Source organism: Mesorhizobium sp. P2_F7 (assembly GCF_056403695.1).
Genome location: NZ_JBFUFA010000003.1, coordinates 789,893 through 890,272, shown reverse-complemented (window position 1 = coordinate 890,272; position 100,380 = coordinate 789,893). Strand labels below are relative to the sequence as shown.

The following is a 100,380-nucleotide window of genomic DNA, read 5'->3' as shown; positions in this document are numbered from 1 at the left end:
AATTACATCGACCGTTCCGTGTCGGCCGCGCTGAATGCGGGCATCCCGCTGAGCTCGATCGTACCCGTCTATCAGTCGTTCGGCGGTGGTGGCTGGGCGACCAATACAGGCGGCTCCTATGTGATGCCGACCACTGCGCAGATGCAGACCATGATGGATCACTGGGCAAAGCTGGTTCCGTCGCCCGCTTTTGACATGGCCTACAAATGGTCCTCGCAGAACGGCGAAACGTCGCTCGGCAACACGTCGTCAATGCAGGCTTTTTTCAAGGATCATAACGCCCACACCGGGACAACGACCCCGCCGCCAACCACGCCCCCGCCTACCACGCCTCCCCCTGTCGATCCTACTCCTCCGACCACGGACAAAGTCGTCGGCACCAGCGGCGCCGATGTTCTTCAGGCAGTCGGCGCCCACACCATGACCGGCTATGGCGGCAACGACACATATTATGTCGACAATGCTGGTGATCGGGTTATCGAGGCTGCCGGCGGCGGAACAGACAAGGTTCTCACCTCAGTGAGCTATGCGCTTTCGGCCGGCTCGGAAATCGAGCATCTCGGCACCACCAATGTGGCCGGCACAGCTGCAATCAGCCTGACGGGTAACGAATTCGGCCAGACGCTCGAGGGCAATGCCGGCAACAACATTTTCAATGGCGGCGGTGGGGCCGACACCATGATTGGCCACGCCGGGAACGACGATTACTGGGTAGACAATGCCTTCGACAAGGTGATCGAGACCGCTGGCCAGGGTCAGGACAGGGTATGGACCTCTGTAAGCTATGCGCTCTCGGCCGGCTCGTCGATTGAAGTCCTTGGCACCACGAGGGAGTCTGCCACCACGGCAATCAACCTCATGGGCAACGAATTCGCACAGACCATCCAGGGCAATGCCGGCGCCAACACCATCGGCGGCGGCGGCGGCGCCGATACGCTGACCGGGTTTGGCGGCAACGATGCCTTCTTCTTTAACTCTGCGCTTGGCGCCGGCAACGTCGACAGGATTACTGACTTCAACCCGTCGCAAGACAAGATCTACCTTGATGATGCGATATTCAAAGGGCTGAAGGCTGGAACGCTCGGCAGCGCTGATTTCTATAGCGGGACTGCAGCACACGACAGTACCGACCATATTGTCTACAACAGCACGACCGGAGCGCTCTATTTCGACAGTGACGGAGCTGGTGGCGCCGCTCAAACGCAATTCGCCACGCTTGCCCCACATCTCGCGATCACATCAAATTCATTCGTTGTGATCTGAGAACGTCAACGGCCCTCGCGCCGGCCTTCGTGATGAATGAAGCAAGCGCGAGGGCAATCGTGCTGCCGGCGTATGGCTCACGAGGAACCCACGCGCTGGGGACATTGTCTATGTAGGCAGAGGCCACGGCAGGCAGAGGCTACCGCGCTGACTATGCGGCGCCTACAAAGCCAACCATCGTCGGCGAAATCTCGAGATGGAACAACCTGTTACAGACTATGGCGCGCCGACTACCCAGTTCGGCCTTGCTGTTTGATCATGCCTCCACTTGCGAGATCGACGGATCTCGCCGAGCTGGCGCTCCAGGAGCGCGTACCAGTTTCGCGCTCACCAGAAGCAGCAACTAAGTCGCATTTGCGATCGGCGCACGACCGATATGTCCGCATCAGACTTGCCTCGTCCGGGCAGTCGAATCCACTGATGCAATCGCTCACAATTCCCCTCTGAGACTGAAGTCACATACGCCCGTCATCTTCCTGCGTTAATGGAAGGCATCTGCAGTTTGGGGCGTGACCATGCCTATAGCTAACGATCTGCTCGACGTGGCGCTCCAGTTTGAGTGCCCGGTCTGCAAACATCCAATCATTCGAAACGGCTCATGGTTCAAGTCGATTTCTCGCTTCACCTGTGACAGCTGCGGGGCTGGGCTTCGGCTAGGCTATTTCGACAAGCTGGCTTTGTTCGACAGACACAGGCATTTGGTCCCCTCGCGCTGGCGATCAGCGGGGTCGATGGAATAGTTGATTGTCAGATACGGCGAACGGGGTCAGAGGCGATGTCTGACGCCTTCTGTCCTTGGCACTCGAAACGGCCCAATTTGCGTTGCTCTTTACAGCAATGTTCTCGTCCAAACCTCAGATGTTGGGCCTGCGATTTTTTGCATCTGCCGGTCAAAGAAAGCAAGCTTGTCGCGATAGCCGATCCGAACCTTCGCGCCACATCCTTTGCACTTGAAGCTGGCAATAGCTTTGAACCAAGAGCCTTTATGGAGGATATGAACAGAGCAATAGGGGCATTCGAATTCCAGATTCACGTCATGCATTTTCATCTGGGATAGGCATTTGTGAACCCTACACTTCCCCAACTCAGCCAAAAAGTGATTGTAGCCCGTCTAAGGCCCAATGCGTGTGCGAGTCAGACTTCGGTCCCCTCTGCGAAGTGCGGGACGAAGAATGTCGGGGTGTTCTAAACGCCAAACACCAGCCAAATGGCAACAGCAAAGGCGACCGAGGCCTACTCAAGAGAGCGGCTCGGCAGCCGTGGCAGGAGTTGCCGAGCCTGACCGGCGTGGGGCTTAGGGGTGGCGCCGGCTGGGGGATACATGCGCTACAACTAATGCAAGTGAAATATGCAAACGAAGCATGCTGTTCAGCCCCATATGCGGCCAGTGCGTCTCCTGAAGCCTCGCTGTGGCCTGAGTTTCTGAAACCACTCGCGATGCTTCTCTGATGAGCGTCTCAGGCCGATAGCTGGGTCGGCAACAGAGGCCGACAAACTTCAAACGCGCAAACCGCAATCAAATTAGAGTGCACTTAATTAGTTCTGGAAAATTTTAACCAATCTTTGACCGCGCTGTCCCAAAATAGGACGGCGCGGTCAAATTCCCAACGGGCCGCGCAGGCGGCTCCGGCAACCTACCCCCGCCACAGTGTCGGAGCCGCTCCCTCACACTGTTTGAATACCAGCAATGGTTGAATCAACGGTTACTACAAGTGCACAGTGAGGAGATATTCAAATGGTCGTGCCGGGGTCCGGCAGCCGGTAATGGCCCGCGCAGGATGCGGGGCGTCGGCCTTTGGTTTCCTGCGCCAGTACAGCGAGAAGCACCGAGCAGTCGAGTTCCTCGTTGAACGAAACGGGCAGGTCCGCCTCCGGCAAAATTTGAGCCATGCGAAGCGATTTCAATCTAGCCGTCTTGGCTACGCGTTCAGCGCATTCATCCTCAATGACCGCTTTCGCGGACCGCGCATCTCGGCGATCTCCCAGCCAACACATTCCCGGAACCTCGGACACTCCCAATGCTGTTTCCCCCCATCGATTCCATACATTCGTGAACTATGTCCCCGTTCATTTTGATGAAGCAGTGCCAGCGAAGTCGTTTCGTCAGGCGGGTGAAGGCCGGGCCGAGATGGCGAAGCTAGCAGCGACGCGAACCGCCTGATGCGCCTCCGCGCACCAAGTGCCGATGTGTCTCGAAAATCCTAAGTTTCTCCGGGTAGCCGATGCGCACCCTGGCGTTGCAATTCTCGCATATAAAACTTGCGACAACCTTCAGCCACCTGCCTTTGCGTGTAATCGCATGAGCGCAGGAGGGGCACTCAAATGTCAAAATCCAGCTCTCGATCAGCTGCCCGACAAGTGTTTTATCAAGAAGGGTCTGGCCACGAGCCAATTGAACCGGAGACCGAAGTGACGGTCATCAACCCCGCCGGAACCAAGAAAGCCCGCTAGCCTGAGCCAGCGGGCAAAGTTTCTCATGGAGCGGACGAATGAATGAAGAACCTTTCAGCAGCGAAATTTCGGCGTCGGCGAAATGTTCCAGGCAACCACAGTTTTTTGCAGGCGAGCCGGTGAAGCGCTGCGCGGAGTGTCTTTTTTAATTGAAAGGGAGGTTTCCACGGACTTATAAAAATCGACGTTCCCATTGCTCTTGGAGGAGAATTGCGATGGATAGCGTAACGATATTCCTGAATGGCAAGGTCCGACCTTGCGTTGAAGTGGTGGAAGCCTGCGGTGAATGGTTTGTCCTCGTCGTCGAGGAAGACCAGGAACTTACCCGATCATTCGACCGAGAATGGTATGCCCTGGCCTTTGCGGAAAGTCAGCGTCTACGGCTAGGGCTTGCCGAGTTCACGCGGGTGTAATCGCTACAACGGAGCGTTTTGCCAAAAAACTCACTCTTCGCGCGAAGGATCAAGCGCTCGCACAAGCTAAGGACAGGGAACCTCTGCGAAGCCAGATCGCCGAGGCATATAAGAACCTTGCCGAGATGTCCGAACGGCTCAAGGCTGCTGATCTCGCGGACGGGCGCCTGAAAATGTACAAGCCGCACTATGCAGGCAATTTCTCTTGCCCAATCTGTTGGGTGGAACGCGGCACTATCAGGATGCTCCGTCCCGAACAGGAGCCGAACCATGCGTACCGCTGCAAAGCATGCGGTTTCGGCGAACTGAACGATCAATGATAGAAAAACTCGAGCGAGCAGTACCGCACGCTTTGTCGAGTTAAAAAAGCTCCGCTGCCGGACCTTGGGGGTTAGACGGCAGCGGGACTCCGATCGTCCACCGAGGATCGATTTACAGCGGGCGGCAAAGCCGTTCTACTCCACCGCATGAAGCCAACTACGCTGATCCTTCGGGCGTTCCGTCAGCACAATAAAATGCCCGCCGGCCGAAGCCAGCGGGCAAAGGCTGACGAGGGGTTTGAATTCTCGTCGTGGAGTAAATTAGCTGAAGCTCACATTGGGGGCAACTACACCTTACGGCCTATGCAAACGCGGGGCCTACAGGGTTACCGACTCTGCAGCCAGCGGTGGGATGGCCCGCGCCGACGGTCAAGGCTGCGCGGGCCGACCATGATGGAAGACATCTTGGTCCCCAGCACGCGCTGAGGGAGCACGGGCTGGATGAGCCACAACAATCTCGGTGGAAAGACGTTCCGGATCATAAAGCAAAAAGCCCGCCGGTGTGAGAGTCAGCGGGCAAGAGCAGCCGGGATCTATCCGGCTCCGCATCTCGAAAGCTTGTCTCGCCCTGGCGTCTCGTCGCGCCTTAAGAACGGAAAAACAGTCTATCGTTATCGTGCAAAGGGAATGCCCGAAATCCGCCTCCCCGGTCAGCCCGGCGATCCGGAGTTCGAGGCTGCCTACGAAAGGGCGACGCAAGGCCAAGGCCTTAAGGCAATTATTATCGACCTACCCGGTCGGGCGTTGCCAAAGACATTCGGTCATGCAGCGCGGCGACTTGAAGCGACGATGGAATGGCTGGACTTTGACAAAGCGACGCAGCGGAAGAATGCCAGGTTAATTGAACGCTTCCTTCGGATGCAGGTCGATCCTTCCTATCCTCTGACTTGGCGCGATACACCAGTAGAACATCTCGACGCCGACCATCTGCGTGCGATTGTCGAAGGCGCCTTTGCCGCCAACCGGACGGTTGCCAAGCACCTGCTGGTCGCGATCAAGAAGCTCCTGTGGGTCGGGATCGAAGTTGAGAAATGGATCAAACCGCGGAACGATCCCTCACCGTCGATCCGCGTCCGCATCCCTACATCGACCGCCAATCCTGCGTGGCCGGTCCCCATTCGTGAGAAGTTCGAGGCGCGCCATCCGATCGGCTCCCCGCCGCGCACCTGTTACGCGCTCGCTTTCTGGCTCGGCAACTGACGCGGCGACATCGCCTCGTTGGAATGGGGCGATTTGGTCTTCGAAGAGATCGAACTGTTCGATGGCTCTCTAGAGGTGATCGAGGCCTTCGATTTCCGGCAGAAGAAGAACCGCAACCGTCACGGCGGGCACGCGATGTTTATCCCAATCGTCGACAAGCCGGCGCAAGCGTTGGCGCCGCTCGATCGTTCGAAAGGCGGGACGGTGCTGAAGAATGCCTATGGGCGTCCATTCGCGGAAAAGAGCCTCACCGGCATGATGGCACATTGGAACAAGCAGACCGGCATTCCGGAGGGCTACACTCTGCACGGGCTACGCCGCACCTTCGGCACGTATCTCGCCGAATGCAACATCCAAGCGCGTGCCATCATGGAGGCGATGGGGCATTCTTCCATGACGGTGACGGACGAATATGTCCGAGAGGCCAACAAGAAGCGAATGGCTGTCGACATAGCCCGCGCCATCAACGAGCGTGAGGCCAAACGCGATGCGATGAAGCAGTGAGCGGCCCTGCGCGTGGTCAAATAGGTGCGACGAACCGACCATGCGCAGGGTGGCATATTGGCCGCCCTTTCCTTTAGGCCATAATGAGCCCAAAACGTTTTGGGCCGAGGCATATTTTTATCAATAAAGTCAATGGTTATGGTGGGCCCGGAGGACGTAACAAAAACATTGATTTCATTGGTTTTTTCGTGGGCCAAATTAGAAATCCTCCCGCATCGTTCCGTATCGTTTCGCACAGCCGCCATGAACTCGAACTCGATTGCCACCTTCCAAAAACGGCTACGCATTGAGCCGCTTGGTCCGTAACTCAGTAGGTTGTGGATACCGATGTCCCACTGCCTGCTCTTGGATGCCGAAGACGAGGGAAGCTACCACCCCAGCTTCGACGTCTCGCGGCTGCGCAGGTTCAAATCACGGGCGTGCAACACCGACACCGACATTCGCTGGCCGCCGCGAATTGAGAAAACTGGGCCGCATTCACGGCCCTCTTCCCGGCGCTGCATTTGTCGCTCCTGCTGTGAGACATGGCGCATCCTGCGCCATGTCTCAGCGTCAGATCGAGACTCAGAAAAACCCGAGTGCTTTGGTCGAGTAGCTGACCAGTAGATTTTTTGTCTGCTGATAGTGGTCGAGCATCATCTTGTGGTTTTCCCGCCCGAACCCGGAAGCTTTGTAACCGCCGAAGGCGGCGTGGGCGGGATAGGCATGGTAGCAGTTGGTCCACACGCGCCCGGCCTGGATGCTGCGCCCTACGCGGTAGGCGTCGTTGCCGTTGCGCGACCAGACGCCAGCGCCCAGACCGTAGATAGTATCATTGCCGATGCGGATCGCATCTTCGACGGTCTTGAACGTCGTGACCGACAGCACCGGACCGAAAATCTCCTCTTGAAATATCCGCATGCTGTTGTCGCCGCTGAACACGGTCGGCTTCAGGAAGTAACCCTTGTCCAGGTCGCCACCGAGAAGGGCGCGCTCGCCGCCAGTCAGGCATTTGGCGCCCTCCTGCTTGCCGATCTCGATATAGTCAAGGATCTTGGTCAATTGGTCTTCGGAAGCCTGCGCGCCCATCTGCGTCGAAGCATCGAGCGGATCACCGACCTTGATCTTGGCAACGCGGGCTACCGCGCGCTCCATGAACTTGTCGAAGATCGATTCCTGGACAAGCGCCCGCGAAGGGCAGGTGCAGACCTCGCCTTTGTTGAAAGCAAAAAGCGCGAAGCCTTCAAGCACCTTGTCGAAGAATTCGTCGTCGGCATCCATTACGTCGGCCATGAAGATGTTCGGCGACTTGCCGCCCAATTCCATGGTCTGCGGAATCAGGTGCTCTGCCGCATACCCCATGATCTGCTTCCCCGTCGTCGTCTCGCCGGTGAACGACACCTTGGAAATGCGTGGATTGGCGGCGATCGCCCGCCCGACCGACCCGCCCGGACCGGTGACGACGTTGAGCACGCCGGGCGGCAGGATGTCCGCGGTGAGATTGGCGAGGATCAACAGCGTCAGTGGCGTGTTGGAGGCCGGCTTGATCACCGTGCAATTGCCGGCGGCAAGCGCCGGGGCAATCTTCCAGGCCGCCATCAGCAACGGAAAGTTCCAGGGAATGATCTGGCCGACGACGCCCAGCGGCTCCTTGAAGTGATAGGCGATGGTGTCGTCATCAATTGTGGAAATGGAACCTTCGTCGGCTCGGATGCAACCCGCGAAGTACCGGAAATGATCGATGGCGAGCGGTATATCGGCGCCCCGCGTCTCGCGGATCGGCTTGCCGTTGTCCAGCGTCTCCGCCAACGCCAGCAGCTCGAGATTCTCCTCCATGCGGTCGGCCACCTTGTTGAGCAGCCGCGACCTTTCGGCAGGTGCCATGCGTGCCCAGCCGTCCTTGGCCTTGTAGGCTGCGTCGAGCGCCGCTTCCACGTCCGCAGGCGTCGACTTTGCGACCTCGACGAGGCGTTGGCCGTTGATTGGGCTGTAGTCGGTGAAATACTCCCCGTCCAATGGCGCGACCCATTTCCCACCGATGAAGTTGCCGTAGCGGGCCGGAATATCTCCCTTGGAGCGGACGAGTTCGAGGGCGTGCTGGGACATGGCAACTTCCTTGTCTTGAGGCCCGGGAACATCCCAAGGCTACGGAAACACCAGCTTTACGCCCTGCCCCGACACACACATTGATTTCGGTCAAAGCACCTTCCGCCCCGACGCCTAGTCTGTCTTCATCGACAAAGGAGTTGGATCATGGTCAAGACGATGAAGGCCGCCGTCGTGCGGGCATTCGGCAAGCCGCTTACGATCGAGGATGTGCCGGTGCCTGTACCGGGGCCAGGTGAACTGCTCGTCAAGGTTATCGCCTGCGGCGTTTGCCATACGGACCTGCATGCCGCCTCCGGCGACTGGCCGGTGAAGCCGGTGCCGCCCTTCATCCCCGGCCATGAAGTGGCGGGCGTCGTGGCTGCACTCGGGCCGGGTGTGACCGATTTCAAGGAGGGCGATCCGGTCGGCGTAGCCTGGCTGCACGACGCCTGCCTGAGCTGCGAATATTGCGAGACCGGTTGGGAGACGTTGTGCGAGCATCAGCACGACACCGGCTATAGCTGCGATGGCGGCTTCGCCGAATATGTCATCGCGTCGGCAGCCTTCACCGCACGACTTCCAGCTGGTGTCGATTTCGCACAGATGGCCCCGATCCTTTGCGCTGGCGTCACGACCTACAAGGGGTTGAAGGAGACCGAGGCACGTCCGGGCGAATGGGTGGCGATTTCAGGCATCGGCGGTCTCGGCCATGTGGCGATCCAGTATGCCAAGGCGATGGGCTTCAAGGTCGTGGCGCTCGACGTGACGCCGGACAAGCTTGCTCTGGCGCGTGCGACCGGAGCGGACGTGGCCATCGACGCCCGCTCCCCGAACGCAGTGGCCGATGTCCTCAAGGCGACGGGCGGCGGCGCCCACGGCATTCTGGTGACAGCCGTATCGCCACCAGCTTTCTCCCAGGCCGTGCACATGGTGCGCCGCAAGGGTACGGTCGCCCTTGTCGGTCTTCCGGCGGGAGAATTCCCGACCCCGATCTTCGACGTCGTGCTGAAGCGCATCACCTTGCGCGGATCCATCGTCGGCACGCGACGCGATCTCGATGAGGCCATTGCCTTCGCGGCAGATGGCAAGGTGCGGGCCGAGATCACCAAGGCGCCGTTGAGCGACATCAACGCGATCCTCGCGCGGCTCAAGGCGGGCAAGATCGACGGGCGCATGGTTCTGGACCTCACCGCGCCGATAGAGACTAGCGCGAGGAAGCCCGAAGCCGCATACGCCTGAGTCAGGTGGTTGCGCCTTTCGGTCACCTTTACCTGACGAGACTCACGGCGAGTGGAACTGCGCTACAAAGTGTTTTTCTTCTAGACTAAACGTCCGCGCCATGCCACCGGCGCGGACGATCTCGTCCTGGCCCCCGTTGGCCAAGGGAGGGGTACCATTGAGCAGGGTCCACAGAGCGGACGCCAATCCGGCTCCTTGATCGTGATCAAAGATCGCCTTGGCGAGTGGACTATGCTTCCCACCTGAAAGGGAGAACCACGATGCAGAACATCAAGGTCGATGAAGCACTATGGGCATCCAGTATGTTGCCCGAGGGCATTGTAGAGCGATGGTTCATCGCCAGCGGTGCCACGATCAAGGTTGGCGAGCGGATAGCCGAACTTCGAATTGAAGACGCGCTGCATGAGATCGTCGCGCCGGCTGGCGGGCGAGCAACGATTGTCGCGGCAGCCAACGCCGTCATCGAACCCGGTTCGGTGCTCGCAACATTGGATGACAGTCTGAGGCCTGGCTGACGACGCTCAACGCCCGCAGCGCGGGATGGTGCGCCCCACCCTTAAACAGCAGTGTCGACGCAGAACGCAGGAGATCGCACGATGCAAATCCGCACACTTTCTGCCCTGGAATGCACCAAGGTGCTGACGGCCAGTCGAGTGGCGCGCCTGGCGTGCGCCAAGGACGGGCAGCCGTATGTTGTTCCGGTGCACTATGCGTACGCCGACAGTCACCTCTACGCGTTTTCCATGCCGGGCAAGAAGATCGACTGGATGCGCGCCAACCCACTTGTGTCCGTCCATGTCGACGAACGCGGCGAAGGGCGCGGCTGGAGAAGCGTGGTTGTCGATGGCCGCTATGAGGAACTGCCTGACCGGATAGGCCACAAGCTCGAGCGCGACCATGCCTGGACGTTGCTGAGCAAGCACGCCGACTGGTGGGAGCCGGGCGCCCTCAAACCAGTTGCGCCTCCGGTGTCAGACAGCACGCCGCACGTATTCTTCCGGATCCTCGTCGAACAGGTGTCCGGCCGGGAAGCAAGTGAGTAAGCTGTCTTTCGGTGCCTCGATACATCGATCCTCAAAGAGCGACGGTCCGGGCCAATGCGGAAGTGCGGAAATCGCACAGATCAGGCACGATCGTTGGACGCCTCCCACCCGTCGATCCGGCCCTGCCAGTAGATCGTCTCCTTCCCGTCGATTTCCCAGGCGACCTCTCCCGCAAACGGAAGCCATATGTTGCCGTTACGACGATAGTCGGAGAAACGGCCGCGCCACGGAGTTGGCAGGATTGGTGCCGTGGCCGAACGCGGTCTATCGGGCGCAAAGGCACCGGCAATCCTTCCCTCGTTGTCGAGGCTGAGCATGACTTCGGCCGCTGTCTCTCCCACGCCGGCGCTCACGGATAGCCGGTCGGGACCGTCTTCACGCCATCGCAGCGTGGTGTTGAAGAGAATAGCGTCGGGCGCCCAGGCAAGTTCGGCAAGGTATCGCATCAGTTCGCCGCGCATCAGTGCCGACGAGCGCTCGGCGCGGGCGACCGGGATTACCCCGAGCGCCATGACATCCAACCGCCCCTGGCCGCCACCAGGGCGCCCCCACCGGCTAGATATTCTCGCCTGTTCATCCCTTGACCGATCCGTCCGACAAGTCGAAGTGATTATCCCGAGGCGGTGTTGGCGTTCGTTGCGTAGGATCAAAGCCAACTCCGATTATTGCAACTAGCTGTTGCGCGAGGTTTGAGGCTCAGAAAGTCGCCACATCATGGATTCTCTCATCGCCAGGCTCGGACTCGCCCTGGCAATAGGTCTCCTTGTCGGATTGGAGCGCGGCTGGCGAGAGCGGGACGCTCCCGATCGCAGCCGGACGGCTGGAATTCGAACCTTCGGCATATCTGGCCTGCTCGGCGGCCTTCTCGCGGCGTTAGCCATCGCGCTCGGCGCGGTATCCATCCTGGTCGGAGGGTTCATCGCATTTGCGGCAATATTCGCATGGTACAAGGCGCGTGAGGCGGCGCACGACGAGGATTTCAGCGTCACGAGTGTGATCGCAGGCCTTGCCGTTTTCGCGCTTGGCGCGCTGGCTGTCGCCGGCGATCATCGAGCCGCTTCCGCCGGAGGGGCAGCGCTGGCGGCCGTTCTTGCCAGTCGTGATATCCTGCACGGCCTCCTGAAGCGACTGACGTGGATTGAGCTTCGTTCGGCGTTGATCCTAGCGGTGATGACCGCGATCATCCTGCCCTTGTTGCCAAACCGGACGATTGACCCATGGGGCGGTTTCAATCCGTGGGAGGTCTGGTTCCTGACGGTGCTGATGGCATCGATTTCGTTCGCCGGATATGTGGCTGTCCGTATCCTGGGGAACACGCGTGGTCTGCTCGTCAGTTCACTCGCAGGTTCACTCGTCTCATCCACCGCAGTTACCTTGGCGCTGGCCCGCAATGGCTCATCCGCGAGCAATCCACTGCCGCTCGCAGGCGCGGCTTCGCTGGCAGCGATGGTTTCGGTGCTGCGCGTTTGCGCCGTGGTGCTGATCATCGAGCCAAGCGTGGTCGCTTCGGTCGGTATCCCCGCTATTGCCGCAGCGCTCGTCTTTGCGGCATGCGGCGCATTGTTGTTGGCCCGCAACAGCGGGGATGGCGAAGGCGGCACGATCGCACGTAATCCATTCGAACTGGGCCCTTTACTCCTCTTCGCCTTGTTCTTTGCGTTCGTTGCTACCGCGAGTGCGGGTCTGGCAACTCAATTCGGCGGGCGGGGCCTGCTGGCAAGTTCGATGCTGGCCGGTGCGTTCGATGTCGATGTCTCGGTGCTCAGCGCGTTGCGCCTCGTCAAGCATGCAGTCCCTGTCGATACAGTAGGACAGGCGGTGCTCGCTGCGCTGGCAGCAAACGCCATCGGCCGCGTATCGCTGGCAGTATTTGCCGGACCGATCAAGTTCTGGTTGCCGCTGGTTGCAGCAACCTTGATCGCCTTGATGGCTGGCTATGGGGCCATGCTGCTGCTGCCGAACTTCTGACCGGCCGAGACAACCACCGCGCAAGTAGCATCAGGTTCGGCGCTCAGGGTATGAGCGACGAAGCTTGACGGCGCACTGATAGCAGCTGGCTCCCCACGGCTCTCTCTTCATCGGTGGGGATCACAAGCACGTCGACGTCGGAACCAGCAAGGCTGATGACCTCGTCGCCTCGTCCATTCAGCTTGTGGTCGATATCAACCCCAAGCCAGCCGGCCACAGCCCCGATCCTCTCACGGATAGTTGGCGCGTTTTCGCCAATGCCTGCCGTGAACACCAGCGTGTCCAGTCCGCCTATCGCAGCGGCCAGCGACCCGATCTCGCGCCCGATACGATAGACGAAGAGATCGACCGCTTCGGCCGCACGGGGATCATCAGAGTCGATTAGCGTCCGCATATCTCCGGATATCCCCGACACTCCGAGCAGGCCGGATTGGTCGTACAGAAGCGTGACCAATTCGTCCGTCGGCAGCTTCCGGTCCTGCAGCAAATGGAGGATGACGCCCGGGTCGAGCGCGCCGCAACGCGTGCTCATGACGAGGCCGTCCAATGTCGAAAACCCCATCGTTGTGGCAACACTGGTTCCAGCATTCATGGCGCACAGACTGGCACCGCTGCCGAGATGGGCGACGATCACCTTGCCGCCAGCTGCGGATCCGTAGCGGGTCCGAAGCTGCGAAGCGATATGGCTATAGGAAAGCCCGTGAAACCCATAAGAAACGATGCCGGCATCGGTCATCGCACGCGGAAGGCCATAGATCTTGGCGATCCCAGGCCGATAGGAATGAAACGCAGTGTCGAAGCATCCGACCTGCGTGGCCTGCGGCAAGAGGCCAGCAGCCAGTGCCACAATCTCAAGATTAATCCGCTGATGAATCGGAGCCAGCGGCTCGAGCAGACGCAGTGCCGCGAGCGCACGACCGTCGAGCACCGTCGCTTCGGTGAAGTCGCGGCCACCATGAACGATCCTGTGTCCGACCATGACGATGCGGGGGAGAAGATCGCGATCCTTGAGCTCCGAGGCAATCGTCGCGAATGCCTTGCCGATGTCGATCGGGCAGTCGCCGAGGCTTCTGTCGACCTCGGCCCGACCGGCCGCAGCCCCGACGCGCAGTCGCGGATGTCCACTGAGCGAGGAGACGTTGCCGCGCAGCAGAAGCGGAAGTTCATCACGTCCCTCGAAGACAGCGAACTTCAGGCTGGACGAGCCACCGTTCAGAACGAGGATCAAATCGGTCATGGATCCGTCCGATTCTGTCTTCGCCATCCCCTTACGGACGGTATCGGCTCAACCAGAAAGACGCGTCGTAGCATCGGCATCGCCGCTCCACTTCCAGTCGAGTATCTCCGGCATGTCCTGGCCATGGGCGCGAATATAGGCTCTGTGTTCAAGCAGCTTGGCGTCCATCTTCTGACCCAGCCCGACGCGCACGCTCTTGAGCTGCGGGACCCAGTCAAGAACGCTTTGGACAATATGGAAACGATCTAGGCCGTTCAGCACCGTCATGTCGAAAGGCGTCGTCGTTGTTCCTTCCTCGTTGTAACCGCGCACATGTATGTTGTCGTGGTTGGTGCGCCGATATGTCAGGCGATGGATAGTCCAGGGATAGCCGTGATAGGCAAAGATGACCGGTTTGTCGGCGGTGAACAGCGTGTCGAAATCGCGATTCGACAGACCATGCGGGTGGTACTCCTTGGGCTGCAGCGTCATCAGGTCTACGACGTTGACCACCCTGATTTTGAGCTCCGGAACGTGATGCCTGAGAAACTGCACGGCTGCTAGCGTTTCGAGGGTTGGAACATCGCCGGCGCAAGCCATCACGACGTCCGGCTCGTCGCCGTTCTCGGTCGACGCCCAGTCCCAGATTCCGATGCCCGCCCTGCAGTGGACAATTGCCTTGTCCATCGACAGCCACTGCCACGATGGTGGCTTGCCGGCGACAATGACGTTGATGCGGTTCCAGGTCTGCAGCACATGGTCGGTCACGCACAGCAAGGTGTTGGCATCCGGCGGGAGATAGACGCGAACGATGTCGGCCTTCTTGTTGAGAGCGACGTCAATGAAGCCGGGATCCTGATGGCTGAAGCCGTTGTGTTCCTGATGCCAGACATGGCTCGACAACAGATAGTTCAGCGAGGCGATCGGCCGCCGCCAAGGAATGTCGCTACAGGCATCAAGCCATTTTGCATGCTGGTTGAACATGGAGTCCACGATGTGGATGAACGCCTCGTAGCAAGAGAACAGACCGTGCCGCCCCGTCAGCAGATAGCCTTCGAGCCAGCCTTGGCAGGTGTGCTCGGAGAGGATTTCCAGAACCCGGCCATCTTGGCCGAGGTGAACATCTTCCGGCAGGATCGTCTCCATCCAGGCACGTTCGGTGACTTCGAACACGTCCTGAAGCCGGTTCGAGGCGGTCTCGTCGGGGCCGACGATGCGGAAATTCTTCGCAGCCTCATTCAATGCCATCACGTCGCGCAGGAAATTGCCCATTGCCCGCGTCGCCTCGGCCTTCACCGCGCCAGGTTCAGCGACGGTCACGGCATGGTCGTGCAAGCCAGGCAGATCGAGGGACTTGCGCAGCAGGCCGCCATTGGCATGCGGATTGGCGCTCATGCGCCGCGCGGCTTGTGGAGCGGTGGCGCGGATCGCTGCGACAGGGGCGCCGGCGACGTCGAACAGTTCCTCGGGCCGATAGCTTTTCAACCACTCCTCAAGCAGCTTCAGATGCGCAGGGTTTTCCGCAAGGCCGGACAAGGGTACCTGGTGCGAACGCCAGAAGCCTTCTGTCTTCAGCCCGTCAACCTCTTTCGGTCCGGTCCAGCCCTTTGGGCTGCGTAGCACGATCATCGGCCATTTCGGTCGCGCCATCTGCTCGGAGGAATCAGCGCGCGCCGCATGCTGGATCGCGCGGATGCGATCGAGCGCATCGTCGAGCACATTGGCCATTCGTTGATGCATCAGCACCGGCTCATGGCCCTCGACGAACAGCGGTTCATAACCGTAGCCAACGAAAAGCGCGCGCAGTTCGTCTTCGGGAATGCGGGCCAGGATCGTCGGATTGGCGATCTTGTAGCCATTCAGATGCAAGATCGGCAGCACCGCGCCGTCGCGCGCCGGGTTGAGGAATTTGTTGGAATGCCAGGCCGCGGAAAGAGGCCCGGTTTCGGCCTCGCCGTCACCGACCACGCAGGCCACGACAAGGTCGGGATTGTCGAAGGCGGCACCATAGGCATGGGAGAGCGAATAACCAAGCTCTCCGCCCTCGTGGATGGAGCCGGGCACGTCGGGTGCGGCATGGCTTGGAATGCCGCCCGGAAAAGAGAACTGCCGGAACAGCTTGCGCATGCCCTGCTCATCCATCGATATGTCCGGATTGAGCTCGCTGTATGTGCCTTCGAGATAGGTGTTCGCCACCATTGCCGGGCCACCATGGCCTGGGCCGCAAACGTAGATCATATCTGCGTCCCTGAGCCGGATCGCGCGATTGAGATGAGCGTAGATGAAACTCAGGCCCGGCGATGTTCCCCAGTGGCCGAGCAGCCGCGGCTTGACATGCTCAAGCCGCAGCGGCTCGCGAAGCAGCGGATTGTCGAGCAGGTAAATCTGCCCGATCGTCAGATAATTCGCGGCGCGCCAGTATGCATCGATGTCGCGCAACTGGCGCTCTGAAAGCCGGTCGCCGGGGACTGGTATTGTAATGTGTTCGGTCATGCTTGGCTCCCTTTGCGTGTCCGCGAACGCCGCGACGGCTGCGTATGCCGGTCTTTGTCGACGTGCGGTGAATGGACACCAACGCGTTCGCGCACCGTTCGGTCCGTCATTGCTCGAAGGATTTTCTAGGTGCTCGACCGCTCGCGGAAAGTGATCCCGGTTTTCCCGAAATGAACGGCTGCGCCTTTCGCCATCCTTGCCGCCGGTACACCAACGCGCGTACAGATTTGGGACCCCAATGGTTTCCCAGGAGGCATCCGGATTGCAACTCCCTGATGCCCGAAGAGCGGTTCGGATTGGGTGCATCTGCGGCTGTGCCGCACATGCGGCCATATCGGCTACTGCGGCGGCTCTAGATCTACAGGCTATTCGCACATCAAGCGCAGCGTTTCAGGCCTGCGGATTTCGAGGATACGAAGCCCGTGGAACTTGAGCACACCCTTGTCGCGCAGTCTCGATAGCACGCGCGATACAGTCTCGATGGTGAGACCGAGGTAGTCGCCGATGTCCTGCCGGGACATCGGCAGTTCGATCTGGGCGAGATCTCCCTGTCGTGCGGCCATGTCGACCAGGAAAGCGGCGATACGTTCGATCGCCGTCTGCCGGCCGACAACCAGCAAATGTTCCTGAGCCCGCACCATGCAACGAAGGGCAAGCGGCAAAAGTTCGCGCGATCTGTCCAGGCCAGCCACCGGCCGGAATGTCCGCAGTCCCGTCGTGACGATGGCCTCGGCAAAGAAATGATGGACAAGGTCCGCTTCAAACCCGAACGTCTCTCCCGCCAGATGGAAAGCCGTGATCTGCCTGCGACCATCGGCAAGCAGCCGGTAGATGCGGACCGCGCCGAACTCTATCTGGTAGTGGGAAGCGACCTTTTCGCCCTGTGCGTAGATTTCCCAACCTGCGTTGAAGAACGAGAGCGGCACCGGCCGGCCATCATTCGGCACGTCCAGTTGCGGGGCCAGGGCGGTGAGGATCTCGAAGGGCACCCGAGTGTCGGCGATCGCATTCATGGCTGTTCCCCTTGATTTCGGTAGGATAGCCATCGCGCGGAATGCCAGTCTGCGAAATTGGGTTATGTCCTAAGGGATTCTACTTAGTCAGCAAGGTGGCTGGCTTGGTCAGCCCGGACGGGGCGGGCCGAAAAGGCCTGCACCATGTCTATCAGGTCACTCCCCTCGACTGGTTTGGTGAGGACCGCAAACCCATCGGGGCCAGCGGTTGGATCAACGTCTTCGACAAGCAGAATCACCCGCCCGGCGAAACGGGCGAGCGGCTTGCGCCCGGCAGGGCTGAGCCGGATCGCACTTTCATCGACGATGACGCAGGCCGCGGCATTTGCCGCAGGCGAAGCCTCAACTGTCGAAAGCAACGCATGCGATTCGACCGCGAAGCCTTCCACTTCGAGCGCGAACTCGAGCGAACGCCTGAGCCCAGGGTCGGGCGCCACGACTAGGATGGTTTTGGCGGCGGGCAAGGTTCGCGGCTTCCGGATTTGCCAGCGAGGTCATCCCGCCAGTCATTTCACAGCAAACGGCAATCTGGCGATTCACGCCTTGCGCCAGATCAATCCTGTGAATCGGGCTGAGCGAGATTCAGGCTGGACCGAAACCAGCGGCCAAAGCCATCCGCACAAGCTGCGGCAGGCTTTTTGCCTGCATCTTGGCCATGACGTTGGCGCGGTGCACCTCGACGGTGCGTGGGCTGATGTTCAGATCATAGGCAATCGACTTGTTCGGCAATCCAGCCACCACGCCTGAGAGGACCTGGCGTTCGCGGTCGCTCAACCCCCCAAGCCTTGTTTGGATCGAAACGACATCGTCGAGCTCTGACGGTTTGTCGACAAGTTGTTCGGCTGCGCGCTGGATGGCTTCGATCAGGACGACGTCCTCGAACGGCTTCTCGATGAAATCCGTTGCGCCGGCCTTCATCGCTTCGACCGCCATGGGAACGTCGGCGTGACCGGTGATGACAACGGCCGGAAGCGAGGCGTTTGCGCTCACGAGATTTCGCAAAAGCTCCACTCCGGTCATGTCAGGCATGCGCAGGTCGGTCACCAGAACGCCATTTCTGATGCTTGAAGCCGCAGCCAGAAAGTCGGTTGCGCTCTCGTGCATCTTGACCGCGAATCCCGACATGGTGAGCAGAAAAGCCAACGACTTCCTGACCGGTTCCTCGTCATCGACGATGTGAACGATATAGTCACCCGTCTCCATGTCCGTCCTCTTCCGTAAATGCGGGGAGCGTGAACCTGAACGTCGCCCCACCAGCGGCGTTCTGGCTCACCGTCATCGTTCCGCCATGCGCCTCGACGATCCGCTTGGAGATCGACAGTCCAACCCCCATGCCGCCAGGCTTTGTCGTCACGAAGGGTTTGAAAAGCTGGGCCGAAATCTCCTCGGAAATCCCTGGCCCGGTGTCTTCGACGACAACGGCGATTTCGCCATCCTGCGCGGCATAGGTGCGCACGACAAGCTCGCGGCGCGCGCTGTCGTGCATGGCGTCCATGGCATTGCGCATCAAATTGGTCAGCACCTGTTGAATCTGTATGCGGTCGACCATCACGGTTGCCGGTCCAGGCGCGAAGTCGAACACTGTCCGCACCCCGCGCTCGCGCGATCCCACCAATGCCAGGGCTCCCGCCTCTTCCACCAGGCTGCGAATGTTCTCCGGTGCTTTGTCGGTGGCGCCTTTGGTGACGAATTCGCGAAGATGGCGAATGATCTGCCCCGCACGCAGCGACTGCCTTGCTGTTTCTTCCAGTGCGGCCCTCATCCTTGTTGCCACGGCGTCGTCCATGTCGCGCAGCAGGCGGGCGCAGCCTTGAACGTAATTGGCAATCGCCGAAAGTGGTTGGTTCAGCTCGTGAGCGAGCGTCGAGGCCATTTCGCCAAGTTCGTTGAGGCGTGCCAACCTTGCCAGTTCGCCCTGGATTTCATGCAGACGTGCCGCCGATTCTTCCCGTTCCGTAAGGTCCCGGATGAAGCCGGTAAAAAAGGTCTTGCCGCCCGACTTCATCTCGCCGACTGCCAATTTCATCGGAAATGTCGAGCCGTCCTTGCGTCGACCGGCAACAACGCGATCGATGCCTATGATCCGCTTTTCGCCGGTGGCCAGGTATCGGTGCATATAGCCGTCATGTTCGTGGCGATAAGGCTCCGGCATCAGGAGGCGCACATTCTCTCCGACGACCTCGGCCTCGGCGTAGCCGAACTGCCGCACCGCGGCGGCATTGAACGAAACGATCGTGCCGTCCTTCTCGATGACGACGGTCGCGTCGATCACCGTGTCAAGAATGGAGCGAAGATGGGCCTCCCGCGCGTCGAGCGCGCTTTCGGCCCGATCGATTGCCTTGCTGGCGCGGTGCAGGAGTTCGCCCATCCAGGCAATCGCCAGGCCGACAAGGGCGAAGACGACGAGTTCAACCGGATTTTGCGCACGATCGGACTGAAGATTGTCCAGCCAGAACGCTCCGCCCAGCGAAAGCGCCACGGACAACAGCCCAGGCCAGATGCCACCGGCGATCGAGGCAACGAGGATGGCAGGCGTAAAGAGGGTAAAAGTCGCCCGGTCTTCGAGCACTCCTTGCAGCAGAATTCGGATAAGAACAGCGGCTGCGACCATGACAATCGCCAGCAAATAGCCATCGCGTCCTTCGAAACGGCGAGACAGCACCGCTTGCAGGAAGCGCCCTTTGATACCGGTAATGTCCCGCGCTGGCATGAAATTCGTTACCGCTGAGCTGAAAGGCTGCCGCCAAGCTGAGCCAACCTAGCTGAACGTTCGTCACTTAGCGCACTTTTTCCGTTCGTTCCCGAACAGAATGGGAAGGAGCGCGGGCTGCGCGAGGCAAGCAGGCTGCCAGAGGTCCTCACGGGCGCCGGATCGCCACGTCATATCCAGATATTTCGTGTGCCGGTTTGCGCCAGCGCAAACCGCAGCGCCATCCCGCGGCGTAGAAGGCCGCAACGGTTGATGCCGTGATGAAACTTAGGAAAGGACTATCCCATGAAATTGCCCCTGATCGCCGCGGCCATCGCGTTGTTCGCCCTGGCCGGCGCAGCAAGCGCTGAAGAACACGTCGTGCAGATGCTCAACAAGGGCGAGAAGGGTTCGATGGTCTTCCAGCCCGCCTACGTAAAAGCGGCGCCCGGCGACACGATCAAGTTCGTGCCCACCGACAAGTCCCACAACGCCGAAACCGTCAAGGGAATGCTGCCGGACGGCGCTGAAGCGTTCAAGGGAAAGGCGAACACGGAGATTACCGTGACCCTAACCAAGGAAGGCGTCTACGGCGTGAAATGCGCGCCCCACTACGGTATGGGCATGGTGGCGTTGATCGTCGTTGGCAACCCTGTGAACCTCGACGCGGCGGAAGCCGTCAAGCAGACCGGCAAGGCCAAGACGGTATTTGCTGAGCTGTTCGGCGAGGCCACCAAGGCCGCCTCCAACTGACATCTCGATGACAGATACCCTCGGTTGGCGATAGCCGGGGGAAAGGGCCGGACGGACCACAGGGGGAGGTCCAGTCCGGCCTATTTCATATGGATCGATGAGCGCTTCGGAACACAATCCTCTCCGCACCCGCAAACCCAACAATCGCATTGGAAATGAACTTGGTTTGCGCCAGCGCAAAGACGGTCCCCGCAAGCAGGCTATTCTTGGGGCATCAAGTGGTTGACGCACAAGGAGATTGAAATGCTTACGCGACGTGAAGCTCTGTTGGGATCTGTCCTTACCGCCGCCGCCGCGGCAACGATGGTCGCAATGCCGGCTGCGGCGAGCGCCAAGGAAGTGGCCGGACTGCCGCGCGAAAAGGTCACCCTCGTCGCGCCACCCTTCGTCCACGCGCACGACCAGGTGGCCAAGGACGGCCCGAAAGTCGTCGAGTTCACGATGACGATCGAGGAAAAGTCCGTCGTCATCGACGCCGATGGGACGCAGCTCAACGCGATGACCTACAATGGCTCGATCCCCGGTCCCTTGATGGTCGTCCATGAAGGCGACTATGTCGAACTCACCCTCATCAATCCCGACACCAATACGCTCGCGCACAACATCGACTTCCACGCTGCCACCGGCGCGCTCGGCGGTGGCGGGCTGACACTGGTCAACCCCGGCGAGCAGGTGACGCTGCGCTTCAAGGCAACGCGCACGGGGACGTTCGTCTACCACTGCGCGCCCGGCGGACCGATGATCCCGTGGCACGTCGTGTCGGGCATGAGCGGTGCGGTGATGGTGCTGCCGCGTGACGGCCTAAGGGACGACAAGGGCAAATCCATCCTCTACGACCGCATCTATTATATCGGCGAAAACGACTTCTACGTCCCTCGCGACGAGCAGGGGAAATTCAAGAAATACGAAACGGCCGGCGACAATTTCGATGACACGATGAAGGTCATGCGCGGATTGATTCCGACGCACGTCGTGTTCAATGGCAAGGCGGGATCGCTGACCGGCGAGAATGCCATGAAGGCGAAGGTTGGCGAGACTGTTCTGATCGTCCATTCGCAAGCCAATCGCGATACGCGGCCGCATCTGATCGGCGGCCACGGCGATTACGTCTGGGAGCAAGGCAAGTTCGCCAACCCTCCCGCAAAGGACCTGGAGACCTGGTTCATTCGCGGCGGTTCCGCCGGCTCGGCCCTCTATACATTCCAGCAGCCGGGCATCTATGCCTACGTGAACCACAATCTGATCGAGGCAGTGGAACTCGGCGCAACCGCACATTTTACGGTCGATGGAACCTGGGATGACGACCTGATGACGCAGGTCGAAGCCCCAAGGGCCATTACGGCGTGAGCATCGGCACGACCTTGCGCCAATCTGCGCAAGGTCGCGTGCGCTTTGGATGAAATGCCATGTCGTTCAACCCAATCGTAGCCATCGGAAGTATCGCGGCTGCCGCGCTGATCGTCATGGGCGCGACCAGTGCGCTCGATCGATTGGCCGGTTTACCCGTGGCAGGTCCCGAACTTGTGACCCTCGCGCCGGGATCCTTCGACCACCCTCAGTCAGGCGAATTCCTGGAGGAAGGCCATCCCGTCGCGGCGCCGCGGATGCTGGCAACGGTCAATGTTCCGCTGAAGATCATGAAATACCAGGTGAGCGCAGCCGAATACGGACGGTGCGTGACATCAGGCAGTTGCAAGGCGGCCGACACCCTGGATATCGGCAATGTCCCGGTCACCGGCGTAAGTCATATCGACGCCGAAGCCTATGCGGCCTGGCTCTCGGCCCAGACCGGCGCGACATGGCGGCTGCCGACAGATACAGAATGGGCCTACGCCGCCGGCGAACGGTTCCGCGGTGATATCGAGGGCGGCGCCGGCGACCCTAACAATCCCGCGCAGCGCTGGCTCGCCCAGTATCGCACCGAGGCTTCGCTCGGACGGAAATCCGATCCCGAGCCACGGGCGCAAGGGGCCTTTGGCGTCAACTCAAAGGGGTTGGCGGACGTTGCGGGCAATGTCTGGGAGTGGACATCGACCTGCTACCTCCACGCCACGATAGCCGCCGACGGCGTCAGCATCGTGAGCTCGATCGACAATTGCGGGGTGCACGTAGTGGAAGGCTTCCACCGCACCTATATGTCGAACTTCATCCGGGATGGGAAAAGCGGCGGCTGCGCGGTCGGCACACCGCCAGACAATCTGGGTTTCCGCCTTGTCCGCGAACGCCTCAACGTCATACGAGCCGCCATGCGGCGCCTTGGATATTCTTGACCCGTGAGTGCCGCGTTTCGAGGCCAGGGAATTATGAAGGCACAATCGCCGAAAGGATCACTATGAACTCATCCGCGATCGATCAGGCGCGTCCGGCTGCCGAGCGGCCGTTGGCCGATCCGGGAGTTGACCGGGCGAGCATCGGCGCACTGGTCCGCGCGTTCTATTCCAGACTGCGGGAAAGCCAACGGCTCGGGCCGATCTTTGCGCGTGAGATTACCGGCGACTGGGAGCCGCATCTCGAGAAAATGACCGACTTCTGGTGTTCCGTCATTCTCAAGACGGGCGACTATCAAGGACGCCCGGTTCCTGCCCATCTGAAACTCAAGGATGTGACCCAGGCCGATTTCGACATCTGGCTGGGCTTGTTTGGCGAGATCGCGGCGGCGCAGTTTGCCCCGCGGACGGCCGCGGTCTTTGTCGATCGAGCCGAACGCATTGCGAAAAGCCTGAAGCTGGCGATGTTCTTTCGCCTTCCGCTTGCCGGCTCACCGGCGGGCAACACTGCTGAAGCCAAGGGCAGCTGAGCCGGAGCTCGCCCGTCGCTCCCGTCGGGCCGGCCGCCTGAAAGCGGCACTCTCTTTCCGGGTGCAATCAGCTTCGTTTTTGCGCCAGATCAAATTACCTGCCGCGCAGCCATGCGAAACCCGAGGGACGATTTCGCCCTGACGGGCATCTGAGGTGGCCGCATATGCTCGCTCAACTGACATCCGGCGAACGCCAACTTTCCATCGTGGTGCTGACCCTGATGACCATAGTCGGACTGGCCATGGCGGCAGCTGGGCGAGGCGACCCGATCGGCGTGCATGGGTTTATTGTCGTTGTTGCAAGCCTGGCGATGCTCTTCGTCATGCTTTCGGCGCTCTACGCCCCCGAACCCTCCGCTGAACGTCTGGATCACTATTATGACGACCCGAGCAAGGTGGGCGTCATCCTCACCATGATCTGGGCCATGGTCGGCATGTTCTTCGGCGTCTGGGTGGCGAGCCTGCTGGCCTGGCCCGATCTGACCTTCGACGCGGCCTGGGCAAGTTTTGGCCGCTTGCGGCCAGTTCATACAAGCGGAGTGATCTTCGGCTTCGGTGGCAACGCGCTGATCGCCACGTCTTTCCATGTGCTGCAGCGAACTTCGCGCGCCCGATTGCCCGATCAGTTCAGCCCCTGGTTCGTCCTGCTCGGCTACAATTTGTTCTGCGTCCTGGCGGCGACCGGCTATTTCATGGGTGTCACGCAATCGAAGGAATATGCGGAACCGGAATGGTACGCCGATATCTGGCTGGTCATTGTCTGGGTGGTGTATTTCGCGATCTACATTCGCACGCTGGCTCGCCGCAAGGAGCCGCACATCTATGTCGCCAACTGGTACTACATGGCCTTCATCCTGGTCGTGGCGATCCTCCATATCGTCAACAATCTGGCCGTGCCGGTGTCGTTCGGCCATGCCAAAAGCTATTCGGCCTTCTCTGGTGTTCAGGACGCGATGACGCAGTGGTGGTACGGCCACAACGCCGTCGCGTTCTTCCTCACCTCCGGCTTTCTCGGGATGATGTACTACTACCTGCCCAAGCGAGCCGGTCGGCCGATCTATTCCTACCGGCTGTCGATCATCAGCTTCTGGGGCATCACCTTCATGTATATGTGGGCGGGGTCACACCACCTGCATTACACCGCCTTGCCCGAATGGGTGCAAACGCTGGGCATGACGTTCTCGCTGGTCCTCCTGGTGCCATCGTGGGCCTCGGCAGGAAACGCGCTCGCCACCCTCAATGGAGCCTGGCACAAGGTGCGCGACGACGCCACGCTGCGTTTCATGATGGCGGCGGCGGTCTTCTACGGCCTGACCACGTTTGAAGGGTCGTTCATGGCGATCCGTCCGGTCAACGCGCTCTCCCACTATACCGACTGGACCATCGGTCACGTCCATGCCGGCGCCCTGGGTTGGGTGGCGCTAATCACCTTCGGCTCGATCTACTGTCTGGTCCCGACCTTATGGAAGCGTGAACGGATGTACTCGGCCAAACTGGTCGAAGTGCACTTCTGGTTGGCGATCTCGGGAACGGTTATCTACGTCTTCGCCATGTGGAATTCCGGCATCCTGCAAGGCTTGATGTGGCGGACCTACAACGAGAACGGAACGCTCACCTATTCCTTCATTGAATCCATGGTGGCGATGCATCCCTATTACATCGCGCGCGCCTTCGGTGGGCTGCTGTTCCTGCTCGGTGCCATCACCGGCTCCTACAACATCTGGATGACGATCCGCGGCCACTCGCAAGTCGCGCTGCAACCGGGCGACGACACGCCGCAGCGCCATTTGGCGCCTATCGCCCAGCCGGCGGAGTGAGAGGATCATGCGCGAATTTCATCGCAAAATCGAACGCAGCGCCATCGGCTTCGTCCTTGCCATCGTCGTGGTCTCCAGCATCGGCGGCTTCGTGGAGATCGCTCCGCTGTTCACCATCGACAACACGGTCGAGAACGCGCCGGACATGCGGGTCTACACCCCGCTGGAGCAGGCCGGGCGCAACATCTACATGCGCGAAGGCTGCTACGCCTGCCATTCGCAAATGATCCGGACATTGCGCGACGAAGTCGAACGCTACGGCCCTTATTCGCTCGCCGTTGAATCGAAATACGATCATCCGATGTTGTGGGGATCAAAGCGCACGGGGCCGGATCTGGCGCGCATCGGCGGCAAATATTCCGACGCCTGGCAGGTCGCCCATTTGATCAACCCGCGCGCGGTGGTTCCGGAATCGATCATGCCCAAATTCGGCTGGCTGCGCGACAACCCGCTGCGCATCGACGATCTAGGCGAGCATCTCACCGCCCTCAGGGACGTCGGCGTTCCCTACACCGACGACATGATCGCCAATGCCCCCCACGACGCGCTCGGCCAGACCGCGCCGGAGGGCGATTTCGCCGCAGGCGTTACCAAGCGCTACGGCCAGGCAACACAGGTCAGGGCCTTTGACGGCAATCCGGCAACCGTCACCGAAATGGATGCGCTGGTCGCCTATCTGCAGATCCTTGGCCACCTGACCGGCGCCGCCCAGGCGGAGGTTGCCGCGCAGCCGGAGGCCGCGCAATGAGCTGGGAACACGAAGTCGTCGTCGCCTTTTCCAAAAGCTGGGGCCTTTTCTACCTGATCGCGATGGCCGTAGGCGTCCTCGTCTACACGTTCTGGCCGTCGAACAAGAAGCGGTTCGAAAGGGCGAAAGACAGCATTCTCGACGGAGATGACAAGCCATGGAAATAGGCGAGCGCGATCCCGTCACGGGACAGATCACGACCGGTCATGAGTGGAATGGCATCAAGGAGCTGTACACGCCAATTCCGCGCATTGTGTTCTTCTTCCTGGCCACCACCATCCTTTTTGCCGTGTGCTACTGGGTCCTCATGCCGGCCTGGCCATTGGGCAAGACCTACACCAAGGGCCTGCTTGGAATGGACCAGAAGACCAGTGTCGAACGCCTGGTAAAGGATGCCACGCTGGAGCGTGCCGCCTGGACCCAAAAGATCGATCAAATGGATTTTGCGGCAATTCAGGCCGATCCTTCGATGATGACGATCGTCGAAGAAACCGGCCACACGCTGTTTGGCGACAATTGCGCGGCTTGCCACGGCACCAAAGCCATGGGCGGTCCCGGATTTCCCAACCTCACCGCCGGCATCTGGCTCTGGGGCGGTGATCCCGAAACGATCTTTGAAACGCTGCGAGTCGGCATCAACTCGACGCACCCCGATACGCGGACCTCGCAGATGCTGGCCTTTGGCCGCGATGGCGTGATCGAGAGCAAGCAACTGGCTGACGTCGTCGCCTATGTGCGGTCTCTCGGCGGTACCACAGACGGCCTCGATGCCGATCCGCAAAGCATTGCCGCCGGACAGGACGTGTTCAAACAGAATTGCATCGCCTGTCATGGCGACGATGCCAAGGGCAAGCACGACGTCGGCGCGCCTGACCTGACCGACAGCAACTGGATCTATGGTGGCGACCTCCAGTCCGTCAACGAGACAGTCTATGGCGGCCGGCAAGGCACCATGCCTAGTTGGGAACAGCGCTTCTCTCCGACCCAGCGCAAAATACTCGCCCTCTATGTGCTCTCCCTCCGGAAGGAGCCTGAGTGATGCTGGATCCCGCCATGCCGTCGGGGCCGCGATCGCGCTCGCGGACTGTCGCGCTCGTCCTGGTCACGGCGGGACTGGCGCTGGTCGCCGCTGCCAATTTCCATCTGGTCTACGTGTCCTTCGCCTCGCAATCCGACTGCGTGCCGCATTTGAAGGAACCCGGCGACCCCGCGAAGAACAGCTACGCTGCGGCCAGTTCGTCGTGCTGACGCTGAAGCTGCGCGACCCGGCGAAACGACAGGAAGGATCATGGAAATGAGTGATCTCCATATGGCCAATGACGAGGAATTCGTCCGCGTCGCATCGCGCAACCGCGGTCTCCCGGCCAGTGCCGCGTTTGGCTGGCTGCGCGCCGGCTGGCAGGACCTGACGGCAACGCCGGCCCCCAGTCTCGCCTATGGGCTGGCGGTCTTTGCCGTGTCCGCGATGATCGTCGGCGGGCTTTTCCTATTTCGGCTCGACTACATCCTGTTTCCCGCCACCGCGGCCTTCATGGTTGTCGGCCCGCTCATCGCCGTCGGGCTCTATGAAAAAAGCCGATCGCTGGAACAGGGCAGAGCCATCTCTCTTGCCAGGATGATCTTCGTCAGGCCGGCCTCCGGCGCCCAGATTCTCTTCGTCGGCTTCATCATGCTCGGCCTGGCGCTGCTGTGGATGCGTGCTGCGGTCATCATCTACGCGCTGTTCTTCGGCTGGCGGCCGTTTCCCGGCCTCGATCACCTTGCCCCGATGCTTTTCACCACCACCATCGGCTGGGCAATGTTGGCCGTCGGCACGGTGGTTGGCGGGGTGTTCGCCGCATTCTCCTTCGCCATCAGCGCCTTTTCGGTTCCCATGCTCCTCGACCAGCGAACGGATGCGTTTACCGCGATGGGCACCAGCATTTCGCTGGTCTGGAACAACCGGCCGGTGATGATAGCCTGGGGTGCGATGGTGCTGCTGCTGACCCTTCTTGGCCTTGGCACCGGGCTGGTCGGATTGATCGTCACCTTTCCTCTGCTCGGGCATGCCACATGGCATGCCTACAGGACCATATCGGCTGAGCCGGGGCTGAAGGAGTAGCGCTTATGAGCTGCTGCGCACCCGGGGCCGAAGCTGCCCTGGAGATCGGCCCGGCGGGTCGGGTTTCCAGTCCGCGTGAGGAGCTTGTCCTTGTCAGCCGCGACCTCGGCGGCGGCCTTTTTCAAACCGATCTGTCGGTGCCCGAAATCCATTGCGCATCCTGCATGGCCACGGTCGAGCGCGCTCTGTCGCGCTTGCCCGGCGTCGAATATGCGCGGGCCAACCTTTCGATGAAACGGACCATCGTGAAATGGCGCCCGCGCGTCGACAAGGCACCAGATCTCATTGGCGCGCTGAGAGCGGCGGGCTACGCGTCACATGTCTTCACTGCGGAAACCGACCAGCGCAGTCCCGAATATTCCCGGTTGATCAAGGCGCTCGCCGTCGCCGGCTTCTGCGCCATGAATATCATGCTGCTGTCGGTTTCGGTCTGGTCCGGAGCCGAGGGCGGAACCCGTCAGGCGTTCCACTGGATTTCCGCGGGGCTCGCCTTGCCGGCAATCGTCTATTCGGGACGGATATTCTTTTCCTCGGCATGGGTTGCCTTGCGCAACGGCCGGACCAACATGGACGTGCCGATTTCAATCGGCGTTTTGATGGCGTTCGGGCTCAGTCTCTACGACACCATTCACAGTGGGCCACATGCCTATTTCGACGCGGCGACATCGCTTTTGTTCTTCCTGCTCATCGGCCGCACGCTCGACCATGTGATGCGGGAAAAGGCGCGCTCGGCCGTGGCTGGGCTTGCGAACCTGGCGCCGCGAGGAGCGATCGTGGTGGACGCCGACGGCCGGCACTATGTCCCGGTCGCGGAGATCAGGCTGGGAACCTCCATCCTCATTGCCGCCGGCGACAGGGTCCCTGTCGACGGGATCGTCCTGGAAGGCGCTTCGGAGCTCGATTGTTCGGTCGTCACCGGAGAGACGGCACCCAGGCCCGCCATTCCGGGCACCCTGGTCCAGGCCGGGCTTCTCAATCTGACGGGGCCACTCACGATAAGGGCCGCAGCCGAGGCAAAGGATTCGTTCCTGGCGGAAATGATCAGAATGATGGAAGCAGCCGAGGGCGGTAGGGCGCACTATCGAAGACTGGCGGATCGTGCCTCGGCGCTCTATTCGCCAGTCGTGCATGCCATCGCCTTGCTGTCCTTTCTGGGGTGGCTCTCCATGACAAGGGATTGGCACGCATCGGTTTCGATCGCCATCGCCGTGTTGATCATAACCTGCCCGTGCGCACTCGGTCTTGCCGTTCCGATCGTGCAGGTCGTTGCCGCCCGGCGCCTCTTCGAAAAAGGCGTGATGGTCAGGGACGGCTCCGCTCTCGAGCGCCTCGCCGAAGTCAACACTGTGCTGTTCGACAAGACCGGCACACTGACGCTCGGCCGTCCCCATCTCGTCAACAAGGCTGATGTTGATCCCGGTGCATTGGTGCTTGCCGCCAAAATGGCGTCGGGCTCTCGGCATCCGATGTCCCTCGCAATTCTGGCTGCCGCATCGCAAGGCTCCGTTGCAACCTCTCCTATGAACAATCTCACCGAGTACCCCGGCCGCGGTCTCAAAGCCAGGATGGGAACCACGTTCTACCGCCTGGGCCGACCGGACTGGGCGCTCGGCCGAAAAATGCCGGAAGGTGCGGACGACTGGTTTTCGGTGTCGCTGTTGGTCCAGAACGGGCAGCAACTGGCGCGGCTTGTGTTTGAAGACACCATGCGAGGCGGCGCGCGCGCGACGATCGATCGATTGCGCCACCAGGGCCTCGGTGTCGGCATTCTATCCGGTGACCGTAGATCTGCCGTGGCCGCTCTGGCTTCGAAACTCGGCATCGATGATTTCACGCCGGAAATGCTTCCATCCGACAAGGTTGAGCGGATCGCGGCTCTCACCGCTGCCCACTCCAAGGTGTTGATGGTGGGAGACGGACTTAACGACGCGCCGGCCCTCGCCGCCGCACATGTCTCCATGGCTCCTGCGACGGCGGCCGACGTCGGCCGCAATGCAGCCGACTTCGTGTTCTTGAAAGAAAGCCTTGCGAGCGTCGCCGACGCCTACGAGATTTCGCGCAATGCCGGAAAGCTGATCCGGCAGAATTTCGCCCTGGCAGTCGGCTACAACGCCGTTGCGGTGCCATTTGCAGTATGCGGATACATCACCCCGCTCGTGGCTGCAGCGGCAATGTCGCTGTCGTCCGTCTTGGTGGTGGCCAATGCCTTACGTCTGGGTTCCCGAATGCCTTTCAGGCGCAGGGTGTCAGGCCTGCTTTCCGCCCAGATATTGAACACGACAACATGAGCTATTTGGCTTTCCTTGTGCCTGTCGCAATCCTGCTCGGGCTACTCGGCCTTGTGGCATTCATGTGGACCTTGCGAAATGAGCAGTACGAAGACCTGGACGGGGCCGCGGTACGTATCCTGATGGACGACGATCAGGACGAGCCCAAATAGTCGCCTTCGACAACTGTTGGTCTAGGCGATACACTTGCGAACCTGGGAGTCCGGGATGCGAAGCGCCTCACAGACGTTCAGGTTCAAATGCGTCTTCAGGACAGAGAGTGGCATTTCGCGTCAGCTAGCTGTCGCGGCATTCTCGGCGCCAGAATTTCTGGACTAGGTGTAGTGGGTGCCTTGAATGAGAAGGAGAGTTCTGGCGCAAAGGCCCGAAACATTTTCTTTCGAACGCCACGAGTTTAGCCGAGATAATGAATTCACTCACGAAGGCTTTCAGGTAAACCTTTGATATTTTTTTAATCTGGTGAGCCCGGAGGACGTATCAAGAACGTTGATTTCATGGGCTTTTTCGCGGGCCAGAACCAGAAATCTTCCCGTATCGTTCCATATGGTTCCGCCACAGTCGAATATAGCGCCCCTACGCCTCCTTCGCGCCAAGACCGGTCTTGAGCTCACATTGACGCTTGAGCTGCACAACAAAACGCGTCGTCACCTCGGGCGCAACAACTGCTGCGCGATAAACCAAGCTTGTTCGACATGATGTCGAGCGGCGGCCTCAGCTTTATCAGGGTCGCGCAACTTGATTGCGTCCATGATTTCGGTCATTTCGGCGATCGCCGGCTCGCGGCGGTTGTCCGAGGCAATGGTCATCGAACGCAGCTGGTTGATGCGGACATTCAGCCCGGTGACGATTTCCCAGGCAATACGCTTGTCGGCCGCTTCGAACAGCGCCTCGTAGAATTTGGTCGTCGCCCGCATCACCGCGACCGGCACGCCCGAAGCCCAGGCTTCGAACAGGTTGGTCAAAGCGCCATCGAGCAAGGCAATCTGCTCGCTCGTGGCCGACATGGCGCAAGCTCGCGCCGCGATGCCCTCCAGCAGCGCTCGCAATTCATAGATCTCGTCGGTGCGGCCGAGATCCGGCTTGGCCACGGCCGGTCCATGGCCCGGTATCATCTGCACCAGGCCTTCGGCCTCCAATTGCCGCAAAACCTCGCGCACGACCGAACGGCTGACCCCGAGCTGATCGCAAAGCCGCCGCTCGACCAGTCTCTCGCCGGGTTGGAAGTGGAAATCCATGATCGCCTCGCGCATGCGCTCCAGCGCCAGCGTCCGCAACGTCTTGGCGGAGCGGTCGATCCGCAGCGCATCTTCTGACATTTTTTCTCGCCTCCCTGGTACGGCCACAAAACAGATTCCGTGGCCAATTGACAAGGTTCTTGGCGCTCCATAGCATGGTATACCATAAGACGCGATAGACATGACGGCGCTGAACCGCGCTATCCGACCGAGGATTTTGATGAAGCCGGCCATTCGAAAGATCGTCACCTATATCGAGAACACGCTGATCGAAGGCGGAAAGGCAGCACCCCAGCCGCTGAGACTGGTCGGTGTAGCGGCTGTGCTGACGAACCCTTGGGCTGGCCGTGGTTTCATCGAGGATCTTTCTCCCGAGATCCGCGCCATCGCTCCCATCCTTGGCGAAATGCTGACCCGCGAGATCATCGCCGTCGCCGGTTCGGGCGAGGCGATCGAAGGCTACGGCAAGGCCGCCATCTGCGGCACCTCGGGCGAAATAGAGCACGCTTCGGCGCTGATCCACACGCTACATTTCGGCAATCACTATCGCCGCGCCGTCGGCGCCAAGACCTACCTCGCCTTTACCAATCTGCGCGGCGGGCCGAACACGCCAATCATGATTCCGCTGATGGACAAGAACGACGAAGGCCGTCGCTCCCATTATCTAACTGTGCATTTCCAGATCGGCGATGCGCCGGCGCCCGACGAACTGGTGGTGGCGCTTGGCGCCTCCATTGGCGGGCGCCCGCACCACCGCATCGGCGACCGCTATCAGGATCTCAAGGAGGTCGGGGACCTGCATGGCTGACGTCGCCGCCTCCGCATGGGTCCGGGACACGGCTCCGGACGGAACCGGCTTCATCCGTGCCGGCTCCGGCGCGCCGGTTCTGCTCATCCACGGCGTCGGCATGAATGCCGCGATCTGGCAGGATCAGATCGCTTCGATGAAAGGCCGCCACGACCTGATCGCCATTGATATGCTCGGCCACGGCAACTCGCCGCTGCCGCCCGAAAATGCCGCACTGTCCGACTTTGCCGATCAGGCGCTTCGCCTGATCGATCACCTCGGTCTCGCCTCCGTATCGATCGTCGGCCATTCCATGGGGGCGTTGGTGGCCCTCGAAATCGCCCATCGCGCACCGTCGCGGGTCAGCTCCATCGTCTGTCTCAATGGCGTGTTCCGTCGTCCTGAGGCATTGGCGCAGGCTGTGCGCGAACGGGCGGCAGCACTCGGCAGTCATGGCGACCCCTCCGCCATCGCCGCAACGCTAGCCCGCTGGTTCGGCGATCCACTGCCAACCAATTTGGCCGGCGCGGCCGCGACGGCCCGCATCGCGCTTGAAGGTGTCAGCGCCGAGGGCTACGCGCGCACCTATCGCCTCTTTGCTCACGCCGATACCCAGCATGCCGATCGCTTAGCCGAGCTTGCGGCGCCAGCGCTGTTTATGACCGGATCCGAGGACAGGAATTCGACGCCGGCCATGTCAGCGGCCATGGCGCGGCTTGCACCGCGCGGCCAATGCCTCGTGTTGAGCGGCGAAAGGCACATGATGACAATCGCTTCGCCCGAAAAAGTGACTCAACACATCATGGCTTTTCTCGATGCCGAGAAAGACGCCGCCGCCAAGCCGGAGGCTCCTGCATTTGACCCCGGCGAATTCAGGCGGGCGCTAGGTTCGTTTCTGACCGGCGTCACCATCGTCACCACGGTCAGTGCGGAAGGCGAACCGCGCGGCTTCACCGCCAATTCCTTCACCTCGGTCTCGCTCGATCCGCCGCTGGTGCTTGTGTGCATCGCCAAGAAGGCGTTGGGGCACAGCGCGTTTTCGACCTCAAGAGGTTTCGCGATCAACATCCTCTCGGAGAGTCAGAAGGCCGAATCCGGCATTTTCGCCTCCAAAGCAGCTGACAAATTCGCTTCCGTTGCCTGGCAATCCGGACACACCGGCAATCCGCTGATCGACGGTTCCGTCGCCGTGTTCGATTGCGCCATGGAGCAACTGGTCGATGCCGGCGACCATTCGATCCTCATCGGTCGCGTTCGCGACTTCACCCACAATGGTGCGCAGCCGCTCGGCTATTGCCGCGGCACCTATGTCACACCAGGCCTCAGCCAGGAGGCGCTGGCGGCAGCACCTTCGGGAACCGAAGTTGGCGCCATCCTCGAAAATGAAGGTCGCGTGCTGTTCTTCGAAACCCCGGACGGTTTCCACGAGTTGCCGGCGGGTCGCGGGCTGGGCTCGCCCAGGGATGCCCGCAGCCTCAAGGGATGCCTCGCCGCCAAGGTGGTCGACGCACAGCTCGGCTTCCTGTTTGCAGTGTGGGACGACGCGGCCGATCCGTCGCGCTCGCACGTCTACTACCGGGGGACGGTCACCGCCCCCGCCTCCAGCGATCGCCAGGTCAGGCTTGTCGACATCGACCATATCGCCGATCTCAAGGTCGCCGATCCGGCGGTTCGTTCCATGCTGACCCGCTATGTCCGTGAACGTACGGAAGATGCATTCGGCGTCTATGTCGGCAACGCGGTCGAAGGCGAGGTCCGGCCACTCGCCAAGCCCGCGCCTTCGCAAGCTCTTCATTCCGGTCGCAGGTGAACCCGATGAAATTTTCGCTTTTCGTTCACATGGAACGCTCGGATCTGGCGAAACCGCATTCCGAGCTCGTCGCCGAACTGGAAGAGCTTGTGCTGCTGGCCGAGCATGCCGGCTTCGAGACGGCCTGGATCGGCGAGCATCACGGGATGGAATTCACCATCTCGCCCAACCCGTTCATCAACATCGCCTATCTCGGCGCAAAGACGACGCGCATCCGGCTCGGCACCGGAACCATCGTCGCGCCATTCTGGCACCCGATCAAGCTCGCCGGCGAAGCAGCAATGGCCGACGTCATTACCGGCGGCCGGCTCGATATCGGCATTGCGCGCGGCGCCTACAGCTATGAGTACCAGCGGCTTTTCCCCGGGCTCGAAGCCTGGGGCGCGGGTCAGCGCATGCGCGAGATGGTGCCGGCGATCCGTGGCCTGTGGGATGGCGACTTCGAACTGTCCGGCGAATTCTGGTCGTTTCCGTCGACCACCTCATCGCCCAAGCCGCTGCAAAAGCCCTATCCGCCGATCTGGGTGGCGGCGCGTGACCCTAACTCGCACGACTTTGCCGTGGCCAACAAATGCAACGTACAGGTGACGCCGCTTGCCTCAGGCGACGGCGAAGTGGCGAGCCTGATGGGGCGCTTCAACACGGCCTGTGCCGCCCATCCCGAAATACCGCGGCCGGAGATCATGCTCCTGATGCATACGTTCGTCGCCGAGGACGCGGCCGATGCCGATCGCCTGACGCAGGACCTGTCGCAATTCTACTGCCAGTTCGGCGCCTGGTTCCAGAACAAGAAGCCGGTGCGCCAGGGCGTTCTGGAAGAACTGACCGAGGCTGAGATTGCGGCCATGCCGCAATATGCGCCGGACAAGATCAGACAGAATCTGGTGATCGGCGAAGCCGACGAGGTGATCGCCCGGCTCAAGGCGTACGAAGCGCTCGGCTATGACCAGTATTCGATCTGGATCGACAGCGGCCTTTCGCACGAGCGCAAGAAGAAATCGCTGCAGTTGTTCATCGACAAAGTGATGCCGGCCTTCCAGGGACCGCGCGCGTGACGAGCACCGGCGAATTCAGGAACTACATAGACGGCCAGTTCGTGGAGGCCGCCTCGACCTTCGACAGCATCAACCCGTCGACCGGCGCAACATGGGCAAAAATGCCCGCTGCTTCAGCCGCCGATGTCGACCGCGCCGTCGAGGCCGCACATCGGGCACTGCGCTCCGGCCCATGGGCAGCGATGACCGCAACGGCGCGCGGCAAGCTTCTGGTGCGGCTCGGCGATCTCGTCGTCGCCAATGCCGATCGGCTGGCTGAACTCGAGACGCGCGACACCGGCAAGATCATCCGCGAGACCCGCGCCCAGATCGGCTATGTCGGCGATTACTACCGCTACTATGGTGGTCTCGCCGACAAGCACGAAGGCTCGTTTGTTCCTATCGACAAGGCGGATATGGAGGTGACGATCCGGCCGGAGCCGATCGGCGTCGTTGCCGCCGTCGTGCCGTGGAATTCGCAGCTCTTCCTGTCGGCCGTCAAGCTCGGGCCGGCGCTGGCAGCTGGCTGCACGATCGTCCTCAAGGCGTCCGAGGATGGCCCTGCACCGCTGCTCGCCTTTGCCGAACTCGTCCACGAAGCCGGATTTCCCGAAGGCAGTGTCAGCATCCTGACCGGCTTCGGCCATGATTGCGGACACCGCCTGACCAGCCATCCGCTGGTCGCCCGCGTTGCCTTCACCGGCGGTCCTGGGACGGCGCGGCAGATCGTCAGGAACACGGCGGAAAATCTCGCCTACACCACGCTCGAACTCGGCGGCAAAAGCCCGGTCGTGGTGTTTGCCGATGCAGATCTGGACAGCGCCGCCAACGCTATCGTCGCCGGCATCTTTGCCGCCACCGGCCAGAGCTGCGTCGCCGGCTCGCGGCTGTTGGTCGAGCGCTCGGTGAAGGACGAATTTCTCGCCCGGCTCAAGCGCAAGGCCGAGGCGATCCGGATCGGCGACCCGCAGGATCCGACCACCGAAATGGGGCCGCTCGCCACGGCACGCCAGCGCGAGTGGATCGAAAAGACCGTCGCCGAAAGCCTCACCAGTGGCGGCCGGCTGGTCACCGGCGGCAAGCGCCCCGAGGGCAAGGCGGACGGCTTCTACTATGCACCGACGATCATCGAGGCGCCTGATCAAAACCTCGCCTGCGTGCGCGAAGAGCTTTTCGGCCCGGTGCTCAGCGCGCTCGCCTTCGACACCGAGGCCGAGGCGCTGTCGCTCGCCAACGATACGAAGTTCGGCCTAGCTTCCGGCGTCTTCACCACCAATCTTGCCAAGGCCCACCGCATGGCGCGCGGCATCCACGCCGGCGTGGTCTGGATCAACACCTACCGCGCCGTCTCGCCGCTGGTTCCGTTTGGCGGCTACGGCCAGTCCGGCCTCGGCCGCGAAGGCGGCATGGACGCGATCCGCGACTACACGCGTTCGAAATCGGTCTGGATACGCACCTCGGACGACCCAATTCCCGATCCTTTTGTCATGCGGTAGCGCCGCGGACGGGGATTCGCGATCAAGGCGAAAACGCCGACCGCGAACAGCCAACAACGAAAACAAACAGAGGAGAACGATATGAAACTGATCTTCACCGGCATCCTTGCCGGACTGCTCGCAACGACGGCCGCCGAGGCCGACGAAATGGTCTTCACCAGCTGGGGCGGAACGACCCAGGAAGCGCAGACCAAGTCCTGGGCCGAGCCCTTCACCGCCGCATCCGGCATCAAGGTCCTGCAGGACGGGCCGACCGACTACGGCAAACTGAAGGCCATGGTCGACGCCGGCAGCGTCAACTGGGATGTCGTCGATGTCGAGATGGATTTCGCCATCAAGGCGGCCAAGGACGGGCTGCTGGAGCCGATCGACTTCAAAGCGGTGCCGCAGGCCGATCTCGATCCGCGCTTCACCACCGACCATGCCGTCGGCAGCTTTTACTATTCCTTCGTGCTCGCCTGGAACAAGGGCGCCGTTTCGGGCGAACCTGCCGGCTGGGCCGACATGTTCGACACCAAGAAATTCCCGGGCAAGCGCACCTTCTACAAATGGTCGGCGCCCGGCGTCATCGAGATCGCCTTGCTCGCCGATGGCGTTCCCGCCGACAAGCTCTATCCGCTCGATCTCGACCGCGCTTTCAAGAAGCTCGACACGATCAAGTCGGACATCGTCTGGTGGGGTGGCGGCGCGGAATCGCAGCAGCTGATCGCTTCCGGCGAAGCAGCGTTCGGCCAGCTCTGGAACGGCCGCGTCTTTGCGCTTCAGCATGACGAGGCAGATGTCGGCGTGTCCTGGGCCCAGAACCTGACGGCGGCCGACGTTCTGGTGGTGCCGAAGGGCGCCAAGAACAAGGATGCCGCAATGAAGTTCCTGGCTGCGGCGAGCAGCCCGGCCGGCCAGGCAAAATTTGCCGAGGCAAGCGGTTACGCGCCGATCAACACCAAGGCTAAGGCCGAGATGCCCGCCGACGTCGTGAAGTCGTTGCCGGACGCTCATGTCGAGGGGCAGATCAACCTCGACATGAACTACTGGGCTGAGAACCGCGATGCCATCGCGACGCGCTGGTACGCCTGGCAAGCGAAGTAACACCGCAACAGAACGGGACGAGACGGCGCAGGCTGTCTCGTCCACAATCAGGTTCCCGCCATGTCGGTCGAAACGCGTCAGAGCTTCGGAACATTAAAGATGCCGGCAGGCTTCGGTGGCCTGCTGCCGGCACTGATCCTGATCGCGCTTTTCTTCGTTGTCCCGGTGCTGGCCCTGCTGTTGCGCAGCATCACCGAGCCCGCACCCGGCCTGCAGAACTACGCGACGCTGCTGGGTGACGGCACCTATGCCAGGGTGTTCTTCAACACCTTCCTGGTCGCGGCGGTGGTCACGGCAGTCACTGTCCTCGTCGCCTTTCCGGTCGCCTGGATGCTGGCGATTATGCCGACCGCGCTTGCCTCGATCGTCTTCGGCGTCATCATCCTGTCGATGTGGACCAATTTGCTCACCCGCACCTATGCCTGGATGGTGCTGCTGCAGCGTACCGGTGTCATCAATCGGGCGCTGATCGCCATTGGTGTCATCGACCAGCCGCTGCCGCTCATCAACAATCTTACCGGCGTCACCATCGGCATGGTCTACATTATGCTGCCGTTCATGATCCTGCCGCTGGTCGGCACCTTGCGGGCGATCGATCCGATGACGCTGCGTGCCGCGGCACTGTGCGGCGCCAGTCCCTTCCAGGCCTTCCGTCGCATCCTCTTGCCGCTGTCGTTGCCCGGCATCGCCGCCGGCGGCCTGATGGTGTTCGTCATGTCGCTCGGCTATTTCGTCACGCCGGCACTGCTCGGCGGCACGTCGAACATGATGTTGGCCGAAATGATCGCGCAGATGATCCAGTCGCTGCTCAATTGGGGGCTCGGCAGCGCCGCCGCCTTCATCCTCCTTGTCGTCACCATGGCCCTCTACGCATTGCAGCTGCGCCTTGTCGGCGCCAGGCGCGTGACGGGAGGCGTCTGAGATGCTGCTCGACTACGGCCGCATGGGATGGCTGAAAATTGCGCTGCTCGGCTTCACCGTGCTCGTCGCCGCCTTCCTCCTCTTGCCGGTAGTTTTCATCGTTCTGCTGTCGTTCGGCTCGTCACGCTGGCTGGCCTTTCCGCCACCTGGCTGGACGCTGAAATGGTACCAGGAGCTGTTCGCCGACCCGTCCTGGCTGGAGGCGGCACTGACCAGCGCCCGCATCGCCGCCATGACGACGATACTTGCCGTGGCGATCGGCCTGCTCGCCTCCTTTGCCCTGGTTCGCGGCCAGTTCCGCGGCCGCGAGATCCTGCGCGGCCTGCTGCTAACGCCGATGGTCCTGCCGGTCGTGGTCTTCGCCATCGCCATCTACGCCTTCTTCCTGCGCCTCGGTCTCGGCGGTACGACGATCGGCTTCGTCATCGCCCACACAGTGCTTGCCCTGCCCTTCGCGATCATCCCGATCGCCACGGCGCTCGAAGGCTTCGACAAATCGATCGAGGATGCAGCCATCGTCTGCGGTGCCAGCCCGCTCGAGGCCAAGCTCAGGATCACCTTGCCGTCGATTAGGATCGGCATCTTTTCCGCCGCGATCTTCGCCTTCCTCGCCTCCTGGGATGAAGTCGTCGTCGCGATCTTCATGGCGAGCCCCACCTTGCAGACCTTGCCGGTCAAGATCTGGGGCAGCTTGCGCTCGGATCTGAGCCCGGTCATCGCCGCCGCCTCCAGCCTGCTCGTCGGTCTGACGCTTGCCCTGATGGTAGTGGCGGCACTCCTGCGCCGAAAGTTCCAGACATGACCCAGCCCTTCCTTTCCATCCGCAATCTGCGCAAGGCGTTCGGCGCGATCACCGCAGTGCATGACGTCACGCTGGACATTCCAAAGGGTCAGTTCCTGACCTTTCTCGGGCCGTCGGGTTCGGGAAAATCAACGACGCTCTATGCCATCGCCGGCTTCCAGGATCCGAGCTCCGGCGATGTCCAGCTGGAAGGCAAATCCTTGCTGGCGATACCCTCGCACAAGCGCAACATCGGCATGGTCTTCCAGCGCTACACGCTGTTTCCGCATCTGACGGTCGCCGAAAACATTGCCTTTCCGCTTCGGGTCCGGCGCCGGCCGGAAGCCGAGGTGAAGAAGAAGGTCGGCGACATGCTGGCCCTGGTACGGCTGGAAAGCTTTGCCGCGAGACTGCCTGGCGCGCTGTCAGGCGGCCAGCAGCAGCGCGTCGCGCTGGCCCGGGCGCTGGCCTACGATCCGCCGATCCTTTTGATGGACGAGCCGCTGTCGGCGCTGGACAAGAAACTGCGCGAGGAGATCCAGGCCGAGATCCGCCGCATCCACCGCGAGACCGGCGTTACTATCCTCTATGTCACGCATGACCAGGAGGAAGCGCTGCACCTCTCGGATCGGATCGCGCTCTTCAGGGACGGCCGCATCGAGCAGATCGGCACCGGCGAGGACCTATATCTCCGGCCAGCGACCGATTTCGTCGCAGGCTTCATCGGCAATTCGAATTTTTTGGCTGCGGAACATCTGGAAACCGTTGGCGGTGCCGCCACCATCCGCCTCGCCGACGGCTCGCTGGTCTCGGGTATCAACGCAAATGGCAGCCTCGCACCGGGGCAAAAAACCAGATTGATGATCAGACCGGAGGCCCTTCGTCTGGACCGAGGACCGAAAAGTGTGGAGCTGGTCGTAGATATCATCGACGTTGCCTTCTATGGCGAACGGCGGCGCATCGTTGCGCGTACCAGCACTGGACAGGAGATCGACATCAGGCCGACATTCTCCGCCACAGCTTCGCATGATGTGGCGCCGAGCCAACGTCAGGTCTTTTTCGACCCGAGCGCAGCGTTCCTGTTTCCCGTCTGACTCACCACACCGGATGGAGGTCAGCCAGCAGTTCGACGAGTTGTCGCTGGCTGGGGCAAGACGGAAGACGGCAAGGTTGCGCCGGCCCGCGTGTCGCCCACCATGCAGATCATCGGCCTACCGCCGGGCGTCCAGGACATCGTCGTCATCTTCGTGCTCGCGCTGGCCGGACGCCAAGCCCTAACACCGCGAGCGCCGCCCGAACCGCCAGCCGACGATGCTAATCCCGCCATGCAGCCAGGCGATTGGCAGGCATGACACGGCAATGAAGGCTCTGGTCAAACCTGAAGGTTGTGGTAGAGTGATCATACCAGTCAATAACATGACGATAGGCGCGGCCATCGTTGGAAATCGGGAGCAAGCATAGATGACGACGATTGCGCTGTTCGGAGCCGGCGGGAAAATGGGTTACCGCCTGTCGACCAATTTTCGTGGATCGCCGTATACGATACGCCATGTCGAGGTCAGCGATGCCGGCCGCGAGCGGCTGAAATCCGGGCTGGGCTTTGATGCCGTCAGTGCCGATGAAGCGCTCAACGGCGCCGATGTGGTGATCCTGGCTGTACCCGATACGCATATCGGCAAGGTGGCGGCCAGCATAGAGAGCAAGCTTGCATCGGGCACGATGGTCGTCGTGCTCGACGCAGCCGCGCCGTTCGCCGGCCATTTGCCGAAGCGGCCGGACCTGACCTATTTCGTCACCCATCCTTGCCATCCGCCCATCTTCAACGACGAGACCGACATGGCGGCCAAGAAGGACTACTTCGGCGGCGTCAAGGCCAAGCAGCATATGGTCAGCGCGCTGATGCAAGGATCGGAAGAGGATTTTGCCAAGGGTGAGGCGATCGCCAAGATCATCTGGGCGCCGGTGATGCGCTCGCACCGTGTCACTGTCGATCAGATGGCGTTGCTGGAGCCCGGCCTTTCGGAAACCGTATGCGCCTCGCTGCTCGTCGTCATGAAGGAAGCCGTCGACGAGGTCGTGGCGCGCGGCGTCGACAAGCAAGCTGCGCTCGATTTCCTGCTCGGCCATATGAATGTTCTTGGCGCCGTGATCTTCGGCGAAACCAAGGGTGTGTTCTCCGACGCCTGCAACAAGGCGATCGAGTTCGGCAAGCCGGTGCTGATGCGCGACGACTGGAAGCGGGTGTTCGAGCCGGAAGAGATCGCCGCGAGCATTCAGCGCATCACCTGAGAGAGGCCAAGTCAAGTGCTCGCCGGAGCGTCTCGATGCCTCTGCGCATCGCCGCCGACGCTCAACCTCGGTCGTATCAGGTACATATCATCTGAATTTGTGATTGACTCATCATACCAGTTGGCTTAGCTGTTGTTGACTCGGATCGATAAGGTTTCGCAGGGAGTTCGAAGCCTGGACGAGTGGAGGACGGCCGGGGAGCAACGATCCGTCAGTGGAAGCCGGCAAACGGCTTTTGAGCCTGAACCGATCAGCGGCCCGCGCTGCGTAACGAATTCGAATGCAGACAGTGGCCTTGGTTGATCAAGGCCGTTTTTCAAACGGGAGGACATCATGAAAATCACACGCAGAATGACACTTGCGGCTTTTGCCGGGATGCTGGCGCTTGGCACCGCGGCACCCGCCTATGCGGCGGACCTCATTGCAATCATCACGCCTTCGCATGACAATCCGTTCTTCAAGGCGGAAGCCGTCGGTGCCGAAGCCAAGGCCAAGGAACTCGGCTACGAAGCGCTGGTGCTCGTCCATAACGACGATGCCAACAAGCAGTCCGAACTGATCGACACTGCGATCGGTCGCGGCGCCAAGGCGATCATCCTCGACAATGCCGGCGCCGACGCCACCGTCGCCGCCGTGCAGAAGGCCAAGGATGCGGGCGTTCCTTCGTTCCTGATCGACCGCGAGATCAACGCCACCGGAGTCGCCGTCGCGCAGATCGTCTCCAACAACTACCAGGGCGCCCAGCTAGGCGCGCAGGAGTTCGTCAAGCTGATGGGCGAGAAGGGCAATTTCGTCGAACTGGTCGGCAAGGAATCCGACACCAATGCCGGCATCCGCTCGAAGGGCTATCACGACGTCATCGACGACTATCCGGACCTGAAGATGGTCACCCAGCAGTCGGCCAACTGGAGCCAGACCGAGGCCTACGCCAAGATGGAATCGATCCTGCAGGCCAACCCTGACATCAAGGGCGTCATCTCCGGCAACGACACGATGGCGATGGGCGCCTATGCGGCGCTGGTCGCTGCAAACCGCAAGGACGTCATCGTCGTCGGCTTCGACGGATCGAACGACGTGCGCGACTCGATCACCGCGGGCGGCATCAAGGCAACCGTCCTGCAGCCGGCTTACGCGCAGGCGCAGATGGCGGTCGAACAGGCCAACGACCTCATCAAGAACAAGAAGTCGCCCGAGAAGGAGAAGCAGCTGATGGACTGCCTTCTGGTCAATGGCGACAATGCTCCCAAGCTGGAAACGTTTGCGCTGACCAACTGAGCCGGCGTGACATGAATAGCGAGGGGCGACCCAAGGGGTCGTCCCTCGCCGCCATTTTCTGTGGGTGCCGACCACCATGAACAACAGGCCGCCATGCTGAACAACAAGCCGACCTGGCCGATCCTTGCCGTGACAGTCGGCATCAGCCTGACCGCCTGCAAGATTCTGCCGACGCCTTCGGGGGATAGCGGCAATGCCGCAGCGTTCAATCCGGACAAGACGGTAGAGGAGATCTGGGCGGCGAAGGTCGCGCCCTATCTCCAGCGGAAGGCCGGACCGTTTGCCGAGGTTCACGCGCTGGCGAACACCGATCCCGCTTCTGCTGGCGCCAAATATGGCAATCCAAACAAGCAGGCGAATTCGCCATGGACCTTCGCGGTTCGCGTCGAGGGCAAGATCATCGCCGCCAACACGGCGTCGCGCGCGGCGACGATGGATATCGATGTCGATGGCGACGGCAAGGCCGATGCGCGGGTGCAGATCGGACCCGCGATGCGGGGAACCGCGCTGCGCGACAGCCTCGATTTCATCCAGTTCAACGATTTTACCAATCAGATCGACTTCGCCCAGTTCGGCAAGGCGTTCAACGCCTATGCCGACAAGACCGTGCTTTCCAAACTGCCGCGCGACGCGCTGGAAGGCCGGACCGCCAAGGTTCTCGGCGCCTATACGCTCGAAAGCGGCCAGGACCTGCCGCTGGTGACGCCGGCGGAGGCAGAAATCGGGCCGAAACCATGAGTGCCGCCTCCGCTCACGATGTCATCCTGAAGCTGGAAGACGTCTCCAAGGTCTATTCCGGCACCGTTGCGGTCAAGCGCGCGAATTTCGAGGTGCGCAAGGGCGCGGTTAATGTGCTGGTCGGCGAAAACGGCGCCGGCAAATCGACGCTGATGAAGATCATCGCCGGTGTCGAACAACCGACGCTCGGCCGGATCCTTCTGGAAGGGGAGGAGGTTTCCTTCTCGTCATCGGGAGACGCAGTGAACCGCGGCATCGGCATGGTGTTCCAGGAGCTGAACCTGTTCGGCAATATGACGGTGGCCGAAAACATTTTCGCCACGCGCGAGATCACAAACAGGTTCCGCAAGATCGACCGCAAGGAGCAGGAACGCCGCGCGGCGCAATTTCTCGAACGGCTGCAAGCTGGCATAAGGCCCGACATGCTGGTCGAGGATCTGCGCATCGGCCAGCAGCAACTGGTCGAGATCGCCAAGGCGGTTTCGCTCGATGCGCGCATCCTGATCATGGACGAGCCGACCTCGGCGCTGAGTGCGGCGGAGGTCGAGATCCTCTTCAAGGTGATTGCCGACCTCAAAGCGCGCGGCGTGGCCATCGTCTACATCTCGCACCGGCTGGAAGAGCTGATCCGCATCGGCGACTACATCACCGTGCTGCGCGATGGACACATCACCGGCCAGGAGGAGATGAAAAACGTCGACACGCGATGGATCGTGCGGCAGATGATCGGCTCCGACGCCAAGGATTTCGCCAAGGCCGACGGCCATGTTCCAGGCGATGAGATATTTCGCGCCGAGGACATCTGTCTGCCGCGCGCGACCGGCGGGCTTGCGGTCGACCACGTCTCGCTGTCGTTGCGCGCCGGCGAGATCCTCGGCATCTACGGCCTGATGGGCGCCGGGCGCAGCGAGCTGTTCGACTGCATCATGGGCCGTCATGGCCAGGCCACCGGTGCGATCTTCATCGCCGGCAAAAAGGTCAAGGAGCGCGACACGACGCGGCGCATCCGGCGCGGACTGGCGCTGATCCCCGAAGACCGCCAGCGCGAAGGACTGGTGTCGATCCTCTCGGTGGCCAGCAACCTGACGCTTGCCAGCCTGTCGCGGTTTGTCCGCCTGTTCCACATCCGTGGCGGTCCCGAAAGGCAGGCTGTGACGCAGATGGTGCGGGAACTGGCGATCAAGGTCGCCGACCCGGCGCAGGAGGTCTCATCGCTGTCCGGCGGCAACCAGCAAAAGGTGGTGATCGGCAAGGCGCTGCTCACCGGCCCGAAGGTGCTGCTGATGGATGAGCCGAGCCGCGGCATCGATGTCGGCGCCAAAGCCGACGTCTTCCGCACCATGCGCAAACTGTCGCGCGACGGATTGGGCATTCTCTTCGCCACCTCCGATCTCGACGAGGTGATGGCACTGTCCGACCGCATTGCGGTGATGAGCAATGGAAAACTGACCGGCATGTTCGATCGCGCCGAGGCGACGGAAGCAGCCCTGGTAGCCGCCTCGGCACTTGGCCACGGACCGGCCCCGCACACGGAGAGCCCATGACTGATATCCCGGCCAAGGCGGCCTCCTCCTCCGTCTCGAGCGGCTCGCTGCTGCTGACGTTGATGAAGGCGAGAACCTTCATCGCGCTGATCGCCGTGCTGATCTTCTTTTCGATTGCGGCGCCGAACTTCCTGTCGACCGCCAATCTGATCCTGATGTCGAAGCATGTGGCGCTGAACGCGTTCCTGGCGATGGGCATGACCTTCGTCATCATCACCGGCGGCATCGACCTGTCGGTCGGCTCGATCGTCGGCCTGTGCGGCATGGTCGCCGGCTATCTCGTGCTCAACGGCATCGACCTGCAGATCGGCTACACCATCTACTTCAACGTGGTCGAGATCGCGCTGATCACGCTGGCGGTCGGCATTCTGATCGGCGCCGTCAACGGATTGCTGATCACCAGGCTGAATGTCGCGCCGTTCATCGCCACGCTTGGCGTGCTCTATGTCGCGCGCGGCCTGGCGCTGCTGTCGTCGGATGGCCGCACCTTCCCGAACCTGGTCGGCAAGCCTGAGCTCGGCACCACCGGCTTCGGCTTCCTCGGCGCCGGGCGGTTGCTCGGCCTGCCGGTGGCGATCTGGATCCTGATCGTCGTTGCGCTGGCGGCGGCCTATCTCGCCAAATACACGCCGCTCGGCCGCCACATCTTCGCTGTCGGCGGCAATGAGCGGGCGTCGCGAATTTCCGGCGTCCGTGTCAACATGGTGAAAATGTTCGTCTACATGTTCTCCGGTTTTTGCGCGGCGATCGTCGGCCTGATCATCTCGTCTGAGCTGATGGCATCGCATCCGGCGACTGGCGAGAGCTTCGAATTGAATGCGATCGCGGCAGCGGTGCTCGGCGGCACCTCGATGTCTGGCGGTCGCGGCACTATCGGCGGCACCATTGTCGGCGCCTTCGTCATCGGTATTCTTTCGGACGGGTTGGTGATGATGGGCGTGAGTTCGTTCTGGCAGATGGTGATCAAGGGCCTGGTCATCATCGTCGCGGTCGTCGTCGACCAGGCGCAGCGGCGGCTGCAGAGCCGGGTGACGCTGATGCAGATGGCAAAGGCAGGCTGAGCATGGCGGAGTTGCGCGGAGCGCTGATCGGCTGCGGCTTCTTTGCCGTCAACCAGATGCATGCCTGGCGCGACATTGATGGCGCCGCGATCATCGCCATCTGCGACCGCGATCCCGACCGGCTGCGAATCGTCGGCGACCAGTTCGGCATCGCAAAGCGCTACATCGATGCGGCAGAACTTTTTGCCGGCGAGAGCCTGGATTTTGTCGATATCGCCACCACGGCACCCAGCCATCGGCCGCTGGTCGAGATGGCGGCGCGGCACCGCGTGCCGGTGATCTGCCAAAAGCCGTTCGCACCGACACTTGCCGACGCCAAGGCCATGGTCAAAGCCTGTGCCGACGCTGGCATACCGCTGATGGTACACGAGAATTTTCGCTGGCAGTCGGCCATCCAGGCAGTGCGTGTCGTGCTCGACAGTGGCGAGATCGGCACGCCGTTCTTCGGACGGATCTCCTTCCGCTCAGCCTACGACGTGTTTTCCGGCCAACCCTATCTCGCCAAGGGAAAGCGCTTCATCATCGAGGATCTCGGCATCCATAGTCTCGACATCGCCCGCTTCCTGCTCGGCGACGTGTCGACGATCACGACGCGAACCGCCCGCATCAACCCCGACATCGCGGGCGAGGACGTCGCGACGATGCTGATGGACCACCAGAACGGCGCCACCTCTGTCGTCGACTGCAGCTACGCGACGAAGCTTGCCGTCGAGCCGTTTCCCGAAACGCTGATCGAGATCGACGGCAGCGACGGCACAATCCGGCTGGCGCAGGGCTACCGGCTCACCGTCACCGGCAGGAACGGCGCACGGGTCACCGACGTCTCGCCGCCGCTGTTGCCCTGGGCATCGCGCCCATGGCACAACATCCAGGAGAGCGTCGTTGCCATCCAGCGGCACTGGGTCGACTGCCTGGCTAAGGGGATAGAACCGGCGACCTCGGGCGCCGACAATCTCAAGACATTCGCGTTGGTCGAGGCCGCCTATACGGGTGCGGCGAGCCGGGAGCCGGTGCAGCTCGACGCTTTGCTGAAATGACCGCCGACGCTTTCCTCCTCTATGGCACGCATGTGGTCGAAGCCGCGCCGGTCAGGCTCAGCGCCGGCGCGCTCAGCGCGGACTTCGTCAATGGCAATCTGCGCACCATCCGTCTTGGCGGCATCGAAGTGCTGCGTGCCATCGCCTACATCGTGCGCGATCGCGACTGGGGCACTTACGAGCTTGAACTGACGGACCTTGTCATCAACCAGGGCACCGACACTTTCTCGGTCAGCTACACGGCAAATTGCACCGGGCCGGACGCAAGCCGGCTCGCCTTTCGCGCCACCATCAAAGGCTCTGATGGCCATCTGGCCTTCGACGTGAGTGCCCTGCCCGAGAGCGACTTCGAGACCAATCGCTGCGGCTTCTGCGTCCTGCATCCGATCGCAGGCCTCGCCGGCAGTCCGGTCACGGTCGAGCACACTGACGGCAGCGCGGTGGCCACGAAGCTGCCGCTGTTGATTGATCCTTGGCAGCCTTTCAAGGATCTGCGCGCGATCACCCATGAGGTGCGGCCCGGTGTCACTGCCGAGTGCCGGATGGAAGGCGATACCTTTGAGATGGAGGACCAGCGCAACTGGTCGGACGCCTCCTACAAGACCTATGTGCGACCGCTGGCGCTGCCATGGCCCTATGTGTTGCCTGCTGGCCAACCCGTCAGGCAGACGATCAGCCTGCGCATCATCGGCGAGGGGAAAATACCGGCTGTCGCGACAAGCACCGAACCGGTGCGCATCGAACTCGGCGAGGCCGGGCAGAGGTTGCCGGATATTGGCGTGATCATCTATCCGGATGAGGTGGAGGCAGCGCTCGCTAACCTTCCGACATTGGCCGCGCTCGGCCCACAGCAACTGATCCTCCACTACGATCCGACGCGCGGCCACGGGCTGGACGCGTTGCAGTCCTTTGCAAAACTTGCCGCCGCCTATCCAGTGCAGACGACGCTGGAATGCGTCGTTGCCTGCGCGGGCGATCTCGACGCCGAGCTTTCAGGTGTCGCCGCCATGGTGCGGCAAGCGGGACTGAAACTATCAGCAATTGCCGTCTCGCCTTCAGTCGACCGCCAGTCGACGCCGCCGGGCAGCGCGTGGCCGGACTGTCCGCCGCTCGAAGACGTCTATGCCGCGGCGCGGCGCGCCTTTCCGGACATCAGGCTTGGCGGTGGCATGTTCAGCTATTTCACCGAACTCAACCGCAAGCGCGTGCCGGCCGGCTTGCTCGATTTCGTGACACATTGCACCTGCCCGATCGTGCATGCCGCCGACGATCTCAGCGTCATGCAATCGCTGGAGGCGCTGCCCTTCATCACCGCGTCGGCGCGGGCGATTTTCGGGGAAAACCATTACCGGATCGGTCCTTCGACGATTGCCATGCGCCAAAACCCCTATGGCGGCGCGACCAAACCCAATCCCGGGGGACAGCGCGTTGCTATGGCGGATCGCGACCCCCGTCAGGCCGGCCTGTTCGCAGCCGCATGGACGATCGGCTATGCCGCGCGCGTCGCGCCGGCCGGGCTGGAGCTGCTCACGCTCTCCGGCTTCACCGCACCATTCGGCGTGCTGGCGTCATCCGACGAACCCGTCGCGGAAGGAACGCCCCGGCCGATCTTCGATGCCATTAGGGGGATTTGCGAAATGGCCGGCCTTGCGCATGTGGCGGCAAAGACGAGCGATGAGACCAAGGTGCTGGCGCTCGCCGGGCGCTCCGTGTCGGGCAAGACTGTCGTGTGGCTGGCGAACCTGACAGCAGACGATGTACCGGTAGACATCTCAGCGTTTGGCCGAGGCCATCTCGTGATGGCCCCCTACGCGATTGCCCGGTTCGGCTGAACTACTTTTCGGAGTTCATCACATAAAGCGCGCGCGAGCGCTCGAGATGCTTGATCATCGCCTTCTCGGCGCCGTCGGCATCCTTCTTCTCGATGCGGCCGATGATCTCTTCATGCTCGGTCAGCGTGAACTTTTCCTTGCCGGTCCAGATCAGCATCTCGGTGTGATATTCCTTCAGCCAACCGAGCATCGCTTCGCTGACGGCGACATAGATCGGGTTGCCTGAAATCGCCGCGATCTGGGTGTGAAACTTCATGTCGGCGGAGATGAAGGCTTCGGAGTCGCCGCGAAAGCCGCGCTGTTCGGCAACGGTGGCCCGCAGTTGCTCAACGTTCTCCGCAGTGGCGTTTTCGGCGGCTTCCCTGACCATGCCGCGCTCAAAGAATATGCGCGCGGTTTTCAGGTGCTCCAGCGTGTCCTTCGACGACGACAGGATGATCTTGGCGGCGCCATCGACCTGCTTGATGATCGACTTGGCTGTGAGTTGCAGCACCTTGGCGCGCTCGCCATGAGAGATGGCGACGAGGCCCATATTGCTAAGCGCCTGCATGGCCTCGCGGATGGCGGGACGGCCGACCTCGAAGCGCTCCATCAGCTCGCGCTCCGACGGCATGTCGTCGCCGGGCGTCAATTCTCCGCTGGTGATCAGGCGCTTCAGCCGCAAAAACACTTCGTCGGAAAGTTTGCGCCGGACGATCGGCTCCGAACGGTTCATCGTCGCGAATCACTCCCTGGACCTGTGTCTATCTAGCACTGCCACAGCTATTTCCGGAACGGCTGTCGCCCCGATCGCTCCTGGCCTCAAGACAGGATAGTGCTTGCAAAGCTTATGTACTCATTATACCAGATTTCGACGATCAAGGAACTCTTTTCGAACCTCCTGCGGCCTCAGACAACGAACCATGATCACGCTCACCTACCGCATCGAGACATCATGCAGCATCGACGCGCTGGCAGCCAAGATCGCCAGCGACCAGTCGACCGGAACCTTCGTTGCGCTGCCCGGCGAGACCGAGGAGCTCAAGGCCCGGGTGGCGGCGCGCGTCCTGGCGATACGGCATTTGCCCGACGCCCTTCGGCCCTCCATTCCTGAGGCTGGTAACGGGCCTTTCAAGCGTGCGGATGTCGATATCGCCTTTCCGTTCGATGCCATCGGCACCGACCTATCGGCGCTGATGACCATTGCCATTGGCGGCGCCTATTCGATCAAGGGCCTGTCCGGCATTCGCGTCGTCGACTTGAAGCTGCCAGAGCAATTTCGCGGCGCGCATCCGGGTCCGCAGTTCGGCGTCGCCGGCAGCCGCAGGCTGACCGGCGTCACGGATCGGCCGATCATCGGCACCATCGTCAAGCCGGCGCTGGGGCTGCGACCTCATGAGACGGCCGCAATGGTGGGCGAACTGATCGCCGCCGGCGTCGATTTCATCAAAGACGACGAGAAGCTGATGAGCCCGGCCTATTCGCCCTTGGCGGAGCGGGTGAAGGCGATCATGCCGCTCATCCTCGACCACGAGCAGAAGACCGGCAAGAAGGTGATGTATGCCTTCGGCATCTCGCATGCCGACCCGGACGAGATGATGCGCAACCACGATCTGGTGGCGAAGGCCGGTGGCAATTGCGCGGTGGTAAACATCAACTCCGTCGGCTTCGGCGGCATGGCCTTTCTCAGGAAGCGCTCAAGCCTGGTGCTGCACGCCCACCGCAACGGCTGGGACATCCTCACCCGCCATCCCGGCCTCGGCATGGCCTTCAAGGTCTGGCAGCAATTCTGGCGGCTGCTCGGCGTCGACCAGTTCCAGATCAACGGCATCCAATCGAAATACTGGGAGCCGGACGCGTCTTTCGTCGAATCCTTCAAGGCGGTAACGACGCCGATCTTTGCGCCTGATGATTGCGCTCTGCCGGTTGCCGGCTCCGGCCAGTGGGGCGGGCAGGCGCCCGAGACCTATGCACGAACCGGCCGCACCGTCGATCTTCTCTATCTCTGCGGCGGCGGCATCGTCAGCCATCCGGATGGACCGGGCGCCGGCGTGCGCGCCGTGCAGCAGGCCTGGCAAGCGGCGGTCGACGGCATTCCGCTGGCAGAGTTCGCCCTGAAGCATCCCGAACTGGCGCGGTCGATCGAGAAATTCGGCGACGGCAAGGCAGCCTGAAGCGATGCAAGACCTGCTGCTCAGCTATTATGGCGACGATCTCACCGGTTCGACCGACGTCATGGAGGCGCTCGAACTCGGCGGCGTGCCGACCGTGCTGTTCATGCGTCAGCCGGACACGGCCATGCTTGCGCAGTTCGCACATTGCCGAGCCATTGGCCTGGCCGGCACCAGCCGCAGCGAGACACCGCAATGGATGGACACGCATCTCAAGGACGCCTTCACCTGGCTGAAGACGCTGAACGCCGCGATCTGCCACTACAAGGTCTGCTCGACCTTCGATTCCAGCCCGACGATCGGCAGCATCGGCAGGGCGATCGAGATCGGCCGTTCGGTCTTCGCGCAGGGCGGCGTGCCACTGCTGGTCGGGGCGCCCCAGCTCAAGCGTTACACCGCCTTTGGCCATCTGTTCGCGGCCTACCGTGAAAAGTATTTCCGCATCGACCGCCATCCGGTGATGAGCCGCCACCCGACGACGCCGATGGATGAATCCGACATGCTGATCCATCTGTCGCGGCAAACGGAACTGACGTCGGGGCTGATCGACCTCGCGACACTGCAGTCGGCGTCGCGCTCGGTAACCTTCGATCGCTTGTTCGCCGACGGCACCGATATCGTGCTTGTCGATGTCGATAGCCGGGAGACGCAGGTGCTTGCGGGCAAGGAGATATGGCGCGTCCGCAAGCCGGGCGGTTCTTTCGTCGTCGGCTCGTCCGGGATCGAGTATGCGCTGCTGGCCGAATGGGCATCGAACGGGACAGTCACTGCTGAACCAAAATTTTCGCCGCCGGGTGCTGCCGACCGGATCGCGGTTGTGTCGGGCAGTTGTTCGCCGACGACCGAACGACAGATCCGGCACGCTTTGACCGACGGCTTCGACGGCATCGAGGTTGATCCCGTCGAACTTGTCTCCGAAGCTTCCGGCGATGCGATCGCACGCGCAGCGGCAGCCGGTCGCGCCAGCCTGGAAGCCGGGCGCAGCGTCATCCTCTACACCGCGCTCGGACCCACGGCCGATCGCGGCGTCGAGATCGACCGCCGGGAAGGCGCTCGTCACAAGCTCGGCCGCAGCCTCGGTACGCTGCTGCGGCAACTGACCGAGGAGCAGGAATTGCGGCGCGTGATCATCGCAGGCGGCGACACGTCGAGCCATGCGCTGGGCCAGATGGGCGTCGATGCCCTGACGGTCAGGATGCCGCTGCCGGCATCGCCCGGCTCCCCGCTATGCGTCGCCCATTCGCGCGTCAAGGCGATCGACGGGCTGGAAGTGGCGCTGAAGGGTGGGCAGGTCGGAACCGACCGCTATTTCTCAGCCATCCGCGACGGCGTTGGCGGTTAGCAGCGCCCTGCCCCGAAACATATCAAGGCGAAAGAAGCAGCCAAGGCTTGCGGGCGGGCGGCGCAAAACTTGCCGCATGAAACGTTTCCTGCCGGATGGAAATCACGATAACACTCGGTAGTATTTGCGCGATACCGAGATCGGGAGGATGCGGTGCAGACCAAGAAGATCATCAACGACGGCAACCGCGCTGTCGACGAGATGCTGGAAGGTATTCTCGCCGCGCATCCCCGCTATCTCAAGAGCGTGGACGGCAGCCCGCGCTCCATCATCGCCCGCGACGGACCGCGCCAAGGCAAGGTCGGCCTCGTCATCGGCGGCGGCTCGGGCCACGAGCCGAGCTTTCTCGGCTTTGTCGGCAAGGGCCTGGCCGACGCGGCGGCGATCGGCAACGTCTTTGCCTCCCCTCCTCCCGATCCTATCCTCGAATGCGCCAAGGCGGTGAGCGGCGGCGCCGGGGTGCTGTTCATGTATGGCAACTATGCCGGCGACGTCATGAATTTCGACATGGCGGCCGAAATGGCAGCGATCGACGACATCGAAGTGCGCACGGTTTTGAGCACCGATGACGTCGCGTCCGCGCCGCGCGGCGAACGGCACAAGCGTCGTGGCGTCGCTGGCAATTTCTTCATCTTCAAGGCGGCCGGTGCCGCTTGCGACCGTATGCTGTCCTTCGACGAGTGCGAGCGCATCGCCACGAAGGCAAACGATCACACCTTCACCATGGGCGTCGCGCTTTCGCCATGCTCGCTGCCGCAGACAAGGCGGCCGAATTTCGAGATCGGCGACGACGAGATGGAGATCGGCATGGGCATCCATGGCGAGCCCGGCGTCGCGCGCGGGCCGTTGAAAAGCGCCGACGAGGTCACCGACGAGATGCTCGACCATATTTTGCAGGAAATGGCGCCGTCGCGCGGCGACCGCGTCGCCATTCTCGTCAATTCGCTCGGCTCGACACCGCTGATGGAACTCTACATCATGAACCGGCGGCTGTCGCAAAGGCTGGCCGACATCGGCGTCGGCGTCCACGCAACCTGGGTCGGCAATTACTGCACCTCGCTGGAGATGGCCGGCGCCTCGATCACCTTGCATCAGCTTGACGGCGAGTTGCAGACGATGCTGGACCACCCTTGCGACTGCGCCATGTTTCGCGCCGGGTAAACTTGGCCAAAGGCAAGGAACAAGAGATGACGACAATTGACAGCGCCCGCCTCGCCGGGATGTTCGCGGCCATCGCCGATGCCATGTCAGCCGACAGGGACCGTCTGTGCGCGCTTGACGGCGTGATCGGCGATGCTGACCACGGCATTGCGATGGAGCTTGGCTTCTCCGCGGCACGCGATGCGGTGGCCGCACTGGACGCCGCCACCACCGATCCGACCGCCTTGTTGAACACGGCGGCAAAGTCGTTCCTCAACGCCGTCGGCGCATCCTCGGGTCCGCTCTACGCCACCGCGTTCATGCGCGGCGCTGCAGCCGTGAAGGGCAAGACGACGCTCGACGAAGCCGACACCGTTGCCGTGTTCCAGGCGATGGCCAAAGGCATACAGGATCGCGGCAAGGCTGAAACAGGCGAAAAGACGATGATGGATGCCTGGGCGCCGGCCGCGACAGCGGCGGGCGAGGCGCTGGCCGCCGGCAAGGGTCTGGCTGGCAGTCTTGCGGCTGCGGTCGAGGCCGCAAGGGCCGGCGCGGAAGCGACCAAGGCGATGATCGCCACCAAGGGTCGGGCCTCCCGCCTTGGCGAACGCTCGCTTGGCCATATGGATCCAGGCGCTGCGTCCGCCGTAACGGTGATCGAGGCGATGCGGGCCGCCTTGACCGGCTAGACCATATCCCTTCCGGGAAAGGTCATTTTCAAACAACAGGATAGAGGCTCAACTTGACTCTATCCGGAAAGACCCGTCTTCAGCGCTTGGCATCGAGCTTGTCGATGGCATCCACGTTCCCGGCAGAGGGGCCGTTCGGATCGAACTCCGAGGCCAGCCACGCATCGGCGATCGACTTCGCCAGTTCGGGGCCGATGACGCGGGCGCCCATGGTGATGATCTGGGCGTTGTTCGACTTCGCGGCGCGTTCCGCCGAATAGGTGTCGTGGGTCAACGCGGCGCGAATGCCCGGGACCTTGTTGGCCGAAATGCTGACGCCGATGCCTGTGCCGCAGAACAGAATGGCGCGGTCGTAATTGCCGTCGATAATTTCGTGGCCAACTGCGGCGGCGATATCGGCGTAGTAGCCGGCCTGGCTGAGATCGACGACCTGCAGTTCTGGCTTGGTGGCGAGATGCTTGGCGATGACATCGAGCAGCGGCTTGCCGGCGCTGTCGGCTCCAAGTGCGATCTTCATGGCGATGAACTCCTTTTGCCTCGTGGTCAGCGCGCGATGGCGGCCGACGCCTTTTTCAGAATGTCGATATAGCCTTCCGCTTGCCATGCCGAGCGGCCGATGAACAGGCCGTCTATATGCGGCTGGCCGACAAGTTCGGCCGCGTTGCCGGGATTGACGCTGCCGCCGTAGAGCACAAGCGGGGTGTCCGGCAACCGGCTGGCGGCGACATGTTTGATCAGCGCCTGCTGCTTGTCGGCATAGTCGGCGCTTGCCGGGATGCCCTTCTCGCCGATCGCCCATACCGGCTCGTAGGCAAACAGGATTTCTGCCGACAATTCATTGTCCGCGAGGCCTTGCAGCGCGCCAAGCACCTGCGCGGTCAGGATTTCATCGGCGCGGCCACCTTCGCGCTCGGCCAGCGTCTCGCCGACGCAGATCAATGGCACCAAGCCGTGCCTGACTGCCGCCGCCGTTTTCAATCCCACGGTCTTGTCCGTTTCTCCGAAATGCTCGCGGCGCTCGCTGTGGCCGAGCTCGATCAGGTCCAGCGCGCAATCCCTGAGCATCACCGGTGAAATCTCGCCCGTCCACGCGCCGGCATCGACCCAGTGCATATTCTGCGCGCCAACCTTGACGCGGGTGTTGGCGAGTGCCGCCTTGACCTCGCGCACTGCAGTGAACGGCGGAATGACAAAGGGCTGTATCGCCGGATCGAAGTCGGGCACGAAGGCCGTCAATGCCTCGGCGAACTGCAACGCCTCCGCCAGCGTCTTGTTCATCTTCCAGCTGGTGCCGACCCAATATGGGGTCATTCTTTTCTCCTTCGATCCGAAATTCGGATGATGCGTATTCCGGACCAGCGCGCCGACGTTTTGCGTTAGGCGCGAGGCTTGAGACTGTCGCGGCCGCTGTCGATGTAAGGCGCCCAGAAATCCACCGACTCGCGGATCATTGCAATAACCTGATGATCGACCGGTTCCCTCTCCCGGAAGGACAGTTCAAGGCAGATCTCATTGTCGGTTCCGCCACCAGCCCGCACCGTGTCGAGCAGCTTCTGCGGGATGATGCGACCGTCCTTGTTGTAGGCGGCGGTGAACGGCCAGTGGCCGCCCTTGTTCATCGAGGACTGCTTGATGTGAATGATCGGCGATTGCAGTGGAAAGGCTTTCGCCCACGCATAGGGATCGGTGTCGTCAGGATTGGGCGAGGTCACGTCGCCATGGTCAATGTCGACCATCATCTGCATCGGGATCGGCAGCTTGGCCGCATCGATGGCGCCTTGCAATTCGACGCAGCTTTCAATCGTGTGACCAAACTCCCGGCCCACCGACATTGGTTCCCAGAACAGATAGGTCAGGCCCGCCGCCTTGGCGTGTTCGGCCACTTCGCGCCAGCATTCGAGCGCTATGTCGAGAAGGGCCGCGCGCCGTTGCGGATCGTCAAAATCCTTGTAGGTGAATATGGCGAACTGCGTGCCCATGCCCGACGCGCCAAGCTCGGCGGAAATGTCGGCAAAAGTCTTGAACCAGTCGACATAGTAGCGGCGCACATCGGCATCCGGATGACCGAAATGATTGAGCCGGCCATAAGGCCCGGTCATCCCCGAGGTGATACGCACGCCGGTCCGCGTCAGGGCGCTGTTGAACCGGCGCAGGAATTTGGCAATCGTTGCCGCCGGCCAGCCCGGATTGACGAATTCATGCGTCAGCTGCACGTCGCGGATGCCGATGCCATAGGCGATGGCGTCGATCAGATCGTCCGGATCGGCGAAGCGATTGACCAGCGGGTTGGTATTGAGGGAGAGCGTGAAGGCCATCAGTTTGCCGCCGCCATGCTGTTAGCGCACCAGTCTTCGAACGTTTGGCGCTCGGCCGCATCGATATGCAGCCCGTGTTTGGTCCGGCGTTCGAGGACGTCGGCGGCGGTCATCGCCCATTCGGTGTCGAACAGGAAAACCGCTTCCCGCTCGTAGAAATCCGGACCGAAACGGCGGCCGAGATCGGCTTCATTCTTGACCCCTTTCAGCAAGGCGCGCGTGCGCGTGCCGTAGCTTCGCGCATAGTGCTTCACCAGCGACGGGCTGAGCCACGAAAACTCGGCGTGCAGATCGCCGAGAAACTGTTCGAAATCTGCGTTCGGCAAGTCGCCTCCCGGCAGCGGAATTTTGGCCGTCCAGGCTTTCTTCATCGTCGGAAAGAACGGCTGGATTTTCTCCAGCGCATGCTCGGACAGCTTGCGGAAGGTGGTGATCTTGCCGCCGAACACCGAAAGCAGCGGCGCACCGCCATTCGGCGCGTCGAGTTCGAAGATATAATCGCGCGTCACCGCGCTCGGATTGTCAGCATTGTCGTCATAGAGCGGCCGCACGCCTGAGAAACTGTAGACCACGTCCTGCGCGGTCAGCTGGCGCTTGAAGTAGCGATTGACCACCTTGATCAGGTAACCGATCTCGCTGGCCTCGGCCGCCACTTCCTCGGGCCGGCCTTCATAGGAAATGTCGGTGGTGCCGATCAGCGCCAGATCGTTTTCATACGGATTGACGAAGATCACCCGCTTGTCGTTGTTCTGGATGAGATAGGCCTGCCGTCCCTCCCAGAATTTCGGCACGACGATATGGCTGCCTTTCACCAGGCGAACGTTGCGGGTGGAATTCTGCCCGGCAACGCGGCTGACGATGTCGTTGACCCACGGCCCCGCCGCGTTGACCAGCCCGCGCGCGCGGATCTTAGTGACAGCACCGGTGCGGCCATCCTGCATGTCGATCGACCACAGGCCGCCTTCGCGCCGGGCAGCAATACAGGCGGTGCGGGTGAAGACTTTTGCACCGCGCTGACTGGCGTCGAGCACATTGAGCAGCACCAGCCGCGCATCATCGACCCAGCAGTCGGAATATTCAAAGCCGCGCTTGAATTCGTCCTTGATCGGCGCCCCTTCCGGCGCGGTCCTCAGGTTCAGCGTCCGCGTCCCCGGCAGCCGCTTGCGGCCGCCAAGATGGTCGTAGAGAAACAGCCCGAGCCGGACCAGCCATGCCGGCCGGTCTTCGGGGCTGTGCGGCAGCACGAAGCGCATCGGCCAGATGATGTGCGGCGCTGCCTCCAGCAGCACCTCGCGTTCGATCAGCGCTTCGCGCACCAGCCGGAACTCGTAATATTCGAGATAGCGCAGGCCGCCATGCACCAGCTTGCCGGAGCGCGAGCTGGTGCCTTGCGCCAGATCGTCCTTCTCGCACAGGATGACGGACAGCCCGCGACCGGCAGCATCGCGCGCTATGCCGGCGCCGTTGACGCCGCCGCCAATGACGAAGAGATCGACTACATCAGACGTATCGCTCAAGACTTTGCTCCTGTGCGGTGCGCCATGCCCTTCCACACCGGCCGCAGCGCCTGGCGCGCCGCGACGAAGGATGGAAACAGCGCATCGTAGGTGTGGGAAAGCGCCTCGTCATAGGCATCGCACTCACCCAGAAGCGGCGTCACCCATTCGGCGCAACAATCATCCATGGAGCGATAGACGCCGAGCCCGACCGCGGCCATCATCGCCGCACCCGCAGCACCGGCCTCCTGGCGGCTGCTGGTTCTGACTTTGGCGCGGGTCGCTGCGGCGATGATGCGGCGCAGCGACGGACTGCGCGCCGCTCCGCCCGATAGGCGGATCTCGCCCGGCATGCTGCCCATCGCCTGGTAGCAATCGCGTGCGGCGAAGGCCAGTCCCTCAAGAACGGCACGCGCCAGATCGCCAAAGCCGTGCTTGACGGAAAGGCCGATAAAGCCCGCGCGTGCGTCTGGATCGACGAACGGGCCGCGTTCGCCGGCGAGCGATATATAGGGCTGGTAGACCAGCGATCCGGGCTCCGATCCTTCGACCCAGGCATCGAGCGCTTTCAGCAGTTCGTCGCGCGAAGGTTTTGCGCCGCTGGCGGTCAGCACGTCGCGCGCCAGGCCAAGCAGCCAGTCGATGTTGAGCGTCGCCGCCATATTGGATTGCAGTTGCGCATAGGCGCCCGGCACCGGCATGGCGATCGTGTAGCCGGACGCGTTGTCGTTGAGGACGACATCGTCAGGGGTGCGCGCCAGGCGTGTGTGAATGCCGGTGGAACCGATGACCGTGCAGCCGACAGTGCCGCTCGGATCATAGAGGCCGGCGCCAAGTGCGGTGCTGACCATATCGACGTAGCCGAGAACCACCGGTGTGCCTGCAAGCAGGCCGGTCTCGCTGGCTGCCGACGCAGAGAGCGGATGATGGTCGGTCGTGCCTTCGAGCATGGGCGGCAACAGACGCCGATGCGTCGTCAGATCGAGAATGTCGAGCACCTCGTCGGAATAGCTGCGTGAGCGAAAATCGCCGAAGGTGAAGGTGCCTTCTGACGGATCGGTGGCGCGCTCGCCGGTCATCTTGAAATGGAGCCAGTCCTTGCAGTGAAAGGCCGTGGCCGCGCGCTCCAGAATTTCCGGGCTGTTCTTCTTCAGCCAACCGAGCTGAGCGCCTTGCTGACAGGCGTTGAGCCCGGTGCCGGTAATCTCGAACCGCGTGCGATCCCTGGCATCGGCGCGCATCTCGTCCACCAGATGCCCGGCGCGGGCGTCGAGCCAGAGCCAGGCGCGCCCGACCGGCAAGCCGTCAGCATCGATCAGCCAGGTGCCATCGCCCTGCCCGGTGATCGCCACCGCCGCGGTGCGTCGCGCCAGATCGGGAATTTTCGTCGCCAGCTCGCGAACGGTCTGCACCATGTCGCGCCAGGTCTGATCGAGATCCTGCTCGGCGCCGCCGCCTTCCAGCGTGACGAAGCTGTTGCTCACCGACGCCACGGCAAGCTGCCGCCCCGAAAGATCGAAAGCGACCGATTTGATCACGGACGTTCCCGCGTCGATCCCGATCAGCAGGTCTTTCATGCGGCAAGTTCCGGATGGTTATGAAGGCAATTCAAAGGAGCAGTCTTTGTTGTCTGGAAGCCGTAGAAGAGGCAGGGAGTGTCCTCAAGGACACCCCCTGTGCACGTTTACTCCGAGAGCACGAAGGGTGCGGTGTACTTGTCCACATTGTCCTTGGTGATGAGCAGGCAATCGAACAGCTGCTTCTCGCTGGTAGCGCCGGTAGCGCCCGACTTGATGAACGAGTCGGCCTGCTGCACGGCCTTGGCCGAGAAGATGGCGACCGGCTGAAGCACGGTGTACTGCAGTTCGCCGGACTTGATGGCCGCAACCGCATCCGGCGAGCCGTCGAAGCCGCCGACCTTGATGCCTGCCAGCTTGCCGGCTTCCTTCAGCGCGGCAACCGCACCAAGCGCCATTTCGTCATTGCCGCTGATCACGGCGATGATGTCGGGATTGGCCTGCAGCATGCTCTGCATCTTGTCGTGGCCCTGGGTACGATCCCAGTTGGCGACCTGCGAAGCAGCCTTTTCGAGATCCGGGTACTGGCTCAGCACGGTCGCGTAGCCGTTCGACCGCGTGGCGGCGTTGTTGTCCGACGGGGCGCCGAGCAGTTCGACATACTTGCCCTTTTCACCGACCGCCTGCACCCACTGCTGGGCACCGAGAGCTGCACCCTGCGCGTTGTTGGAGACGAGCTGCCCCTTGGCGAGGCCTTCCTGGTTGATCTCGGCATTGACGAGGAAAACCGGGATGTTGGCGGCGATCGCCTTCTTCACCGCGCCGACCGAACCGTCGGCATTGGCCGGGTCGAGGATGATCGCCACGGACTTGTTGGTGATAGCGGTATCGATCAGATTGCTTTCCGTGTTGGTGTCGCCCTTGTGGGCGGCGACGTTCGCCGTGTAGCCAAGCTTCTCGGCTTCGGCCTTGGCGACGTTGCCCTCGGTCAGCCAGTACGGGTTGGCCGGATCGTTGACGATGATCGAGATCAGGCCGGCGGCCGATGCGGCTGCGCTAAATCCAACCACCATTGCGGCAGCAAGCAAACTTCTAAGCACGATTTTCATGTACATTCCTCCAATGATTTACGCGGTGTTGCTCCAGTCACCTGGCACTCTTCCCTTGGGCAGGATTGGCCGGTTCGGCCTTCCCCCGTTTCTGAGAAGTCGGTTGGCCGCCCGTCGAAGCCGGAAGCTTGCTACGGCGGCGATACTGAACGGCATTGAGGAGCACGGCGAGCACGATGACGGCGCCGGTGAACACTGTCTGCCAGTAGGATGAGATGCCGATGATCACCAGACCGTCGGACAGGAAGCCGATGACGAAGGCTCCGAGCAGTGTGCCGCGGATGTTGCCGCGGCCGCCGGTCAGCGCCGCGCCGCCGATGACGACGGCAGCGATGGCCGTCAATTCGTAAGTGGTGCCCGCGGTCGGTCCGGCCGAGGTCAGCTGCGAGGACAGGATCAGGCCGGCAATCGCGGCGCAGATGCCCGAAAGCACATAGACGGAAATCTGCACGCCCTTGACCGGAACGCCGGAGAGTTCGGCGGCGCGCTCATTGCCGCCCGAGGCGTACAGCCAGCGCCCGAAGGCGGTGCGGTTCAGGACGATGCTGCCGATCAGCGCGATGACCGCCAGCACCACGACGCCGGTCGGCACGCCGAACAGGCGGTTGAAGCCGAGCGCGTCAAAACCGGTGTTGCCCAGTTCCGGCTTGCCGCCGAGATTGTTGTAGGTCAGGCCGCTGGTCATCAGCAGCGCCAGGCCGCGCGCCATGTACATGACGCCGAGCGTGGCGACGAAGGCCGGAACCTTGAAGCGTGCGATCAGCACGCCGTTGATCAGCCCGACAGCAGCACCCAGCATGCAGGCCAGCACCGCGACCACCCAGACCGGCGGATAGAGAACGACGCCCAGCCAGGTCAGCGTCACGCCCTGCATCAGAAATCCGGCGACGACGCCGGCAAGCCCGAGCGTCGATCCGACCGACAGGTCGATGCCGCCATTGAGGATGACGAGCAGCATGCCGACGGCGAGAATCCCGAAGATGGCGACATGCGAGGCCATGGTCAGGAAATTCGCCACCGAAAGGTAGTAGGGCGACAGGATCGAGAAGACGACGATGATGACGATCAGGGCAAAGAAGGCCCGGCCTTCGAGCAGCAGCTTGGCCACGTCGAAGCCCTCGCCGCCGCTACTCGGGCTGGACTGTTTGCTGGCCTGGCTGACATCGGTCATGTTGGGGCTCCGAAATTCTGTGATCAGGCGACCACGGCTTCGCCGGAGGCGGCCATGATCTGCTCTTTGGTGGCGTTCGCGCCGAATTCGGCTGAAATCTTGCCGCGCCGCATGACGACGATGCGGTGGGCGATGCTGAGGCACTCATTGACCTCCGAGGTCGAGAAGACCACCGCCAGGCCTTGCGCGGCGCGCTCGCTGAGCAAGCGGAAGACTTCGGCCTTGGCGCCGACATCGATGCCGCGGCTCGGCTCGTCGAGAAGGATGACCTTGGGATTTGTCGTCAGCATCTTGCCGATGACGACCTTCTGCTGGTTGCCACCCGACAGCGACCCGATCATGGCGTTGCCGCCCGCGGTCTTGATGGTCACCTTGCGGATCGAATCGTCGATCAGTGCGCGTTCCCTGGGCCGGGACAGGAACAGGCCCTTGGCGAACGCCTCGATGCTGGCCAGCGACAGATTGCGGCCGACGGACATGGTTTGGACCAAACCATCGCGCTGGCGGTCCTCGGGCACCAGCACAAGGCCTCTGGCGATGCGCTGGGCAATGGTCAGCCCCGAGACGTCCTCGCCTTCCAGCAGCGCCCGCCCGCCCGCCATCGGCACGCGTCCGGCGACAGCCTCCAGCAATTCCGTGCGTCCCGCCCCCATCAGCCCATAGATGCAGACGATCTCGCCTGCCCTGACATCCAGCGACAAATGATCGACGACATAGCCTGAGCCCGAGGCGTCGGTGACGCTGACATTCTCGATCGACAGCGCGACCTCACCGAACGCATGGCCGGTCGGCGGCGAGCCAAGGTCGAAATTCTCGCCCACCATGTTGCGGACGATCCATTCGAGATCGATGTCCTTGGCTTCGGCCGTCGCCGTGATCGCCCCGTCGCGCAACACCACGGCATAGTCAGTGATCTGCAGCGCTTCTTCGAGGTGATGCGATATGTAGACGATGGAAACGCCGCGGCTGGTCAGGTCGCGGATCACCTTGAACAGCACCTCCACCTCTGTGGCGCTGAGCGCGGAGGTCGGCTCGTCCATGATCAGGATGCGGGAATCAACCGACAGTGCGCGTGCGATCTCGACGATCTGCTGCTGCCCCAGCCGCAGATCCTCGACCAGGGTCATCGGATCGATGTCTTCCTCGAGGTCGGCCATCAGCGCCCGCGCCTGACGCGACTCCTCGGCGAAGTCGAGGCCGGTCCTGGTGCGCAGTTCGCGGCCCATGAAGATGTTGTCGCGAACGCTGAGATTCGGCGCCAGGCTGAGCTCCTGGTGGATGATCGAAATGCCGCGATCGCGCGCGTCCGAGGACGAGGAAAAGCTGACGAGATTGCCGTCAAGCACGATGTCGCCGGATGTCGGCGTCACCACGCCGGACAGGATCTTCATCAGCGTCGACTTGCCGGCGCCGTTCTCTCCGAACAGGGTCGTGACCTTGCCGCGATGGATGTCGAAGTTCACGCCTTTGAGCGCGTGGACGCCGCCATACGACATGACGACATTGCGCGCCGAGAGCACGGCGTCGCCATTGGCGGGCTCTGTGCCGGAAGCCGAATTCATTTGACCTCCAGCCTCACCGGCGTGACCAGCCAGCTCTTCGGATTGACCAGCTTGAAGGCGCCGACCACGGCTATGGTCTTGCCGGTCAAGGCGCTGGTATCGACTTTCGCCAGCACCTCCTTCTTCATCTCGTTGTTCAGCGCCGAGCCGGCGTCCTGATACTCGATCTGGTTGGTGAACTGACCGAAGGTAATCTTGCCGGTGGCGTCGCGAAGCTCGGTTCCGTTGATCGCCGGCCCTGTCTGCACGCGGACCGTCAGCGTGTCCGGCAAACCGTCGACGGCGACCTTGTAGATGCCCGATTTGCCCTCGCCGACGACGCCGCTGAACTTGACCGAGATGACCGGCCCGACACCCGCAGGCACGCCATATTCCTTTTCGGCGGTCGCCCTGTCCTTGGCGATCGCCGTCGCCACCGTCGCGGCGTCGGCGGCACGAGCCTCGACATCGGCCTGCACCTTGGGAAATTCCGACTTGCCATAGTCGGCGGCGGAAAAGACGGCGTTGCGGACGTCGCCGGCGGATCCAATCGTCACCACCTTGGTGTCGAGCGCCATGGCGCCTAGCAGAACCAGAACCGCGGCACCGGCTAGTGCGCGGCGCAAGCCCGGCGACGCCTGCCGGGCGGGTGCGGAGGCAGCCTTCGCGGTCATGATGCAACCACCAGCGATGCGGATTTTCCGTTGTCACGCATTCGTCGATCCTCCGTTGACGCGGGGCTTCGTGGCACCGGCTGCATCGTCGAGCTCGACAAGCGCGCGGGCCGTGCATTCGTCGGTAATCAGGCCGCTGAGATACCGGCTTTCGAGCACCGACTTGATAGCCCGCACCTTCACCTTGCCGCCGGCGACGGCGACAATCCTGCGGCCCTTCAACTGGTCGCGGGGAAGCGCCAGTATTCTTTCCGACAGCGCGGTTTCCACCGGGCGCCCCTTGTCGTCGAAGAAATGCGCCAGCAATTCACCGACGCCGCCGTCACGCTTGACCTCGTCGATTTCGGACGGCTCGATCATCCCTGTCGCGACCAGCGAGGCTTCCCGCTCGGCCGTGCCTATTCCGACGAACATCAGGTCGGATCGGCTGGCAAGAGCGAAGACATCGCTGATGCCGCGCTGGCCGAGCAGCACCTCACGGTCCTCGGCAGTGTTCGCGACAAAAGGCACCGGCATGACAAACGCCTGCGCGCCGGTCCGCTCGGCCAGGCGATGCATGACGTCGTGCGGGTTGGCGGCGAATTTGCGCGTCACGCCACCGAGCAGCGAAACGAAACGGATGTGGGCAGCAGTGGTGCGCGTTAGATACTCGACGCTGGCCGCAAGCGTGCGGCCATGGCCGACGCCGATCAGCATGTCTTCGCCGCGATCGATTTCGCGCTTGAGGAACTGGGCGCCGGCAATGCCGAGCCCCTTCAACGGCAGCTCGTCCTGATCGAGATCGGGAACCACCTCGCAATAGCCGAGCCCATAGGCGGCTGTCAGGCGCTGTTCGAGATCGACGCATTCGGCGACATCGCCGTCGATGAACACCCTGACCAGGCCTTCCTGGTTGGCCTTGGTGATCAGCCGGTGCGCCTTCAGGCTGGTCAGGCCAAGCCGCTTGGCCACCTGGGCCTGCGTCAGGCCGCCAGCATAGTGAAGCCAGGCGGCGCGCGTGGCGAGGCTGGACTCATGGTCGCGGTTCGCGGTTCCGCCGGATTTCAAGCCATCCCCTCCCCAGGGTGATAATATTATCTTTATGTGCAAAAATTTTCATACCTTTGCATCGCTGTCAATCCCTCGGCGGATGGTGGCCTCAGCCGACGGATCGGCAGGCCAACGCAGGCCTATTAGGAGGTCAGCATATTAGGGATCATACGGTGGTGTTATTTTAACGTCAATCTATGTTACCTCGTCTCGATAAGAACAGGAATGTACAGGCTGCAGCAGCCTGAATTGTCCATAAGTGTCTGTTTTTGCTTAGGTATATTCGGAAATGGAAAAATCCCAATCTGGCTGTGAGATGGGAGTCCTGCGCACAAGGAGCGACAGGGGCAAACCGATTGGGTTGCCTCAGGAAAAGCTATCGGCATCGGCGATCGCGCGATCAGTCCAGCCGCATCAAGTTCCTGCCCTCGAGCTCGACAACAGCGGCTTCGACTTCCCGCGCGAGGCGCTCGGGGCTCCATGCCAACGCCCGCCCGGCGATCGCGGCAATCTCCTGTAAATCGTGGCTCGTCACGGAACCGCCGATCGCCAGCGTGCTGCGGCGCATGACGATGTCGGCCAGATGCTCGACGAATTCGTTGCGGACGATGTAGTCGATTTCCGCCTTGCCGTAGCCGTCGGAGTCCGGCAGGCGACCCTCATCGTTCGACCCCCACTTGGCGATCTGCGCGGCTCGGGTCCCGTAGCGCGACAGCAATTGGTCAAGACGCCCTTCCCCGGCGCCCGTTGCCTGCTGTGCCTCAGCCAGCCAGTTTGGGCGCGCCGCGGCATTGGCCGGAAAATCCCTCCCGCCGCCGATCGGCATCAACTGTGTCGACACCTTGCGACTGCGCTGCAGGCGGTTGAGAATAGTGTCGGCGACTTCCTCGGCAAAACCGCGGAACGTCGTCCACTTGCCACCGACCAGCGAAATGACTGCAAAGGGCCTGTTGCCATCCGCCTCAGCCACCGGCGCCGAATGATCGCGACTGATCAGTCCTGGCGTCGATGCCTCGGACGTCGGCAAGGGTCGGATACCGCTATAGGCATAGACGATCTGGTCGCGCTCGAATGCCATGCCCGGCAGCAGCGTGCGCACGCTCTCGAGCAGATACTCGACTTCTTCGGGTTCGCAACGCACCGCGTCCGGATTGTCGGCCTTGATGTCGGTCGAGCCGACCAGCGCCAGGCCGAGATAGTCGTAGACAAGGCAGATGCGGCCGTCATCGGCCTCGAAATAAAGCATGCGCCCGGCCAGGCTTTTGACCAGTTCGTCATGCTTCAGCAGGATATGCGAGCCCTTGGTGCCGCCGATCATGTTCGACGGCGTGCCAAGCAGCGCGTTGACGTCGTCGATCCACGGACCGGCGGCGTTCACCACCAGCTTTGGCCGCACCGAGAATGCATCGCCGTTTTCCGGCCGGAAGGTGAGCACGCCATTGGCTGAAGTCTCGAGTGCTGTGTAGTTGGCGCTGGCGGAGGCCGTATTTGCTTGCAGCCCATCGAGGATCAGTTCCAGCACCAGCCGTTCCGGGTGGCTTATCTTGGCGTCGTAATAAGTGCCGGTGGCAACGATCGCCGGATTGAGCGCCGGCATCTCGCCAAGCGCCTGCCGGCGCCCGACCATGCGGTGGCGCGGCATGACCTGATTTCGCGAACCGTAGAAATCATAGATCATCAAGCCGATCTTGATCAGGATGGCGCCGCGGCTGCGCGGCGCGCTGGTCGAGCCGAACAGCGTTCGCAACGCCGCCAGCATGCCCTTGCCCCAGGAGAAGATCGGGATGACGGTCGGCAGCGGGCTGACGTAATGCGGTGCGTTTTGCAGAAGCAGATTGCGTTCGAGCGTCGACTGCGCCACCAGCCCGAATTCGCCGGTTTCGAGATATTTCAGGCCGCCATGGATGAGCCGCGACGGTGCGGCACTGGTGCCCGAGCCGAAATCCGCCTTGTCGACGATCAGGCAGCTGACGCCTTGCGCGCACAGGTCGCGAAACAACCCCGCCCCGTTGATGCCGGCGCCAAGGATGACGACGTCGACCTCGCCGGTCGCAGCCATGGCGGCGAGACGCCCGGCGGGGTTGTCCGCACCTGCTCCGTCCGTTGGGCTCATGGCGCTTTCGTCTTGACGATGCGCAGCTTCACGCCCGCCCGTTCGAGGCTCTGCGCCTGCGCGTCGCCCAGGCCCTCGGTCACCAGCACGGCGTCGAAACTGGTCAGATCGTCGAAGACATGCAGCGCGATCCGGTCGAACTTTGCATGGTCGACCAAGAGGATGCGCTTGACGGATGCGGCCATCATCGCCTGCTTCACCCGCACGACATTCGGATCCTGGATGAAGGCGGTCGTTCCGGTGATCGCCGAAGCCGAACAGATCAGCACATTGGCACGCAGCTGCGCCACGGCGTTCTCGCAGACGATGCCGATATAGGCATTGTAGGTGCTGTGATACTGGCCGCCGAGACAGATGAAATCGATGTCGTCGACATTGATCATCAGCGCAGCCGTCGACACGCTGTTGGTGACGACCGTCAGCGGCTTGACGTCGAGCAGCAGGGTCGCGACCGCGTTTGCCGTCGATGAATCGTCGAGCATGACAACCTGGCCGGCTTCGACATAATCCAGTGCTGCCCGCGCCAGCGCATCCTTCTCGGCCCGGTTGACCGTCACCCGGTAGCGGAAGGCGCTTTCGTAGAGACCCGAGGGCTGGACCGTCACCGCGCCATGCAGCTTGCGCAGCACGCCCTGCTGGGCAAGCCGGTCGATGTGCCGGTGGATGGTCATGCGCGACACGCCGAAATGCTCGACCAGATCGTCGATGCGCACCTGCCCCAGCTTGATCACATAATCGGCGATCTCTTCGCGTCGTTCGTCGGCCTTGATCATGCGTTTTCCCCCGGCCGTGCCAGCCTTTCGATTTCCGGCCAATGCGACTTCAGCTGCTCGGCGATGCGGCAGTAGAGCGAAAACCGCTCATTGAACACAGCACTAGAGGCGGGCGCTGGCTGATATGTCCGCTCCGTCATGCCGACCTGCCTTGCACCCTCTTGTGGCGTCTTGAACAAGCCGACCGCAGCACCTGCGCAAAGCGCGGCACCCAAAGCGGCGGCCTCATCCGTCGAGGTGACGGTGACCGGGGCGTTCAGCACGTCGGCAAACATCTGCACGAAGACGGGGTTGCGCGAACTGCCGCCGGTCAGGCGGATCTCGCTGACAGCAAAGCCATCGCGCAACGCTTCGACATGGGTGCGGTGATTGAAGGCGATGCCTTCCAGAACCGCCTTCAGCATGTCGCCGCGATTGTGCCAGCCATGCAAACCGACAAAGCTGCCGCTGGCGACCTCGCCAAAGGGGGAGCCGAACAGATAGGGATGAAACAGGATGGTCGAAGGCCTTTTCAGCGCCGCGTCGATCTCTGCTGCCAGCAGTTCGTGGATGGAGCCGCCATCCGTCCTGTCCTGCTCCGCGCGGCAGAACGTGTCGAGAAACCAGTCATAGTTGGCGGTCGAGGCCGGCGAGATCGCCATGTTGTTCCAGCGGCCGACGTCCAAGGCGTTGCGGCAGAACCAGCGCCGGTCGACGCGCGGCTCTGACGAAACGACTTCGTTGATGGAATAGGTGCCGGCGACGATGGCGAGCGTGCCCTCCTCATGGCCGCCCATGCCAAGTGCGGAGGCGGTCACGTCGTGCAGGCCGCAAGCGACGGGTGTGCCCTTGGGCAGGCCAGTCATGTCGGCGGCCTCGGCGGTAACCTGTCCGACGATGTCGGCCGAATGCGCCACTGGTGGCAGCGCCTCGAACAGGTCGTCCAGTCCGAAGATGCGCATCGCTTCCGGCGCAAACGCTTGCGTGCGGAAATCCGTGAAAGAGGTGCTGGCCTCGGTCCGGTCGGTGCCGATCGTGCCGGTCAGGCAAAAGCGCAGCCAGTCTTTGCAGGCCAGCACATGGCCGATGCGGCCATAGCGGTCAGGATCGTTCTGTTTGAGCCATGCCAGCAGCGCCGACGGCGCCGACACATGCGGCGCCTGGCCGGTCAGCGCCAGCGCTTCGTCGAAAACCGAACCTTGAGACCATTTTTCGACGATCTCGCCCGCACGACTGTCGAGCGACAGGATGCCGGGGCCTAGCGGCCGGCGGTCCTTGTCGAGCAGATAGACCCCGTCACCATGCGCGGTCGCCGCCACCGCCCTGATGTCGCTGGCCGGGCGGCCCCACAGTGCGATCGCCTCGCTGATGGCCTCGGCAGTGGCTTGCCAGAGGCCGGCCATGTCGCGCTCCACCCAGCGCGCATGCGGCATCGATTGCGGCACCCGCCGCCGCGCCACCGACAGCTGCGTGCCGTCGGCATCGAAGATCACTGCCTTGGTGACGGTGAGGCCGTTGTCGATTCCGAGCAGGCAGGGCATGCTTACCGCCTCATTCAGCAACTGGCGATGCGCACTGCAGGCGTTCCCTGTAGGCTGAGGCAAGGGCGACAGGCGTAGCGACAATCAATGGAGCAAAGCGACATTAAAGCGGCAGGTACCTTGCGGGTCAAAATCAACCATATTCCGTTGTTAATTTAACGTCAATAATTGAGATCGGTGTACACAAGTCCTTAGATTTTGGCGACCCCAAGAGGTAAAATATCGTAAAACGGCTGATTTTTTGCCTTTTTTGACAACAAAATATACCATTGTGCTCGTTCTATTTTTCAGAAAACGCGCGCTTGGCAGGCTGATTGGCCATGGCGGTCGATCTGTCGTCATCACTCCAGTCGCATCGCACCGACCAACCGCTATTCGGCTCGCAAAGCGGCGAGCGGTGACACGAACGCTGATTTCACTGTTTTTTCGTGGACCAAAATCAAGAAGTTTCCTGTATCGTTCCGCGTCCCAGTGAATGGGCTGCCAAGTAGACGACCGAGTGTGGTGGGCGAGCTTTCGGATTGCTAGTCTAGAACCGCAAAAGGCACAAACACTGGCTCAGCAAACCGATCGTGGTTCGCCAGAGCTGTCGGCGTCCAACGCCTGGAGCGCATTACAAAACGGCCGCAGAAACGGACGTTCGACCAATAAGTGCTTGGGTAGGAATAGGGGGGTCGAGTCCACGTCGTGGGCCCCTTCAGAAAATGGCATAAAAATCCGCAACTTACGCGGTCGTTTTGGTGGGCCCGGAGGGTCACCGTTTTCTACAGGAAATCAATATGTTAGCGGATGGTTCGCCAAGCCATATTCTTCGTATTCTCTCGTATGGTCTGGCGAACCTAAGGACGATGAACGCGACTAACTACGGGCTTCGAGATATCGCCGATTTAGCCGCAGGTAGAAATCCCTTGTAGTGAATGACCGAAAAGGGCCGTAAGCAGACGGACAGGTTCTAGCGTCAAAGCTGTCAGAGCGGACATTCATGTCACACCGGTCACAGCGCATTGACGACTGGCAGATTTGGTCCCCAAGCAGCCGAGGTCCTTAGAGCTTTAAGTTGGTAATAGCGAATGTTTCTGCGGATACTCCGGCACCATCATTCAGGGCATGGCTGTCCGGCGGCTCCCCATTCCGCAAGGTCTTTAACATGGTCTTCGAAGGTTCCTGGCGGAACGCTGCGGCCTGCCCCTGGCTCCCACCCTCTGGGAATGAACCCGCCAAGTGACGCATCGTGCCGAAGATGATCAAGCAAGCCGACGACATCGCGACCACCGTTACGGGCCGGGTCCCTCAGTTGTTTGCAAATCTCGGCACCGCTCTGACCGTACCAAAGGAACTCAACGGGAGCGAGTTGCCAAGGAATGCCGGCTCGGGGCGGCGCAGGAGCGGGGTCATTCGGCAGAGTGGACGTCATATGGCAGGTAGAACAGGCGATCGCTTCGGCGCCAATCCGGCTCAAGCCCGCATGTATGCTCATGCCGTGAGCACGGGAACCCGTTTCACCGGCAGGCGTCCAGATCGGAATTCCACGGGTGTCGACATGGCAATTGGCACAGCGCGGATGTGTGACCACCGCCTCGATCCTTTGCCATGCCTCCAGCCCGGCCGCCCGGCTGACGCTTCCTGGCGGCAGTGCATCCTTAGAGCGCTCGCCTTCCGCGTAAACCATCACCGTGAGGGGCGCTAGCGTCGAGCCAGCAACTGTGAGCGCAATCAGAAGTCTCTGCATAGGCCGCCCCCCCTCAAACGAAGTCGATGAACTTGTTGAACGGCATTTCGCGGATACGCTTGCCTGTCGCAGCGAAGATGGCGTTCGCGAGCGCCGGCGCTGCAGGCGGGACTGGCGGCTCACCTATACCCCTGACCGTGTAGTCGTTTTCCAGGCCACGCACCTCGATCACCGGACACTGATACATGCGCATGGCTTCGTGGTGATTGTAATTGGTCTGTTGCACCGCTCCGTTGGAGTATGTGAGCTCGCAGTTCATGGCATGACCGAGCCCCCAGACGACGCCGCCTTGGACTTGGTTCTCGAAATTGACGGGATCAATGATCTTGCCGACATCGGCTGCCACCCAGACTTTGTCGATCTTGACGCCAGCGTCGGTCATGTTGACTTCGACGATTTCGGCCACCGCCGTGCCAAATGCCTCGACGAAGGCGACGCCTCGGCCCTTTCCGTTACCGAGTGGGCCCTTCCAGTCGGCCATCTCGCCGACCGTCTCCAGAATCTTGCGGTAGATCGGGATCTTGCACATGTCGATGCGCGCCTGGAGCGGATCGAGCCCGGCCGCATGGATCAGCTCGTCGATGAAGCTTTCTGTGAAGAAGCCGTTGGCCGACGCGCCGACCGACCGCCAAGTGGTGGATGGCGACACGCCCTGCACCTCGAAGCTGCTCGCACGATAGTTGGGGATGTCGTAGTACATGTTCCATATACCCACGGCCAATTGGCCATCGGGGGCTTTCGGCGGCATGCCCATGCGCCCCAGCAGCTCCTTGAACGGAGGCGTGGCCGCCACCTGAACATCGGCCGCGACGATTTTGCCGTCCTTGACGCTGCCCCGATACCTGCCCATCGCGATCTGCCGCGGGATATCCTGCAGGAAGTCCTGTTCCCGCGAGAAGACGATCTTCACCGGCGTTCCGCGCAGCTGGTTCGCGATCTCGGCGAGCGCCCTGACGTTCTCGAATTCCAGGCGGTGGCCGAAGCTTCCACCCGACCACTCATTATGGAAGGTGACCTGTTCGGGCTTCATGCCGATCGCATTGGCCGCAATGAACTGCACCGATTGCGGCGTCTGGTGGCCGACCCAGATTTCCATCCCGTCGTCAGTCACGATACCTATTCCGTTAAGAGGCTCCAGCGGTTGGTGGCCTACATAGGGTGCTCGGTACTCAGCCTCGACAAGGGTGCCTTCGTTCATTACGGCATCAACATCCCCGTCGTTGCGCCACTGTTTTGCAAGGAATTCCGGGACGAAGGAGGATTCCACGACGGCCCAGTGTCCGGCCTGTTCAGCCGGGTATTTGGACGGCTCCCATATGCAATCGACGCTTTCTGCCGCCTGCATGGCATACCAGCTGTTCGTCGCGATTACGGCGACGCCGTTGGATACTTTGAGGACCTTCTGGACCCCGGGCATCGACTGGGCTTTGCCGGCGTCGAACGACTTGATGGGCTGACCCTTGTTGGGGTTAAGCTTGACAGCCGCATAGACCATGCCGTCCATCTTTCGATCGATGCCGAAGATCATTTCGCCGGTGACCTTGGCGCGGATGTCGAGCCGCACCATCGGCTTGCCGATCAAGCGCCACTGTGACGGGTCACGCAGCTTGACGTCGGTGACCGGCTGTATCTTCGCTGCCTCTGCTGAAAGCGCGACGTAGGGGATTTTGGTCCCGTCCGGCAGGATCACATTGCCCGCCGCGGTGCGAATCTCTGAGACAGCAACGGCGCTGCGCTTGGCAGCGGCAGCCTTCAGCGTTTCCCGTGCAACGGCGCCGGCCACGCGAAGCTTCTGATAGGTGTCGGGGATTGCGCTGGAGCCTCCGGTCATCTGCAGGCCGGACTGCCGCAGCCATTCCAGCGCAGCCGCGCGACCCTTCTCGGCCTCGGGGCTCTGGTCCGCCGCCATAAACGGGGCGATTTCGTGCGCGAAGCCTGTGTTGAAATAGGCGGGGCTGGGACCGGCGAAGCGGACCTCGAACTGGCCGAGTTCCAGGTCCAGTTCCTCCGCGATCATCACCGGCTGAATAGAACCAATGCCCTGTCCTATGTCGGCATGCTGTGCAATCAGCGTGATCCTGTCCGAGCTGATCTCGACCCACGGATTGAATGCGACCGAGTCCGGACCGAGGTCCGCCGCCAGTGGGTTCGTCGTGTCGGGAGAAGCGTGCGTCTCCTCGGCCCGGCCATACGACCCGAAGGCGACCCCTCCAGCGATGGTAGCAGAGCCGAATACGAAGGCGCGGCGGGAAAGACCTGGCCTAGCGCCCATCTCATTGCCCTCCCATCTTTTCCGCCGCCGCGTGGATCGCGACCCGGATGCGTTCATATGTGCCGCAGCGGCAGAGATTGCCCGACATGACCTCGTTGATATCCTCGTCGGTCGGTTTGGGGTTTGATTCCAGCAGCGAGATCGCCTGGATGATCTGGCCGGCCTGGCAGTAGCCGCACTGTGGTACCTGATGCTCGATCCAGGCCTCCTGCACCGGGTGCAGCCTGCCTTTGCCAACGGCTTCGATCGTGGTGATCTCTTTGCCCGCGACATCAACCATACGCGCCTGACAGGAGCGGACGGCTGTTCCATCGACTTGCACAGTACAGGCGCCGCATTGGGCTATTCCGCAGCCATACTTCGGACTTGTAATGCCAAGCTCATCGCGCAGAACCCAGAGCAAAGGCATCTCGGGTACCACATCGATTTGATGACTGATGCCATTGACCGTAATATCAAACATTGCCAGCCTTCCCTAGTTCGCCGGTACTTGGCTACGGCTGAAACGTTACGAGCAGCTTCTAAAGCTGCAAAGGGATGCCCGGCCAGAATTTACCTCTTTTTACCGGTTGTCGCGCGGCTGCTTGCAGCGAATGCCGCGATCGCCGCCTCGGCTACCGAAATATCCTGTTCGACCGTTCCGGCGCTCGCGCCAACCGCGCCAATGATCTCTCCGTCGATCCGCACCGGAACGCCGCCGCCGAAGATGATGACCCGCCCGCCATTGCTTTGATCGATGCCAAAGAGCGGCGCGCCGGGCTGCGCCAGCTCGCTCAGGTAGGCGGTAGTCTTATCGAACAAGCGGGCCGTCACAGCCTTGCCAATGGCCAGATCGATGCTGCCCATCAGGGCGCCGTCCTGACGCACAAACGCCACGAGCGCGCCACCGCCATCAACGACGGCGATGTTGTAGGCGATTCCCAGGCTGACAGCCCTGGCTTCGCCCGCCTCCAGCATCCGCTTTGCATCGGACAGTATGAGGGTGGTTAGGGAACGGGGCATCGTCGCAATCCTCTCAGCTCGCTTTGTCGGTGGTCAGATTTTGGCGCAAGTTCATTGCGAGCCTGCCAAACTCTATTCGTGAACACCGCCTATCGGTTACTGACCGGCCTGCGCCGGTTGTCGCAAATGTCCTGCGCCGCCCGGTCTCGCGAGAGCCGCAAGGCGATCTCGTTTGCAATGCACATTACGACCGGACGACCCCATCCCGCGGTAAAAATAGGTAAATCCGGGCCGGTTATGGAAATTGCGCCTCCCCATGATGGTGAGGGCGACCCGGCGTGTTCTGGCGTTGGGTGTAAAAAGAGGTTAAATTTGCCAGCACGTTAAAGCTGGCCAGCTTCATGCGACGTTACGTTTGGAAAGGCAGGCGCAGCTGGGAAGGGGATGCATTCAGGTCGGAGAAGCAGAGAGGCATGGAACGATCTGGAAGGGCAGACGGCAAAACATATTGTTTCGGCGACTATCGCTTCATCCCGGACCGTCAACTGTTGATGCTCGCCGACAAGCCGGTGCGCGTGGGGGCGCGCGCGCTCGATCTCCTGCACTTGCTGGTGAAACGGGCAGGAGAGGTTGTGGGCAAGGATCAGCTTATAAGCTTTGCCTGGCCGGACACGTTCGTCCATGAAGCCAACCTGAAGGTCAACATCGCCGCCTTGCGCCGTGCCCTTCCGCGAACGTCGTCAGGACTGTCCTGCATTGCCACGGTAAGCGGGCGCGGCTACCGCTTCGTCGCGCCGTTGCGCGTCTACGGAGGAGATGGGGCATCGGCATCCGATCCGGTCCATTTTCCCGTCGGGCAATTGCCTAACTCCGGTCAAGTCATTGGCCGCGACGACGTCATTGCCGATCTCGCCGCTAAGCTTCCTGGGGGCCGGTTCCTGACCATCGTTGGACCGGCTGGGGTTGGCAAGACGACCGTCGCCACAGCCTTGGCAAAACAACTTCTTGGTCACTACCGAGACGGCGTTTGTTTCGTTGACCTTGCGGTTACGGGCGACCCCCAGCTTGTGGACTCGACCATAGCGGCAGCTGTGGGTGTCGGGGGCAAATGGACAAATAAACTCGCCGGAATTGTCGACGCATTGCGCGGCCGGGAGCTGCTGTTTGTGCTCGACAACTGCGAGCATGTTCTCAGCACCGCCTCGGCGATCGCAGACCACATGACCCTGGCGCTTCCGGGCGTTCACATCCTTGCGACGAGCCGGGAACCGCTACGCTCTCGTTCGGAGCATGTCTATCGCCTGTCCCCGCTCCAGTATCCGCAAGAGCACGACCGTATCGACCGACAGACGGCCATGGCTTTTGCCTCCGTGGAGCTCTTCGTTAGGCGGGCACACGAGGCCTGCGGGTACCAATTCAACGATATGGACGCGCCTTCCGTGGCTGCTATATGCCGACGCCTCGACGGCATCGCTCTGGCGATCGAGCTCGCAGCGTCGAGCCTGACCGCTTCGGATCCGGCAAGCCTGCGCCAGCTTCTCGAACAAAGCTTCGAGCCGCTAAGGTCCAGTTCCCGAGCAACCCCGCCGCGACACCAGACCCTGTATGCGACCCTGGCCTGGAGCTACCAGCTCCTTTCCAGGGATGAGGCTCGCCTGCTGCGCCTGCTGTCCGTCTTTTCAGGAGGCTTCCTTCTCGCCGATGTCATCGGGGTCGCTGACAGCATGGGCAGTAGCATCGAAGAGCTCGCTGCGTGCACGGAGAGCCTCGCGGCGAAATCATTGCTGTCGGTTACTTTCATTGGCGGCGCCCCTCGCTATCGCCTGCTCGACAGCACGCGCAGCTTTGCGGCCGAGCGCCTGGACAGCAGTGGAGAAGCTGCCGACGCGCGATCCAGCCATGCCCGCTATCTTCTCCGGCTTTTCGAGCAGGCGGAAGCGCAGTGGCAATGGCAACCGAGGAGCGAATGGACCGCCTCTTACGAACCGCGAACAAACGATCTGCGCAAGGCAATCGACTGGACCCTGGGCGATGGCGGCGACCCCGAGATCGGCGTGCGTCTCACCAGCGCCGCAATTCCCCTTTGGGATGAATTGTCGACTGTCGCCGAAGGCCGCCGGAGCGTGGAGCGAGCGCTGCGCTCGGTCGATGCGCTGTCGCGGTGCGATCCCGCCGTGGGGATGAAGCTCATTGCCTCCTTCGCTTCGGGCCTCAACTTCTCCGACCATTTCGGTCCCGAAGCCGATGCGGCGTGGTCGGAAGCGAACCGCCTGGCGTGCGAGATCGGCAATACCGATTACCAGCTCCGAACCCTGTGGGGATTGGGCATATTGCAGAGCTTCACAGGACGGCACCGGCAGGCCATCGCGACGCTCGGGCAGTTCGCCAGGCTCGCCGATCAGGAAAACGAAAGGGCGGCAGCGGCGGAGGGAGAGCGCGTCAGGCTGACGGCAGTCTTCTACTGCGGCGACGTTCGCAGCGCTTGTGATGACCTCAAAAGGCTTGCGCGCGAGCACGCCCCCGCTGCAAAGCGATCGGGCGTCGCCCGCTTCCAGATGGATCGGTTCGTGTCCATCCGGGTCGCGTTGGCGACGGCGGCCTGGGTAGCCGGGGAGCGCGGCGAGGCAACGACAGCGCTCCGCGATGCAATTGGCCACAGCCTCGCGCTAGATCACGTCGTGTCCCATTCCAACACCCTTGCTCAGGCGGCCCTGCCTCTCGCCATTTGGGCCGGCGAGACCGAAACCGCACGCCGGCACGTTGCGACGCTGGCCCACAATCTTGCCTCCCGGGATATCGCCCTCTGGCAGCCTGTCTGCCATTTCTACGAAGGCGTGGTGAGGAGCATGGACGGCGAGGCCGACGGCATTGAGGCCATGCGCCTAGCCGTAGGGCAACTCATCGATAACAATTTCCTCGTCCGGGTGCCCATCTATCTCGCAATGCTTGCGGAAGGCGCATTGCGCCATAAACGGATAGCGCTCGCCCGAGACAGCCTGAGCGCCGCGTTCGATCGTACCAAGCGTCAGGGAGAATACTGGTCGCAGCCGGAACTGCTGCGCGTGCGCGGGCTGCTGCAGTGGCTGGACGGCGACTTGGCGGGCGCCTCGGAGACGTTCATGGTGGCCATGGAGACCGCACGCGAAAGCGGCGCGCTTTTCTTCCGTCTTCGGGCCGCGACGGCCTTGGCGGAACTCTGGGCACAAATCGACCGGCACGGCGACGCAGAGGAACTGCTGTCTCCGGTCTGCGCCGCATTCGATGACGGACCGCCGTGCGCGAACGTCACGAAAGCGCGCCACCTGCTCGGGATCCTCAGGCGGCAGGAGGCGGCCCGGTGCGGTGACGCATCCTAGGCCGGGCTAGCCATTCTTGTTGGCGACCAGGGCAGGCTCGAGGACAAAAGCGTTTCGTTCGGCGAGGTCATTGATTTTCGAAAGGTAGTTCTTGTAATGCGGCGTCTCCCGGTGTGCCGCCACCGCCGCGTTGTCGACATAGAGTTCGTCCAGCGCATAGCGATCTGCTTTGGCCTGGTCCCGCCAGACGTCCCATCGCAGATTTCCGATCTCTGCCCTGCAGTCGGGTGCCATGCTGAAAAGCAGAGCCTCAAGCTCGTCAGCCTTGCCAGGCCGCGCCAGGAATGTGGCCATGATCTTAATGTGGCTCATGATCGTTCTCTTGGTCTGCTATTTAGCGCTGGCCGCCGTTTCTATAAAGGCGGCGACCTCCTGCGGATGGGAGAGCATGACGGCGTGGCTGCTGTCGATCTCCAGGGTTGTAGCGCTGGCCCGCTTCGCGAAGCCTCGCTGAAATGTCGGCGGGATCATCTTGTCCTTTTTTGTGACCATGAAATGGGTCGGCTTGGACTTCCACGCGACTTTGGTAATCTTTGTCTGCACCGCCTCCAGGCCCCACGGCACCTGCGCAACCGCCATGAAGCGCGTAATGGAGGTATCGACATCGGCCGCGAAAGCAGTGGGAAATTTTGAAGGGTCTACGAGCAGGTAACCATCACTGGGCGGCAGCAAAGGGGCGCCCGATTCTCCAGGCGGCGTTGGCTCTTCCGCGAGCGATGCGACGGACTCCCCGGCGTCAGGCGCGAAGGCCGCCAGATAGACCAGCGCTCTGACCTTGGGATCGTCGCCTGCCTCCGTGATCACCATCCCGCCGTAGGAATGGCCAACGAGGATCACCGGATGCCTTGCCGCGGCGATCACCTTCCGGGTGGCAGCAACGTCCCCATCGAGGCTTATCGTCGGGTTTTGGACGATGAGCACCTCGTATCCCTCCCCCGTCAGTATGTCGAATACGGATTTCCAGCCCGAGCCGTCGACGAACGCGCCATGCACCAGGACGATCGAGACGGGCTTCTCACCGGACTGGGCTAGCACGGCTGCGGGAGCAATCAACGACAGGAGGAGGACCAAGGCGATGCGCATCATGAAACTGGCTCCAATTTGATTTCGAGTGGGTGGACTGCGGGGCGCTCCCGTTCAGGCTCTTCAGCGCGTCGCAGTGGCGCGATCAAGGGCTTCGATGAGTTTTGCCGCGATCGGATGATCGGAGCGCGGATTCTGGCCGGTGATGAGTTCGCGATCGACGACAACATGGGGCTCGAAGTCGGGGCCGACCGTCGTCTTGGCACCCGCCAGGTCCAATGTTTCAGGCATAGAAAAATAAAGCTTGCCGTGCAGGATGTTGTCCTCGATCGGTTTCTCCTCGCTCGCCGAATAGACCGTCATCGCGTAGCCGGCATATTGCCATCCCTTCGCGATCTCGGTCGCCTTGGCGCGGTTACCCTGGATCATCGATGCGCGAAATTCCTTCGCCCTAGGCATCGCGGAGATCGAGGCGATCGGGCCGTGGCAGAGCAAGGCGGTGGGTTTTCCTGCCGCATGGAAATGCCGAAGGATTTCTCCGGCGTCAGGGTCTTGCATCAGATCGACGACCGGCCCTTGGCCTCCCGGCACGAACACGGCGGCATAATTTTCCAGCCCTTCCTCGATCACAGATCGCAAGGTATGACCTGCGTTCGTCGAGGGGTCATTTGCGAAAAAATCCTTGGCGCGCCGATAGGCCTTCTCATCGCCGTCGACGTGCTGCACCGCATCCGATGCAGGATCGATGTAAGGCTTGGCGCCCGTTGGAGTGGCGAGCACAACTTCGTAGCCGGCACTGATAAGCGCCAGCATCGGCACAACGGTCTCATTTAGGTATTGCCCCGTTGGGCCTGTGCCGCCTCCCTGTATTTCGATACGAGTGGCGTTCGAGCCCATTACAACCACTTTTCCCTTGCTCATGAAGCCTCCTGATCTTCGCAGCGGATAGCGAGATCCAAGCTAGCCATCCAAGAATTTAGGATGACGATACCGCTGGAACCGCAGGATGGCTGGTTAAAAGATGTAAAAACCGAAGTGGCTCGTGATGACAGGGATAGGCTTGGCGGCGTTACGCCAATGCCTTGATTTTCCGGATCGGGTAAGGCCCCAGAAAAAGAACTGTTGCCGCGCCTCCGATCAGCAGAAGCGCACAGGCTTTGAGGATTCCCGAATAGGTGCCCGTGCTGTCGAACGCGTAACCGAACAGGCTAGGGCCAACGAAAGCGCCCACTACGAAGATCCCGTACAGAGTCGCGTAGGTCGTGGCGTAGCTCCGCATCCCGAGATAGCGCGCAACCAGATAGGCCATCAGGTCGAATTCCACTCCGGAGGTGAGGCCGAGCAATACAATGGCAATGCAGGCCGTGGAGAAGCTCACATGGTCCAGCGAAAGGATGAGGCAGGCGGCCGCGCCCAAAGCCAATATGACCGTGCCCACCGCAGGCGCCCAGAAGCGATCGACCAGAACACCACCAAGCAGTCGGCCGGCTACGGCCGCTATTCCCACGAGCGAGGCGAGCTGGACGACTTCGCCAGCTGATAGACGCAGCGAGCGAAGTATGTTTTCAATGTTAGGCAGTGGCGCGGCGATGGCCAGCGACATCGGGACAAAGACAATAGCCAAGAGCCAAAAATAGCGGGAGTGGAAAGCTTCACGAGCGGTCATGCCTTCCGAAGCGTCGCTTATCGCCGGCCCCTCGCCAACATTTTTGCTTCGCAGCCCCGCAAAGCCCCAGAGAACCGTCGGGCACGCGATGACCACCGGCATAGCGCCCACCACGAGTATTGCGACGCGCCATCCGCCCGTCTCGATCAACAACTGGGCCAGAGGTTTTACGACGAAGGCGAACAGGCCCGCGCCGGACAATACGATGCCAAGGGCAAGACCTCGCCGCTCCTCGAACGCGCTGTTGATCACCCGCGTGAAGACGACTGGGGTCGATCCCAACCCGAAGATCGCGATAGCGACCCACGAGAGATAATATTGTCCGATCGACCCGTTCGATGCCGCGAGCGTCATGTAGCTCAGGCCCATGCACGGGAGGGAGACCGATGCCACCAGGCGCGCGCCGAATCTGTCGATCAATGTCGCGAAAAATGGCCCGACGCTCAGCACTGAACCGGCCAACAACGACAAACCGCCAAAAATAGTCGCGAACGACCAGCCGAATTCCTCCGCGAAGATCGGCGCAAAGATGCCGATTGTGTAGAAAGGGATAGCAGGCAAGCCTAAAGCCGTTCCGATCAGGCCGGCCAATATCAGCCGCCAGTCGTTCCTAAACTCGGCGAACTCCCTTCCTCTCAGTGGGGCATTTCCTTTTGCTGGACGCAGTTCGGCAATACCGTTGTGCAATGCACCATCCGCAACGTATCGGAGTCTGCAGCTGACGCAAGCTCGAAGACAATCGCAACGGTTTCGTCGGAGCTTGTCGAAAGATGCTGCCTCGCAACGTCTGCTTTCAGGATGCGATTGCTTTTGGGTCAATGACCAGGCGCATTGCGGTCCGGCAGCTCTTGGCCGGAAGCTGACCGTCCGCAATCAGGCCGAAATTGTCAGGAAGCGGCCATTCCGCTGGCGACCCAATTTTGGTCGTATAGGGTGTCATAACGCCGCCGAAATACGTACAGACGTCAAATAGCCCTCATCCAACTACCGCGGCTGGCATCCAGACAGCCTTTAAGCCGGTCGCGCGGACCTGACAAGCTCGTCCGAGGGTCTCTCGACTCAGGTCTTGTTATCTCGCGAACCTGTAGAACTCAGATCCGCCAGGCGCACACATCACCAGCGCGTGCATCGTCTCAGACATCGCGCGCGACTCCCCCGCTTTGCTCAATCGCGTCGATTAGACGATGCAGTGTGACAGCGTCTCCAAACGTTGGCCCCTGCCGAGTGCCGGAAGTCATGTCGGAAGCGAAGAACTCGTAGAGTTTTCTCACGTTGCCCGTCAGGACGTTTTCGCCGGCGGCGAATTCACCCGTTGCGGGGATTTGATGAAGGGACTCGCCTGCTTGTGCCCCCATAAGCTTGAATCCCCCCAGGCCCACGTAGCCGACAGGACTCGTCAGCAACAGGTCACCCCTGCTACCGTTGATCTCCACATGGAAATTTGTAGCTCGTGACAGTCCGCCGCGGAAATGGCACGTGACTAGGCCGCCTGACGTGAGCTTGCCACTGAAGGCGATCTGGTCGGCGACGTCGAGCGGAACGATTTCCTGGCTCTCCGTCATCCTAATCGTGGTGCGACGGTTGGCCAGTGTCCCCGACAGGCTGTGGAAGTTGTCGTCCAATGCGAACAGTAAGGCGTCGATAGTGTGGGCAAACGGCACGTGCAGCATGCTCGCGCCCTTCGACGGGTCCAAGGTATATCGGAAGGCTTCTTCCAACTCTTCCCCCCAAGTGATCCCCGAGCCAATGATCGAGCAAGAGAGCACCTCGCCTAGATAGCCCTGCCTGATGAGCTCACGCATTTGCCGGACGGTCGGATTCGCGCGGGTCTGAAGGCCGATCATTGTCGAGACGCGTTTTTCGACGGCGAGCGAGTTCATCGTCTCCGCATCACGCAAGTTCATTCCAAGTGGCCATTCGGAAAACACCGACTTTCCCGCTTCCAGCGCCGCAGTTACCACTCGAAGGTGTTCCGGAACCCTAACCGTGACGACCACCAGATCGACATCAGGGTGATTCACAAGCTCCTCCGTCGACGAGACCGCGCGCTGGAAACCGAACTTCTCGGCTGACGCCCGCGCAGTTTCAATTCTATGATGGCTCACGACAGAAAGGCTGAACTGCGGCAAATCCCTCAGCGCAGGCACATGGGCGGTCGACGCCCAGCCGCGGTCGGGGTGCACGCCGATGATGCCAACTCTCATCGGTGCATGGGTTGGCATGGCAATCTCCTTTGTCCCATTGAGAGATCCGATCGGGTGAACCGAACGTCACTCTGTGATCTTGACGAAGCCCTTCTGCACGAGCTGGATCGTGCGTGCCATGGCGTCGAGATTGATCTTGATGCGGGGGAGAAGATCGGCGTTTCCCCAGCCGTTAACCTTCGCGGTCGCACCGCAAAGTTCGACCTTGACCCCCTTGTCGATGAGGTCGGCAACCAGCTTCTTGTATGGGTTGCCGGTGGCAATGTTGCGCGACGCATTATAGGCCGCGTCACTGAGCGTGACGTGACCCGCATTGGTGTGGAAGACCACGATCACGTCCGATGTCGCCTTCCAGTTCGCGATGTCCGTGGTGATCAGTTGAAGATGGAACAGCGCGGCTGGCAGGTCGCCTTCGAACTCAAGGCCCCCGATGCTGTGAACAGACTTAACTTCCTTTAGTTCGACCGGGATATCGATGAAAAGAGCACTTTTTGCTTGCAACATGGCTGTCTCCTAGGGTTCGGAATTTGATCGAAGGTTCAGTTCGGGGGACGCCCCCAAGGGCGTCCCGACGGCGTGTGGGTTGGGAGGAAGCGCCAGGAGAGATCGGAAGATTGACGAAGGCTCGTACTAGACGCCCTCGTAGACCAGCCGCGTGAAGAAGCCTGGATCGATGACGAAATTCCCCCACTTGGCATCGAACGACGCCGTGGGCTTGGCGGCGACTGTCTCGTCTCTCGATCGCCCTTGGTGCTTGAGCGCCGCGACCTTCTCGCGCACGGCGACAAGCATGTCGCGGAATTCCTGGAGCTCCGCTCGATTGCTCACGGGGTTTCCGTGGCCTGGGATGATGATCGTCTTGGCGGTCGATGTAGCCAAGTTCGCATCCGAAGCCGCGATCATCCCGTCGATGCCGCCTCCGGTCGAATAGTCGATGAAGGGATAGATCCCGTTCCAGTAGGTGTCGCCGACATGGAGGACGTCCGCCTCGCCGAACATGACCGAGATGTCGCCGTCGGTGTGCGCCGGGCCATAATATTTCATGGCTACCGACTGTCCGTTCAGCTTGAGCGAATGCTCCTTTGAGAAGACGTGCTTAGGAACCCCACTCTGCTCCACCGGCAGGAAATTGTAGTCCCAGTCCTCGACCCGTTGAACCTGCGACAGGTACCTGCGAGTGTTTTCGTGTGCGATGATCTTGGCGCCGCCAGAACCGATCCAGGGGTTGCCGTCCGCGTGATCGAAATGCCAGTGGGTGTTTATCAGATGGGTCACGGGTTCGGCGGAGATGGCTGCGAGCGCCTTCGTCATCTGGGCGCGCGACACGCTGATGCCTGCGTCAACCATGACGAGCCCGTCCTTGCCGCCCAGGACCGCGACATTGCCGCCAGAGCCTTCGAGAATGGTGATGTTGTTCCTCAGCTTGTGAGTGGCAATGTCTGCCTTGGCGGCGCTGTCCTTGATGAGGCTCACCAGCCCGCGCGCCTCGGCATAGGCCGCGCGTGGGCTCATCCAACCACCGGTCGCCGCGAAGGTGGCAGCACCTATGCAGCAAAGGCAAAATCCACGCCGGGAAAGCATGTGTTCGGTCATCATGACATACCTTTCCGCAGCCGACCTCAGGTGGGCCGACAGCTTTTGAATTTGGCTTGAGTAGATCGAGGGCAGGCCTAGGCGGTCACGCCTTGATAAAGGCGAGCAGGTCCGCGTTGATCACAGCGGCATGCGTTGTGAACATTCCATGCGGGTACCCGGCGTAGACCTTGAGTGCTCCGTTCTTGAGCAGCTTGACAGAGAGTTCGGCAGAGTCGGCGATGGGCACGACCTGGTCGTCGCTTCCATGCATTATCAGGACCGGAACGTCGATTATCTGCAGGTCCTCGGTGAAATCGGTTTCCGAGAACACCTTGATGCACTCGTAGTGCGCGTTCGCTCCGCCCATCATCCCTTGGCGCCACCAGTTACGAATCGTGCCTTCCGAGATAACGGCGCCTGGGCGGTTGAAGCCGTAGAATGGTCCGCTAGCGATATCGAGATAGAGTTGCGCTCGATTTGACGCCAAGGCGGCGCGGTAGCCGTCGAAGACCTCGATCGGGAGTCCACCAGGATTCTTGGCCGACTTGACCATCACGGGAGGAATCGCAGAGATGAGCACTGCTTTGGCGACCCTGCCTTTGCCGTGCCGGGCGACGTACCTGGTGACCTCGCCGCCGCCGGTCGAATGGCCAACATGGATCGCATCGCGAAGGTCGAGCGCCTCGGCGAGTGCGGCGACGTCGGCGGCGTAAGTATCCATGTCATTGCCGTCGGAGGTCTGGCTTGAGCGACCGTGGCCCCTCCGGTCGTGGGCGATGACGCGGAAGCCCTTGTCGAGGAAGAACAGCATCTGGTTATCCCAATCGTCGCCGCTCAGCGGCCACCCGTGGTGGAACACGATCGGCTGACCTGTTCCCCAGTCCTTGTAGAAAATCTGCGCGCCGTCTTTCACCTTGATGCTGTTCATAATCTCACTCCCATCTTCAATGGTTGGATTGGTTGAGTTCGCAGACGCCATAGCCGCCAAAGGCAGCGTCGTGGCGAGAGCGATGGCTCCGGTCCCGATAAGGACTTCCCGTCTTGTCGCCGTGGGCGTTTTCGTGGAAGTACTCGTATCCATTGCTCTTCCCTTCGCGGGCTGGACACGGCTTCACAAACGGCTCGGGACGTATGCTGCCCGGATGCTCTCGTTCGGCCGTGTAGAGGTTGAAAGGGTCAGCCGAGAACTGGCGCTGCCGCGGCCCACTCTTTCCGGGTGGTAGGCGTGCCGTCGATCATTTCGACGACCTCTTTGGATTTCGAAAGAGTCGTCATTAACGACTTGGGTCCTTCAAACGGCCTGCCGCCGATGTGCCAGCCGTCGGTATGGAGTTCCTCGATAAGGACCCATACCACCTCGCGGAAAGCCTCCGATCCCTCGAACTTTACCATGACGTCGGTCAGGGCCTTCGCCATGGCATGTTTCTCTTCCGGCGTGAACACGCCGTCGACCAGTTTCACATTAACGAATGGCATGACGCGTTTCCTTTGATAGAGCTTGAAGGGGTCGCTTTAGTGGGTGACGTCGATCACGATCTTGCCGTTGGCAGTTCGGTTTTCGATTTCGGCATATGCTTCCGCAATGGTCTCGAAACTGAAGCGGCGGGGATCGACGAGAGGTGTGATCTTTCCTGCTTCCGCGAGCCGCTTCGCCTCTCGCAGGATTTGCCCGTGATGGGCGCGGCCTTCCCCGGTCAGGATCGGCAGGAGCGTGAAGACGCCAGAGTAGCTTGCGGCTCGGAACGAGAGTGGACCGAGCGAATGGGTGCCCCATCCCAGGCAGCTTACGACATGGCCGAAGCGGGTCACAGCGTTGAACGCGGCGTCGATACCGGCTCCGCCCACAGTGTCGTAGACGATATCGAAGCCACGCCCGCCCGTATGGTCTTTGACGTATTCGTCGACCGTCGTCTGATGGCGGTCGATTGCGGTGGCACATAGCTCTTCTATCTCGCGTTGCTTGGCAGCCTTGTCCACGGCGAAGACCTCGGCTCCGAAAGCGCGTGCGATCTGGATTGCAATGTGGCCGACGCCGCCGGCACCGAGTACCAACACCCTCTGCCGGGCATGGACCTCGGCGCGATCCACCAGACCTTCCCAAGCGGTGATGAACACCAACGGTAATGCCGCCGCTTCGCGCATAGTCATGTTGGCAGGCTTGGGGCCAAGCAAATCAGCGTCAACGGTGACGAAAGTCGCGAGCGAGCCCTGGAGACCGCCTACGCCGCCCGTCATGCCGAAGACCTCGTCCTGCGCCTTGAACGCGGTCACCCCGGGGCCGACAGCCTCGACAACTCCGGCCACATCCATACCGAGAATAGCGGGCAGTGGATGCCGCGCATGCGGAGCTTGGCCGCTTTTGATCTTGAGATCGAGCGGGTTGACGCTGCTCGCCTTGACGCGGACAAGGACCTCGCCCGCCGCGGGCGCTGGGCAGTCCACGCTGGTGCGGACAAAGTCGGAGTTCGTCTCATTTAGGACGAGGGCCTCCATTTTTGTCGGGATAGTCATCTGTCTGCCTCACTGCGGTGTCGACGGCTATCCGGCGACCAACAGAGGATGGCAGAGCCGCGTGATTTCAAGCCAGTGAATCGTCGTGAAATCTTGTGGCGAGAGCACTGACGCGCGGAACGCGCTGGAAGACTAGGAGATCTCGGTCAAAAGATCCTTTGCCGCCACCATGTCGGCGGTTTCAAAGCCCTCAGTGAATCGATCGTAGACCGCAGCCAATCGTGTACGCGCCCGATCGGTCTCTCCCCGGTCACGCGCCAACTTCGTCAAACTCATGGTCGTCCGAAGCTCCCAGGACAGGGCGTCCTGCCTACCCGCTACATCGAGCGAATGGAGATAGCATTGTTGTACGGACTTGAGGTCGTCGCCGCCGCGCCAAAGGACGTCCCCCTCCAGGCGATAGAGTTCGGCGACACACCAGAGCTCCTCCTTCTCCTCGCTAGCCCTGATGGCCGCCTCCACCAGAGAACGCGCTTCGGCGTGCTGTCCCAGAGAAGACAGGCCCTCGGCCAGAAAGCCGAGAAATCTGACGGTGTAAAGGTTGAAGAGTTTTACCTGACGAAGGTCAGCCATCCCCTTGCGGAGAAGGGGGACGCCACTCTCAGGAAGTCCTCGCTGAATCAGAAGCGCCGCCTTCCAGCACCGACCGAACACCTCCCATGGTCCGAGCGCGTTCGTTTTTGCCAAATCGAGTAGCTCCGTGATAGCTGAATCTGCGGCCGGTAAGTTGCCGACATGAACAAAGACCGGACAGGACCAGCGAGCCAAGGCTTCACACAACGAGATCGCGTGGCCCGATTCCCGCGCGGCGGCGACGGCGGCATGGACCGCTTTGACGGCCTGATCAGGAAGGCCTTGCATCCATAGGAGCTGGGCCGGCTGAATTCGTGCCGAAACCGACTGGCCAAACCTAAAACGAACTGAGTTCGCGGAGGCGGTGTCCGCAGAGACATCGTGGGCCAACATCATATCGGCGTGGCGGCGGGCACCACGGAAGTCACCCATGCAAAACAAGGTCATACTGAGCATCCGGTCACCGATGAACCGATCGAGTCCGCTTTGGGCGAGCGCCATGAACCGTTCGGCGTTCCCCAGCGAGGCCTTGTACTCACCCATGCCCACTTGTGCGACCCACAAGCCCCAAAGAGCCTCCGCTTGAGCGTCGACGTCGGCCAGTTCCTCAGATATTTCCAGCGCCTTGGCGAACGCGGCCGGTGCTTGTGGCGCGAATCCGATTTTGAATGCTTGAGAGAGCCCCAGCGCTCTGTAGAGCTGCATGATCTGACGAGCGTACTCGTTTCTTCGCCTTCCCGGACCGATGCCTGTCAGCGCGCGCTGGACGCTGGTCAGGCATTCGTCGACCAGAGAAAGCTGGTACCACATCGGAATGGCGGCGACGGTAACCGCTAGTCCGACTTCCAGATCGCCATGATCCGAGTACGCCCAGTCCAGAGCGAATCGAATGTTGTTGATGTGGGAACCATATCTCGACAGCCACTCTTCGCTCGACAGGGTTTCCACTTCCTCCTGCGAATGTCGAAGGACATCGCACAGATAGGTCGCCAGTTGCCTAATGACGGCGTCGAGCTCCCCTTCCTCGCGAATTTTTTCCAAAACGAATGCCCGCGTTGTGTCGAGCAGACGGTATCGCGCGACCTTGCGTTGTGCATCGACGGCTACCAGGGATTTGGCGACGAGGTTGGCAAGATAACCTGGTACGTCGCGGTCGGGGGAGGTCACGTCGGTTGCGATGGCAACAGCAGCTTCCCGTCCGAAGTCGCCTGCGAAGATGGCGAGCCGACGCAGGACCTTTCGCTCCTCTTTTGAAAGCGCTCCGTAGCTCCAGTCGATCATTGCTGCCAAAGTCTGATGGCGAGGTAAAGCGGTGCGCCGTCCCCCTGTCAGCAACCTAAGACGATCGTTGAGAAGTTCCGCGATCCCGCGTGTGCCAAATGCCTCCACCCGCGCTGCGGCAAGCTCGATCGCAAGGGCGATTCCATCGAGCTGGCGGCATATCTGTGTGACTACGGGCGCTTCATCGTCGTCGAACGTATACCCGCTTCCGGACGAGGTCGCCCGCTCGACGAACAAACGGATAGCGGGAAACTCCAGCGCGTCGGCAGCAGTCAGACCAGCCGCCGACGGCGGTGTATCGAGAGGGGGGAGCCTGTAGACGCTTTCACCCTCCACTCGCAAGGCTTCGCGGCTGGTGGCAAGGATGGTGATCTCCGGCACTTCGCGGAGCAACGTCTCCGCCAGACGGGCGGCGGCTTCGAGAACGAGCTCGCAACTGTCGAACACGAGTAATAAACGTTTGCCGCGAAGGTGCCCGATGAGGCTCGCGGTTGGATCACCCGATGTGTCGGGAAGGCGAAGCTGTGACGCCAGGACTGAGGGGACGATTTGGGAGTTCGTTATGGGGGCAAGGTCGACGAAGCAATGGCCATGCTCATGCGATGACAACAATTGTTCTGCCACGCGAAGTCCGACGGTTGTCTTCCCTATGCCACCTGGGCCGACAATGGTGACCAGCCGAAACCTTTGAAACCGTCCTTCGACGATCTTGATGGCTTCTTCACGTCCGATAGGTTGCGTCAGCCGTTTTGGGAGGTTGTTCGGGGCCGTTGTCTTCTCGGGCTCGTGCTCAACATGAGAGCGGGTGAAAGGAGCAATGAACCGATAGCCTCTTGATGGAACGGCGACGATGTATCGCGGAGCGGCTTGATCCTCACCGAGCACCCTGCGGAGCAATGCGATCTGCGCTCGAAGGTTCGACTCCTCCACTCTGGCGTTGGGCCAAGCGCGAGCGGTCAATTCGTCCTTCGTTACCAGTTCCCCTGGTCGCTCGGCCAACGCGATCAGGAGTTCGAGCGCTCGGGACCCGATCGTGACAGGTTCATCATTTTTGAGCAGAAGATGTCGCCTCGGATAGAGCAGGAATGGGCCAAAGGCGATCACCGAAGCTGCGGCGGTTGCATTTGGGGAAGCTTGCAATTGCATAGCTGTCCTTCCCTGGAACGAAGCGTTGTCAGCCGGAGTATAGATTGATGTTGCGAAGGAGATCGAGTCTCCCGAGTCAAATTAACGACGACCGTGCGATCGATTGACCTTTGCGGTAATGGACGATCTTCACTCAAGGGCTTCAGTTCGTTTCATCGGGCTTGATGCCTGACTGTCTTTTCGCGCAAACCTGCCCCAAGGTGGGTCAAGTGATGCCTTAGGTTCTTGCGATGTCTAACCCAGTCAACCTTGCGCTCACGCGCCACAACCTCTCAGCCATCTCGGGGTCGATGGCATACGGGCGCACTCCATATCCCTCACTGGGCTCTATGCGTGCGACGTCACAATTCTCGCAATAGACCCCGCCTATCGAGTCCAACACAGGAGCGGTAGCGGCCCAGACTGTCGTCGCCGCGCCTTGTTTCACGGTTTTCAAATCCCTTGCGGGATCGATTATAGGGGACCCATCTGAAGCGACAGCACCAACTGCATCGAATTCGGACCGGGTCAGATGACGTATCCCGGGCGTCATTATCATTCCGGGGTGCACGGAGAAAGCGCTGACCCCGTGACGGCGTCCACGCGTGTCGAGCGCCACTGCTAAGAGCGCGTTAGCAGTTTTTGATTGGCCATAGGCGGTCCATTTATCATAGGGACGCCGTACAAAATCGAGATCGTCGAGATTGACATCGGACAGCTGATGGGCTCGGGACGAAAGAACAACCACTCGAGATTTTCCCGCCGCAAGTAAAGCTGGCCACAGTAGCGCCGTCAGCCGAAAGTGTCCGAGGAAGTTTGTGGCGAAGTTACCCTCGCGACCTTCTCCGTCGCGAAACAGCGGCCTCGCCATCACGCCCGCATTCAAGACCAGAAGGTCAAGCCGGCTGTGTCGCTCGAGAAAGTCCGCGGCGAAGGTCTTGATAGAGATTTGATTGATTAGGTTTAAAGGCCATACCTCCACCCCGCCAATTCCCATTAAAGCGGCGTGGGCGGCTATAGGGTCAATCGCGGTTACGCTGATGCTAGCGCCGCATGCTGCAAGCACTCTGACAGTCTCCAAGCCCAGCCCGGAAGAACCACCTGTTACCACTGCAACCTGCCCGGTAAGGTCCACGCCCCGAGCCACTTCCTCCGCCGTCACCGAAGGCCCAAACGGGGTACAGAGCGGAGTCTGCCAGTCGCGCATTTTGTTCCCCAGCTTCCCGTAAGAATGCTTGGCACACAACCCACTAGTAGTTTTCTTAGGATCTGTCGTCAAAGCACGCTTAGACCGTCACCAGGGTACAACAGGTCCGACTGGGATGTGATAAGTCTAGGGGGCTTCCGACATCCTATGGTTCGTTATCCGACCGTCGCTGCCACTCCAGAACTGCCAACTGCGGTCACCGACTGGCCGATTTGGGCCAGCCAATCGCGCCGGTCAGGAAATAGAGCAGACAAGAGACGAGATACGTCCGCTTTCAGGAAGAGCTCAAGCCTGCTTGACCGTCCGAAATGAGGCGCAAAGCAGCCACGGAACCTCTTCCAGCACGGGGCGGGCCGGAAGCAAACATCGGTGGGTTCGAACCGGCGTCTTGGCGGTCTGTGCCTCGATCGCACCTCAACTGTGAGATTACCGCTTGCGAGAACAGCGAAACACCGCCGGGCCAACGCCGCTACGCAGGAGGCAGGTGCGATTTTTTCCGGCGCGCGCAACCCCTGGACTTGCGACGCGGACCCTCGTCATAAAAGGTAGACCCGCCGTCGCGTCGGAAAACGCATGAGGGTAACGCCATAGTAGAATATCTGCTGGGCGTCGTGGCTCGCGATCGTTCACGCAACCTACCACGGAGCAGGGTGAACGGTTGTCGGAGAGCCGTCCACTGCACAAGCAGACATTGACACCAGTGCCACGAAACTTCCGTGATCGTGTACGCAAGACGGATATTGTCGCCAGTCCGATTAGGCCAATTGATCCAACAGAGTTTTGGCCCGTTCCACTCTTGATGCGGAGAAGCCCTCAGTAAGCCGATTGTACACCGGAGAGAGCGCCGCGCGCGCCTCCGCGTCTCTGTGCTGGCTTCGCAAAAGGCTGGCAAGGCTGGTTGTTGCGGACAGCTCCCAATAAACTGCTTGCTGCGCTGCTGCTTGCCTCATCGACTGGCGGAACAAATCTTCGATCGACGCCTGGTCGCTCGAGCTCCGCAGCGCCAGCAGTTCGCCCCTGATCCGCAACATTTCCGGAACATACCATCGATAGCCGGTGTCTACCGCGAAGCGCAGCGCGTCGTCGATTTCTCCGAGGCTGTCGTCGAAACGTCCCATCGCGCCGAGTGCCGCGGCAAGTTCCGTCCGAAAAAATGGATAAAACAGCAGGTATCTCGCCTCCTGCATCGCGGCAAGGCCGGAACGAAGTGGACCCACTCCGGCTTCGGGCTCGCCAGATTTTGCCGCAAGAGTGCCTCTTATGCAAAGACCGGCAGCGTGAAAGGGGCGCAATGCGTGCTCGTAGGCAATGGCGACAAGCTCTTCGCCGCATTCGTTGGCCTGTCCCCACTCGCCGAGACTTAGCGAGATGAAGCCGGCAGCCCATGCAAGGGCGACGCATAACAATGTTGGCTGGTTCGTTCCCCGCGCTTCGACGACCGCCTTCTTCGATTCGTCCGATGCCACATCCAAAAATCCTTGCGACAGCAAGTTGACCGTGCGGTGGGCAAGGGACGAAGAACGCGGATCACCGCCGAGTCTGATCATGTCGAGGCGCCGGCTTGCCACGGGGTAGTGATCGGTCGCCCACTGCAACCGCTCGCCAGCCTGGACATGGTCGGCCAAATACGTCTGCGGCACGCCGACCAGCCAAGCGGCGGTTGCCTGGGATTTGAGGTCACGGCCTCGGGCGACCTCTTCGTATTCGCGAGCAAAAGCAAATGCGTCGTTCAAGGCCATCGAGCGTGCGGAGAATAGCCACAGTCCGCAAGTTGCGCGCTGCTGATAATCAAAATCATCAAATTGCCGCGCCAATTCGCGCGCACGCAGCAGTACCTCGCGAGCGCGAGGGCTCATCCCTTGCGTATAGATCAGGGCGATTCCGAGACTGCATTGCAGCACCATCTCGCTGCGTGTGCCAGCTACGGCGGATTGCAGCAGCGCTTTTTCGGCCCATTCGCAACACTCGGTGGCAAGCGATAAGGCGATCCAGAAATCCGTTGCCGCCGCGGCGAGCTCAACCCCCAACGCAGGGTCGCCATCTGACGACAACGCCCAGCTTAAAGCTGCTCGAAGATTGTCGACTTCGCGGCCATAATGGCCGAGATCGTCGATGGCTGCCTGGAGCTCAGCCTCCTTTGCGAAGGGTGCGAACAAAAGCAGACAAAATTCCGCAAGACGGCTTACGACCTTGTCACGCTCGCCTCTTTCGACCAGCTTCTCGAACGAGTAGGCGCGCACAGTTTCCAGCAGCCGCCAGCGCCTGCTCGCCTCCGATCCATCCAAGGTGACTAGCGACTTCGAGACGAGGCTCGATATGCCGAGCGCGACATTGGCTTCGGTATCGCGGGCAACTGCCCTGGCGGCTTCCAGCGTGAAACCTGCCGGGAAGATCGCCAGAAGCCGCAGCAAGCGTCTTTCCGTATCAGGCAGTAGATCGTAACTCCAGTCCAGCGCTGCCCGCAGCGTCTGGTGCCGCGGCAGCGCCGTTCGCCGCCCGCCGGTAAGCAACGCGAAGCGGTCATCCAGATGTTCCGCGACCTGTTGGATGCCGAGCGACGCAGCTCGCGTCGCCGCAAACTCGATGGCTAGCGGAATGCCGTCGAGGCGCCGGCAGATCGCGACGATGATCGCGAGCTTGTCATCCTCCGCTAGGGACTCCCCCCGGAGCGCGCGCGCCCTTGCGACGAATAGCTGTACGGCGCTGTGTTCGAGAACGTCGCCAGATTCTGGGGTACGCTCCGCGGGCACCTTTAGCGCGGGCACGCGGTAGACGCACTCGCCCTCGATGCGCAGCACCTCTTGGCTCGTAGCAAGCACCGTCGTGTGCGGGCAGAGACGCAAGAGGGTTTCCGCCATCGTCGCTGCGGCGTCGATGACGTGCTCGCAATTGTCTAGAACCAACAGGACCCTCTTGCTGCCGATCGCCCGCGCTACCGTCTCCGGCGACACCTCATCACCGTGCAGTTGCAGGTGGAGGACCTGAGCGACCTTCGACGCCACCAGATCTGGATCGATCAGCGAAACCAGCTCGACAAACAGGACATCGCCGTCGAATGTCGGAAACATCCTGCGGGCAACTTCGGAGGCCAGTACTGTCTTGCCGATGCCGCCCGGCCCCGTCAGGGTGACCACCCGGTAGGCGGAGAGAAGATCCCGTAGCTGCTGGACTGCCGTTTCCCGGCCGACCAGCGCGGAGGCCGCCACCGGCACGTTGGTCAGGAAGGGATGGGCGGCCGTTCGCGCCCGGTCGGGAACATCCGGCTGTGCTGGCAAAATCTCTTTTTGGGTCGTCCAGTCGCCCAAGAGCCGGTAACCACGGCCGGAGATCGTCATCAGCATGCTGCGGTCAGTACCGAATGCCTTGCGAATCGCCGCGATATGGACCTGGACGGTGTTGTCCTCGACGACGAGGCCGGGCCAGACGCGCCTCATCAGATCGTCCTTGCTCACCAGACCGCCCGCAGACTCCACGAGCGTCTCGATAATCTCGAATGCACGGCTGCCGATAGGAACAGCCGCGCCATGCGCGCGCAGCTCGCGCTTCGCGACATCAACCTCCCATCCGCGGGACTCAAACACACGTGGTTCGAACTGTCCCAAAATCCTGATCTCGGTTGGCCAAGGTCACCATTGTCTCGTGAAGGACCCGAACAGGCAAGGGCATGGGCGGTCCTCACCGTTTGTGGACGTTATCAGGCACTCGGATTGCTTCAGAAAATTTCAGATTTCCTCATGGAGCTTAATTGGCCCTCGAATTCGGCAGCGCCTACGTTCTCCTCGTCGGGCAACACCTGCCTGCAGAAGTACAACCGGCACCGCCTCCGAAAAGGCGGCTGGACTTAGGAGGAAATTATGTCTGCAATATCGCTTTCACGGCGCGAACTGCTGGCAACGACGGTCGCGGTGGCGGCGGCCACCCTGCTTCCCCGTACGCTCTTCGCAGCTGCCGGTTCCGAGTTGATCCGCCCCTTCGCGGTTAGTATCCCGCAGGACGAGATCGATGAGCTTCGCCGGCGCATCGCCGCGACGCGCTGGCCTGACCAAGAGACGGTGGCTGATCAATCGCAGGGTATCAAGCTCGCGAAACTCAAGCCCCTCGTCGAATATTGGGGTGCGGTTTACGATTGGCGGAAAGCCGAGGCCAAGCTTAACGCCCTGCCTCAATTCATGACAACGATCGACGGCGTTGACATTCACTTCGTCCACGTGCGCTCGCGTCATCCGAACGCCATGCCGCTGATAATGACGCATGGCTGGCCCGGCTCCGTGTTTGAACTGCTCAAGACGGTCGGCCCGCTCACCGATCCGACTGCGCATGGGAGACACGCAGAAGACGCCTTTGACCTCATCATGCCTTCAATGCCGGGCTACGGTTTTTCTGGCAAGCCCAGGGACGCGGGTTGGGGGCCCGACCGGATCGCACGAGTGTGGGCTATTCTGATGACCCGGCTTGGCTACACAAGTTACGTCGCCCAGGGCGGCGACTGGGGCTCTCCCGTCTCCAACGCGATGGCGCGGCAGGCGCCGGCTGGACTGCTTGGCATCCATATCAATTTGCCGGCGGTCATCCCGCCTGAGATTGCTTCCCTACTGGCTGCCGGGGGACCGGCGCCGGCGGGCCTTTCCGAGAAGGAACACGCGGCATTTGACGCGCTCAGCGCGGCTGCCAAAATGGGCAGCAGGTCCTACGCGGTTATGATGGGCACCCGGCCGCAGACGATCGGCTACTCACTTTCCGACTCGCCGTCCGGCCTTGCAGCGTGGATGCTCGGGCATCCGGGGTTCTCGCATTGGACGTACAGCAGTAGCGATCCAGAAAAATCAGTCGACGAGGTGCTCGATGACGTCACGCTGTACTGGCTGACCAACAGCGCGGCCTCGGCAGGACGGATTTACTGGGAGTATGGCGGACGCAGTCCGGTGCTTGCGGCCCCGGAGATGACCGACCAGATCTCGCTTCCAGTGGCGATTACGGTCTTTCCGCTGGAAACCTTTCTCGCGCCGGAGACCTGGGCCAGACGCGCCTATCGCAACCTGGTCTACTTCCACGAAGTCGATAAAGGCGGGCATTTCGCTGCCTGGGAGCAGCCGGAGCTGTTCTCTGACGAACTCCGGGCAGCCTTCCGTCCGCTGCGGCAATCGATCTGAAGCTGAACGGGGCGGCTAACCGCCCCGTTTTTCCTACCAATGCGGGCCGGCATGAAGCCGCTCCGCTGCTGAGCAAACGTGCCTTCAACCTACACAAATCGAAACAGGAGAACGACCATGACGACTTCCTCGAAAGGTATCGCAGTGATAACCGGTGCTTCCGCCGGTATCGGAGCGATCTATGCCGACCGCTTGGCCCGCCGCGGCTACGACCTCATCCTCGTGGCACGCAGCCAGAACAAGCTGGACGACGTGGCCAAGCGCGTCGCAAGTGCGACGAACCGCAGAGTCGGCACCATTGCTGCTGACCTCAACGACAAGGCCGATCTCGAGCGCATCGAGACACTGCTCGCCACCGATGCCGGCATCACCATGCTGGTCAATAACGCCGGCTCCGGGGCGTTGGTATCGCTACTCGAGTCGAACGTTGACGACATGGAGCGCATGATTAAGTTGAACGTGACCGCGCTCACGCGGCTCACCTACGCCGTGATCCCGGCATTCGTGACGCGCGGCGGCGGTACGATCATCAACCTTTCCTCGGCCGTCGGCGTCGCGCCGGAAATTCTGAACGGCGTCTATGGCGCTACCAAAGCCTTCGTGCTGGCCCTGAGCCTGTCGCTCGACAAAGAGCTTGCCGACAGAAACGTGCGCGTCCAAGCCGTCCTGCCCGGTGCCGTCGCTACGAATTTCTGGGACGCCGCGGGCGGCTCGATCGAGCAGCTGCCGAGCGAGATGGTCATGCAATCGGACGACCTCGTCGACGCGGCGTTGGCCGGCTTTGACCAGGGCGAGCTCGTGACGATCCCCTCGCTGCCGAACCGCGAGGACTGGGATGTTTACGAAGCTGCGCGGCAAAAGCTCATCCCGAACCTATCGCTCAGCGCAATGCCGGCGCGCTACCGGCTCGCGGTCGCGGCGTGACGAAGCGGACAGTGTTGCAATTCAACCGATCCATAACACCAAGGAGATTGACATGAACATGATTCAGCAGAGCAAAACTGGCGTTGAAGCCGTCGCATTGCAGACAGTCGACATGAAACTGGAAGTTGTCGTCATCCCGGTCTCGAATGTCGATCGTGCCAAAGGCTTCTACAGCGGTCTGGGATGGCGGCTCGACGGGGACTTCGTCGTCGGCGACACTTTCCGGGGGGTACAGTTTACCCCTCCAGGCTCCTCGGCCTCGATCCATTTCGGCAATGGCATCACGACTGCCGAGCCGGGTTCGGCAAGTGGCCTCTATCTCATCGTATCGGACATCAAGGCGGCCCGCACCGAGCTCGTCGCTCGCGGAGTGGCGGTGAGCGAAGTATTTCACCGTGCCGGTCCAGGTAAGCCGCCGGTCAGCGGCCGGAATCCGGAGCAGCGCAGCTATTCCTCGTTCGCCACGTTCAGCGATCCCGACGGCAACAGCTGGTTGCTTCAGGAAGTGACCGCGCGATTGCCGGGACGAGTGGACACTGACGTCACGACGTTCACCTCGGCGAACGAATTCGCTGCCACGCTGCGACGTGCGGCTGCCGCCCATGGCGAGCACGAAAAGCGCACCGGCGGCCAACGCGACGAGAACTGGCCGGACTGGTATGCGGAGTACATGGTGGCAGAGCAGACTGGAAAAGCCCTGCCGATATGAGGAGCGGCGCGCCGTCGTCATCATCGACGACGGCGCGTCTACGCCCGTCTCCAAGTTCGGACAAAAGGCAGCTGAACTCCGGCAAGTATGAGAGCACCGTCTGGTCAACGGTGACGTTGGGCGCACTGTCCGAGCAAACTCCGCGAACCTGTGATCGGCATCGATGCCAACCACTGGGGTGAGCGCCTGTTGCTCGTCGTTGGCCAACGTGCCGCGGATATCGGCACGGTCAGCTTTCTGGTGGACATTCAAAATCTCGTACAGGCCGCCTCGGGTTAGTTGGCACACTACGGCGATCTCATTTGTATGTCCGCTCTCAAGCGATGGGAACCTATATGCTGGCGTCCGAACTGAGGCGCATTGCAGCCCGGCAGCATTTGGCGGTTAACGGTCCGGCAGCATTCAGGATGGCTGGCAAGAAAGCCGACCGTTGCGTCCAGCGTAGTGCGGACCGCTTTGCGCCAAAAGCGCCCATTGATGTTGGTTCCGCGCCAAAGGCGGACGAGCTCGTAACCGATTGAAGCAACCGGAGTCAGTTATTTGCACGAGTATGCGCAGTGACTCCGGTGGGCTTGGACGCCCGCCACGGATCGCCGTAGTCATCGAACGGGCTACCGCGGTAGCTTTCACTGCGGAGTGACAACTGACGGTCGGCGTCATCAGAAAAAGGCGGACTCTGGCACGGTTCTGGTCTATGCCGACGCTCGTTGCCGGTCCGCCGGCCTTTTGCAACTGGTCCATGAATGAAGCGCCAGCCCACGACGTCGAGCCTGTTACGCCGACTCAATCGTTCGGCCGTGGTGGATTTGATCCGCACCGAAGGAGTGGCATCACCTTCGAGCCTCGCCGAGCGACTGAACATCAGCATCCCGACGGTGATGCGGGTGATCGAGGATCTGATTGCCGAGGATTTGGTGGCGTATGACGGGTTTGACGAGGCCAATGTCCGGGGCCGTCCCCGGGCACGCATCAAGTTCCGCGGCGCGGCGCATGCGATCATCGGCATCGAGGCCGGCAAGGGCGAGTTCTATGGCGCCGTGGCCAATCTCGAGGGCGTCGTGCAGACCGAAATGCACGAGACCGCCGACGATGATGGCGAGCGCAATTTCGAGAAGCTGGTCAGCCTGATCCGCCGGCTCATGGCGGCCCCCCACCCGCGCGGCCAGACCATTCGCGGCATCGGCATTGGCCTGCCCTCGATTGTCAGGCAGCCGGAGGGCGAAGTGGTGCTGACGCTCGGGCTCGGCTGGCGCGACATGCCGTTGCGAGCGCGGCTCAGCCAGCATTTTCAGATGCCCATCGTCGTCGAGAACGGGCGCAACCTCGCCGCCGTGGGCGAATGGGGATTCGGGGCCGGGCGTGGCGCCGACAGTGTCGTGAGCCTCTCGATCGGGCCCGGTGCCGGCGCGGGCGTCGTGATCGACGGCAAGCTCTATGGCGGGCACTCGCATGCGGCGGGCGAGCTCGGCTGGTATCTCGATGACCCCCTCCTCACCGGGCGGCCGTTCGAACATCTGGGCGACAAGCAATCGCTCCGCTTTTTCGGCATCCCCGAACAGGCGACCAAGATGCTCGCAGAGGCCAACATCCAGTATGCGGCGGGAAAGCTCACCCTGGCTGCCCTCACCGACCGGCAGGCGGACCAAATCGCACCAGTCGTGACCGAACTGCTCGACTATGCGACGATGGCGGTGGGCAGTGTTGCTGCCTTCATGAATCCCGAAATCATCGTACTGGCGGGCCGGATCGTCGGCGGCGGTGATCTGGTGCTCGATGTGCTGCGGCACCGCCTCAAGGGCAATGTGTACGACCCGCCGCGCCTCGTGATAGGCGCGCTGGGGCACCGCGACATCGTGCTTGGAGCGGTGCGCCTGGTGCTCGATGCGACGACCCTCAACCCTGCCGACAGCCTCGTGATGGCCGACTGAAGATCAATCGATCGCAATTGACAGCAACTGTCTGTAGGCATTAAGTTTCTAACTGAAAGAAAAACCGCGCCCTGCGTCTTGTGGGAGCGTATCTTTCGTGGGAGGACTTCAATGACGAAGATTTTCAATCCGCTTGGGCGGATGATGCAGCGTCGTGACTTCTTGAAAGTTGCGGGTGCGAGCGTTGCGGTAGCGGGTCTGCCTGCGGCAGTTCGCGCTGCCGAGCCCGTCAAGGTGCTTGTATGGTCGTGGGTGCCGAATCTCCAGCTTGAGGTAGACATGTTCAACGCCGCGCATCCGGGCATCCAGATCGAACT

At 61.5% G+C, this 100,380-nt stretch carries 87 protein-coding genes (1 of these 87 running past the window's edge); 47 read left to right on the top strand and 40 right to left on the bottom strand.

Features of this window, described 5'->3' with window-relative positions; translation table 11 throughout:
- The coding region (locus tag AC1DZ8_RS13990; protein WP_477401039.1) for a calcium-binding protein at positions 1 to 1,263 on the top strand (1,263 nt) is incomplete at its 5' end.
- 1,731 nt (positions 1,264 to 2,994) lie between these two features.
- Here AC1DZ8_RS13990 and AC1DZ8_RS13985 read toward each other — a convergent pair.
- Positions 2,995 to 3,168, bottom strand: coding sequence for a hypothetical protein (locus AC1DZ8_RS13985; protein WP_477304579.1), 174 nt, complete (start codon positions 3,166 to 3,168; stop codon positions 2,995 to 2,997).
- 761 nt (positions 3,169 to 3,929) lie between these two features.
- Between AC1DZ8_RS13985 and AC1DZ8_RS13980 the strand changes: the two genes are divergently transcribed.
- The 3 genes from AC1DZ8_RS13980 to AC1DZ8_RS13970 all read left to right on the top strand — a co-directional run bounded on the left by AC1DZ8_RS13980 (position 3,930) and on the right by AC1DZ8_RS13970 (position 6,151).
- Positions 3,930 to 4,127, top strand: a complete 198-nt coding sequence (locus AC1DZ8_RS13980; RefSeq protein ID WP_477304581.1) for a hypothetical protein — start codon at positions 3,930 to 3,932, stop codon at positions 4,125 to 4,127.
- Positions 4,128 to 4,888: 761 nt separating this feature from the next.
- The gene (locus tag AC1DZ8_RS13975; RefSeq protein ID WP_477304583.1) at positions 4,889 to 5,647 is read left to right on the top strand and encodes a hypothetical protein; all 759 of its coding nucleotides are present in this window, start codon (positions 4,889 to 4,891) and stop codon (positions 5,645 to 5,647) included.
- Positions 5,648 to 5,665: 18 nt separating this feature from the next.
- A complete protein-coding gene (locus tag AC1DZ8_RS13970) occupies positions 5,666 to 6,151 on the top strand; it encodes a tyrosine-type recombinase/integrase (protein ID WP_477304585.1) in 486 nt (161 codons plus the stop codon).
- Between the two features lie 564 nt (positions 6,152 to 6,715).
- On the opposite strand, the gene AC1DZ8_RS13965 is transcribed toward AC1DZ8_RS13970, so the two are convergent.
- On the bottom strand, positions 6,716 to 8,236 hold the full coding sequence (locus tag AC1DZ8_RS13965; protein WP_477304587.1) for an aldehyde dehydrogenase family protein: 1,521 nt from the start codon (positions 8,234 to 8,236) through the stop codon (positions 6,716 to 6,718).
- A gap of 147 nt (positions 8,237 to 8,383) precedes the next feature.
- On the opposite strand from AC1DZ8_RS13965, the gene adhP reads away from it, so the two are divergent.
- The 3 genes from adhP to AC1DZ8_RS13950 all read left to right on the top strand — a co-directional run bounded on the left by adhP (position 8,384) and on the right by AC1DZ8_RS13950 (position 10,500).
- Positions 8,384 to 9,457: an alcohol dehydrogenase AdhP gene (gene adhP / locus AC1DZ8_RS13960; RefSeq protein ID WP_477304589.1), complete on the top strand. Its 1,074-nt coding sequence runs from the start codon at positions 8,384 to 8,386 to the stop codon at positions 9,455 to 9,457.
- A 260-nt stretch (positions 9,458 to 9,717) separates the two neighbouring features.
- Positions 9,718 to 9,972, top strand: a complete 255-nt coding sequence (locus AC1DZ8_RS13955) for a biotin/lipoyl-containing protein (protein WP_477304591.1) — start codon at positions 9,718 to 9,720, stop codon at positions 9,970 to 9,972.
- An 81-nt stretch (positions 9,973 to 10,053) separates the two neighbouring features.
- Positions 10,054 to 10,500 (top strand): pyridoxamine 5'-phosphate oxidase family protein, encoded by a 447-nt coding sequence (locus AC1DZ8_RS13950; RefSeq protein ID WP_477304593.1) that lies wholly within the window; start codon positions 10,054 to 10,056, stop codon positions 10,498 to 10,500.
- 80 nt (positions 10,501 to 10,580) lie between these two features.
- Here AC1DZ8_RS13950 and AC1DZ8_RS13945 read toward each other — a convergent pair whose 3' ends face one another.
- The gene (locus AC1DZ8_RS13945) at positions 10,581 to 11,150 is read right to left on the bottom strand and encodes a DUF6920 family protein (RefSeq protein WP_477401036.1); all 570 of its coding nucleotides are present in this window, start codon (positions 11,148 to 11,150) and stop codon (positions 10,581 to 10,583) included.
- A gap of 64 nt (positions 11,151 to 11,214) precedes the next feature.
- Here AC1DZ8_RS13945 and AC1DZ8_RS13940 point away from each other — a divergent pair, with 64 nt between their 5' ends.
- The gene (locus AC1DZ8_RS13940) at positions 11,215 to 12,468 is read left to right on the top strand and encodes an MgtC/SapB family protein (protein ID WP_477304597.1); all 1,254 of its coding nucleotides are present in this window, start codon (positions 11,215 to 11,217) and stop codon (positions 12,466 to 12,468) included.
- Between the two features lie 43 nt (positions 12,469 to 12,511).
- Here AC1DZ8_RS13940 and AC1DZ8_RS13935 read toward each other — a convergent pair whose 3' ends face one another.
- From AC1DZ8_RS13935 to AC1DZ8_RS13910, 6 genes are all read right to left on the bottom strand, one after another.
- The gene (locus tag AC1DZ8_RS13935) at positions 12,512 to 13,705 is read right to left on the bottom strand and encodes an acetate/propionate family kinase (RefSeq protein ID WP_477304599.1); all 1,194 of its coding nucleotides are present in this window, start codon (positions 13,703 to 13,705) and stop codon (positions 12,512 to 12,514) included.
- Positions 13,706 to 13,753: 48 nt separating this feature from the next.
- Positions 13,754 to 16,177, bottom strand: a complete 2,424-nt coding sequence (locus tag AC1DZ8_RS13930) for a phosphoketolase family protein (RefSeq protein WP_477401034.1) — start codon at positions 16,175 to 16,177, stop codon at positions 13,754 to 13,756.
- Positions 16,178 to 16,542: 365 nt separating this feature from the next.
- A complete protein-coding gene (locus tag AC1DZ8_RS13925; protein ID WP_477304603.1) occupies positions 16,543 to 17,190 on the bottom strand; it encodes a helix-turn-helix domain-containing protein in 648 nt (215 codons plus the stop codon).
- Between the two features lie 83 nt (positions 17,191 to 17,273).
- Complete coding sequence (locus tag AC1DZ8_RS13920; RefSeq protein ID WP_477304605.1) at positions 17,274 to 17,654, bottom strand: transcriptional regulator; 381 nt, start codon at positions 17,652 to 17,654, stop codon at positions 17,274 to 17,276.
- A gap of 118 nt (positions 17,655 to 17,772) precedes the next feature.
- The gene (gene fixJ, locus AC1DZ8_RS13915) at positions 17,773 to 18,393 is read right to left on the bottom strand and encodes a response regulator FixJ (protein ID WP_477304607.1); all 621 of its coding nucleotides are present in this window, start codon (positions 18,391 to 18,393) and stop codon (positions 17,773 to 17,775) included.
- Entirely contained in the window at positions 18,380 to 19,900 is a 1,521-nt protein-coding gene (locus AC1DZ8_RS13910) for a PAS domain S-box protein (RefSeq protein ID WP_477304609.1), read from the bottom strand. The genes fixJ and AC1DZ8_RS13910 overlap by 14 nt, the downstream gene beginning before the upstream one ends.
- Before the next feature lie 285 nt (positions 19,901 to 20,185).
- On the opposite strand from AC1DZ8_RS13910, the gene AC1DZ8_RS13905 reads away from it, so the two are divergent.
- The 12 genes from AC1DZ8_RS13905 (at position 20,186) to ccoS (ending at position 30,535) form a co-directional block, all read left to right on the top strand.
- The gene (locus AC1DZ8_RS13905) at positions 20,186 to 20,632 is read left to right on the top strand and encodes a pseudoazurin (RefSeq protein WP_477304611.1); all 447 of its coding nucleotides are present in this window, start codon (positions 20,186 to 20,188) and stop codon (positions 20,630 to 20,632) included.
- A 243-nt stretch (positions 20,633 to 20,875) separates the two neighbouring features.
- Positions 20,876 to 21,979, top strand: a complete 1,104-nt coding sequence (gene nirK, locus AC1DZ8_RS13900; RefSeq protein WP_477304613.1) for a copper-containing nitrite reductase — start codon at positions 20,876 to 20,878, stop codon at positions 21,977 to 21,979.
- Positions 21,980 to 22,038: 59 nt separating this feature from the next.
- The gene (locus AC1DZ8_RS13895; protein ID WP_477304615.1) at positions 22,039 to 22,902 is read left to right on the top strand and encodes an SUMF1/EgtB/PvdO family nonheme iron enzyme; all 864 of its coding nucleotides are present in this window, start codon (positions 22,039 to 22,041) and stop codon (positions 22,900 to 22,902) included.
- 110 nt (positions 22,903 to 23,012) lie between these two features.
- Entirely contained in the window at positions 23,013 to 23,429 is a 417-nt protein-coding gene (locus AC1DZ8_RS13890) for a group III truncated hemoglobin (RefSeq protein WP_477401031.1), read from the top strand.
- A gap of 164 nt (positions 23,430 to 23,593) precedes the next feature.
- Positions 23,594 to 25,246 carry a cytochrome-c oxidase, cbb3-type subunit I gene (gene ccoN, locus AC1DZ8_RS13885; protein ID WP_477304619.1) on the top strand — a complete coding sequence of 551 codons (1,653 nt, stop codon included), beginning with the start codon at positions 23,594 to 23,596 and terminating at the stop codon, positions 25,244 to 25,246.
- Positions 25,247 to 25,253: 7 nt separating this feature from the next.
- Positions 25,254 to 25,994: a cytochrome-c oxidase, cbb3-type subunit II gene (gene ccoO, locus AC1DZ8_RS13880; RefSeq protein WP_477304621.1), complete on the top strand. Its 741-nt coding sequence runs from the start codon at positions 25,254 to 25,256 to the stop codon at positions 25,992 to 25,994.
- On the top strand, positions 25,991 to 26,161 hold the full coding sequence (locus AC1DZ8_RS13875; protein WP_477304623.1) for a cbb3-type cytochrome c oxidase subunit 3: 171 nt from the start codon (positions 25,991 to 25,993) through the stop codon (positions 26,159 to 26,161). Before ccoO ends, AC1DZ8_RS13875 begins: the two co-directional genes overlap by 4 nt.
- Positions 26,152 to 27,033, top strand: a complete 882-nt coding sequence (gene ccoP / locus AC1DZ8_RS13870; RefSeq protein ID WP_477304625.1) for a cytochrome-c oxidase, cbb3-type subunit III — start codon at positions 26,152 to 26,154, stop codon at positions 27,031 to 27,033. Before AC1DZ8_RS13875 ends, ccoP begins: the two co-directional genes overlap by 10 nt.
- Complete coding sequence (locus AC1DZ8_RS13865) at positions 27,033 to 27,242, top strand: hypothetical protein (protein WP_477304627.1); 210 nt, start codon at positions 27,033 to 27,035, stop codon at positions 27,240 to 27,242. Before ccoP ends, AC1DZ8_RS13865 begins: the two co-directional genes overlap by 1 nt.
- A 46-nt stretch (positions 27,243 to 27,288) precedes the next feature.
- Positions 27,289 to 28,095, top strand: a complete 807-nt coding sequence (locus tag AC1DZ8_RS13860; RefSeq protein ID WP_477304629.1) for a DUF2189 domain-containing protein — start codon at positions 27,289 to 27,291, stop codon at positions 28,093 to 28,095.
- A 5-nt stretch (positions 28,096 to 28,100) separates the two neighbouring features.
- On the top strand, positions 28,101 to 30,383 hold the full coding sequence (locus AC1DZ8_RS13855) for a cation-translocating P-type ATPase (protein ID WP_477401028.1): 2,283 nt from the start codon (positions 28,101 to 28,103) through the stop codon (positions 30,381 to 30,383).
- The gene (gene ccoS, locus AC1DZ8_RS13850; RefSeq protein WP_477304631.1) at positions 30,380 to 30,535 is read left to right on the top strand and encodes a cbb3-type cytochrome oxidase assembly protein CcoS; all 156 of its coding nucleotides are present in this window, start codon (positions 30,380 to 30,382) and stop codon (positions 30,533 to 30,535) included. Before AC1DZ8_RS13855 ends, ccoS begins: the two co-directional genes overlap by 4 nt.
- 492 nt (positions 30,536 to 31,027) lie before the next feature.
- On the opposite strand, the gene AC1DZ8_RS13845 is transcribed toward ccoS, so the two are convergent.
- Positions 31,028 to 31,699 (bottom strand): GntR family transcriptional regulator, encoded by a 672-nt coding sequence (locus tag AC1DZ8_RS13845; protein ID WP_477304848.1) that lies wholly within the window; start codon positions 31,697 to 31,699, stop codon positions 31,028 to 31,030.
- A gap of 139 nt (positions 31,700 to 31,838) precedes the next feature.
- Between AC1DZ8_RS13845 and AC1DZ8_RS13840 the strand changes: the two genes are divergently transcribed.
- The 16 genes from AC1DZ8_RS13840 (at position 31,839) to apnL (ending at position 49,309) form a co-directional block, all read left to right on the top strand.
- Positions 31,839 to 32,426, top strand: coding sequence for an amino acid synthesis family protein (locus AC1DZ8_RS13840; RefSeq protein ID WP_477304633.1), 588 nt, complete (start codon positions 31,839 to 31,841; stop codon positions 32,424 to 32,426).
- Entirely contained in the window at positions 32,419 to 34,215 is a 1,797-nt protein-coding gene (locus AC1DZ8_RS13835) for an alpha/beta fold hydrolase (RefSeq protein WP_477304635.1), read from the top strand. The genes AC1DZ8_RS13840 and AC1DZ8_RS13835 overlap by 8 nt, the downstream gene beginning before the upstream one ends.
- Before the next feature lie 5 nt (positions 34,216 to 34,220).
- Positions 34,221 to 35,270 carry an LLM class flavin-dependent oxidoreductase gene (locus tag AC1DZ8_RS13830; protein WP_477304637.1) on the top strand — a complete coding sequence of 350 codons (1,050 nt, stop codon included), beginning with the start codon at positions 34,221 to 34,223 and terminating at the stop codon, positions 35,268 to 35,270.
- Positions 35,267 to 36,745 (top strand): aldehyde dehydrogenase, encoded by a 1,479-nt coding sequence (locus AC1DZ8_RS13825; protein ID WP_477304639.1) that lies wholly within the window; start codon positions 35,267 to 35,269, stop codon positions 36,743 to 36,745. The genes AC1DZ8_RS13830 and AC1DZ8_RS13825 overlap by 4 nt, the downstream gene beginning before the upstream one ends.
- Positions 36,746 to 36,826: 81 nt before the next feature.
- Positions 36,827 to 37,831, top strand: coding sequence for an ABC transporter substrate-binding protein (locus AC1DZ8_RS13820; RefSeq protein WP_477304641.1), 1,005 nt, complete (start codon positions 36,827 to 36,829; stop codon positions 37,829 to 37,831).
- A gap of 60 nt (positions 37,832 to 37,891) precedes the next feature.
- Positions 37,892 to 38,752, top strand: a complete 861-nt coding sequence (locus tag AC1DZ8_RS13815) for an ABC transporter permease (protein ID WP_477304643.1) — start codon at positions 37,892 to 37,894, stop codon at positions 38,750 to 38,752.
- Position 38,753: 1 nt separating this feature from the next.
- Positions 38,754 to 39,554 (top strand): ABC transporter permease, encoded by an 801-nt coding sequence (locus AC1DZ8_RS13810; RefSeq protein ID WP_477304645.1) that lies wholly within the window; start codon positions 38,754 to 38,756, stop codon positions 39,552 to 39,554.
- Positions 39,551 to 40,627, top strand: a complete 1,077-nt coding sequence (locus tag AC1DZ8_RS13805; RefSeq protein ID WP_477304647.1) for an ABC transporter ATP-binding protein — start codon at positions 39,551 to 39,553, stop codon at positions 40,625 to 40,627. The genes AC1DZ8_RS13810 and AC1DZ8_RS13805 overlap by 4 nt, the downstream gene beginning before the upstream one ends.
- A 90-nt stretch (positions 40,628 to 40,717) precedes the next feature.
- The gene (locus tag AC1DZ8_RS13800; RefSeq protein WP_477304649.1) at positions 40,718 to 40,885 is read left to right on the top strand and encodes a hypothetical protein; all 168 of its coding nucleotides are present in this window, start codon (positions 40,718 to 40,720) and stop codon (positions 40,883 to 40,885) included.
- Between the two features lie 109 nt (positions 40,886 to 40,994).
- Complete coding sequence (locus AC1DZ8_RS13795) at positions 40,995 to 41,822, top strand: phosphogluconate dehydrogenase C-terminal domain-containing protein (protein ID WP_477304651.1); 828 nt, start codon at positions 40,995 to 40,997, stop codon at positions 41,820 to 41,822.
- A 333-nt stretch (positions 41,823 to 42,155) separates the two neighbouring features.
- Entirely contained in the window at positions 42,156 to 43,097 is a 942-nt protein-coding gene (locus AC1DZ8_RS13790; RefSeq protein WP_477304653.1) for a substrate-binding domain-containing protein, read from the top strand.
- Between the two features lie 93 nt (positions 43,098 to 43,190).
- Positions 43,191 to 43,835 (top strand): DUF2291 family protein, encoded by a 645-nt coding sequence (locus AC1DZ8_RS13785; RefSeq protein ID WP_477304655.1) that lies wholly within the window; start codon positions 43,191 to 43,193, stop codon positions 43,833 to 43,835.
- Positions 43,832 to 45,379 carry a sugar ABC transporter ATP-binding protein gene (locus tag AC1DZ8_RS13780; protein WP_477304658.1) on the top strand — a complete coding sequence of 516 codons (1,548 nt, stop codon included), beginning with the start codon at positions 43,832 to 43,834 and terminating at the stop codon, positions 45,377 to 45,379. The genes AC1DZ8_RS13785 and AC1DZ8_RS13780 overlap by 4 nt, the downstream gene beginning before the upstream one ends.
- Positions 45,376 to 46,440: an ABC transporter permease gene (locus AC1DZ8_RS13775; RefSeq protein WP_477304660.1), complete on the top strand. Its 1,065-nt coding sequence runs from the start codon at positions 45,376 to 45,378 to the stop codon at positions 46,438 to 46,440. The genes AC1DZ8_RS13780 and AC1DZ8_RS13775 overlap by 4 nt, the downstream gene beginning before the upstream one ends.
- A gap of 2 nt (positions 46,441 to 46,442) precedes the next feature.
- Positions 46,443 to 47,477 carry a Gfo/Idh/MocA family protein gene (locus AC1DZ8_RS13770; RefSeq protein WP_477304662.1) on the top strand — a complete coding sequence of 345 codons (1,035 nt, stop codon included), beginning with the start codon at positions 46,443 to 46,445 and terminating at the stop codon, positions 47,475 to 47,477.
- Entirely contained in the window at positions 47,474 to 49,309 is a 1,836-nt protein-coding gene (gene apnL / locus AC1DZ8_RS13765) for a D-apionate lactonase (RefSeq protein ID WP_477304664.1), read from the top strand. Before AC1DZ8_RS13770 ends, apnL begins: the two co-directional genes overlap by 4 nt.
- A gap of 1 nt (position 49,310) precedes the next feature.
- On the opposite strand, the gene AC1DZ8_RS13760 is transcribed toward apnL, so the two are convergent.
- The gene (locus AC1DZ8_RS13760; protein ID WP_477304666.1) at positions 49,311 to 50,024 is read right to left on the bottom strand and encodes a transcriptional regulator NanR; all 714 of its coding nucleotides are present in this window, start codon (positions 50,022 to 50,024) and stop codon (positions 49,311 to 49,313) included.
- 187 nt (positions 50,025 to 50,211) lie between these two features.
- On the opposite strand from AC1DZ8_RS13760, the gene oiaX reads away from it, so the two are divergent.
- The 4 genes from oiaX (at position 50,212) to dhaL (ending at position 54,630) form a co-directional block, all read left to right on the top strand.
- Positions 50,212 to 51,462: a 3-oxo-isoapionate-4-phosphate decarboxylase OiaX gene (gene oiaX / locus AC1DZ8_RS13755; protein WP_477304668.1), complete on the top strand. Its 1,251-nt coding sequence runs from the start codon at positions 50,212 to 50,214 to the stop codon at positions 51,460 to 51,462.
- A 4-nt stretch (positions 51,463 to 51,466) separates the two neighbouring features.
- A complete protein-coding gene (locus AC1DZ8_RS13750; RefSeq protein WP_477304670.1) occupies positions 51,467 to 52,801 on the top strand; it encodes a four-carbon acid sugar kinase family protein in 1,335 nt (444 codons plus the stop codon).
- A 153-nt stretch (positions 52,802 to 52,954) separates the two neighbouring features.
- Positions 52,955 to 53,962, top strand: coding sequence for a dihydroxyacetone kinase subunit DhaK (locus AC1DZ8_RS13745; RefSeq protein WP_477304672.1), 1,008 nt, complete (start codon positions 52,955 to 52,957; stop codon positions 53,960 to 53,962).
- Between the two features lie 26 nt (positions 53,963 to 53,988).
- Positions 53,989 to 54,630 (top strand): dihydroxyacetone kinase subunit DhaL, encoded by a 642-nt coding sequence (gene dhaL, locus AC1DZ8_RS13740; protein ID WP_477304674.1) that lies wholly within the window; start codon positions 53,989 to 53,991, stop codon positions 54,628 to 54,630.
- A gap of 79 nt (positions 54,631 to 54,709) precedes the next feature.
- On the opposite strand, the gene derI is transcribed toward dhaL, so the two are convergent.
- The 16 genes from derI to AC1DZ8_RS13660 form a co-directional block, all read right to left on the bottom strand.
- Complete coding sequence (derI, locus tag AC1DZ8_RS13735) at positions 54,710 to 55,147, bottom strand: D-erythrulose-4-phosphate isomerase (protein ID WP_352583466.1); 438 nt, start codon at positions 55,145 to 55,147, stop codon at positions 54,710 to 54,712.
- A gap of 26 nt (positions 55,148 to 55,173) precedes the next feature.
- On the bottom strand, positions 55,174 to 55,941 hold the full coding sequence (locus AC1DZ8_RS13730) for a triose-phosphate isomerase (protein ID WP_477401023.1): 768 nt from the start codon (positions 55,939 to 55,941) through the stop codon (positions 55,174 to 55,176).
- 65 nt (positions 55,942 to 56,006) lie between these two features.
- Complete coding sequence (locus AC1DZ8_RS13725; RefSeq protein ID WP_477304678.1) at positions 56,007 to 56,945, bottom strand: sugar phosphate isomerase/epimerase family protein; 939 nt, start codon at positions 56,943 to 56,945, stop codon at positions 56,007 to 56,009.
- Entirely contained in the window at positions 56,945 to 58,462 is a 1,518-nt protein-coding gene (locus AC1DZ8_RS13720) for a glycerol-3-phosphate dehydrogenase (RefSeq protein ID WP_477304680.1), read from the bottom strand. Before AC1DZ8_RS13720 ends, AC1DZ8_RS13725 begins: the two co-directional genes overlap by 1 nt.
- The gene (locus AC1DZ8_RS13715) at positions 58,459 to 60,018 is read right to left on the bottom strand and encodes an FGGY family carbohydrate kinase (RefSeq protein WP_477304682.1); all 1,560 of its coding nucleotides are present in this window, start codon (positions 60,016 to 60,018) and stop codon (positions 58,459 to 58,461) included. Before AC1DZ8_RS13715 ends, AC1DZ8_RS13720 begins: the two co-directional genes overlap by 4 nt.
- A gap of 107 nt (positions 60,019 to 60,125) precedes the next feature.
- Positions 60,126 to 61,067 carry a D-ribose ABC transporter substrate-binding protein gene (locus AC1DZ8_RS13710; protein WP_081725422.1) on the bottom strand — a complete coding sequence of 314 codons (942 nt, stop codon included), beginning with the start codon at positions 61,065 to 61,067 and terminating at the stop codon, positions 60,126 to 60,128.
- A gap of 37 nt (positions 61,068 to 61,104) precedes the next feature.
- Positions 61,105 to 62,238 carry an ABC transporter permease gene (locus AC1DZ8_RS13705; protein WP_477304684.1) on the bottom strand — a complete coding sequence of 378 codons (1,134 nt, stop codon included), beginning with the start codon at positions 62,236 to 62,238 and terminating at the stop codon, positions 61,105 to 61,107.
- 23 nt (positions 62,239 to 62,261) lie between these two features.
- On the bottom strand, positions 62,262 to 63,800 hold the full coding sequence (locus AC1DZ8_RS13700; protein ID WP_477304686.1) for a sugar ABC transporter ATP-binding protein: 1,539 nt from the start codon (positions 63,798 to 63,800) through the stop codon (positions 62,262 to 62,264).
- Positions 63,797 to 64,453 (bottom strand): DUF2291 family protein, encoded by a 657-nt coding sequence (locus tag AC1DZ8_RS13695; protein ID WP_477304688.1) that lies wholly within the window; start codon positions 64,451 to 64,453, stop codon positions 63,797 to 63,799. The genes AC1DZ8_RS13700 and AC1DZ8_RS13695 overlap by 4 nt, the downstream gene beginning before the upstream one ends.
- Before the next feature lie 33 nt (positions 64,454 to 64,486).
- Positions 64,487 to 65,500: a sugar-binding transcriptional regulator gene (locus tag AC1DZ8_RS13690; protein ID WP_477304690.1), complete on the bottom strand. Its 1,014-nt coding sequence runs from the start codon at positions 65,498 to 65,500 to the stop codon at positions 64,487 to 64,489.
- A gap of 382 nt (positions 65,501 to 65,882) precedes the next feature.
- Positions 65,883 to 67,595 (bottom strand): glycerol-3-phosphate dehydrogenase/oxidase, encoded by a 1,713-nt coding sequence (locus tag AC1DZ8_RS13685; protein ID WP_477304692.1) that lies wholly within the window; start codon positions 67,593 to 67,595, stop codon positions 65,883 to 65,885.
- Positions 67,592 to 68,368 carry a DeoR/GlpR family DNA-binding transcription regulator gene (locus AC1DZ8_RS13680; protein ID WP_477304694.1) on the bottom strand — a complete coding sequence of 259 codons (777 nt, stop codon included), beginning with the start codon at positions 68,366 to 68,368 and terminating at the stop codon, positions 67,592 to 67,594. Before AC1DZ8_RS13680 ends, AC1DZ8_RS13685 begins: the two co-directional genes overlap by 4 nt.
- Entirely contained in the window at positions 68,365 to 69,888 is a 1,524-nt protein-coding gene (locus tag AC1DZ8_RS13675; RefSeq protein ID WP_477304696.1) for an FGGY-family carbohydrate kinase, read from the bottom strand. Before AC1DZ8_RS13675 ends, AC1DZ8_RS13680 begins: the two co-directional genes overlap by 4 nt.
- Before the next feature lie 1,742 nt (positions 69,889 to 71,630).
- Positions 71,631 to 73,889, bottom strand: coding sequence for a xanthine dehydrogenase family protein molybdopterin-binding subunit (locus AC1DZ8_RS13670; RefSeq protein WP_477304698.1), 2,259 nt, complete (start codon positions 73,887 to 73,889; stop codon positions 71,631 to 71,633).
- A 1-nt stretch (position 73,890) separates the two neighbouring features.
- Entirely contained in the window at positions 73,891 to 74,352 is a 462-nt protein-coding gene (locus AC1DZ8_RS13665; protein WP_477304700.1) for a (2Fe-2S)-binding protein, read from the bottom strand.
- A gap of 89 nt (positions 74,353 to 74,441) precedes the next feature.
- Complete coding sequence (locus tag AC1DZ8_RS13660) at positions 74,442 to 74,891, bottom strand: GlcG/HbpS family heme-binding protein (protein WP_477304702.1); 450 nt, start codon at positions 74,889 to 74,891, stop codon at positions 74,442 to 74,444.
- Positions 74,892 to 75,304: 413 nt separating this feature from the next.
- Between AC1DZ8_RS13660 and AC1DZ8_RS13655 the strand changes: the two genes are divergently transcribed.
- Positions 75,305 to 78,187, top strand: coding sequence for an ATP-binding protein (locus AC1DZ8_RS13655; RefSeq protein ID WP_477304704.1), 2,883 nt, complete (start codon positions 75,305 to 75,307; stop codon positions 78,185 to 78,187).
- Between the two features lie 6 nt (positions 78,188 to 78,193).
- On the opposite strand, the gene AC1DZ8_RS13650 is transcribed toward AC1DZ8_RS13655, so the two are convergent.
- From AC1DZ8_RS13650 to AC1DZ8_RS13590, 13 genes are all read right to left on the bottom strand, one after another.
- Complete coding sequence (locus AC1DZ8_RS13650; protein WP_477304706.1) at positions 78,194 to 78,499, bottom strand: putative quinol monooxygenase; 306 nt, start codon at positions 78,497 to 78,499, stop codon at positions 78,194 to 78,196.
- Positions 78,500 to 78,517: 18 nt separating this feature from the next.
- Positions 78,518 to 79,270, bottom strand: coding sequence for an alpha/beta fold hydrolase (locus AC1DZ8_RS13645; protein WP_477304850.1), 753 nt, complete (start codon positions 79,268 to 79,270; stop codon positions 78,518 to 78,520).
- Positions 79,271 to 79,333: 63 nt separating this feature from the next.
- On the bottom strand, positions 79,334 to 80,131 hold the full coding sequence (locus AC1DZ8_RS13640; protein WP_477304708.1) for a type 1 glutamine amidotransferase domain-containing protein: 798 nt from the start codon (positions 80,129 to 80,131) through the stop codon (positions 79,334 to 79,336).
- A 148-nt stretch (positions 80,132 to 80,279) separates the two neighbouring features.
- Positions 80,280 to 81,563, bottom strand: coding sequence for an MFS transporter (locus tag AC1DZ8_RS13635; protein ID WP_477304710.1), 1,284 nt, complete (start codon positions 81,561 to 81,563; stop codon positions 80,280 to 80,282).
- A 446-nt stretch (positions 81,564 to 82,009) separates the two neighbouring features.
- Positions 82,010 to 83,098 carry a Gfo/Idh/MocA family protein gene (locus tag AC1DZ8_RS13630; RefSeq protein ID WP_477304712.1) on the bottom strand — a complete coding sequence of 363 codons (1,089 nt, stop codon included), beginning with the start codon at positions 83,096 to 83,098 and terminating at the stop codon, positions 82,010 to 82,012.
- 48 nt (positions 83,099 to 83,146) lie between these two features.
- Entirely contained in the window at positions 83,147 to 83,584 is a 438-nt protein-coding gene (locus AC1DZ8_RS13625; RefSeq protein ID WP_477304714.1) for a DsrE family protein, read from the bottom strand.
- Between the two features lie 126 nt (positions 83,585 to 83,710).
- Positions 83,711 to 84,676: an MBL fold metallo-hydrolase gene (locus AC1DZ8_RS13620; RefSeq protein WP_477304715.1), complete on the bottom strand. Its 966-nt coding sequence runs from the start codon at positions 84,674 to 84,676 to the stop codon at positions 83,711 to 83,713.
- Between the two features lie 82 nt (positions 84,677 to 84,758).
- Complete coding sequence (locus AC1DZ8_RS13615; protein WP_477304717.1) at positions 84,759 to 85,736, bottom strand: alpha/beta fold hydrolase; 978 nt, start codon at positions 85,734 to 85,736, stop codon at positions 84,759 to 84,761.
- A gap of 95 nt (positions 85,737 to 85,831) precedes the next feature.
- On the bottom strand, positions 85,832 to 86,131 hold the full coding sequence (locus AC1DZ8_RS13610) for a tautomerase family protein (RefSeq protein ID WP_056584964.1): 300 nt from the start codon (positions 86,129 to 86,131) through the stop codon (positions 85,832 to 85,834).
- 36 nt (positions 86,132 to 86,167) lie between these two features.
- A complete protein-coding gene (locus tag AC1DZ8_RS13605) occupies positions 86,168 to 87,166 on the bottom strand; it encodes a zinc-dependent alcohol dehydrogenase family protein (RefSeq protein ID WP_477304719.1) in 999 nt (332 codons plus the stop codon).
- Between the two features lie 132 nt (positions 87,167 to 87,298).
- Positions 87,299 to 90,166 carry an ATP-binding protein gene (locus AC1DZ8_RS13600; protein WP_477401018.1) on the bottom strand — a complete coding sequence of 956 codons (2,868 nt, stop codon included), beginning with the start codon at positions 90,164 to 90,166 and terminating at the stop codon, positions 87,299 to 87,301.
- Positions 90,167 to 90,383: 217 nt separating this feature from the next.
- A complete protein-coding gene (locus tag AC1DZ8_RS13595) occupies positions 90,384 to 91,352 on the bottom strand; it encodes an SDR family NAD(P)-dependent oxidoreductase (protein WP_477304723.1) in 969 nt (322 codons plus the stop codon).
- Positions 91,353 to 92,107: 755 nt separating this feature from the next.
- Entirely contained in the window at positions 92,108 to 94,954 is a 2,847-nt protein-coding gene (locus AC1DZ8_RS13590) for an ATP-binding protein (RefSeq protein ID WP_477304725.1), read from the bottom strand.
- Between the two features lie 252 nt (positions 94,955 to 95,206).
- Between AC1DZ8_RS13590 and AC1DZ8_RS13585 the strand changes: the two genes are divergently transcribed.
- From AC1DZ8_RS13585 to AC1DZ8_RS13560, 6 genes are all read left to right on the top strand, one after another.
- Positions 95,207 to 96,502 (top strand): epoxide hydrolase family protein, encoded by a 1,296-nt coding sequence (locus AC1DZ8_RS13585; protein WP_477304727.1) that lies wholly within the window; start codon positions 95,207 to 95,209, stop codon positions 96,500 to 96,502.
- Between the two features lie 117 nt (positions 96,503 to 96,619).
- Positions 96,620 to 97,426, top strand: a complete 807-nt coding sequence (locus tag AC1DZ8_RS13580) for an SDR family NAD(P)-dependent oxidoreductase (RefSeq protein ID WP_477304729.1) — start codon at positions 96,620 to 96,622, stop codon at positions 97,424 to 97,426.
- A 52-nt stretch (positions 97,427 to 97,478) separates the two neighbouring features.
- Positions 97,479 to 98,135, top strand: coding sequence for a VOC family protein (locus tag AC1DZ8_RS13575; RefSeq protein WP_477304731.1), 657 nt, complete (start codon positions 97,479 to 97,481; stop codon positions 98,133 to 98,135).
- Positions 98,136 to 98,285: 150 nt separating this feature from the next.
- On the top strand, positions 98,286 to 98,414 hold the full coding sequence (locus tag AC1DZ8_RS13570) for a hypothetical protein (RefSeq protein WP_477304733.1): 129 nt from the start codon (positions 98,286 to 98,288) through the stop codon (positions 98,412 to 98,414).
- 464 nt (positions 98,415 to 98,878) lie between these two features.
- Entirely contained in the window at positions 98,879 to 100,063 is a 1,185-nt protein-coding gene (locus AC1DZ8_RS13565) for an ROK family protein (protein ID WP_477304735.1), read from the top strand.
- A 111-nt stretch (positions 100,064 to 100,174) separates the two neighbouring features.
- On the top strand, positions 100,175 to 100,380 hold the 5' end (the start) of the coding sequence (locus AC1DZ8_RS13560) for an ABC transporter substrate-binding protein (protein ID WP_457154143.1). The gene runs 1,105 nt beyond the window's last position; 206 of the gene's 1,311 nt are visible here — the first part of the coding sequence; its start codon is at positions 100,175 to 100,177; its stop codon lies off the right edge, out of view.

Excerpts from the sequence above, each read along its gene's own strand:
- AC1DZ8_RS13980 (WP_477304581.1), top strand. The coding sequence starts at position 3,930 with ATGGATAGCGTAACGATATTCCTGAATGGCAAGGTCCGACCTTGCGTT.
- AC1DZ8_RS13975 (WP_477304583.1), top strand. The coding sequence starts at position 4,889 with ATGAGCCACAACAATCTCGGTGGAAAGACGTTCCGGATCATAAAGCAA.
- AC1DZ8_RS13965 (WP_477304587.1), bottom strand. The coding sequence starts at position 8,236 with ATGTCCCAGCACGCCCTCGAACTCGTCCGCTCCAAGGGAGATATTCCG.
- adhP (WP_477304589.1), top strand. The coding sequence starts at position 8,384 with ATGGTCAAGACGATGAAGGCCGCCGTCGTGCGGGCATTCGGCAAGCCG.
- AC1DZ8_RS13955 (WP_477304591.1), top strand. The coding sequence starts at position 9,718 with ATGCAGAACATCAAGGTCGATGAAGCACTATGGGCATCCAGTATGTTG.
- AC1DZ8_RS13950 (WP_477304593.1), top strand. The coding sequence starts at position 10,054 with ATGCAAATCCGCACACTTTCTGCCCTGGAATGCACCAAGGTGCTGACG.
- AC1DZ8_RS13940 (WP_477304597.1), top strand. The coding sequence starts at position 11,215 with ATGGATTCTCTCATCGCCAGGCTCGGACTCGCCCTGGCAATAGGTCTC.
- AC1DZ8_RS13935 (WP_477304599.1), bottom strand. The coding sequence starts at position 13,705 with ATGACCGATTTGATCCTCGTTCTGAACGGTGGCTCGTCCAGCCTGAAG.
- AC1DZ8_RS13930 (WP_477401034.1), bottom strand. The coding sequence starts at position 16,177 with ATGACCGAACACATTACAATACCAGTCCCCGGCGACCGGCTTTCAGAG.
- AC1DZ8_RS13925 (WP_477304603.1), bottom strand. The coding sequence starts at position 17,190 with ATGAATGCGATCGCCGACACTCGGGTGCCCTTCGAGATCCTCACCGCC.
- fixJ (WP_477304607.1), bottom strand. The coding sequence starts at position 18,393 with ATGGAGACGGGTGACTATATCGTTCACATCGTCGATGACGAGGAACCG.
- AC1DZ8_RS13910 (WP_477304609.1), bottom strand. The coding sequence starts at position 19,900 with ATGCCAGCGCGGGACATTACCGGTATCAAAGGGCGCTTCCTGCAAGCG.
- AC1DZ8_RS13905 (WP_477304611.1), top strand. The coding sequence starts at position 20,186 with ATGAAATTGCCCCTGATCGCCGCGGCCATCGCGTTGTTCGCCCTGGCC.
- nirK (WP_477304613.1), top strand. The coding sequence starts at position 20,876 with ATGCTTACGCGACGTGAAGCTCTGTTGGGATCTGTCCTTACCGCCGCC.
- AC1DZ8_RS13895 (WP_477304615.1), top strand. The coding sequence starts at position 22,039 with ATGTCGTTCAACCCAATCGTAGCCATCGGAAGTATCGCGGCTGCCGCG.
- ccoN (WP_477304619.1), top strand. The coding sequence starts at position 23,594 with ATGCTCGCTCAACTGACATCCGGCGAACGCCAACTTTCCATCGTGGTG.
- ccoO (WP_477304621.1), top strand. The coding sequence starts at position 25,254 with ATGCGCGAATTTCATCGCAAAATCGAACGCAGCGCCATCGGCTTCGTC.
- AC1DZ8_RS13875 (WP_477304623.1), top strand. The coding sequence starts at position 25,991 with ATGAGCTGGGAACACGAAGTCGTCGTCGCCTTTTCCAAAAGCTGGGGC.
- ccoP (WP_477304625.1), top strand. The coding sequence starts at position 26,152 with ATGGAAATAGGCGAGCGCGATCCCGTCACGGGACAGATCACGACCGGT.
- AC1DZ8_RS13865 (WP_477304627.1), top strand. The coding sequence starts at position 27,033 with ATGCTGGATCCCGCCATGCCGTCGGGGCCGCGATCGCGCTCGCGGACT.
- AC1DZ8_RS13860 (WP_477304629.1), top strand. The coding sequence starts at position 27,289 with ATGAGTGATCTCCATATGGCCAATGACGAGGAATTCGTCCGCGTCGCA.
- AC1DZ8_RS13855 (WP_477401028.1), top strand. The coding sequence starts at position 28,101 with ATGAGCTGCTGCGCACCCGGGGCCGAAGCTGCCCTGGAGATCGGCCCG.
- ccoS (WP_477304631.1), top strand. The coding sequence starts at position 30,380 with ATGAGCTATTTGGCTTTCCTTGTGCCTGTCGCAATCCTGCTCGGGCTA.
- AC1DZ8_RS13845 (WP_477304848.1), bottom strand. The coding sequence starts at position 31,699 with ATGTCAGAAGATGCGCTGCGGATCGACCGCTCCGCCAAGACGTTGCGG.
- AC1DZ8_RS13840 (WP_477304633.1), top strand. The coding sequence starts at position 31,839 with ATGAAGCCGGCCATTCGAAAGATCGTCACCTATATCGAGAACACGCTG.
- AC1DZ8_RS13835 (WP_477304635.1), top strand. The coding sequence starts at position 32,419 with ATGGCTGACGTCGCCGCCTCCGCATGGGTCCGGGACACGGCTCCGGAC.
- AC1DZ8_RS13830 (WP_477304637.1), top strand. The coding sequence starts at position 34,221 with ATGAAATTTTCGCTTTTCGTTCACATGGAACGCTCGGATCTGGCGAAA.
- AC1DZ8_RS13820 (WP_477304641.1), top strand. The coding sequence starts at position 36,827 with ATGAAACTGATCTTCACCGGCATCCTTGCCGGACTGCTCGCAACGACG.
- AC1DZ8_RS13815 (WP_477304643.1), top strand. The coding sequence starts at position 37,892 with ATGTCGGTCGAAACGCGTCAGAGCTTCGGAACATTAAAGATGCCGGCA.
- AC1DZ8_RS13810 (WP_477304645.1), top strand. The coding sequence starts at position 38,754 with ATGCTGCTCGACTACGGCCGCATGGGATGGCTGAAAATTGCGCTGCTC.
- AC1DZ8_RS13805 (WP_477304647.1), top strand. The coding sequence starts at position 39,551 with ATGACCCAGCCCTTCCTTTCCATCCGCAATCTGCGCAAGGCGTTCGGC.
- AC1DZ8_RS13795 (WP_477304651.1), top strand. The coding sequence starts at position 40,995 with ATGACGACGATTGCGCTGTTCGGAGCCGGCGGGAAAATGGGTTACCGC.
- AC1DZ8_RS13790 (WP_477304653.1), top strand. The coding sequence starts at position 42,156 with ATGAAAATCACACGCAGAATGACACTTGCGGCTTTTGCCGGGATGCTG.
- AC1DZ8_RS13785 (WP_477304655.1), top strand. The coding sequence starts at position 43,191 with ATGCTGAACAACAAGCCGACCTGGCCGATCCTTGCCGTGACAGTCGGC.
- AC1DZ8_RS13780 (WP_477304658.1), top strand. The coding sequence starts at position 43,832 with ATGAGTGCCGCCTCCGCTCACGATGTCATCCTGAAGCTGGAAGACGTC.
- AC1DZ8_RS13775 (WP_477304660.1), top strand. The coding sequence starts at position 45,376 with ATGACTGATATCCCGGCCAAGGCGGCCTCCTCCTCCGTCTCGAGCGGC.
- AC1DZ8_RS13770 (WP_477304662.1), top strand. The coding sequence starts at position 46,443 with ATGGCGGAGTTGCGCGGAGCGCTGATCGGCTGCGGCTTCTTTGCCGTC.
- apnL (WP_477304664.1), top strand. The coding sequence starts at position 47,474 with ATGACCGCCGACGCTTTCCTCCTCTATGGCACGCATGTGGTCGAAGCC.
- AC1DZ8_RS13760 (WP_477304666.1), bottom strand. The coding sequence starts at position 50,024 with ATGAACCGTTCGGAGCCGATCGTCCGGCGCAAACTTTCCGACGAAGTG.
- oiaX (WP_477304668.1), top strand. The coding sequence starts at position 50,212 with ATGATCACGCTCACCTACCGCATCGAGACATCATGCAGCATCGACGCG.
- AC1DZ8_RS13750 (WP_477304670.1), top strand. The coding sequence starts at position 51,467 with ATGCAAGACCTGCTGCTCAGCTATTATGGCGACGATCTCACCGGTTCG.
- dhaL (WP_477304674.1), top strand. The coding sequence starts at position 53,989 with ATGACGACAATTGACAGCGCCCGCCTCGCCGGGATGTTCGCGGCCATC.
- derI (WP_352583466.1), bottom strand. The coding sequence starts at position 55,147 with ATGAAGATCGCACTTGGAGCCGACAGCGCCGGCAAGCCGCTGCTCGAT.
- AC1DZ8_RS13730 (WP_477401023.1), bottom strand. The coding sequence starts at position 55,941 with ATGACCCCATATTGGGTCGGCACCAGCTGGAAGATGAACAAGACGCTG.
- AC1DZ8_RS13725 (WP_477304678.1), bottom strand. The coding sequence starts at position 56,945 with ATGGCCTTCACGCTCTCCCTCAATACCAACCCGCTGGTCAATCGCTTC.
- AC1DZ8_RS13715 (WP_477304682.1), bottom strand. The coding sequence starts at position 60,018 with ATGAAAGACCTGCTGATCGGGATCGACGCGGGAACGTCCGTGATCAAA.
- AC1DZ8_RS13710 (WP_081725422.1), bottom strand. The coding sequence starts at position 61,067 with ATGAAAATCGTGCTTAGAAGTTTGCTTGCTGCCGCAATGGTGGTTGGA.
- AC1DZ8_RS13705 (WP_477304684.1), bottom strand. The coding sequence starts at position 62,238 with ATGACCGATGTCAGCCAGGCCAGCAAACAGTCCAGCCCGAGTAGCGGC.
- AC1DZ8_RS13700 (WP_477304686.1), bottom strand. The coding sequence starts at position 63,800 with ATGAATTCGGCTTCCGGCACAGAGCCCGCCAATGGCGACGCCGTGCTC.
- AC1DZ8_RS13695 (WP_477304688.1), bottom strand. The coding sequence starts at position 64,453 with ATGACCGCGAAGGCTGCCTCCGCACCCGCCCGGCAGGCGTCGCCGGGC.
- AC1DZ8_RS13685 (WP_477304692.1), bottom strand. The coding sequence starts at position 67,595 with ATGAGCCCAACGGACGGAGCAGGTGCGGACAACCCCGCCGGGCGTCTC.
- AC1DZ8_RS13680 (WP_477304694.1), bottom strand. The coding sequence starts at position 68,368 with ATGATCAAGGCCGACGAACGACGCGAAGAGATCGCCGATTATGTGATC.
- AC1DZ8_RS13675 (WP_477304696.1), bottom strand. The coding sequence starts at position 69,888 with ATGCCCTGCCTGCTCGGAATCGACAACGGCCTCACCGTCACCAAGGCA.
- AC1DZ8_RS13670 (WP_477304698.1), bottom strand. The coding sequence starts at position 73,889 with ATGGGCGCTAGGCCAGGTCTTTCCCGCCGCGCCTTCGTATTCGGCTCT.
- AC1DZ8_RS13665 (WP_477304700.1), bottom strand. The coding sequence starts at position 74,352 with ATGTTTGATATTACGGTCAATGGCATCAGTCATCAAATCGATGTGGTA.
- AC1DZ8_RS13660 (WP_477304702.1), bottom strand. The coding sequence starts at position 74,891 with ATGCCCCGTTCCCTAACCACCCTCATACTGTCCGATGCAAAGCGGATG.
- AC1DZ8_RS13655 (WP_477304704.1), top strand. The coding sequence starts at position 75,305 with ATGGAACGATCTGGAAGGGCAGACGGCAAAACATATTGTTTCGGCGAC.
- AC1DZ8_RS13650 (WP_477304706.1), bottom strand. The coding sequence starts at position 78,499 with ATGAGCCACATTAAGATCATGGCCACATTCCTGGCGCGGCCTGGCAAG.
- AC1DZ8_RS13645 (WP_477304850.1), bottom strand. The coding sequence starts at position 79,270 with ATGCGCATCGCCTTGGTCCTCCTCCTGTCGTTGATTGCTCCCGCAGCC.
- AC1DZ8_RS13640 (WP_477304708.1), bottom strand. The coding sequence starts at position 80,131 with ATGAGCAAGGGAAAAGTGGTTGTAATGGGCTCGAACGCCACTCGTATC.
- AC1DZ8_RS13630 (WP_477304712.1), bottom strand. The coding sequence starts at position 83,098 with ATGCCAACCCATGCACCGATGAGAGTTGGCATCATCGGCGTGCACCCC.
- AC1DZ8_RS13625 (WP_477304714.1), bottom strand. The coding sequence starts at position 83,584 with ATGTTGCAAGCAAAAAGTGCTCTTTTCATCGATATCCCGGTCGAACTA.
- AC1DZ8_RS13620 (WP_477304715.1), bottom strand. The coding sequence starts at position 84,676 with ATGATGACCGAACACATGCTTTCCCGGCGTGGATTTTGCCTTTGCTGC.
- AC1DZ8_RS13615 (WP_477304717.1), bottom strand. The coding sequence starts at position 85,736 with ATGGATACGAGTACTTCCACGAAAACGCCCACGGCGACAAGACGGGAA.
- AC1DZ8_RS13610 (WP_056584964.1), bottom strand. The coding sequence starts at position 86,131 with ATGCCATTCGTTAATGTGAAACTGGTCGACGGCGTGTTCACGCCGGAA.
- AC1DZ8_RS13605 (WP_477304719.1), bottom strand. The coding sequence starts at position 87,166 with ATGACTATCCCGACAAAAATGGAGGCCCTCGTCCTAAATGAGACGAAC.
- AC1DZ8_RS13600 (WP_477401018.1), bottom strand. The coding sequence starts at position 90,166 with ATGCAATTGCAAGCTTCCCCAAATGCAACCGCCGCAGCTTCGGTGATC.
- AC1DZ8_RS13595 (WP_477304723.1), bottom strand. The coding sequence starts at position 91,352 with ATGCGCGACTGGCAGACTCCGCTCTGTACCCCGTTTGGGCCTTCGGTG.
- AC1DZ8_RS13585 (WP_477304727.1), top strand. The coding sequence starts at position 95,207 with ATGTCTGCAATATCGCTTTCACGGCGCGAACTGCTGGCAACGACGGTC.
- AC1DZ8_RS13580 (WP_477304729.1), top strand. The coding sequence starts at position 96,620 with ATGACGACTTCCTCGAAAGGTATCGCAGTGATAACCGGTGCTTCCGCC.
- AC1DZ8_RS13575 (WP_477304731.1), top strand. The coding sequence starts at position 97,479 with ATGAACATGATTCAGCAGAGCAAAACTGGCGTTGAAGCCGTCGCATTG.
- AC1DZ8_RS13565 (WP_477304735.1), top strand. The coding sequence starts at position 98,879 with ATGAAGCGCCAGCCCACGACGTCGAGCCTGTTACGCCGACTCAATCGT.